Origin of the sequence: Devosia ginsengisoli (assembly GCF_024707105.1) — a bacterium.
GTDB lineage: Bacteria > Pseudomonadota > Alphaproteobacteria > Rhizobiales > Devosiaceae > Devosia > Devosia ginsengisoli_A.
In genome coordinates this window covers 226,393-338,653 of sequence record NZ_JANQAJ010000005.1, presented here as the reverse complement: position 1 = coordinate 338,653, position 112,261 = coordinate 226,393, and the positions used below count along the sequence as shown (strand labels likewise).

General features: G+C 63.4%; 114 protein-coding genes, 1 other RNA gene and 2 pseudogenes (2 of these 117 running past the window's edge). 46 read left to right on the top strand and 71 right to left on the bottom strand.

All coding sequences use genetic code 11. From position 1 onward, the window contains the following. The 4 genes from NVV79_RS03115 to NVV79_RS03100 form a co-directional block, all read left to right on the top strand. Positions 1-273, top strand: partial view of a carbohydrate ABC transporter permease gene (locus tag NVV79_RS03115; protein WP_303986145.1) — the 3' end only. The gene continues 639 nt to the left of window position 1, outside the view; only the last 273 of its 912 coding nucleotides appear in the window; its start codon lies beyond the left edge, outside the window; it ends in the stop codon at positions 271-273. Further along, positions 270-1,097: a carbohydrate ABC transporter permease gene (locus NVV79_RS03110; protein WP_303986143.1), complete on the top strand. Its 828-nt coding sequence runs from the start codon at positions 270-272 to the stop codon at positions 1,095-1,097. Before NVV79_RS03115 ends, NVV79_RS03110 begins: the two co-directional genes overlap by 4 nt. Before the next feature lie 4 nt (positions 1,098-1,101). Next, positions 1,102-2,181 carry an ABC transporter ATP-binding protein gene (locus NVV79_RS03105; protein WP_303986141.1) on the top strand — a complete coding sequence of 360 codons (1,080 nt, stop codon included), beginning with the start codon at positions 1,102-1,104 and terminating at the stop codon, positions 2,179-2,181. A 102-nt stretch (positions 2,182-2,283) separates the two neighbouring features. After that, positions 2,284-3,906, top strand: coding sequence for an ABC-F family ATP-binding cassette domain-containing protein (locus tag NVV79_RS03100; protein ID WP_303986139.1), 1,623 nt, complete (start codon positions 2,284-2,286; stop codon positions 3,904-3,906). On the opposite strand, the gene NVV79_RS03095 is transcribed toward NVV79_RS03100, so the two are convergent. The 6 genes from NVV79_RS03095 to NVV79_RS03070 form a co-directional block, all read right to left on the bottom strand. Beyond that, on the bottom strand, positions 3,903-4,721 hold the full coding sequence (locus tag NVV79_RS03095) for an ABC transporter ATP-binding protein (protein ID WP_303986137.1): 819 nt from the start codon (positions 4,719-4,721) through the stop codon (positions 3,903-3,905). The genes NVV79_RS03100 and NVV79_RS03095 overlap by 4 nt on opposite strands. Positions 4,722-4,732: 11 nt before the next feature. Continuing rightward, positions 4,733-5,803 (bottom strand): iron chelate uptake ABC transporter family permease subunit, encoded by a 1,071-nt coding sequence (locus tag NVV79_RS03090; RefSeq protein ID WP_303986133.1) that lies wholly within the window; start codon positions 5,801-5,803, stop codon positions 4,733-4,735. Next, on the bottom strand, positions 5,800-6,861 hold the full coding sequence (locus NVV79_RS03085; protein ID WP_303986127.1) for an iron chelate uptake ABC transporter family permease subunit: 1,062 nt from the start codon (positions 6,859-6,861) through the stop codon (positions 5,800-5,802). Before NVV79_RS03085 ends, NVV79_RS03090 begins: the two co-directional genes overlap by 4 nt. Positions 6,862-6,939: 78 nt before the next feature. After that, positions 6,940-7,827, bottom strand: a complete 888-nt coding sequence (locus NVV79_RS03080) for a siderophore-interacting protein (protein WP_303986126.1) — start codon at positions 7,825-7,827, stop codon at positions 6,940-6,942. A gap of 109 nt (positions 7,828-7,936) precedes the next feature. Further along, complete coding sequence (locus tag NVV79_RS03075; protein ID WP_303986404.1) at positions 7,937-8,986, bottom strand: glycosyltransferase family 2 protein; 1,050 nt, start codon at positions 8,984-8,986, stop codon at positions 7,937-7,939. Positions 8,987-9,186: 200 nt separating this feature from the next. Further along, entirely contained in the window at positions 9,187-9,501 is a 315-nt protein-coding gene (locus tag NVV79_RS03070; RefSeq protein ID WP_303986125.1) for a hypothetical protein, read from the bottom strand. Positions 9,502-9,527: 26 nt separating this feature from the next. On the opposite strand from NVV79_RS03070, the gene NVV79_RS03065 reads away from it, so the two are divergent. Continuing rightward, positions 9,528-9,953, top strand: a complete 426-nt coding sequence (locus NVV79_RS03065; RefSeq protein ID WP_303986122.1) for a hypothetical protein — start codon at positions 9,528-9,530, stop codon at positions 9,951-9,953. Here NVV79_RS03065 and NVV79_RS03060 read toward each other — a convergent pair. The 3 genes from NVV79_RS03060 to NVV79_RS03050 all read right to left on the bottom strand — a co-directional run bounded on the left by NVV79_RS03060 (position 9,950) and on the right by NVV79_RS03050 (position 11,894). Continuing rightward, a complete protein-coding gene (locus NVV79_RS03060; RefSeq protein WP_303986121.1) occupies positions 9,950-10,330 on the bottom strand; it encodes a hypothetical protein in 381 nt (126 codons plus the stop codon). The genes NVV79_RS03065 and NVV79_RS03060 overlap by 4 nt on opposite strands. Positions 10,331-10,338: 8 nt before the next feature. Then, on the bottom strand, positions 10,339-10,848 hold the full coding sequence (locus NVV79_RS03055; protein WP_303986120.1) for a Panacea domain-containing protein: 510 nt from the start codon (positions 10,846-10,848) through the stop codon (positions 10,339-10,341). A gap of 86 nt (positions 10,849-10,934) precedes the next feature. After that, positions 10,935-11,894, bottom strand: coding sequence for an IS1595 family transposase (locus NVV79_RS03050; RefSeq protein WP_303986119.1), 960 nt, complete (start codon positions 11,892-11,894; stop codon positions 10,935-10,937). Between the two features lie 105 nt (positions 11,895-11,999). Here NVV79_RS03050 and NVV79_RS03045 point away from each other — a divergent pair, with 105 nt between their 5' ends. Together NVV79_RS03045 and NVV79_RS03040 are read left to right on the top strand one after the other, a co-directional pair. Then, positions 12,000-12,221: a DUF6471 domain-containing protein gene (locus NVV79_RS03045; protein WP_303986118.1), complete on the top strand. Its 222-nt coding sequence runs from the start codon at positions 12,000-12,002 to the stop codon at positions 12,219-12,221. Continuing rightward, entirely contained in the window at positions 12,182-12,991 is an 810-nt protein-coding gene (locus NVV79_RS03040; protein ID WP_303986117.1) for a hypothetical protein, read from the top strand. Before NVV79_RS03045 ends, NVV79_RS03040 begins: the two co-directional genes overlap by 40 nt. Here NVV79_RS03040 and NVV79_RS03035 read toward each other — a convergent pair. The 6 genes from NVV79_RS03035 to NVV79_RS03010 all read right to left on the bottom strand — a co-directional run bounded on the left by NVV79_RS03035 (position 12,954) and on the right by NVV79_RS03010 (position 18,883). Then, complete coding sequence (locus NVV79_RS03035; protein ID WP_303986115.1) at positions 12,954-13,835, bottom strand: hypothetical protein; 882 nt, start codon at positions 13,833-13,835, stop codon at positions 12,954-12,956. The two genes, NVV79_RS03040 and NVV79_RS03035, sit on opposite strands and share 38 nt — an antisense overlap. A 2-nt stretch (positions 13,836-13,837) precedes the next feature. Continuing rightward, entirely contained in the window at positions 13,838-14,491 is a 654-nt protein-coding gene (locus tag NVV79_RS03030) for an acyl-homoserine-lactone synthase (RefSeq protein WP_303986113.1), read from the bottom strand. Positions 14,492-14,624: 133 nt separating this feature from the next. After that, on the bottom strand, positions 14,625-15,344 hold the full coding sequence (locus NVV79_RS03025) for a LuxR family transcriptional regulator (RefSeq protein WP_303986112.1): 720 nt from the start codon (positions 15,342-15,344) through the stop codon (positions 14,625-14,627). Positions 15,345-15,448: 104 nt separating this feature from the next. Next, entirely contained in the window at positions 15,449-16,471 is a 1,023-nt protein-coding gene (locus tag NVV79_RS03020; RefSeq protein WP_246132942.1) for an Hsp33 family molecular chaperone, read from the bottom strand. A 162-nt stretch (positions 16,472-16,633) separates the two neighbouring features. Beyond that, positions 16,634-17,566, bottom strand: a complete 933-nt coding sequence (argF, locus tag NVV79_RS03015) for an ornithine carbamoyltransferase (protein ID WP_303986111.1) — start codon at positions 17,564-17,566, stop codon at positions 16,634-16,636. Positions 17,567-17,683: 117 nt separating this feature from the next. Beyond that, the gene (locus NVV79_RS03010) at positions 17,684-18,883 is read right to left on the bottom strand and encodes an aspartate aminotransferase family protein (RefSeq protein ID WP_303986109.1); all 1,200 of its coding nucleotides are present in this window, start codon (positions 18,881-18,883) and stop codon (positions 17,684-17,686) included. Between the two features lie 368 nt (positions 18,884-19,251). On the opposite strand from NVV79_RS03010, the gene NVV79_RS03005 reads away from it, so the two are divergent. Beyond that, positions 19,252-19,815, top strand: coding sequence for a GcrA family cell cycle regulator (locus NVV79_RS03005; protein WP_303986400.1), 564 nt, complete (start codon positions 19,252-19,254; stop codon positions 19,813-19,815). 326 nt (positions 19,816-20,141) lie between these two features. Here the strand turns inward: NVV79_RS03005 and NVV79_RS03000 are convergent, their stop codons facing one another. After that, complete coding sequence (locus tag NVV79_RS03000; protein WP_303986107.1) at positions 20,142-21,425, bottom strand: cell wall metabolism sensor histidine kinase WalK; 1,284 nt, start codon at positions 21,423-21,425, stop codon at positions 20,142-20,144. Positions 21,426-21,514: 89 nt separating this feature from the next. Here NVV79_RS03000 and ppk2 point away from each other — a divergent pair, with 89 nt between their 5' ends. Further along, positions 21,515-22,372, top strand: a complete 858-nt coding sequence (gene ppk2, locus NVV79_RS02995) for a polyphosphate kinase 2 (protein ID WP_303986106.1) — start codon at positions 21,515-21,517, stop codon at positions 22,370-22,372. A gap of 181 nt (positions 22,373-22,553) precedes the next feature. Here ppk2 and NVV79_RS02990 read toward each other — a convergent pair whose 3' ends face one another. Then, entirely contained in the window at positions 22,554-23,387 is an 834-nt protein-coding gene (locus NVV79_RS02990) for a MurR/RpiR family transcriptional regulator (protein ID WP_303986104.1), read from the bottom strand. 94 nt (positions 23,388-23,481) lie between these two features. Between NVV79_RS02990 and NVV79_RS02985 the strand changes: the two genes are divergently transcribed. From NVV79_RS02985 to NVV79_RS02955, 7 genes and pseudogenes are all read left to right on the top strand, one after another. Further along, complete coding sequence (locus NVV79_RS02985) at positions 23,482-24,252, top strand: N-formylglutamate amidohydrolase (protein WP_303986103.1); 771 nt, start codon at positions 23,482-23,484, stop codon at positions 24,250-24,252. 38 nt (positions 24,253-24,290) lie between these two features. Then, positions 24,291-24,803: a TRAP transporter small permease subunit gene (locus NVV79_RS02980; protein WP_303986101.1), complete on the top strand. Its 513-nt coding sequence runs from the start codon at positions 24,291-24,293 to the stop codon at positions 24,801-24,803. Continuing rightward, entirely contained in the window at positions 24,800-26,125 is a 1,326-nt protein-coding gene (locus NVV79_RS02975) for a TRAP transporter large permease subunit (protein WP_303986099.1), read from the top strand. Before NVV79_RS02980 ends, NVV79_RS02975 begins: the two co-directional genes overlap by 4 nt. Positions 26,126-26,251: 126 nt before the next feature. Next, on the top strand, positions 26,252-27,310 hold the full coding sequence (locus NVV79_RS02970) for a TRAP transporter substrate-binding protein (protein WP_303986097.1): 1,059 nt from the start codon (positions 26,252-26,254) through the stop codon (positions 27,308-27,310). Positions 27,311-27,362: 52 nt separating this feature from the next. After that, positions 27,363-28,727 (top strand): glutamine synthetase family protein, encoded by a 1,365-nt coding sequence (locus NVV79_RS02965; RefSeq protein WP_303986095.1) that lies wholly within the window; start codon positions 27,363-27,365, stop codon positions 28,725-28,727. A gap of 134 nt (positions 28,728-28,861) precedes the next feature. Beyond that, a complete protein-coding gene (locus tag NVV79_RS02960) occupies positions 28,862-30,241 on the top strand; it encodes an aldehyde dehydrogenase family protein (protein ID WP_303986094.1) in 1,380 nt (459 codons plus the stop codon). A 141-nt stretch (positions 30,242-30,382) separates the two neighbouring features. Further along, positions 30,383-31,538 (top strand): annotated as a pseudogene (locus tag NVV79_RS02955) (iron-containing alcohol dehydrogenase). A 104-nt stretch (positions 31,539-31,642) separates the two neighbouring features. Here the strand turns inward: NVV79_RS02955 and NVV79_RS02950 are convergent. After that, positions 31,643-33,124, bottom strand: coding sequence for a mannitol dehydrogenase family protein (locus NVV79_RS02950; RefSeq protein WP_303986091.1), 1,482 nt, complete (start codon positions 33,122-33,124; stop codon positions 31,643-31,645). Between the two features lie 201 nt (positions 33,125-33,325). On the opposite strand from NVV79_RS02950, the gene NVV79_RS02945 reads away from it, so the two are divergent. Next, a complete protein-coding gene (locus NVV79_RS02945; protein ID WP_303986089.1) occupies positions 33,326-34,237 on the top strand; it encodes a sugar kinase in 912 nt (303 codons plus the stop codon). A 194-nt stretch (positions 34,238-34,431) separates the two neighbouring features. Here the strand turns inward: NVV79_RS02945 and NVV79_RS02940 are convergent, their stop codons facing one another. After that, entirely contained in the window at positions 34,432-34,974 is a 543-nt protein-coding gene (locus NVV79_RS02940; protein ID WP_303986087.1) for a DUF924 family protein, read from the bottom strand. A 141-nt stretch (positions 34,975-35,115) separates the two neighbouring features. After that, entirely contained in the window at positions 35,116-36,036 is a 921-nt protein-coding gene (locus NVV79_RS02935) for a VOC family protein (RefSeq protein ID WP_303986086.1), read from the bottom strand. A gap of 166 nt (positions 36,037-36,202) precedes the next feature. On the opposite strand from NVV79_RS02935, the gene NVV79_RS02930 reads away from it, so the two are divergent. After that, positions 36,203-36,628, top strand: coding sequence for an organic hydroperoxide resistance protein (locus tag NVV79_RS02930; RefSeq protein WP_303986084.1), 426 nt, complete (start codon positions 36,203-36,205; stop codon positions 36,626-36,628). A 166-nt stretch (positions 36,629-36,794) separates the two neighbouring features. Here the strand turns inward: NVV79_RS02930 and NVV79_RS02925 are convergent, their stop codons facing one another. Next, positions 36,795-38,591 carry an ABC transporter ATP-binding protein gene (locus NVV79_RS02925; protein WP_303986083.1) on the bottom strand — a complete coding sequence of 599 codons (1,797 nt, stop codon included), beginning with the start codon at positions 38,589-38,591 and terminating at the stop codon, positions 36,795-36,797. 506 nt (positions 38,592-39,097) lie between these two features. Here NVV79_RS02925 and NVV79_RS02920 point away from each other — a divergent pair. Beyond that, the gene (locus tag NVV79_RS02920; protein ID WP_303986081.1) at positions 39,098-40,330 is read left to right on the top strand and encodes an aminopeptidase; all 1,233 of its coding nucleotides are present in this window, start codon (positions 39,098-39,100) and stop codon (positions 40,328-40,330) included. Between the two features lie 77 nt (positions 40,331-40,407). Next, a complete protein-coding gene (locus NVV79_RS02915; RefSeq protein WP_303986079.1) occupies positions 40,408-40,848 on the top strand; it encodes a hypothetical protein in 441 nt (146 codons plus the stop codon). Between the two features lie 194 nt (positions 40,849-41,042). Here NVV79_RS02915 and NVV79_RS02910 read toward each other — a convergent pair whose 3' ends face one another. From NVV79_RS02910 to NVV79_RS02890, 5 genes are all read right to left on the bottom strand, one after another. Then, positions 41,043-42,317 (bottom strand): L-fuconate dehydratase, encoded by a 1,275-nt coding sequence (locus NVV79_RS02910; protein ID WP_303986077.1) that lies wholly within the window; start codon positions 42,315-42,317, stop codon positions 41,043-41,045. Positions 42,318-42,328: 11 nt separating this feature from the next. Beyond that, a complete protein-coding gene (locus tag NVV79_RS02905; protein WP_303986076.1) occupies positions 42,329-43,060 on the bottom strand; it encodes an SDR family oxidoreductase in 732 nt (243 codons plus the stop codon). Positions 43,061-43,235: 175 nt separating this feature from the next. After that, complete coding sequence (locus NVV79_RS02900; protein WP_303986074.1) at positions 43,236-44,177, bottom strand: ABC transporter substrate-binding protein; 942 nt, start codon at positions 44,175-44,177, stop codon at positions 43,236-43,238. A 116-nt stretch (positions 44,178-44,293) separates the two neighbouring features. Next, complete coding sequence (locus tag NVV79_RS02895) at positions 44,294-45,289, bottom strand: ABC transporter permease (RefSeq protein ID WP_303986072.1); 996 nt, start codon at positions 45,287-45,289, stop codon at positions 44,294-44,296. A 171-nt stretch (positions 45,290-45,460) separates the two neighbouring features. Continuing rightward, positions 45,461-47,023 (bottom strand): sugar ABC transporter ATP-binding protein, encoded by a 1,563-nt coding sequence (locus NVV79_RS02890; protein ID WP_303986070.1) that lies wholly within the window; start codon positions 47,021-47,023, stop codon positions 45,461-45,463. Positions 47,024-47,190: 167 nt separating this feature from the next. On the opposite strand from NVV79_RS02890, the gene NVV79_RS02885 reads away from it, so the two are divergent. The 4 genes from NVV79_RS02885 to NVV79_RS02870 all read left to right on the top strand — a co-directional run bounded on the left by NVV79_RS02885 (position 47,191) and on the right by NVV79_RS02870 (position 51,750). Next, a complete protein-coding gene (locus NVV79_RS02885; protein ID WP_303986067.1) occupies positions 47,191-47,955 on the top strand; it encodes an IclR family transcriptional regulator in 765 nt (254 codons plus the stop codon). Between the two features lie 147 nt (positions 47,956-48,102). After that, positions 48,103-48,927, top strand: a complete 825-nt coding sequence (locus NVV79_RS02880) for an amidohydrolase (protein ID WP_303986065.1) — start codon at positions 48,103-48,105, stop codon at positions 48,925-48,927. 219 nt (positions 48,928-49,146) lie between these two features. Further along, positions 49,147-49,980, top strand: coding sequence for a sugar phosphate isomerase/epimerase (locus tag NVV79_RS02875; RefSeq protein ID WP_303986064.1), 834 nt, complete (start codon positions 49,147-49,149; stop codon positions 49,978-49,980). Positions 49,981-50,025: 45 nt separating this feature from the next. Then, positions 50,026-51,750 (top strand): PAS domain S-box protein, encoded by a 1,725-nt coding sequence (locus NVV79_RS02870; RefSeq protein ID WP_303986062.1) that lies wholly within the window; start codon positions 50,026-50,028, stop codon positions 51,748-51,750. Between the two features lie 136 nt (positions 51,751-51,886). On the opposite strand, the gene NVV79_RS02865 is transcribed toward NVV79_RS02870, so the two are convergent. After that, on the bottom strand, positions 51,887-53,266 hold the full coding sequence (locus tag NVV79_RS02865) for an FAD-containing oxidoreductase (protein ID WP_303986061.1): 1,380 nt from the start codon (positions 53,264-53,266) through the stop codon (positions 51,887-51,889). Positions 53,267-53,944: 678 nt separating this feature from the next. Between NVV79_RS02865 and dapD the strand changes: the two genes are divergently transcribed. From dapD to NVV79_RS02840, 5 genes are all read left to right on the top strand, one after another. Then, entirely contained in the window at positions 53,945-54,787 is an 843-nt protein-coding gene (gene dapD, locus NVV79_RS02860; RefSeq protein ID WP_146292590.1) for a 2,3,4,5-tetrahydropyridine-2,6-dicarboxylate N-succinyltransferase, read from the top strand. Between the two features lie 85 nt (positions 54,788-54,872). Further along, complete coding sequence (locus tag NVV79_RS02855; RefSeq protein WP_303986058.1) at positions 54,873-55,343, top strand: DUF805 domain-containing protein; 471 nt, start codon at positions 54,873-54,875, stop codon at positions 55,341-55,343. A 20-nt stretch (positions 55,344-55,363) separates the two neighbouring features. Next, complete coding sequence (gene dapE, locus NVV79_RS02850) at positions 55,364-56,524, top strand: succinyl-diaminopimelate desuccinylase (RefSeq protein ID WP_303986056.1); 1,161 nt, start codon at positions 55,364-55,366, stop codon at positions 56,522-56,524. Continuing rightward, on the top strand, positions 56,521-57,066 hold the full coding sequence (locus NVV79_RS02845) for a hypothetical protein (RefSeq protein ID WP_303986054.1): 546 nt from the start codon (positions 56,521-56,523) through the stop codon (positions 57,064-57,066). The genes dapE and NVV79_RS02845 overlap by 4 nt, the downstream gene beginning before the upstream one ends. Before the next feature lie 16 nt (positions 57,067-57,082). Continuing rightward, complete coding sequence (locus tag NVV79_RS02840) at positions 57,083-57,649, top strand: hypothetical protein (RefSeq protein ID WP_303986052.1); 567 nt, start codon at positions 57,083-57,085, stop codon at positions 57,647-57,649. Here the strand turns inward: NVV79_RS02840 and truA are convergent. From truA to def, 3 genes are all read right to left on the bottom strand, one after another. Beyond that, positions 57,646-58,383 carry a tRNA pseudouridine(38-40) synthase TruA gene (gene truA, locus NVV79_RS02835; RefSeq protein ID WP_303986050.1) on the bottom strand — a complete coding sequence of 246 codons (738 nt, stop codon included), beginning with the start codon at positions 58,381-58,383 and terminating at the stop codon, positions 57,646-57,648. The genes NVV79_RS02840 and truA overlap by 4 nt on opposite strands. Next, positions 58,384-59,304: a methionyl-tRNA formyltransferase gene (gene fmt, locus NVV79_RS02830; RefSeq protein WP_303986048.1), complete on the bottom strand. Its 921-nt coding sequence runs from the start codon at positions 59,302-59,304 to the stop codon at positions 58,384-58,386. Positions 59,305-59,421: 117 nt separating this feature from the next. Further along, on the bottom strand, positions 59,422-59,937 hold the full coding sequence (gene def / locus NVV79_RS02825) for a peptide deformylase (RefSeq protein ID WP_303986046.1): 516 nt from the start codon (positions 59,935-59,937) through the stop codon (positions 59,422-59,424). Positions 59,938-60,060: 123 nt separating this feature from the next. On the opposite strand from def, the gene NVV79_RS02820 reads away from it, so the two are divergent. Then, positions 60,061-61,476: a DNA recombination protein RmuC gene (locus tag NVV79_RS02820; protein ID WP_303986044.1), complete on the top strand. Its 1,416-nt coding sequence runs from the start codon at positions 60,061-60,063 to the stop codon at positions 61,474-61,476. 68 nt (positions 61,477-61,544) lie between these two features. Further along, on the top strand, positions 61,545-62,042 hold the full coding sequence (locus tag NVV79_RS02815; protein WP_303986042.1) for a hypothetical protein: 498 nt from the start codon (positions 61,545-61,547) through the stop codon (positions 62,040-62,042). 56 nt (positions 62,043-62,098) lie between these two features. On the opposite strand, the gene recR is transcribed toward NVV79_RS02815, so the two are convergent. The 6 genes from recR to NVV79_RS02785 all read right to left on the bottom strand — a co-directional run bounded on the left by recR (position 62,099) and on the right by NVV79_RS02785 (position 65,679). After that, positions 62,099-62,695 (bottom strand): recombination mediator RecR, encoded by a 597-nt coding sequence (recR, locus tag NVV79_RS02810; protein WP_303986040.1) that lies wholly within the window; start codon positions 62,693-62,695, stop codon positions 62,099-62,101. 68 nt (positions 62,696-62,763) lie between these two features. Next, positions 62,764-63,087, bottom strand: a complete 324-nt coding sequence (locus NVV79_RS02805) for a YbaB/EbfC family nucleoid-associated protein (RefSeq protein ID WP_303986038.1) — start codon at positions 63,085-63,087, stop codon at positions 62,764-62,766. Then, a complete protein-coding gene (locus NVV79_RS02800; RefSeq protein ID WP_303986037.1) occupies positions 63,084-64,850 on the bottom strand; it encodes a DNA polymerase III subunit gamma/tau in 1,767 nt (588 codons plus the stop codon). Before NVV79_RS02800 ends, NVV79_RS02805 begins: the two co-directional genes overlap by 4 nt. Before the next feature lie 117 nt (positions 64,851-64,967). Then, an RNA gene (gene ffs / locus NVV79_RS02795) (signal recognition particle sRNA small type) lies at positions 64,968-65,063 on the bottom strand. Between the two features lie 44 nt (positions 65,064-65,107). Next, the gene (locus tag NVV79_RS02790; protein ID WP_303986036.1) at positions 65,108-65,428 is read right to left on the bottom strand and encodes a type II toxin-antitoxin system PemK/MazF family toxin; all 321 of its coding nucleotides are present in this window, start codon (positions 65,426-65,428) and stop codon (positions 65,108-65,110) included. Next, a complete protein-coding gene (locus NVV79_RS02785) occupies positions 65,422-65,679 on the bottom strand; it encodes an AbrB/MazE/SpoVT family DNA-binding domain-containing protein (protein WP_303986034.1) in 258 nt (85 codons plus the stop codon). Before NVV79_RS02785 ends, NVV79_RS02790 begins: the two co-directional genes overlap by 7 nt. A gap of 275 nt (positions 65,680-65,954) precedes the next feature. On the opposite strand from NVV79_RS02785, the gene NVV79_RS02780 reads away from it, so the two are divergent. Both NVV79_RS02780 and NVV79_RS02775 read left to right on the top strand, forming a co-directional pair. Continuing rightward, complete coding sequence (locus NVV79_RS02780; RefSeq protein WP_303986032.1) at positions 65,955-66,611, top strand: glutathione S-transferase family protein; 657 nt, start codon at positions 65,955-65,957, stop codon at positions 66,609-66,611. A gap of 76 nt (positions 66,612-66,687) precedes the next feature. Next, positions 66,688-66,855, top strand: a complete 168-nt coding sequence (locus NVV79_RS02775; RefSeq protein WP_303986031.1) for a hypothetical protein — start codon at positions 66,688-66,690, stop codon at positions 66,853-66,855. A 196-nt stretch (positions 66,856-67,051) separates the two neighbouring features. On the opposite strand, the gene NVV79_RS02770 is transcribed toward NVV79_RS02775, so the two are convergent. Then, the gene (locus NVV79_RS02770) at positions 67,052-67,909 is read right to left on the bottom strand and encodes a DUF817 domain-containing protein (protein ID WP_303986029.1); all 858 of its coding nucleotides are present in this window, start codon (positions 67,907-67,909) and stop codon (positions 67,052-67,054) included. Positions 67,910-67,969: 60 nt separating this feature from the next. Between NVV79_RS02770 and NVV79_RS02765 the strand changes: the two genes are divergently transcribed. Then, positions 67,970-68,845, top strand: a complete 876-nt coding sequence (locus NVV79_RS02765) for an LOG family protein (protein WP_303986027.1) — start codon at positions 67,970-67,972, stop codon at positions 68,843-68,845. A 43-nt stretch (positions 68,846-68,888) separates the two neighbouring features. Here NVV79_RS02765 and NVV79_RS02760 read toward each other — a convergent pair whose 3' ends face one another. The 3 genes from NVV79_RS02760 to NVV79_RS02750 form a co-directional block, all read right to left on the bottom strand. Beyond that, complete coding sequence (locus tag NVV79_RS02760; RefSeq protein WP_303986025.1) at positions 68,889-69,230, bottom strand: type II toxin-antitoxin system RelE/ParE family toxin; 342 nt, start codon at positions 69,228-69,230, stop codon at positions 68,889-68,891. After that, positions 69,230-69,490 carry a CopG family ribbon-helix-helix protein gene (locus NVV79_RS02755; RefSeq protein ID WP_303986023.1) on the bottom strand — a complete coding sequence of 87 codons (261 nt, stop codon included), beginning with the start codon at positions 69,488-69,490 and terminating at the stop codon, positions 69,230-69,232. Before NVV79_RS02755 ends, NVV79_RS02760 begins: the two co-directional genes overlap by 1 nt. Before the next feature lie 80 nt (positions 69,491-69,570). Then, positions 69,571-70,401, bottom strand: coding sequence for a prephenate dehydratase (locus NVV79_RS02750; protein WP_303986021.1), 831 nt, complete (start codon positions 70,399-70,401; stop codon positions 69,571-69,573). 340 nt (positions 70,402-70,741) lie between these two features. Here NVV79_RS02750 and NVV79_RS02745 point away from each other — a divergent pair, with 340 nt between their 5' ends. The 3 genes from NVV79_RS02745 (at position 70,742) to NVV79_RS02735 (ending at position 73,480) form a co-directional block, all read left to right on the top strand. Next, on the top strand, positions 70,742-71,566 hold the full coding sequence (locus NVV79_RS02745) for a cytochrome c family protein (RefSeq protein WP_303986019.1): 825 nt from the start codon (positions 70,742-70,744) through the stop codon (positions 71,564-71,566). A 174-nt stretch (positions 71,567-71,740) separates the two neighbouring features. Beyond that, positions 71,741-72,679 carry a glyoxylate/hydroxypyruvate reductase A gene (locus tag NVV79_RS02740; protein WP_303986017.1) on the top strand — a complete coding sequence of 313 codons (939 nt, stop codon included), beginning with the start codon at positions 71,741-71,743 and terminating at the stop codon, positions 72,677-72,679. Between the two features lie 90 nt (positions 72,680-72,769). Further along, on the top strand, positions 72,770-73,480 hold the full coding sequence (locus NVV79_RS02735; RefSeq protein ID WP_303986015.1) for a YqaA family protein: 711 nt from the start codon (positions 72,770-72,772) through the stop codon (positions 73,478-73,480). Between the two features lie 321 nt (positions 73,481-73,801). Here the strand turns inward: NVV79_RS02735 and NVV79_RS02730 are convergent, their stop codons facing one another. Both NVV79_RS02730 and NVV79_RS02725 read right to left on the bottom strand, forming a co-directional pair. Then, complete coding sequence (locus NVV79_RS02730) at positions 73,802-74,725, bottom strand: helix-turn-helix domain-containing GNAT family N-acetyltransferase (protein WP_303986013.1); 924 nt, start codon at positions 74,723-74,725, stop codon at positions 73,802-73,804. Positions 74,726-74,776: 51 nt separating this feature from the next. Next, the gene (locus tag NVV79_RS02725) at positions 74,777-76,114 is read right to left on the bottom strand and encodes a M17 family metallopeptidase (RefSeq protein ID WP_303986011.1); all 1,338 of its coding nucleotides are present in this window, start codon (positions 76,112-76,114) and stop codon (positions 74,777-74,779) included. Between the two features lie 268 nt (positions 76,115-76,382). On the opposite strand from NVV79_RS02725, the gene NVV79_RS02720 reads away from it, so the two are divergent. Both NVV79_RS02720 and NVV79_RS02715 read left to right on the top strand, forming a co-directional pair. After that, positions 76,383-77,153 carry a tetratricopeptide repeat protein gene (locus NVV79_RS02720; protein WP_303986009.1) on the top strand — a complete coding sequence of 257 codons (771 nt, stop codon included), beginning with the start codon at positions 76,383-76,385 and terminating at the stop codon, positions 77,151-77,153. 9 nt (positions 77,154-77,162) lie between these two features. After that, positions 77,163-77,390 (top strand): hypothetical protein, encoded by a 228-nt coding sequence (locus NVV79_RS02715; protein ID WP_303986008.1) that lies wholly within the window; start codon positions 77,163-77,165, stop codon positions 77,388-77,390. A gap of 14 nt (positions 77,391-77,404) precedes the next feature. On the opposite strand, the gene NVV79_RS02710 is transcribed toward NVV79_RS02715, so the two are convergent. From NVV79_RS02710 to NVV79_RS02675, 8 genes are all read right to left on the bottom strand, one after another. Further along, complete coding sequence (locus tag NVV79_RS02710; protein ID WP_303986006.1) at positions 77,405-78,418, bottom strand: type II secretion system F family protein; 1,014 nt, start codon at positions 78,416-78,418, stop codon at positions 77,405-77,407. A 16-nt stretch (positions 78,419-78,434) separates the two neighbouring features. Further along, positions 78,435-79,409: a type II secretion system F family protein gene (locus tag NVV79_RS02705; RefSeq protein ID WP_303986004.1), complete on the bottom strand. Its 975-nt coding sequence runs from the start codon at positions 79,407-79,409 to the stop codon at positions 78,435-78,437. Next, positions 79,409-80,761 (bottom strand): CpaF family protein, encoded by a 1,353-nt coding sequence (locus NVV79_RS02700; protein ID WP_303986398.1) that lies wholly within the window; start codon positions 80,759-80,761, stop codon positions 79,409-79,411. The genes NVV79_RS02705 and NVV79_RS02700 overlap by 1 nt, the downstream gene beginning before the upstream one ends. Positions 80,762-80,943: 182 nt before the next feature. Next, the gene (locus NVV79_RS02695; RefSeq protein WP_303986002.1) at positions 80,944-82,212 is read right to left on the bottom strand and encodes an AAA family ATPase; all 1,269 of its coding nucleotides are present in this window, start codon (positions 82,210-82,212) and stop codon (positions 80,944-80,946) included. Between the two features lie 27 nt (positions 82,213-82,239). Continuing rightward, positions 82,240-83,658: a type II and III secretion system protein family protein gene (locus NVV79_RS02690; protein ID WP_303986000.1), complete on the bottom strand. Its 1,419-nt coding sequence runs from the start codon at positions 83,656-83,658 to the stop codon at positions 82,240-82,242. 13 nt (positions 83,659-83,671) lie between these two features. Beyond that, on the bottom strand, positions 83,672-84,601 hold the full coding sequence (gene cpaB / locus NVV79_RS02685; protein ID WP_303985998.1) for a Flp pilus assembly protein CpaB: 930 nt from the start codon (positions 84,599-84,601) through the stop codon (positions 83,672-83,674). A gap of 226 nt (positions 84,602-84,827) precedes the next feature. Then, the gene (locus tag NVV79_RS02680) at positions 84,828-85,328 is read right to left on the bottom strand and encodes a prepilin peptidase (RefSeq protein WP_303985996.1); all 501 of its coding nucleotides are present in this window, start codon (positions 85,326-85,328) and stop codon (positions 84,828-84,830) included. Positions 85,329-85,452: 124 nt separating this feature from the next. Next, positions 85,453-85,629, bottom strand: coding sequence for a Flp family type IVb pilin (locus NVV79_RS02675; protein ID WP_303985994.1), 177 nt, complete (start codon positions 85,627-85,629; stop codon positions 85,453-85,455). Positions 85,630-86,021: 392 nt separating this feature from the next. On the opposite strand from NVV79_RS02675, the gene NVV79_RS02670 reads away from it, so the two are divergent. The 4 genes from NVV79_RS02670 (at position 86,022) to NVV79_RS02655 (ending at position 88,477) form a co-directional block, all read left to right on the top strand. After that, positions 86,022-86,477 carry a pilus assembly protein N-terminal domain-containing protein gene (locus NVV79_RS02670; RefSeq protein ID WP_303985993.1) on the top strand — a complete coding sequence of 152 codons (456 nt, stop codon included), beginning with the start codon at positions 86,022-86,024 and terminating at the stop codon, positions 86,475-86,477. Between the two features lie 146 nt (positions 86,478-86,623). Next, positions 86,624-87,205, top strand: coding sequence for a TadE/TadG family type IV pilus assembly protein (locus tag NVV79_RS02665; protein WP_303985991.1), 582 nt, complete (start codon positions 86,624-86,626; stop codon positions 87,203-87,205). Positions 87,206-87,225: 20 nt separating this feature from the next. After that, entirely contained in the window at positions 87,226-87,786 is a 561-nt protein-coding gene (locus NVV79_RS02660) for a TadE/TadG family type IV pilus assembly protein (RefSeq protein WP_303985990.1), read from the top strand. A 70-nt stretch (positions 87,787-87,856) separates the two neighbouring features. Continuing rightward, positions 87,857-88,477 (top strand): HAD family phosphatase, encoded by a 621-nt coding sequence (locus tag NVV79_RS02655; protein ID WP_303985988.1) that lies wholly within the window; start codon positions 87,857-87,859, stop codon positions 88,475-88,477. A gap of 139 nt (positions 88,478-88,616) precedes the next feature. Here NVV79_RS02655 and upp read toward each other — a convergent pair whose 3' ends face one another. The 13 genes from upp to NVV79_RS02590 all read right to left on the bottom strand — a co-directional run bounded on the left by upp (position 88,617) and on the right by NVV79_RS02590 (position 102,488). After that, positions 88,617-89,258: a uracil phosphoribosyltransferase gene (gene upp / locus NVV79_RS02650; RefSeq protein WP_303985986.1), complete on the bottom strand. Its 642-nt coding sequence runs from the start codon at positions 89,256-89,258 to the stop codon at positions 88,617-88,619. A 20-nt stretch (positions 89,259-89,278) separates the two neighbouring features. Further along, positions 89,279-90,496, bottom strand: coding sequence for a phosphopentomutase (locus NVV79_RS02645; protein ID WP_303985983.1), 1,218 nt, complete (start codon positions 90,494-90,496; stop codon positions 89,279-89,281). A gap of 5 nt (positions 90,497-90,501) precedes the next feature. After that, positions 90,502-91,824 (bottom strand): thymidine phosphorylase, encoded by a 1,323-nt coding sequence (gene deoA, locus NVV79_RS02640; protein ID WP_303985981.1) that lies wholly within the window; start codon positions 91,822-91,824, stop codon positions 90,502-90,504. Between the two features lie 145 nt (positions 91,825-91,969). Then, complete coding sequence (locus NVV79_RS02635; RefSeq protein ID WP_303985979.1) at positions 91,970-94,360, bottom strand: aldehyde dehydrogenase family protein; 2,391 nt, start codon at positions 94,358-94,360, stop codon at positions 91,970-91,972. 172 nt (positions 94,361-94,532) lie between these two features. After that, positions 94,533-95,522, bottom strand: coding sequence for a deoxyribose-phosphate aldolase (gene deoC / locus NVV79_RS02630; RefSeq protein ID WP_303985977.1), 990 nt, complete (start codon positions 95,520-95,522; stop codon positions 94,533-94,535). After that, a complete protein-coding gene (locus NVV79_RS02625) occupies positions 95,519-96,313 on the bottom strand; it encodes a purine-nucleoside phosphorylase (protein WP_303985976.1) in 795 nt (264 codons plus the stop codon). The genes deoC and NVV79_RS02625 overlap by 4 nt, the downstream gene beginning before the upstream one ends. Next, positions 96,310-96,720, bottom strand: a complete 411-nt coding sequence (locus tag NVV79_RS02620; protein ID WP_303985975.1) for a cytidine deaminase — start codon at positions 96,718-96,720, stop codon at positions 96,310-96,312. The genes NVV79_RS02625 and NVV79_RS02620 overlap by 4 nt, the downstream gene beginning before the upstream one ends. Positions 96,721-96,853: 133 nt before the next feature. Then, a complete protein-coding gene (locus NVV79_RS02615) occupies positions 96,854-97,819 on the bottom strand; it encodes an ABC transporter permease (RefSeq protein ID WP_303985973.1) in 966 nt (321 codons plus the stop codon). Between the two features lies 1 nt (position 97,820). Beyond that, positions 97,821-98,951, bottom strand: a complete 1,131-nt coding sequence (locus NVV79_RS02610) for an ABC transporter permease (RefSeq protein WP_303985971.1) — start codon at positions 98,949-98,951, stop codon at positions 97,821-97,823. Then, complete coding sequence (locus NVV79_RS02605; protein WP_303986396.1) at positions 98,948-100,501, bottom strand: ABC transporter ATP-binding protein; 1,554 nt, start codon at positions 100,499-100,501, stop codon at positions 98,948-98,950. Before NVV79_RS02605 ends, NVV79_RS02610 begins: the two co-directional genes overlap by 4 nt. Before the next feature lie 84 nt (positions 100,502-100,585). Next, on the bottom strand, positions 100,586-101,575 hold the full coding sequence (locus NVV79_RS02600) for a BMP family protein (protein WP_303986394.1): 990 nt from the start codon (positions 101,573-101,575) through the stop codon (positions 100,586-100,588). A 210-nt stretch (positions 101,576-101,785) separates the two neighbouring features. After that, entirely contained in the window at positions 101,786-101,908 is a 123-nt protein-coding gene (locus tag NVV79_RS02595; protein WP_303985969.1) for a hypothetical protein, read from the bottom strand. A gap of 115 nt (positions 101,909-102,023) precedes the next feature. Further along, positions 102,024-102,488 carry a CoxG family protein gene (locus NVV79_RS02590; protein WP_303985968.1) on the bottom strand — a complete coding sequence of 155 codons (465 nt, stop codon included), beginning with the start codon at positions 102,486-102,488 and terminating at the stop codon, positions 102,024-102,026. 292 nt (positions 102,489-102,780) lie between these two features. Here NVV79_RS02590 and NVV79_RS02585 point away from each other — a divergent pair, with 292 nt between their 5' ends. From NVV79_RS02585 to NVV79_RS02575, 3 genes are read left to right on the top strand one after another with little or no spacing between them, the layout of a single operon-like run. Continuing rightward, positions 102,781-103,953 (top strand): cell surface protein, encoded by a 1,173-nt coding sequence (locus tag NVV79_RS02585; RefSeq protein WP_303986392.1) that lies wholly within the window; start codon positions 102,781-102,783, stop codon positions 103,951-103,953. A gap of 31 nt (positions 103,954-103,984) precedes the next feature. Then, positions 103,985-104,923, top strand: a complete 939-nt coding sequence (locus NVV79_RS02580; protein ID WP_303985965.1) for a DUF6384 family protein — start codon at positions 103,985-103,987, stop codon at positions 104,921-104,923. Between the two features lie 4 nt (positions 104,924-104,927). After that, positions 104,928-106,487: a hypothetical protein gene (locus NVV79_RS02575; protein WP_303985963.1), complete on the top strand. Its 1,560-nt coding sequence runs from the start codon at positions 104,928-104,930 to the stop codon at positions 106,485-106,487. Between the two features lie 72 nt (positions 106,488-106,559). On the opposite strand, the gene NVV79_RS02570 is transcribed toward NVV79_RS02575, so the two are convergent. The 8 genes and pseudogenes from NVV79_RS02570 to NVV79_RS02535 form a co-directional block, all read right to left on the bottom strand. Further along, positions 106,560-106,958: a VOC family protein gene (locus tag NVV79_RS02570; RefSeq protein ID WP_146292495.1), complete on the bottom strand. Its 399-nt coding sequence runs from the start codon at positions 106,956-106,958 to the stop codon at positions 106,560-106,562. A 170-nt stretch (positions 106,959-107,128) separates the two neighbouring features. Then, positions 107,129-107,887, bottom strand: coding sequence for an ABC transporter ATP-binding protein (locus NVV79_RS02565; RefSeq protein WP_303985960.1), 759 nt, complete (start codon positions 107,885-107,887; stop codon positions 107,129-107,131). After that, a pseudogene (locus NVV79_RS02560) lies at positions 107,884-108,841 on the bottom strand (iron chelate uptake ABC transporter family permease subunit). The gene NVV79_RS02565 and the pseudogene NVV79_RS02560 overlap by 4 nt, the downstream one beginning before the upstream one ends. Positions 108,842-108,887: 46 nt before the next feature. Continuing rightward, on the bottom strand, positions 108,888-109,850 hold the full coding sequence (locus NVV79_RS02555; RefSeq protein WP_303985958.1) for an ABC transporter permease: 963 nt from the start codon (positions 109,848-109,850) through the stop codon (positions 108,888-108,890). 192 nt (positions 109,851-110,042) lie between these two features. Further along, complete coding sequence (locus NVV79_RS02550) at positions 110,043-110,963, bottom strand: siderophore ABC transporter substrate-binding protein (protein ID WP_303985956.1); 921 nt, start codon at positions 110,961-110,963, stop codon at positions 110,043-110,045. A gap of 163 nt (positions 110,964-111,126) precedes the next feature. Next, a complete protein-coding gene (locus tag NVV79_RS02545) occupies positions 111,127-111,747 on the bottom strand; it encodes an SCO family protein (RefSeq protein WP_303985954.1) in 621 nt (206 codons plus the stop codon). Continuing rightward, the gene (locus NVV79_RS02540; RefSeq protein WP_303985952.1) at positions 111,716-112,201 is read right to left on the bottom strand and encodes a copper chaperone PCu(A)C; all 486 of its coding nucleotides are present in this window, start codon (positions 112,199-112,201) and stop codon (positions 111,716-111,718) included. Before NVV79_RS02540 ends, NVV79_RS02545 begins: the two co-directional genes overlap by 32 nt. A 49-nt stretch (positions 112,202-112,250) precedes the next feature. After that, positions 112,251-112,261: the 3' portion of a hypothetical protein gene (locus NVV79_RS02535; RefSeq protein ID WP_303985950.1), read on the bottom strand. 370 nt of this gene lie beyond the right edge of the window; only the last 11 of its 381 coding nucleotides appear in the window; the start codon falls outside the window, past its right edge; its stop codon occupies positions 112,251-112,253.

Here is a 112,261-nt window from a genome sequence, read left to right as displayed (position 1 = left end):
CTCTACATCACCCTGCCCCTGTGCCGGCCGGCGACGGTCACCGTCATCATCCTCAGCTTTATCGGCGGGCTGCGCACCTTCGATCTCATCTGGGCCATGACGCGTGGCGGGCCGGGCTTTGCCTCCGACACCGTCGCCTCGGTGATCTACAAGCAATACCAGGCCGGCTTCTATGGCCTCTCCACCGCCGGCAATGTGGTGCTGTTCATTCTCATCGCCGTGCTGGTGGTGCCGCTGACCATGCTGCTCAACCGCCGGGAGGGGCACGAATGAGTTTCGTTCGCCGCTACTGGCTGGGTGCCGTCGCCATTCTCGCTTCGGGCGTGGTGTTTCTCGTGCCCTTCGCCTTCATCATCCTCACCACGTTCAAGGATCAGAAGCAGTCTGCCCTGCGCGACTTCTCCTGGCCGGACGGCAATCATCTGTGGAGCAACATCCTCGAGGTGGTCACCACCCGCAACTGGATGCTGCTCACCGCCTTCATCAATTCGACCATCCTGACGGTCGCCAGCGTCACTCTGCTGGTCATTTTCGCCGCCATGGTCGGCTTCGTGCTGCAGCGCCGCAAGACGCGCTTCAACGGGCTTATCGAATTCCTGATCCTGGCCGGATTGATGATCCCGCCGGCCGTGGTCCCCACCATCTGGCTGCTGCAGGGCATCGGCCTCTTCGGCAAGCTGCATGGCATGATCCTGATCGAGGTGGCCTATGGCCTGCCCTTCTCCATCATCCTCTACCGCGCCTTCATCGCCACCATTCCGCGCGAGCTGGACGAGGCGGCGATCATCGATGGCGCCCGGCCGTTCGACGTGTTCTTCCGGGTCATCCTGCCACTGCTCTGGCCGGTGACGGTCACCAATATCGTGGTGCAGTCGGTGGCCGTCTTCAACGACTTCACCAATCCGCTCTACTATCTGCCGGGCAATGCCAATGCGACGGTGCAGCTGACGCTCTACAATTTCCAGAGCCAGTTCCAGACGTCCTACAACCTGCTCTTCACCAATATCGCCCTCATCACCATCCCGCCCCTGCTGGTCTTCCTGTTCTTCAACCGGCAGATCGTGGCGGGGATGACCGCTGGCGCCGTCAAAGGATAGACCCATGGCTGGCCTCGAACTGAAAGCGCTCCACAAGAGCTATGGCGAAGTCGAAGTCATCAAGGGCGTCGATCTCAGCGTCACCCATGGCGAATTCGTCGTCTTTGTCGGCCCATCGGGCTGCGGCAAGTCCACCCTGCTGCGCATGATCGCGGGGCTGGAAGATATAACCGGGGGCGAACTCTGGATCGCCGACAAGCTGTGCAACGCCGTCGAGCCGCGCGACCGCGGCATCGCCATGGTGTTCCAGAATTATGCGCTCTACCCGCATATGACGGTCTACGACAATGTCGGTTTCGGGCTGAAACTGGCGAAGACGCCCAGGGATGTGCGCGACCAGAAAATTCGCGAAGCCGCGAAAATCCTGCAGATGGAACATCTGCTCGAACGCAAGCCGAGCCAGCTTTCCGGCGGCCAGCGCCAGCGCGTCGCCATCGGTCGCGCCATCGTGCGCCAGCCGGAAGTGTTCCTGTTCGACGAACCCCTGTCCAACCTCGACGCCGCCCTGCGCGTCGACATGCGCATGGAACTGGCCAAACTCCATCAGGATCTCGGCGCCACCATGGTCTATGTGACGCATGACCAGGTCGAGGCCATGACGCTGGCGGACAAGATCGTGGTGCTTAATGGCGGGGTGGTGCAGCAGGTGGGCGCACCCATCGAGCTCTACCAGCGCCCAGCCAATCTCTTCGTTGCCGGCTTCATCGGCTCGCCCAAGATGAACTTCATCGGCGTGACGGTGGAATCGGTTGTCGCCGACACGATCACCGTAGCGGGCAAGGACCTTGCCACCATGGCCATCCCGGCCGATGGCACGGGCATCAAGCCGGGCGACACGGTCACGCTCGGCATCCGCCCGCATGACCTGCTCAACCGGGCCGGCACCATCGTCGGGGAAGTGATGCTGGTCGAGCGTTTGGGCAACGAAACCAATATCAGCCTCAAGCTGCCCTCGGGAACATCATGGCTGGTGGTGCTCGACGGCGACCACGATCTCAAGCCCGGCGGGAGTGTCGACCTGACCTTCGACCCCGCCCGCGCCATCATCTTCGGATCGGACGGCGTGGCGCGGCATCCGCGCTAGCATACCCCCTGTGACACAGGCGGCCTTGCGCCTGCGCGCCGGCAATGCTTTACGGGCGCTTTCGCTGCGCCCCTCGGTGCGGCACGCAGGAATCCCCACCGCATGATACGTCTCGAAAGCATCGGCAAGCAGAACGGCAAGCAGATCGTCTTCATCGAGGCGTCGGCCACGTTGCAGAAGGGCGAGAAGATCGGCCTGGTCGGTCCCAATGGCGCCGGCAAGACCACCCTGTTCCGCATGATTACCGGCGAGGAGCAGCCCGACGAAGGCCAGGTCTCCATCGATCGCGGCACCACGATCGGTTATTTCAGCCAGGATGTGGGCGAGATGGCTGGCCGCAGCGTCGTGGCCGAAGTCATGGACGGCGCCGGCCCGGTCAGCGCCCTCATTACCGAGATGCGCGCGCTCGAAGCCGATATGGGCGACCCCGACAAATCAGACGAGATGGACGCCATCATCGAGCGCTATGGCGAGGTGCAGCATCAGTTCGAGGAGCTGGACGGCTATTCGCTCGACGGCCGCGCCCGCGAAGTGCTCGACGGCCTCGGCTTTTCCCAGGAAATGATGGACGGCGATGTCGGCGCGCTCAGTGGCGGCTGGAAGATGCGCGTGGCGCTCGCCCGCATCCTGCTCATGCGCCCCGATGCTTTGCTGCTGGACGAGCCGAGCAACCACCTCGATATCGAAAGCCTGATCTGGCTCGAAGATTTCCTGCAGAACTATTCCGGCGCCCTGTTCATGACCAGCCATGACCGCGAATTCATGAACCGCATCTGCACCAAGATCGTCGAGATCGATGCCGGCTCGCTCACCACCTATTCGGGCAATTACGAATTCTACCAGCAGCAGCGTGCCATTGCCGAGAAGAACCAGCAGGCGCAGTTCGAGCGGCAGCAGGCCATGCTGGCCAAGGAGCTCGACTTCATCGCCCGCTTCAAGGCCCGCGCCAGCCATGCCGCCCAGGTGCAGAGCCGGGTGAAAAAGCTCGACAAGATCGACCGCGTCGAGCCACCCAAGCGCCGGCAGACCGTCAATTTCGAATTCCGCCCTGCCCCGCGCTCGGGCGAGGACGTCGCTTTGCTCAAGGGCGTCGGCAAGAGCTATGGCAGCCGCACCATCTATGACGGGCTCGATTTCCATGTCCGCCGCAGGGAGCGCTGGTGCATCATGGGCGTCAACGGTGCCGGCAAGTCCACCCTGCTCAAGCTGGTCACCGGCACCGCCGATCCGGACAGCGGCACCGTCTCGCGCGGTCCCAGCGTCAAGATGGGCTACTTTGCCCAGCACGCCATGGATGTGCTCGACGGCGACCGCACCGTGTTCGAGCAGTTACAGGACAGTTTCCCGCAGGCCGGACAGGCACCTTTGCGGGCGCTGGCGGGATGCTTCGGCTTTTCCGGCGACGAGATCGACAAGAAATGCCGCGTCCTGTCAGGTGGCGAAAAGGCGCGGCTGGTCATGGCCATCATGCTGTTCGATCCGCCGAATTTCCTCGTGCTGGACGAGCCGACCAACCATCTCGACATCGCCACCAAGGAAATGTTGATATCAGCGCTCAGCCAGTATGAGGGCACGATGCTGTTCGTCAGCCACGACCGCCATTTCCTCGCTGCGCTCTCCAATCGCGTGCTGGAACTGACGCCCGAAGGCGTCCGCACCTATGGCGGCGGCTATACCGAATATGTGCAGAGCACCGGCCAGGAAGCCCCCGGCCTCAGGAGCTAAAGCGCCGCGCCGCGCGGAATGACCAGCGGCGTATGCGCGATCGGGTCGTCGATGATGATGCAGGGCAGGCCGAATACGGCCTCGACCATTTCGGCGGTGACGATCTCGCGCGGCGGGCCTTCGGCAATCACCGCGCCGTCGCGCATGGCGATGATGTGGGTCGCGTAGCGGCAGGCGTGGTTGAGATCATGCAGCACGGCGACGATGGTCTGCCCGTTGCGCCGGTTGAGCCCGCCCAGCAGGTCGAGCAGTTCGATCTGGTGGGTGATATCGAGGAATGTGGTCGGCTCGTCCAGCAGCAGCAGCGGAGTTTCCTGCGCCAGGACCATGGCGACCCAGACGCGCTGGCGCTGGCCACCCGAAAGTTCATCGACCAGCCGATGGCTGAGTTCGGTGACCTTGGTGGCCTCCATGGCAGCGACCACCGCCGCCTCGTCCTCGCGCGACCATTGCCGCAGCAGCTTCTGGTGCGGATAGCGGCCACGCGCGATGAGGTCGGCCACCGAAATACCCTCGGGCGCAATGGAGGTCTGGGGCAAGAGGCCCAGCCGCCGCGCCACTTCCTTGGCGGGGAAGCTCGATATCGATTGCCCGTCCAGCACTACGCTGCCCGTCGACGGCTTGATCAGCCGCGACAGTGCCCGCAGCAGCGTGGACTTGCCGCAAGCATTGGCGCCGACGATGACCGTAAAGGAGCGGTCGGGAATGGCCACCGACAGGTCCTTTGAAATGACCCGGCTGTCATAGCCGATGGTGACGCCTTCGGCATAAAGGCGCGGCGTGTCGCTGCTGAGGGCTGGATCGTGTCGGTTCATGTTCTTGTCCCTCATTGCCGTCGCGCTTCGCGCAGCAGCAGCCAGACGAAATAGACCCCGCCCAGACTGACCGTGACGATGCCAACAGGAATCTGCGTCGGTGCGAAAGCGCGCTGCGCCAGATAATCGGCCGCTGCCAGCAGCAGTGCGCCCATGGCGGCCGCAGGCAACATGGAAACGCCGGCCGACCCGGTCAGCCGCCGCGCCAGTTGCGGCGCCGCCAGGGCGACGAAGCCAATGGGGCCGGCCGTGGCGGTCACGGTCGCGGTCAGTGCCACGCCCAGCACCAGCAAAGCCAATCGGGTACGCTCGGCATTGACACCGAGCGCCCGCGCCGCGTCATCACCCAGTTCGAGCTGCGCCATGGGCCGGCTCATCAACAGCGCCAGCGGGATCAGTACGGCCAGGATCAGCGCCGCCGGCCCCAGCCGGTCGAGCCCCAGCCCGTTCAGCGTGCCCGCGCCCCAGATGGCGGCCGCCATGGCCACTTCCAGCTTGGCGCGCAGCAGCATCCAGGTATTGAGCGAGGTCAGCATGGCCGAGACACCAATGCCGACGATGATCAGCCGAAACCCCTGCACGCCCCGGCTATAGGCCAGCACATAGACCAGCAGGGCCGTGCAGAGCCCGCCGGCCAGCGCGCCGCCGGCAATGGCATAATAGCCGCCCTGCAGCAGAATGATCACGACCAGTGCGCCGGTATAGGCGCCGGCATCGAAGCCGATAATATCCGGGCTGCCCAGCGGATTGCGGGTCAGCGACTGGAAGATCGCCCCGCCCATGCCCAGAGCCGCCCCCAGGATCAGCGCCAGCGCGGTCCGCGGCAGGCGCCACTCCACCACCACCATGTGGATGCGGCCTTCGGCCTGCCCCAGCAAAGCCTTGACCACATCGGGCAGTGGCACCTGATATTCCCCGCTGGCCAGCGTTACCAGCGCCACGGCCAGCGCAATGGCCAGCAGCACCAGGCAGACGCTGATAGTCCGGACATCAAGCCGATGCGACACGGCATCGCCGAACCAGCGCACGGCCCGCATCGGCCGGCCGAAGTCGATGCCCTTTGGCTGCTCGATCACGCTCATAGCCCGCTCACCCTGCGTCGCCGGGCCAGCGCGATCAGCACCGGCGCGCCGACAAAGGCGGTGACGATGCCCACCTGCAATTCGCCGGGCCGCATTACCACCCGGCCGACAATATCGGCCGTCAGCAGCAGAATGGGCGCCAGCACCACGGTGAAAAGGAAAATCCAGCGCTGGTCGGGTCCGACGATCCAGCGTGCCACATGCGGCACCATCAGCCCGACAAAGCCGATGGGACCGGCCGCTGCCGTCGCCGCCCCGGCCAGCAGGGTCGTCGCGACCACCACCAGCGCGCGGGTGCGCGCCATGTTGGCACCCAAAGCCGCCGCCAGGTCATCGCCCAGGGCGACGGCATTGAGCGGCCGCGCCACCAGCATTGATATGACCAGCCCGATGGCGATGAAGGGCAATACGGCCCACAGCGTTTCATAGCCCGGCGCCACCAGCGAGCCGGCACCCCATTGGCGCATGCGGTCGAATGTCGTGGGGTTGAGCAGGGTAATGCCCGAGGAAATACCACCCAGCACCGCGCCGATGGCCACGCCCGCCAGCGTCAGCCGCACCGGCGTCGCCCCGCCGCGCCCGGCCGAGCCGACGGCATAGACCAGCACCGTGGTCACGATGGCGCCGAGAAAGGCGAACCAGATATAACCCTGGATGGAGGTGAGACCGAACAGGCCCACCGCCAGCACCACGAAGAAGGCCGCCCCCGCATTGACGCCGAGAATGCCCGGATCGGCCAGTGGATTGCGCGTCAGTGCCTGGATCAGCGCCCCGGCCATGCCGAGCGCAGCGCCCACAGCCAGGCCCATCATCGTACGCGGCACGCGCAAGGCCTGGATGATGGCGTGGTCGTCGCTGTCGTCATAGGCAAAGAGCGCGTCGAACACGGTCGACACCGGAATATCCTTGGAGCCGACGGCTATGCTGGCCACCAGCACCGCGGCCAGCACCGCAATAGCCAGCAGCAGCCAGCCCAGCCGCAGGGCATTGGTCTGAGCGACGCCGGGGCGCCGTGCATCCTGGCGTGCCAGATCCTGGCTGGTGGCGGTGAGGCTCATCTCGGCTGGCCCGCCGCGCGAAATCGTCCGATCATGTCCGTGCTCCGCTGCCTCAGGGCATCAGTCGTCAAATTACGGTCAGAGGCCGAACTTCTCCAGCACTGCCTCATATTCGTCGCGCACTTCCTCGCGGTCGCGTCCCGAATCCCAGGCAGCGTCGATCTTCGCCTTGATGGCCGGATCGAGCGCGTCCCACTTGGCGTCCCATTCCTCGCCCTGGGCGGTCCAGTAACCGACCAGTTCGTAGCGCTCGGCGGGGAGTTTGAGCTCCTGGCGCACATATTTACGGATGGCGCGCACCACTTTCTGCTCGCCCGCCACCCAGACATAGCCCGGCGTCGCCGGCATCGGCACGGCGCGCACCACTTCGCCCATGCGGCTGGGCGCCACGCCATTGCCGCTCTTGTGCAGCCAGGTCACGGTGGCGCCGGGATGGGCCGGCAATTTCTGTTCGTCCTCGGCTTGCGCCACCTCGACGAAGACACGCGACTGCACATGCCGCGGGGTCTGCTCCAGCAGCCGCGACAGGGCCGGCAGGCCGGTGGCATCGGCCACCAGCAATTGCCAGGCGATATCGGATGGCGGCGCATAAAGCCCGCGCGGATTGTTGATGGTCACCCGATCGCCCGGATTGGCCTGCTGCGCCCATTCGCTGGCCAGGCCGCCCTCATGCACCACGAAGTCGATATCGACCTCGCCCGCATCGGCGCGGAAACGGCGCACCGTATAGGTCGAGCAGCGAATGGCATCCTGCCCGTCCGGATAGGTCCAGCGGCCATCCTCGGTGATGTGGGGCAGATGCAGCTTGCCGGTTTTTTCGTTGGGAAAGAACAGCCGCAGATATTCGTCGCCAATGCCGGTCGTCCGGAATGCGGTGAGTCCAGGCCCACCGAAAGTCAACCGGATCATGCCCGGCGTCAAAATCTGGCGGGCCAGCACCGTCGCTTCGTGGAACATCTGCCTCATGGCCGGCCCAGGGGCAGAGGGGCGTGCAGTTCCGGCATGGCGATCATCCTGTCTGGCTGATTTCGATCCCGGCCGGTGCTACATATTATGATACTTCTAGTCAAGTTACTTAAGTGGGAACGCGACGCCCCGCGGGTTGCGCCGGCTCACCGCGCCGGGGTTTGACGCTCGCTTCCGGGCGATGGGGTGATTTGAACCAGTAGAAGGGCCGCACCATCAGGTCGTGGGCGGCGCGCATGCTGGCAAAGCCGATCAACAGCCAGTAGAGCGGCAGCAGCAGCTGGGCCGGCAACAGCCCGGTCCGCTTCAGGCGCATCAGTCCGAGTGTCGTCATGGCCAGGGCGCTGCCATAGCCCAGGGCCAGCACGGCCAGGTAGAACAGGGTCCAGGCAGCGCCGTCGACGCCTCCGGCCCCGGTGATCCAGACCAGCAACAGCACCAGGGCGAAGCCGCAATGCAGGATCGGCGTGATGATCATGCCGAGCACCAGGGCCTCGAAGGCCAGCATGGCGGGCAGGCCCATTTCCGCCAGCAGCTTTCCGGGGTCGCGATTGTGAACGATGAAGGTCTGCATCCAGCCTTTCATCCAGCGTGTGCGCTGCCCGATCCAGGGCAGCAGGTGCACCGGCGCCGCTTCGCTGGTCACCGAATCCAGCACTTCGACGCGCAGCCGCAGCCGGGCCAACCGCATGCCCAGATCGGCATCTTCGGTGACGTTATAGGCGTCCCAGCCGCCCAGTTCGCGCAGCGCCTTGAGCCGGAAATGGTTGGAGGTGCCACCCAGCGGCATGGGCAGCCGCCAGCGGGCCAATGCCGGCAGCAGCACGGTAAAGAGGCCGGCATATTCCCCCGCGAACAGGGCCGTCAGCCAGTTCCGCTGGCCATTGTCGATCACCAGTTTCGCTTGCAGGCACACAATGTCCGGGGCGTCGCGAAACCGCAAAGCGGCCTTCCATAACTGGTCCGTGTCCGGCACGTCCTCGGCATCGTAGACGACCACATATTCGCCCCGACACAATGGCAGGGCGAAATCGAGCGCCTTGGGCTTGGTGCGCGGCAGCGCATCAGGCACCGAAACCAGGGAAAAGCGCGGATCGCCAAGCCGGGCACGGACGGCCGCGATCGTCGTGGTCGATTTCGCCTCGACCACGAATTTGATGTCGAGTCGTTCGGGCGGATAGTCCCGGCCTTATGTATCAAACGCACCAACAAACGTATCGCATAACGCGACGTAAATCACCATACTTCGGGAGTAAACCAATGGACGTTGAGAAAGTCCGCTTCATGGCGGAACAGGCGCTAGGAGTATTTGAGACGCTGGACAGAGACGACGCGACCTACCACGCCATGCTTGGCCTATCAGACATTCTGCTTTACGTGGCAGACGACCCGGTTGCCGTAAACCTTGTCAGCCGGATTGAAGCTCTGATTGACCGTGAATGTGGTCGTGCCGGGGCGGACGCTAGTGAGCTTGGCAATAGTGAGCATGCGCCACTTATCGCGCTCTAGAGGGTCGGCTGGGTTGCTGACTTGGTATCCGGCAACGGTCTCGTTGTCCTTGCTGGACGTATAGACGATGTAGGGTGAAAAGGTTCGCTCAACGATATCGTCGTCGTACTTGATCAGAACGTTCTTCCGCTCACGTATCGCCGCGCAAAGCGTCTGCTGGTTCATTGCCGCCCCTCCAATGGACTCAGACCATGACCGACACACCACAGGTTATCAACACACTCCGAACCAAGGCCAGCCAGCTAGAGGCATTCATTGCCAAGGCTGAGCGAGACATTGACCGCGCCCGCAAAGACCTGGCCCATGTTCACGCGACTATGACGCTGTTTGAAGCGCCGCGCGAAAACGGCCAGCCGTCCTATATGAACGTCAATGCGCTGTTCCGGCGCCGGGAACTGGCCAGCCTTTGCAAGCAGGCGCTGGCCAACGGCCCGATGAATACGCGGGAGCTGGCGTTGTGGGTGATCCAGCACAAGGGTCTGGACGGTGACGACCGCTACTTGCGGACGGCTGTGGCGTTGCGGGTTGTTCAGGCGCTCACCATGCAGGCCAAGCGCGGCGCGGGGATAGAGAGGGCGGGCAAGGTGAGCAATGTGGTGGTGTGGCAGGTCGTCTAGTCATCCTTGCCGTTGCTGCCCTTGCCGAACATGTACCCCATGGCGGTTCCAAGTAGCCCAATAAGAGGTGTCACCATACCGCTCAGCGGGTATTCACCTCTAGCCGGGTCGTAGGTTATCCAGCCAACCATTACGACTAGAAGCAGAATGGCAGCCACAAATACCACCATAAACGCTATGTTTCCGGCCTTCTCAGTGCGACCGCCGATGAACTTGCCGACCCATCCCAACTCATCCCTGAAGGTCTGACGTCCGGTAAGTGGATCTACCCCTTTAGGGGCCGGTTCATCGGGAATCTCACGTAAAGGAGCGGTCCCGATTTTATCAATCGGGACCGTTTTTTCATTGTCTGTTCTACCAGGAGGCTGGTCCCGCATATTGTTCCTTACGCGGGAGCTGCGTCTCTAGACGCTATTTCAACGAAATGGTCGCGTATCCAGGCGTCTGGAATATATTCAAGCTGAGCAGATCGAGCCCTAGTCCACGGTGTGCCGTCCGCATGCGTCAGGGCCGAAAGCTGGGTGCCGTTCAATCCCTTATAGCGGTTCCACACTAGGTCAAAAATGCGCTGAAACTGCTCATCGGACGCAGGCACTGTCACTGCCTCAAATTGCCCAGTGGTCGGATTGATGTCCGCCGCAAGGCGAGCAATTGGGTCCCAGCGATACTGCTTGAAGCGATGGTACAACGACGACAAGACTGGGCCTTTTGGCCAAGCTTCAAAACGCTCGCCAACTGCGGGCATACCTGTAGTGGCTAGGTGCCAACCGTGAAGATTGTACACAAGCTTCTGTATTTTCAGTGGGTCGATATAGTCATTCTCATCCTTGGCGCGGACGAGGAAAGAGTTTGCGACCCACGCTGGCTTATAAAGATAAGTAGGCGTGTCGGTCATTGGGATGCACCCTCTGTTGAATGTGGAAGATAATGGATTCTTCCTTGAGATTCAAGGGGTTATTAATGTTCAATTAGTTCAACGGCTTACTGCGCCCGCTGCCAATACCCCGCCCAATTGCGGCTCACCGGGTGCGCCATGGCGTTCGCCAGTGCAGCGTTGGCATTGTCGCCATTCGAGCGGCGGCGGTGATCTTCCAGCCAAGCAGCATGGGCGCTGTACTGGTGCAGGTACTTGGGCGAAACGCCGTGGTGCTGGCCAGTGACCATGCGGCGCAGGCGGCTAAAGAAGCTCTCAACCTGATTGGTGTTCGCGCCGTCCTGTGAGTAAGCCTCACTGTGATTGATGCGGCCAGTGGTCCAGCCTTCGTGAAGGTTGTCCCAATGGCCTGCCTCGTCAGCGAAGATCACCGACTTGCGCGACACGACCTGCATTGCGATTTCGACGCCATGGGCTTCGGTCGGACGAACGAACGTCAGGGTGCGGCCCTGACGCTGGCGCAGGGCCACCACGACACGGCGGGCGCCGGTCTGGTGCTGGGCAAGGCGGCGGTCGATCCGGTCGTCCTTGAGGTTCGCCGGGCGGATATAGCCACCGAAGTAAGCGCCGTCGATTTCAACTTCACCGTCCAGAGTGTGGCCAGCCACTTCGGCGGCAAGCGCCTCGCGCAGCTTGTGCGACAGGACGAAGGCGGTCTTGTACTGGACGTCCAGATCGCGGCTGAGCTGCAAGGCGCTGAGGCCCTTCACAGCGTTGACGAAAATGCAGATCGCGGCCAGCAGATCGACAAACGCCATCTTGCGGCTGGCGAAGATCGTGCCACTGGTGACGCTGAACTGGTGCCCGCAACCGGCGCACTTGAACTTGCGGCGGGTGGTGATTTCGTAGCTCTCAACAGAGCCGCAACGCGGGCAAACGGCATGACCTTCGTTCGCAGCCCAGCGAATGGACTTGAACGTCTCGTAGGCGGCTTCTTCGCCACCCTTGTAGATTTCCTTGAGGGACAGGGTGCGGGCCTGTGCGCTGAGCAGGAAATGTACGGCCATTTGTCATCGTCTCCGATACCTATGTATCGGATATAGTACGTTGACGTACTGGGCGCAAGGGCCTATGTCATCATTTACGATACATTTTGCATCGCAGGTGATTACATGGTCGAAAAAACCGACTTCGAAATGAAGGCGGCCAACCTTCTCAAAGCTGAATTGAAGCGCAAAGGCGTGACCTATGCGGGCCTGGTGGACAAGCTTGCGGCGATAGGCGTTGACGAGAAAGAGGCCAACGTGCGCAATAAGCTCTCTAGGGGCAAATTCACGGCGGCGTTTCTACTGCAATGTTTAGCGGCGATAGAAACGACCGACCTGCGCTTGTAGTTCTAGCGCTTCTTATCGCCTCGATCGTCCTTGTCTCGTTTATGGGGCTCTACGCCCGTCACGAGGCTAATTATCAAGTAGGCTGCTACGCTCCCACCGAAGTAAATGAAAGCGGCCAGCAGCAATACGAACCCGTCTGCCCGGAAGATCACCTGATCTTTGGTGACGGGGCAGCGCAATGGGTCATGGCAATCTTCGCTCTCGTCGCCACTGGCGTTAGTTGGCGCGCGTTGGTGCTGATCCGTCGCACTTTCATTGAGACCGAGCGGACCGCCGAGGCTGCTGTTGAGGCGAACAAAATCGCCCGCGAAACCACCACCCGCCAGTTGAGGGCCTATGTCGGCGTCCGGAGAGTTGACGTCGTCACTTTTGGGATAGGGCAGAACACGAGAATCGAGGCCGTGTTCGTCAATGCCGGGCAGACACCTGCTAAGCGCGTAAAGCTGTCCTTCCTGACGATTGGGGTGAGAAGCCTCGCGGGAGCAAAGTTCCCCATCGGCAAATTCAGAAGTGAGGATTGGCGAGTAGGGTATATTGAGATCGGGCCCGGCGAGACATATACCGCCGCCTGTACAGGGGCCATCCCTCTGGATGAAGAAGCCAAATGGATGTTCACCAATAAGAAGTATTTCATCATCGTCGGTGCGCTGCTGAGATATGAGGATGTTTTCGGCAAGAGGCACCGCCTCATAATGCGCGGCAATCTGTCGTTCTTCCCTGACGGGAGGCCCTTCATTGACGCCAGCGCCATGAACAACCGAAGCGACTAAGACGAGTGCCGCCGCAATCATGACGGCCCACCGGCTTGGTGCGTTTGATACATAAGGCCGGATAGTCCAATGCTGCCATGGCGGCGAAAAGCTGAGGCACCATATCGGCCTCGCTGCGCAGCGGGATCAGCACCGAATAATCGGGCAGTTCCTCATCCGGCGGGCGATGCGGCGGCGGGCAGGGCGGGACGGGATTGAACAGTGCGGCAAGCCGGATTGCGGCCGGCGCCAGCAATGTCGCGCAGGCCAGCGGCAGCAGCCAGAGCTGGGCGAAGTAGGGCGCCAGCAACAGCAGGCCAACGAGCAGCGCCAGGGCGCCGACAAAGCCGGCACGCGCCGGCCGGGTGAGTTCGAGATGAGCGGAAGCATAGGGCCAGCGTCGCGCCAGGGTCTGGCGGGCCGCGTCGATCAGTGCCGGCGCCGCCGCCTCGGCAAGGTAATCGCGCAAAGCCGGCTCGGGCACGAGGCAGAGCAGATTGCTCAGGCGCGGCGTGGTGGCCAGCCGGTGCTTGAGGCGGATGATGCCGAAAAAGTCCGGGGAAGCGACGGCGATTTCCCGGTCCAGCAATTGCACCCGGAACATGCGGACATCGGCCAGTGCCTCCAGCCGCGTCGGTTCGGTCCGCCCTTTCAGCCCGCGCGGCACGCGGTCGAAACAGGCATAGCCGGCCCAGGCGGCGGCGCGCTGCATCACCAGGGTCGCGCCCAGGCCGAGCGTGGCGGCGCAATAGCGCAGCACATCGACCTCGCGCCCCAGCGCGGCCTCCAGCACCTCCAGGGCGGCAGCTTCCTCCAGGCCATCCACGGCGAGGATGGCCCTGATCAATTCCAGCGCGTCCGACATGGTCAGTGGCGCGCGGCGGCCGGTGCCGGCAGGGTGTCATGGCTCATGCCGCGCTCGACCAGCATGGGCGCGGTCTGTCCTGTGACGCGGCGGACATTGGCCAGCGCCTCTTCGCTCACCTCGATCCACGCGGCCAAGGTGGGCTTGCCGTCGATCAGTGCCGGTGCGCCCAGCGGCGTGATGCGCCAGCCCATGCTCACGCCATGCTCGAGCATGTAGATGGTCGAGACGAAAGTGATGAAGCAATAGCCCTCCAGCAGGGCATATTCCATCATCGCGCAGAAAAGGGCTGCAGACTCCGGCGCGCGCCGCCGGCCCTCGCGTCGATCGGGTCGCACGTAAAAGCGCGTCCAATCGGCCCCATGCGAGGGCGGAGCGGGGAATGTTCCTTGCACAAGTCCGGGAAAGACAGTCTGCAGCAAGTTCGGTTTGTCGAGCGGGGTGAAGCGGGAACCACCCACCAGCTCCTCGCCATCGAGCAGCAGGAGGTGGGTCGCGTCACCAGTGTCGAAGGCATCGATATCGCGCCGGTCGGGGCGACGGATCGCCTCCCAACCCTGCATATCGACGAAAATCGTGTGTCTCAGTCGGTAATTGCGTTCCAGCAGGTCAATAGAATAGCGGTCCGCAGGCGCGCGGATCGAATATACCCTCATCGCTTCTGCCCCCCACAGCACAAGATGACGCGCCAGTTAGGCACGTCCCTCAAGGCGAGCGATATTGGTATAAATCACAATGACAGCAGAAAACTGCTGGCCACACCCGCATCATTACAGCAGGCAGGCTCGGTCAGAGTGTAATGAGCTTGTGCCGGATCGCCTCGACTACGGTATGCACCCTGTTATTGGTACCCAGCCGCTGCTGTGCATTCTCGCAATGCTGGTTCACCGTGCGGGTGGAAAGCCCGGTAATGTCGGCAATCTCTCCGGCCGTCTTGCCGGCCGCCACCCATTTGAGCACTTCGCTCTCGCGACCGGTAATGGCGCGGCGCGGCGCCAGGTCGGGGCGACTGCTGCTGAGAAAGCGCAACTGGCCATGGGCGTAGAGCGCCAGCATGTGCAGTTCCAGCCGCCTCTTGTCGTCGAGCTCCTGCGTCCCGCCCACCAGCGATACCGCACCCTGCATGCCGCCTTCCATGTGGATAGGCACGCAAAAGCCCTCATCCATGCCGAAATCGCGCGCTTCCTCCATCACCCTTCGGGCCGGCAGGTCGGCCTCGCGGTCATAGGGCGCGTCGGACCAGTCGAAGGGCTTGGTGGTGGAAAAGCAGTTCCGCGCCACCGGGTCGAGATGCACATAGCCCAGATCCGCATAGCGCTCGTACCATTCCTCGTTCCAGCCCGAGAGCAGCACGAAGGGCCGCACGTCCTGCCCGCGATCCGGCAGGCCGGAAATAATGAAACTCCTGAAGCCGTAATTCTCGATGGCACCATACATGATTTCGCGGATGCCAGCACTATCGGTCTGCTGCTGGATTGCCTCGATAATCGACATGAAATCGGCGTTCACCGGTTACCCCTACACCCGGATACTTATGTTCGAATACTGATCATATTCGAGAGTCTTGGCAAGCCGATCGGAAACGGTCGCCGGAGCGGCCGTTTTTCTCTGTGTCAGTGCTTGGTGTCGAAATGATGCGGATTGAAGTGATAGGCGGTCGAGCAGAATTCGCAGACCACTTCGATCTCGCCATTCACGGCCATTTCCTCGCGATCCTCGGCGGTGAAGCTGGTGGCCAGCATGTCCTCGATGCGATCGGCCGAGCAGGTGCAGCGCTCCACCATGGGGAGCGGGGTGAACACCCGCACGCCCGTTTCGTGGTAGAGCCGGAACAGCAGCCGTTCCGAACTCAGATCAGGGTCGGCCAGCTCCAGGTCATCGACCGTTGCCAGCATCACCCGCGCCTCGGTCCAGCCATCGGCCTCCTCGAAGTCGGGGTCGGCCGTTTCCGGATTGTCGAAATTGCCGTCACCCGGCAGATCGGCCATTTGCGACATGCCATGCTCGGGCAGATGCTGGATCAGCACCCCGCCGGCACGCCAATGCGGCCGGTGATCGCCTTTTCTGGTGAACTCGGCCACCGCGAGGCGGACCTGGGTCGGGATCTGTTCGGACTGCATGAAATAGGTATGCGCCACTTCCTCGAGCGAATTGCCTTCCAGGGCGACGATGCCCTGGTAGCGCTCGGTATTGGGGCCCTGGTCGATGGTCATGGCCAGGTGGCCCTTGCCCAGCAGTTCGCCAGGCTGAATGCGCCCCTCTTCGGCGGCCTTGAGCACCGCGTCATGGTCGAAGCGCGCATAGCCGCGCAGCCCGTCCGGCGCGTCGAAATCGACCACCAGCAGGTTCACCGGCCCATCGGTCTGGGTCTGCATGATGAACTTGCCCTCGAATTTGAGCGACGAGCCGATCAGGGCGGCCAGCAGCACCGCCTCGCCAAGCAGGCGGGCGACCGGGGCGGGATAGTTGTGGCGGCTGAGGATGGTGTCCAGCGCCTCGCCCAGCCGCACGCTGCGGCCGCGCGTATCGAGCTGGTCGAGGGTGAACGGCACGACGGTGTCGTCGCCGCTTTCCGGCCGGTCGAGCCCGAGGGCACTCATCAGGTTCTCGCTCATGGCAGTCGTATCCGTGGTCATCGTGGTCACGTGGCTTTCAGGTCGGCTCGGCCCGGCCGGAAATACCAGTAGACCTCATCCTGAGCTTGTCGAAGGACGAGGGCGTGGCACCATGGCGGCACAACCTCGTGGTTCGACAGGCTCACCATGAGGTCTACTCATGAATCCGGTCAATATCAGGGTTTAGTTGACGTCGACCCCGAAGGCCCAGCACAGGATGGCTTTCTGCGCGTGGAGGCGGTTTTCGGCCTCGTCGAACACCACCGATTGGGGACCGTCGATAACCTCGTCGGTCACCTCATCGCCGCGATGGGCGGGCAGGCAGTGCATGAAGAGGGCGTCCTTGGCCGCCAAGCCCATCAAATTGGTATTGACCTGGTAGGGTTTCAAGACCCGCCGGCGCTCGGCGGCGTCCACGTCGCCCATCGATACCCAGGTGTCGGTGATGACGAGATCGGCGCCCTCGACCGCCTCGCGCGGGTCCTCGATCAACCGGACGCGGTCGCCGGCCCGGCGGATGTCGTCCATCAGGTCCTTTTCGGGGCTGTATTCTTCCGGCGTGGCGATGGTCAGGTCGCATTCGAACAGTTCGGCGGCATTCACCCAGGAATGCAGCACATTGTTGCTGTCGCCGACCCAGGCCACCTTGGCACCCCGGATATTGCCGCGATATTCCTCGAAAGTCTGCAGGTCCGCCATGATCTGGCAGGGATGGGCGCGGCGCGTCAGCCCGTTGATGACGGGCACGGTGGCGCCTTCGGCCAGTTCGAGCAGGTCGGCATGGCTGAGGATGCGGATCATGATGGCATCGACATAGCGGCTCATCACTTTGGCCGTGTCTTCCAGAGTCTCCTCGCGGCTGAGCTGCATTTCCTGGCCTGATAGCATGATGGTCTCGCCGCCAAGCTGGCGCATGCCGACATCGAAGCTGACACGGGTGCGGGTGGATTGCCGCTCGAAGATCATCGCCAGGACCTTGTCCTTGAGCGGTTGCGGGCGGTCACCTTCCTTGAGGCGCGCCTTGAGCGATGCGGCGGTGTCGAGCATGCCGCGCAGTTCGGGATAGGTGAAATCGTCGATCGATAGAAAATGCCTTGGGGTGCCGGTCGAGGTCATGGGCCGGGTTCCTTTATGACGCTATGGGTTCGGTGCATACGCAAGTCTTCGCTCCCCTCAGGGAGGAGGAAACAGGCCGCGTCGTCGCCGACCGTAATAGCGCACGCTCAGATCCATCTATCCCACCGCCGGAACCGAAGCCGTCTCCGCCTCGATCGCATCGAAAGCGGCGGCGAGCTTGCCCATGGCTTCCTCGATATCGGCCTCGGTGACGATCAGCGGCGGGATCAGCCGCAGCACATTGTCCCCGGCGCCGATGGCCAGCAGGCGGTGATCGTCGCGCAACCGCGCCACGAAGTCCCGCACGGGCGGGGTGATCTTGATGCCGGCCAGCAGGCCCTTGCCACGCAATTCCAGCACATAATCAGGATATTTCTGCGCCAGTTGCTGCAGGTGCCAGGCCAGCTTCTGGCCCATCTGGTTGACATGGTCGAGGAAGCCCGGCGCGAGAATGCGGTCGAGCACGGCATTGCCCACCGTCGTGGCCAGCGGATTGCCGCCATAGGTCGAGCCATGCGTGCCCGGCACCATGGAGGCCGCGACATCGCCCCTGGCGAGGCACGCGCCGAGCGGGAAGCCACCGCCAATGGCCTTGGCCACCGCCACGATATCGGGGGTGATGCCGGCCCATTCGAAGGCGAAGAACCGCCCCGTCCTTCCATAGCCGCACTGCACTTCATCGAGCACCAACAGCATGCCGTGCTCGTCGCACAGCGCGCGCAGGCCCTGCATGAATTCGGGGGTCATGGCGGTTACCCCGCCCTCGCCCTGCACCGTTTCGATCAGGATGGCGCAGGTCTGCGGCGTGATCAGCGCCTTGACCGCGTCGAGGTCACCCGGCTTGGTATGCTTGAAGCCGCCCATCGGCGGGCCGAAGCCTTCGAGATAGCTCGGATTGCCGCCAGCCGCGATCGTGCCCATGGTCCGGCCATGGAAGGAGCCGGTAAAGGCGATGATCTCGTAGCGGTCGGTCTCGCCCTTGGCCCAGAAATAGTGCCGCGCCGTCTTGATGGCGCATTCCAGCGCCTCGGCGCCCGAATTGGTGAAGAATACCGAATCCGCGAAAGTGGCATCGACCAGCCGCTGGCCGAGCTTTTCCTGCTCGGGAATGGTGAAGACATTGGAGGTGTGCCACACCTTGTCGGCCGCCGTTTTCAGCGCTGACACGATATGCGGGTCGCCATGGCCCAGCGCGTTGACCGCGATGCCGGAATGGAAATCGAGATAGTCTCGGCCATGCTGGTCGTACAGGCGCATACCCTCGCCCCGCTCGAAAGCGAGATCGGACCGGGCATAGGTGCCGTAGAGCGCAGACATGGTTATTTCCTTCTGTGGCGGGTTGAAAGCAGGTTAGCGGCGCAGCGTGACAATAGCGCCACAAAAACCAAAAACGCGCTCGTTGCGCAGCGCGTTTCGGCGTCAGAGTTAGGCCAATTTTGCCAGATAAGTCAATGATTATGCCCCAAGTGCCTGATTTGACTCGGGAGTTTGTTAGGACAATTTTAACCAGTGAATTTACGGGGAAAGTCGAGCCCGACTCTTGATCCCGATTCCGCCGATGTCGTAAACTCCATGGCATTGGGAACACGATATCTCGTGTGGCGGACCCACCTGACATACGACGCCTAGCGTTTGATGGCTGCCATTTATCATTTGGCGGCGCAATGAAGGATTCTGTTTTGACGATGGTTTCAGGAGCACAACCGGCGGGCTGGACTGACGAGCGCGTCGAGACTTTGAAAAAGCTCTGGATGGAAGGTCTCTCGGCCAGCCAGATTGCAGGCGAACTCGGCGAAGGGGTTACCCGCAATGCCGTGATCGGCAAGGTGCATCGCCTCAAGCTCTCGGCGCGTGCCAAGCCGACCAATTCGACCCCGCGCGCCCGTCCGGCCTCGCGCCCGGCGCCGCGCCGCGTTGCCAGCCCCTCTTCCGGTCTTTCCGGCATGGGTGGCGCCGGCAAGGTACGGTCGTCCATGTCGCGCCCGCAATCGGTGGGTGCCACGGCCCTGGCGCATGATCCGCAGCTGGAAGCTGACCTCTATGTTGCGCCGGCCGTGGCCGAGCTGTTCATCCCCGAGGACAAGCGCCTCAACCTGCTGCAACTCAACGAGCATACCTGCAAGTGGCCGATCGGCGATCCGCTGACCAAGGACTTCTATTTCTGCGGCCAGCATAGCCTGGAAACCGGCCCCTATTGCGAATTCCACTCGCGCCGGGCCTACCACCAGGTCGACAAGAAGCGGCGCTAGTCGCGGAATGCAGGATAAAGAAGGGCGCCCGCAAGGCGCCCTTTTCGTTTGGGTGCGCGGCACCATGCGCGCGCCAAGAGTGGAGTTCCCCCTCGCCCCTTGTGGGAGAGGGATAGAAAATCTGCGTTCAGCAGATTTGCGAGGGTGAGGGGTTCTGCGCCATCCCATGCTTCAAAGCTAGCGGAGAACACTCCAAGCCCCCTCATCCGCCCTTCGGGCACCTTCTCCCACGAGGGGAGAAGGGGATCGCGGCTACGGCACAATATCGCCCACCCACCAGCACGGCTTCTCCCCCTGACAGGGGGAGGCTGGGAGCGGGTTATCCCCTACGGCAAAAACACATCCACCCGCATGCCCTCGCCCGGCTTGCTCCTGATGGTCATCTGCCCGCGATGGCGGTTGACGATGTGCTTGACGATGGCCAGCCCCAGGCCCGTGCCCTTCTTCTTGCGGCTGGCATCGGCATCGATGCGGTAGAACCGTTCGGTCAGGCGCGGCACATGTTCGGGCTCCACACCCGGCCCATGGTCGATGACCGTCACCTGGTGCTGGAAGCCGGCGCGTTCGGCCGGCGCCAGGCTCACCTCGACGAACTTGCCGCCGGCGCCATATTTGATGGCATTGTCGAGCAGGTTCTCGAACACTTCATAGAGCTGGCTGCGATCGCCGGTCGTGTTGCTCGGCCCCTCGAACAGCGTCAGGCGGATTTCCACATCGGCCGTCTTGGCCTGCGTCATCAGCCCCTCGCGCACTTCGCGCAGCAGTCCCGCCAGGTCGATGCTGCCGGTGGGCCGCACATGCTGGTGCATTTCGATGCGCGACAGGCTGAGGAGATCGTCGATCAGCTTGCTCATGCGCTCGGCCTGGCCGCGCATGATGCCGAGGAATTTTTCGCGCGCTGCCGCATCCTTGGCCGCCGGGCCGAGCAGCGTATCGATGAAGCCCAGCAGCGACGCCAGGGGCGTGCGCAATTCGTGGCTGGCATTGGCGATGAAATCGCTGCGCAGCGCCTCGACGCGCTTGAGTTCGGTCAGGCTCTGGACCGTGACTACCAGTTGCCGGTCTTCGTCGGTCAGCCAGTCCCGGCCCGGCTGGCGCAGGGGTGACACCACCACCTTATCCCAGGTTTCCGACGGCACGGTTTCATGCAGTTCGATACTGCGCACCGTGCCATTGCGCATGACCGTGTCGATGGCCTGCACCAGTTCGGGGTTACGCAGGGAAAAAGTGATGGGGTTGCCATTGCTCACGGCGGGAAACTGCCGGTGCGCCGCGGCATTGGCGTGAACCACAACGCTGCGCCGGTCGAGCACCAGGCAGGGATCGGCCAGCGCGTCGGCAAAAGCGAAGACCGCGTCGTCATCATCATCAAGAACAGGCCGCGGCAGGTCCGCCGTCCGCGTCACGGTGATCGTGTTGCCCGGCAGGATGGCGACGCCGGCCATGATGACGAGAAAACCGACCAGCGCCGCGACCGGCGCCAGCTCGCCGAACAGCACCAGCGCGGCGAATACGCCGAATATACCGGCCAGCAGGCCGGCCTGCGCAGTGATACGCGCCAAGGCTATCGCCAGGCGGGATGCGGGCAGGCTGTCTTGCGGCTCGTCCATATTTTGTTTCCGGGAATCAACCAGTTGCGACGCCCCTTGCGCGCGCGGGCGTTCTCATAGCACGGTGGATATGACAGCGGAGAGACAGCATGACCGATCCCTTTACCGGCTTCGACCTTGAAAATCCCGACCTGCCCAAAGCCATCAAGAAACACGCCATGGCCTCGGGCAACTACCCATACGAAGATAAGCTCGATAGCGACAGCTATGAAGAGCAGATGTACGAATTACAGAAGCAGTTGGTATCGTTGCAGGCCCATCTCGCCGAGAGCGGCGAGCGCGTGATGATCGTCTTCGAGGGCCGCGATGCCGCCGGCAAGGGCGGCACGATCAAGCGCTACCTCGAAAATCTCAATCCCCGCTACAATATCATCGCCGCCCTGCCCAAGCCCAACAACCGGGAAAGCACACAGTGGTATTTCCAGCGCTATGTCGACTGGTTCCCGGCGGCGGGCGAAACCGTGCTGTTCGACCGCTCCTGGTATAACCGGGCCGGCGTCGAGCCGGTCATGGGTTTCTGCACGCCCGAACAGACCGAGCATTTCCTCGAGGAAGCGCCCGAATTCGAGAAGCGCATCACCAGGGACGGCATCCACCTCTTCAAGTTCTGGCTCTCCATAGGCCGAGAAATGCAGCTCAAGCGGTTCCATGACCGGCGGCACGATCCGCTCAAGGTCTGGAAGCTCTCGCCGGTGGATCTGGAAGCGCTGGGCAAGTGGGATGCCTATTCCGATGCCGCCGATACCATGCTGACCCGGACCGACAGCAAGCATGCGCCCTGGACGGTGATCCGCGCCAACGACAAGCGCCGCAGCCGCCTCAATGTCATCCGCACGGTGCTCGACAGGCTGAACTACAAGGGCAAGGACGGCAAGGCCATTGGCGAAGTCGACGGCAAGATCGTGCTGAGCGCGAAGGACTTTTTGCACAAAGACGGGGAAGAATAGGGCCTCCTGACCTCCCGTTGCTGGGAGGGCCCGTCACCCCACCCTCAATCCCTCCCCATCAAGGGGAGGGAGGCGCATGACCAACGTCAGTGGTCCAATATTGCATCGCCCACCGGACAGGCTTCCCCCCTTGTGGGGAGGGAATGAGGGTGGGGGTAAGCCACACCCAGTAAGGTAGGCGCTACGCCTCGATACTCCCTATGCGCTTGCTGGCGGTGGGCCAGCTCAGTTCCGTGGTCCGGGCGATCACCGCTTCGGCCAGCGTGAACAGCGATCCATTGGCGTCCCAGGTCCGGCCCATTTCCGTCCGGCAGGGCAATACCAGCTTGGCGAAGCGGCTGACCGGGCTCATCCACTCGTCGGTGATGAGCACGATCTGCGCCCGCCGCGCCGCCAGTTCGGTGGCCACGTCGATCAGGCTCGGATCGTAGCGCCGCACGTCGAAGATGATCGCCAGGTCTCCGGGCTTCACGTCGATCATCTGGTCGGCCCGCGTCGCCGGCCGGCCGTCGAGCCGCCGCACGCCCGGCCGGATCACCCGCAGATGGGCTTCCATATAACCGGCCAGGAAATCGGTGAAGCGTCCGCCGGCGAGGTAGCAGGCGCCCCGGTTCTCGGCGAGCCGGGCGCAGACTGCCTCGAATTCGGAAGCCGGGATCAGCGCCGCCGAGCCGCGCAGATTGTCCACCGCCTGGGCCACGAAGCGATCGAGGAACTGCGCATCGGCATCCGCCCTGACATCGCTGGTCGAACTGCGCTGTAGCGGCGACTTGGAGCGCTCCTCCAGTTCCTCGCGCAAAGCGCGCTGGAAATCGGGATAGGATTTGTAGCCCAGCGCCGACACGAAGCGCAGCACCGTGGCCGAACTGGCCCCCGCCTGCTGTGCGAATTCGGCGACCGGGGCCAGGCCCAGGGTCGGATACGACCCGAGCAGGCCGCGCGCGGCGCGTTTTTCGGCCGCTGTCAGCCGGTGGATCGCATCGTGAATACGTCCGGCAACCGATTTTCCTTCCATGCGGCCCTCTGAATTTATGATTTCAGCATTGACAGTTTTGACCAGTGTGGAACTACTGATACAGAAGTTAACCGATGCTGCGTAGGGGGGTGCAGTGGACGTCAGCGGTGAAAAAGCGGTGTTGGTCACCAATGCGCGCGGGGCGTCGCCCTTCGTCATCGTCTGCGATCATGCCAGCAACCGCATTCCCACCCGCTATGGCGATCTGGGCCTCACTCCCACCGAGCGGCTGAGCCACATCGCCTGGGACCCTGGCGCATTGGCCGTCAGCCAGCGCCTGGCCGATCGGCTCGATGCGCCGCTGGTGCAGTCCACCGTTTCGCGCATCGTCATCGACTGCAATCGCGAACTCGACGCGCCCGACCTGATCTGGACACTCTCCGAAAGCACCCGCATTGCCGCCAACGAGCATCTCGACGCGGCCGAGCGGCAATATCGGATCGACCATTTCCACCGGCCCTATCATGCCGCCATCGAGACGCTGCTCGAGGCGCGCCGCCATGCCGGGCAGGAGACGATCCTGGTCTGCATGCATTCCTTCACCCCCGTCTATCTCGGCATTGCCCGCCCCTGGCCCATCGGGCTGATCCATGGCGTGGATACCGGCTTCACCCGGGCGCTGTTCGACGCGCTCAAGGACGAAGCTCCCGATCTCAACCTGGGCTGGAACGAGCCCTATGCGGCCCTCAACGGGGTGACGCTGACGCTGGAAAAGCATGGCGATGGACGGGGCCTTCCCGCCACGATGATCGAAATCCGCAATGACGAAATTCTCGACCCCACCGGGGTGACCCTGTGGGCCGACCGGCTCGGGCGGTGTCTGGAGACCGCGCGGCAGGCTTTGCGGCCGGCCAAACACGGATAGGCAGAGGAAGCCATGACCAAGAGACAGGAAGCAGCACAGTGCCACAGCCGATAGTCTTCTTCGTTACATGGGTCGATCGCATCAACCGCCTGGCCGGGCGGTTTGCGATGGCGATCTTTTTTGTCATGGCCGCCATCATGCTCTGGTCTACCGTGTCGCGCGCCGTATTCGGCGCCCCGGTCAACTGGGCGCTGGAAATGACCCAGTTCCTGCTCTCGGCCTATTACCTGCTGGGCGGCGCCTATGCCTTCCAGCACGGCTCGCATGTCCGCATGGACCTGTTCTACAGCCGGTTTTCCCGGCGCGGACAGTCGGTTCTGGATGCGATCACCCTGCTGGCCGTCATCTTCTTCCTGGTGGTGCTGCTCTGGGGCGGCATTTCGAGCACGCAATATGCCATCCAGTATGGCCAGAAGAACTACACCGCCTGGTCGCCCATGCTCTGGCCCGTCAAGGTCGCCATGAGTCTTGGGATTTTCCTCATGCTCCTTCAGGTCATCGCGCAATTGTTCCGGGACATTGCCCAGGCCATGGGTAGGCCCATTTCATGACACCTGAACTCATCACCCTCTTCATGTTCGCCACCATGATGGTGCTGCTCTTCACCGGGCAGCGCGTCTTCGGCGTCATCGGCTTTGTCGGTTCGGCCGCCGCCCTCTGGCTCTGGGGCAATGGCGCGGTCGAAATGCCGTTCAACCAGGCCTTCCAGGTACTCAACTGGTACCCGCTGATCACCGTGCCCTTCTTCGTGTTCATGGGCTACATGATGAGCGAGAGCGGCATCGCCTCCAACCTCTATCGCATGTTCCATGTCTGGTTCGGCCCGGTGCGCGGCGGGCTGGCGCTGGGCACGATGGGGCTGATGGTGCTGATTTCCTGCATCAACGGCCTCAGCGTCGCCGGCATGGCCATCGGCGCCACCATCGCCCTGCCCGAACTGCTCAAGCGCGGCTATGACAAGATCATGGTCACCGGGGTCATCCAGGGCGGTTCCACCCTGGGCATCCTGATCCCGCCCAGCGTGGTGCTGGTGCTGTTCGCCATGATCGCGCGGGCGCCGATCACCGAACTCTGGCTGGCCGGCATCATGCCCGGCCTGATGATGGCCACCATTTTCGGCGTCTATGTCTATATCCGCTGCCGCATCCAGCCCGAGCTGGGGCCGCCCATCTCGCCCGAGGAACTGGCGGAAATCACCCTGCGCGAGAAACTCGTGCTGCTGCGCGAGGGCATCATGCCGGTGGCGGTATTCGCCATCATGATGACGCTGTTCCTCACCGGCATTACCAGCCTCACCGAAAGCTCGGCCGTGGGCGCGTTGCTCGCCACCGTCGCGGCGGCGCTGTCGGGCAAGCTCAACTGGCAGGTGCTGGAATCCACCACGCGCAACACGCTGCTGATCAGTTGCATGTTCCTCTGGATCATCCTTGGCGCGCTGTGTTTCTCGTCCGTCTATGACGGGCTGGGCGCCGTGCGGGCCATCGAGAACCTGCTGCTCAACACCTTTGGACTCGACCCCTGGGGCATCCTGATCCTGATGCTGCTCAGCTTCATCGTCATGGGCATGTTCCTCGACGACACGGCCATGCTGGTCATCGTCGCGCCGCTCTATATTCCGCTGGTGCGCCTGCTCGGCTTCGATCTGATCTGGTTCGGCATTCTCTACACGATCACCTGCCAGATCGCCTACATAACCCCGCCCTTCGGCTACAATCTCTTCCTCATGCGCGCCATGGCGCCGCCCGAGATCACCCTGGCCGACATCTATCGCTCCATCCTGCCCTTCGTGCTGCTCATGGTCCTCAGCGTGATCCTGCTGATGATCTTCCCGCAGATCGCGCTGTGGCTGCCCGGCCTTTATGCCGGACGATGAGGAGAACTTTTGTGAGAGGGAAACCAACACAGAAAAGGGGGCGCTGGCCGAGCTAGTCCGACGTCGAGTTCAACCAGGCGTTCCGGCAGACTGCGCGGGGCGTCACATCACAGGGGATAAGCAGACATGACTGATCTTCTCAACAAGCGTAGCTTTCTGAAGCGGGCAGGCCTCGCCACCGCCGGCGCCGTGGGCGCCACGGCCCTGGCAACGCCCTATGTCAGGGCACAGACACCGATCCGCTGGCGCCTGCAGACCTATGCCGGTCCGGCACTGGCCGAACATGTGGTCAAGAACGCCATCGACTGGTTCAACACCGCCGCCAATGGCGAAATGGTCATCGAACTCTACACCGCCGACCAGTTGGTGCCGCATGGCGAGCTGTTCCGTGCCGTCCAGACCGGCACAATCGACGCCGCCCAGAGCGACGACGACTCCGCCGCCGCGCCTGTCGACGTCAAGGTGTTCGGTGCCTATTTCCCGCTGGCCTCGCGCTATTCGCTCGACGTGCCGGCCCTGTGGCACTGGCGGGGCCTCAAGGAAATCTGGGAAGAGGCCTATGCCGAAATCCCCGATGTGACCTGGCTTTCCACCGGCGCCTGGGATCCGTGCAATTTCGGCACCACCAAGCCGATCAATTCGCTGGCCGACCTCAACGGGCTGCGGGTCTATACCTTCCCCACGGCCGGGCAGTTCCTCTCCAAATACGGCGTCGTTCCGGTCTCACTGCCCTATGAAGACGTCGAGCCGGCCCTGCAGACCGGCGAGCTCGACGGCATCTGCTGGTGCGGCACCACCGAGCTGCATACGGTGGGCTGGGCCAATGCGCTCAAATACTACCTGACCAACCCGCTGTCGGGCGCCTGGGCGGGTTCCTATTTCGTCAACACCGCCAAGTGGAACGAAGTGCCGCCGCATCTGCAGCAGCTCTACCGCATGATGATCGACACCTCGCACTACTACCGCCAGCACTGGTACTGGGCCGGCGAGGCCAATTACCGCATCAATGGCAATCTCGAACTGACCACCATTCCCGCCGCCGAATGGGCGCAGGTGGAAACCGATGCCGTCGCCTTCTGGGACGAGATCGCCAAGCAGTCCGACCGGAGCGCCCGCGTGGTCGAGATCATCAAGAAGTATAATGCCGACATGCAACTGGCCGGCGCACCCTATCGCTACAGTTGAAATGCTTTGCCGGTCGCGTTCGCGCGGCCGGCACAACCGCCCGGAGACTTGAATGGCCGCCTATACCCTGGACGCCCTGCGCAAGGATGTCGCCGCCGGCAGCATGGATACGGTGCTCGTCGCCTTCCCCGACATGCAGGGGCGGATGATCGGCAAGCGTTTCCAGGCCGAATATTTCCTCGAAACGGCCAATGACGAGACGCATGGCTGCGACTATCTGCTGGCCGACGATATCGACATGGAGCCGGTGCCCGGCTACGCGGCCGCCAACTGGGGCAAGGGCTATGGCGATTTCGTCATGAAGCCCGATCTCACCACGCTGATGAAGGCGAGCTGGCTCGAGGGCACGGCCATTGTGCTCTGCGACCTCGCCGATCATCATCACCATGAGCCGATCCCGCACAGCCCGCGCGCCATCCTCAAGGGCCAGATCGAGCGCCTCGCCGCCATGGGCTATACCGCCAATGCGGCCACGGAACTGGAATTCTACCTCTTCGACGAGGATTACCGCACGATCAGCCAGAAGGGCCATGCCAAGGCCCAGACGGCCGGCGACTACATCCAGGATTACCACATCTTCCAGACCACCAAGGAAGAGGGCGTGATGCGCGCCCTGCGCAAGCATCTGCAGGCCTCGGGCATTCCCGTCGAATCCTCCAAGGGCGAATGGGGTCCGGGCCAGGAAGAGATCAATGTCAAATATGCCGACGCCCTCACCATGGCCGACCGCCATGTGGTGCTGAAGAACGCCACCAAGGAGATCGCCTGGGCCGCGGGCAAGGCGGTAACCTTCATGGCCAAGTGGGATTATGCCCTCGCAGGCTCCTCGAGCCACATCCACATGTCGCTGGCCGACAAGGCGGGCAAACCCCTATTCGTCGATGCCAAGGACGAGCGCGGCATGAGCTCGCTGATGAAACAGTTCATGGCCGGCCAGCTCGCCTATGCCCGCGACATCACCTGGTTCCTCGCGCCCTATATCAACAGCTACAAGCGCTTCCAGGCCGGTACATTCGCGCCGACCAAGGCGATCTGGTCGCCCGACAACCGTACCGCCGGCTTCCGCCTCTGCGGAGAAGGCAGCAAATCCATCCGTGTCGAATGCCGCATTGGCGGCGCCGACCTCAATCCCTATCTGGCCATAGCGGCCCTGCTCGCCGCCGGCATCAAGGGCATCGAGGACAGGCTGGATCTCGAACCCGCCTTTGTCGGCGACGCCTATACGACCAAGAAACTCCGCGAAATCCCCAAGACCCTGCGCGAAGCCACCGACACGATGCGCAAGTCCAAAATGCTGAAAGCAGCCTTCGGCGAACAGGTCATCGATCACTATGTCCACACGGCGGAATGGGAGCAGGCGGAATATGACAGGCGGGTCACGGACTGGGAATTGAAGCGGGGGTTCGAGCGGAGCTGAGTCTCCTTACTGCCACAGAACGCATCACATACTCGGTGTCACCCCGGCCTTGAGCCGGGGCCCATCCCGAGATCTCAGGATGGATCCTCGCTTTCGCGGGGATGACATTGCGGAAGATACAAGAGGCCCGAAAAATGACCGACACGGTCAAGATCATCTCCCCTATCGACGGCAGCATCTATGCCGAGCGGCCGCTGGCGAGCACCGCCGAGATCGAGGGCGCCGTCATCCGCGCCAAATCCGCCCGCCATGCCTGGGGCGAGACCACCATTGCCGAGCGGCAGAAGATCCTCAGCCACTTCGTCGATGCCCTGCTGCTTGCCAATGACGACATCGTGCCAGAACTCGCCTGGCAGATGGGCCGGCCGGTTCGCTTTGGCGGCGAGAAACGCGGCGTCGAGGAGCGCAGCCGCTACATGATCGAACTGGCCGCCGAAGCGCTGGCGCCCTCCATGCGGCCCGAGAAGGACGGCTTCACCCGCTATATAACCCGCGAGGCCCTGGGCACGGTCATGGTCATTGCGCCGTGGAACTACCCGTTCCTGACAGCGGTCAATTCCATTGTGCCGGGCCTGATGGCCGGCAATGCCATCATCCTCAAGCATGCCAGCCAGACGCTGCTGGCCGGCGAGCGCTTCGCCGCCGCCGCCGAAAGCGCCGGCCTCCCCGCCGGCCTGTTCCAGAATCTGGTTCTCGGCCACGCCGATACCGAAAAGCTCATCGCCTCGGGCGCCATCGATCACATCAACTTCACCGGCTCGGTGGAAGGCGGCCGCCGCATCGAGAAGGCCGCCGCCGGCACTTTCGCCACGCTCGGCCTCGAGCTGGGCGGCAAGGACCCCGCCTATGTCCGGGCGGATGCCGACCTCGACAATGCCGTCGAAAACCTGGTCGATGGTAGCTTCTTCAATTCCGGCCAGTCCTGCTGCGGCGTCGAGCGCATCTATGTGCATGAAGCCGTCTATGGTAGCTTCGTCGAGCGCTTCATCGACAATGCCAGGGGCTGGACTTTGGGCAATCCCCTCGATGCCGACACCATCGTCGGCCCCATGGCGCGCGGCAGCTTCGCTGATCATGTCCGCCAGCAGACCGACGAAGCCATTCGCGGCGGCGCTACCCGCCATCTCAATGTCAGGCACGACCTCGACAAGCCCGGTTCGCCCTATCTGGTGCCCGAAGTGCTGACCAATGTGAACCATCAGATGTCCGTCATGCGCGAGGAGAGCTTCGGCCCCGTGGTCGGCATCATGAAGGTGGCTGACGATGCCGAGGCCGTCACCCTGATGAATGACAGCCCCTATGGCCTCACCGCCTCGATCTGGACCCAGGACCTCGACGCCGCCGCCAGGCTGGGTGCCCAGGTCGAGACCGGCACGGTCTTCGCCAACAGGTGCGACTATCTCGATCCGGCCCTGGTCTGGACCGGGGTCAAGGATACCGGCAAGGGTGGGGCGCTGAGCGAGATCGGCTATGCGAACCTGACCCAGCCGAAGAGCTATCATTTGAAGGCATAGTGCCACGCCCTCGTGGTTCAAGGCGGAAGAAGCGCACCTCACCATGAGGGCTGTTTTGAATTCAGCGCCCCCAGTAGCCCTCATGGTAGGGCGGGAGCGCAGCGACCCTCGAACCACGAGGGCGTGGCAAGGAGCATCGACATGACCAAAGCCAACTGGAACTACCCCACATCAGTCAAATTCGGCCCCGGCCGCATCGCCGAACTGCCCGAAGCCCTCAAATCTTCAGGCATAACCAGGCCTCTGCTCGTTACCGATGCCGGGCTGGTCAACCTCCCGGTCACGCAAAAGACGGTGCAGCTTCTGAAAGATGCCGGCATCCCGGTTGGCGTCTTCGCCGATGTGAAGCCGAACCCCATCTCGGCCAATGTCGAAGCCGGCATCAAGGTGCTGCGCGAAGGCGGCCATGACGGCGTCATCGCCTTCGGCGGCGGTTCCGGGCTCGATGTCGGCAAGGTCATCGCCTTCATGGCCGGCCAGACCCGCCCGATGTGGGATTTCGAGGATATCGGCGATTGGTGGACCCGCGCCGATCCCAAGGGCATTTTCCCCATCGTCGCCGTGCCCACCACGGCCGGCACCGGTTCGGAAGTCGGCCGCGCCGGCGTCATCACCGACGAGACGACCCATACCAAGAGGGTCATCTTCCATCCCCTGATGATGCCCAAGGTCGTCATCGCGGATCCCGAACTCACCGTCGGCATGCCCAAATTCATCACCGTCGGCACCGGCATGGATGCGCTGGCCCATTGCCTCGAAGCCTATTGCGCCCCCGGCTATCACCCGCTGGCCGACGGCATTGCCGTGGAAGGCATTCGCCTCGTCTTCGAGAACCTGCCCAAGGTCTATGCCGACCCCAATGACGTCGAGGCCCGCGGCCACATGATGAGCGCCGCCGCCATGGGCGCCACCGCCTTCCAGAAGGGGCTCGGCGCCATCCATGCGCTCAGCCACCCGGTCGGCGCGCTCTACGACACCCATCACGGCATGACCAATGCGGTGTTCATGCCCTATGTGCTGGCGGTCAATAAATCGGCCATCGAGGCCCGCATCGCCCGGCTCGCGGCCTATCTCGGCCTCGCCCCCCAGCTTCGAGGCCTTCCAGCACGCCGTCATCGGGTTGCGCATGCGCCTCGACGTGCCGCATACGCTGGCCGACTTCAAGGTGGATGCCAGCCAGCGCGATCTGATCGGCGACATGGCCATCGTCGATCCCACGGCGGGCGGCAATTCTATCGAACTAACCAAGGCCCGCGCGCTGGAGATTTTCGACCGGGCCATGGAGGGGCGGGTTTAAGGGTACCCCTCCCCAACCTCCCCCTAAAAGGGGGAGGAGTCGCCAGTGTGCGTGGCAGGATAGTGCCTTCGAGTGGAGAGGTTCCTCCCCCTATCAGGGGGAGGTTAGGAGGGGGTATCCCCTTCCACCAAGTCCCGCACCGTCTCCTTCACCCCATCCTCGAACAGCGCATCCAGCGCCGTCGCCACCGTCTCGCCAAACGCCTGGTTGTCGGCCAGGTCCGTGCCGAACACTTCCACCAGTCCGGCCAGCCCCTCATACAGCGCTTCGGCGTCATCCCCCGCATCGGCGGCAATCGCCATCATCCGCATGGAAAGCGGGTCGCGCACGTCGATATTCTCGCCCTTCTCGTCGATGCCGGTGACATAGCGCATCCATGCCGCTACCCCGAGCCCCAGCCGCTCGAAGCCCTGCCCGGCCTTGAGCCGTTCGCGGATGGTCCCCAGCAACCGCTGCGGCAGCTTCTGGCTCCCATCCATGGCGATCTGCCAGGTGCGGTGCTTCAATGCCGGGTTGCGGAAGCGGTCGAGCAACTGGTCGCGATAGGCGCCCAGGTCCACCCCCGGCATATCCAGCGTCGGCATGGCCTCCTCGGTCATCAGTCCATGGATCAGCCTGACGAAATCCGCGTCGCCCATGACGTCCGAAATATACTCATAGCCCGCCAGGTAGCCCAGATAGGCCATGGTGGAGTGGCTGCCATTGAGCATCCTGAGCTTCATGCGCTCGAAGGGTTCCACGTCCTTGACCAGTTGCGCCCCGGCCTTCTCGAAAGGCGGACGGCCCTGCGGGAAATGATCCTCGATCACCCATTGGGTGAAGGGCTCGGTCATGATCGGCCAGGCATCCTCCGCCCCGATCAGCCCGGCCACCGTCTCGCGGTCGGCATCGGTGGTGGATGGCACGATGCGGTCCACCATCGTGCCGGGGAAAGCCACGCTGGCCACGAATTCGCCCAGAGCCGCATCCCGCAGGCTGGCGAATTTGGTGACGATCCGCTGCACTGTTTCGCCATTGCTCGGCAGGTTGTCGCAGCTCATCACCGCGAAGGGCGCGATGCCCGCCACCTGCCGCCGCGCCAGCGCCTCGACCAGCATGCCCGGCGCCGATTTCGGCGTCGTGGGATTGGCAAGATCGTGGACGATATCGGGGTGGCGCTGGTCCAGTTCGCCCGTTGCCGGATCGTGGCAATAGCCCTTTTCCGTCACCGTCAGCGAGACGATGCGGATGGCCGGGCTCGCCATCAGCGCCAGCAATTCCTCGCGCTCTGTATTGGCGTCGAGCACTCTAAGGATCGAGCCGATCACCCGCGGATGGGTGCCCTCGGCATCGCGGATGGCCACGGTATAGAGCCCGTCCTGGGGCTCCAGCGCTTCCTTGGTGTCGGGGCGGCGCAGGCTAGCGCCGACAATGGCCCAGTCCGGATTATCCCGCAGCAGGTCATCGACATAGACAGCCATATGCGCGCGATGAAACGCCCCAATACCCAGATGCACGATGCCTGCCGTGATCCGGCTGCGGTCGTAATCGGGCATGCGAACCCCGGCTGGGGCATTGGCAAGGATGCTGGCGCTGAGGCGCGTCATGGACGTCTCCGGGATGAAATCGCGCGCACCATAGTCAGATTTCATCTTGTATGGAAGAGCGCTGCTATGTCATTCACCCGTCTCTACGTCATTCTCGCGAAGGCGGGAATCTACTCTTTGGCGGGACAGTGGAAGAATGGATTCCCGCTTGCGCAGGAACGACGCTGTGACTATGCGAATAGCCGATCGGGAGGATGCCCAGTGACAAATCGTTTCGTCAGCATCGGTGAATGCATGGTCGAGATGAGTGGCGGCGAGGATCGTCAATACCGTCTCGGCTATGCCGGCGATACGCTCAATACCGCCTGGTATATGCGCGCCTTGCTCGGCAAGGATTGGGATGTGGATTACTTCACCGCTCTCGGCGAAGACCGCTATTCCGGCGATATCCGCGCCTTCCTCGATGCTAACAATATCGGCACCAGCCACATAAGCACCGTGCCTGGCCGCCGTCCCGGCCTCTACCTGATCCACCAGGAGAAGGGCGACCGTCACTTCACCTATTGGCGCGACACCTCCGCCGCCAAGCTGCTGGCCGATGACAAGGATGCGCTCGCTGCGGCCGTCAAGGGCGCCAGCATGGTCTATTTCTCGGGCATTACCCTGGCCATCCTCGCCCCGCGCGCGAGAGGCCGGCTACTCGGTGCCATCGTCCGGGCGCGCGATGCCGGCGCGAAGGTCGTGTTCGATACCAATATCCGCCCTGCCCTCTGGACCAGCCCGCGCGTCATGACCGCCGTGCTGACCGCCGCCGCCACCATGTGCGACATCGTCCTGCCCACCCATGGGGACGAAGCGCCGCTCTTCGGCGACAAGTCGGTCGACGACACGGCCGACCGTTATCTCGAACTCGGCGTCGAGGAAGTCGTGGTCAAGGATGGTGCGGGCGAAGCGCTGATCGCCACCGCTACCGAGCGCGCCAAGGTCGCGCCGCAGCCGGGTGCCAAGGTGGTCGACGCCACCGGGGCCGGCGACAGTTTCAATGGGGCGTATCTGAGCGCGCGGCTGGCCGGCAAGTCACTGCGCGAAGCGGCCGAGGCGGCGCACCGCGTGGCCGGCGTGGTCATCGGGCAGAAGGGCGCCCTGGTCGATCCGAAGCTACTGGGGGAATAGGCGCTTCAACGAGCGCTACCACACACTCGATGTCATTCCGGCCTTGAGCCGGGATCCATCCTGAAATGTATGTCCCGCCGCGAGGTGCCTGTTCGGACCACCTTGCGGCCGTGGCTCAATCTCAGGATGGGCCCCGGCTCAAGGCCGGGGTGACACCATGGTTGGGGCAACAGCAGCGGGAATCCGGGGGTCGATCAAAACACCCGGTCCCCCTGCTCTTCCATATAGGCCACTTCCTCCGGCGTACTCACCCGCCCCAGCGCCTTGTTCCTGAACGGAAACCGGCCGAATTGCGCGATGCAGTCGCGGTGCCCGGTCATGAATTTCATCAATTCCTCGCCGAACTGGGCGAAATGCCGGCAGCCCTCCTCCTGGATCACCAGAGATTCGGCATGCATGAACGGCATGAACAGGAACATGCGCCGCTCCATCGGAATGGCCAGGTCGGCCCCGGCGGCAATAGCCTCCTGCGTCAGCGCCACGGCCATCTTGTCCTGCGCGAAAGCCTCGGGCGAACCGCGATGCAATTGCCGCGAAAACTGATCCAGCACGATGATCTCGGCCAGCCGCCCCTGGGGCGTCCGGCGCCATTCCCACGCCTCGCCCAGCGCCACATGCGGATGCGTTTCGGCAAATTGCTCCGCCAGCGCGGCATCGAATTCCGCCTTGCCGCCAAACCAGTCGTCCTGGCCATGTTCGACGAACCAGAAGCGAAGAACATCCTCGGCTGTGCGCATATTGCCTCCAAACGCAGAACGGACTTCCCTCCCCCTTGTGGGGAGGGATTGAGGGTGGGGGTGAATCACAAACACCGCGCTCGCGGCCCCACCCCACCCTAGCCCTCCCCATCAAGGGGAGGGAACCGCCTTGGGGCTAAACTACCCCACCAGCACCCGGATCCGGTTGCCGAACGGGTCCTGCGTCTCGATGCCCCCTTGGACCGGCGATACCGGCGCCCCTGCCCCGGCCAGCCGTGCCTTCACCCCCTCCAGCGTCGCCGCATCCGGCACGACAATAGTGAACCAGCGCAGCCCGGCCGCGCCCGCCGGCGGCAAGGCAGCGTTGGGGCCTGACCAGATATTGAACGCGATCGTATGCGGCATGTAGTCGAGCCCCACATCGCCCATGCCGAACGAGCTGATCAGCAGGAATCCGGCAAAGCCGATCGTGTCGCGATAAAAATTCATCGCCTGCTGCAGGTCGCCGACATGCACATGCACATGGCCGATCCGCGTGCCATCGGCCATACGTGCCGTCAGCACCGGCTCGGGTCCCAGCTCGGCCAGCAATCCGTCCATGTCGATGGGGTCGCGGCCCGAATGGGGCTTGCCTTCCGAGGTCACCGCATAGGTTTCGCCCTTGTCGGGATCGCCCAGCGTGCCGCGCCACGGCGTCTCGAAGGTGATTTCGATGCCGTTTCCGTCGAAGTCCCACAGATAGATCGCTTCGCTCACCAGGTGGTCGGTCGGCGAAATCCGCACATTGCGCTGCAAGGCCCGCACTGCCATCTGCGCCAGTTCGGCCCGCGTGGGGACGTGGATGGCGACGTGATAAAGCCCGATGGTGCGCTGCACGGAGGGCCGCGTCGCCCCGGTTTCCAGCACGATCAGCGGCTTGCCGCCGGCACCCAGCACCAGCTCGTTGCCGGTTTCCGAAATGAGGTCCAGCCCCACCACGTCCTGCCAGATGGCCAGCGCCTTGCTGCGGTCGGTCACAGCGATATGCACCGCGCCCAGCGTCGTGGTCAGCGGCAGGATCGGCTTGGATTTCACGTTAATCTGTACGGATGTGTCGATCATGGCGACCTCCTGAATTGTCCTGCAAATCATATAGGCCCCACCATTGGTCGCGCCAGCGCCGCTGTACCGAAGGCATTGTTCGCCAAAGTACGGGCAATCGGCGCGCCTTCCACTCACCATGGTTTCATGCTGGAGTGCGGTCTCACTCGTTTTCAGGAGACCTTCCATGCCCAAGATCATGTATACCGCGCGTGCCACATCCACCGGCGGCCGTTCCGGCCATGGCGCCACCGATGACGGCGTGCTGGACGTCACCCTGACCACGCCCAAGGAAATCGGCGGCGACGGCGCCCGCGGCACCAATCCCGAACAGTTGTTCGCCGTCGGCTATTCGGCCTGCTTCCTCGGCGCCATGAAGGCGGCCGCCCGCAAGAGCGGCGACAAGATTCTCGAAGACGCCACCGTCACCGCCGAAGTCAGCTTCAAGGACCGCGAAGACGGCGAAGGCTTCTGGATCGAAGCCGCCCTCAAGGCCCATATCCCCGGTATGGACAAGGCCAAGGCCGAGGACATCATCCAGCGTGCCCATGTGATCTGCCCCTATAGCGAAGTGAGCCGCAAGGGGTTCGACGTGACGCTGGACGTGATCTAGGCGGGATACCCCACCTAACCTCCCCTGATAGGGGGAGGAACAGATCAGCGATTTGGCGCGATGTCGCCCCTCCCACCAGCCGGATTCCTCCCCCTATCAGGGGGAGGCTAGGAGGGGGTATCCACCAACAAAAAAGCGCCGGGGCTCACACCCCGGCGCTTCCGTTTTACGCCACCAGTCCCTTGGTCAGCTCCAGCGCCTGCCGTTCGAACAGCCGGCGATAGATGCCGCCATTGAGGCGGATGAGCTGGTCGTGGTCGCCCTCCTCGACAATCTTGCCCTTGTCGAAGACCAGCAGCCGGTCCAGCGCCCGCACGGTGGACAGCCGGTGCGCGATCACCAGCGTGGTGCGCCCCACCATCAGCCGTTCCATGGCCTGCTGAATCTGCACCTCGCTCTCGCTGTCGAGGCTCGATGTCGCCTCGTCCAGGATCAGCACCGGTGCATCGGCCAGGAAAGCCCTGGCGATGGCGACACGCTGTCGCTCGCCACCCGACAGCTTCACGCCCCGCTCGCCCACCATGGTTTCATAACCCTTGGGCAGGTCGAGGATGAAGTCATGCGCATTGGCCTGCTTGGCCGCCAGCTCGATCTCGGCGCGCGTGGCGTCGGGGCGGGCATAGGCGATGTTCTCGGCCAGGGTCCGGTGGAACAGGATGGGCTCCTGTTGCACGATGGCGATCTGGCCGCGCAGGCTCGATTGCTTCACCTGGGCGATATCCTGCCCGTCGATGCGGATCGCGCCCGACTTCACGTCGTAAAGCCGCTGGATCAGCTTGACGAAGGTCGTCTTGCCTGAGCCCGAATGGCCCACCAGCCCCACCCGTTCGCCCGGCGCAATCCGCACCGAGAAATCGCGGTAGAGCGGCGTCGGATGGGCGCCATACTGGAAGGTCACATGGTCGAAGGCGATCTCGCCCTTGCCGATGGCAATCGCCCCGGCACCGGCCTTGTCATCGATGCCCAGCGGCGTCCTCTCGAGCGCCACCAGTTCTTCCATGTCGTTCACGGCGCGCTGCAGGTTGCGGATATGCTGGCCCACATCCCGCAGGTAGCCCTGCAGCACGAAGAACATGGCGAGCACGAAGGTGATGTCGCCCGGGCTGGCCAGCCCGCGCTGCCACATCAGCAGCCCCGTGCCGAGAATGCCCGCCTGCATCGTCACCATCATGAAGCCCTGGATGGTGCCGCTCAGCGTGCCGCGCTTCCAGGTGCGGCGCGTGCGGGTATCCCACTTGCCCAGCACATGGCGCAGGCGGCCCTCTTCGCGCTCCTCAGCGCCAAAGGCCTTGACCACCGAATTGCAGCTCACCGCGTCGGCCAGCGCGCCGCCAAGCCTGGTATCCCAGGCATTGGCCAGGCTCGCTGCCGGCGACACATAGCCCATGGAAAGGGCCACCGTGGCGCCGATATAGACCACCGAGCCCAGTGCCACGACCAGGCCCATGACCGGCCAGTACGACCCCAGGATCACCGATGCGCCCACCAGCATGACCACCGACGGCAACAAGGCCACCAGCAGCACGTCATTGAGCGAATCCAGCGCCCACATGCCACGGGTGATCTTGCGCACCGTCGAGCCGGCAAAGCTGTTGGCATGCCAGTCAGTCGAGAAGCGCTGCACGCGGTGGAAGCCGTTATTGACGATATCGGCCATCATGCGGATCGTCAGCCGGATGACACCCTGGAAGATGAACCAGCGCAGGATCACGCTGGTCAGCCCCAGGCCGACCACGATGGCGAAGGCGCGCAAAGCCTCCTCGGCGCCCGCATTGGCCCCGCCGGCAATGGCATCGACGATCTGGCCGGAAAATACCGGCACCATGACTTCGGCCAGCGTCGAGGCGATGACCAGCGCACAGATGGTACCGACCAGCGCCAGCCGGCCCGACCAGTGACGGAAGGTGAAGCCGAGCACGTTGCGATAGGCATCGGCACGGAAATCGAGTTTCTTGCGACTCATATTGGCAGCCCGGTCCCGTTTTCCGGCGACCGGCCCTCAAAGACAGAGAATGAAAGGCACAGCCGGAACGGAGGACGAAATGATCCCCGTCAGATCAAGTGGGCTGTGATGAAGAGAAGAACCGCGGGCGGCTGGCCTGTTCGGCGGGCCGCGGATGGGGGCAACCTAACGCCGGTTGTCGCCCATGGGGAGGATATTGAATGTGCCTGCCATACAACGCCTCCCTTGTTCGAGATCTGAAGCGGTGGACGTTTTGTAACGAAACCGTTCGGACTTGCCAACCGGGTATTTTGCAACGTCGCAACAGGTGATGCAGGAAAGACACACCAGCAGTAGCCCTCATGGTGAGCCCGTCGAACCACGAGGGCGTAGCACGATGTCTCCACTCGCCCGACCTCGTGGTTCGACAAGCTCACCATGAGGTCTCAATTTGCCGGGTGGCGCCCCGCCCCCTTCCGGGATTACCCTCCGGCCAACCGATTCAAAACCAAGAGGCCTACGCCCAAATGACCATCGATCCCGTCAAGCTCGACAAGCTCGCCCAGGTTGCCATCAAGGTCGGCCTGCAACTGGCCGAGGGCCAGGACCTGATCATGACCGCGCCGATGAGTGCCGCGCCACTGGTCCGCCGCATCACCGAGCACGCCTACAAGGCCGGAGCCGGCGTCGTCACCACCATCTATTCCGACGAGGAAGCCACCCTCGCCCGCTACAGGCACGCCAACAGCGCCAGCTTCGACAAGGCGGCCGGCTGGCTCTATTCGGGCATGGCCGAGGCCTTCAAGAACAATGCCGCGCGGCTGGCCATTGCCGGCGATAATCCGATGATGCTGGCCGGGCAGGACCCGGACAAGGTGACCCGCGCCATGCGCGCCAATTCGACGGCCTACAAGCCGGCGCTCCAGCTCATCACCGGCTTCGACATCAACTGGAACATCGTTTCCTATCCCAGCGCCGCCTGGGCCAAGCTGGTCTTCCCCAATGACAGCGAAGAAAACGCGGTCTCCAAGCTGGCCGACACCATCTTCAAGGCCTCCCGCGTCGATCAGGACGACCCCATCGCCGCCTGGAAAGACCACAATGCCAATCTCAAGGCACGCTGGACCTGGCTCAACGGCAAGAGCTTTTCGGCGCTCAAATATACCGGCCCCGGCACCGACCTTACCGTGGGCCTGGCCGATGGCCACCGCTGGAAGGGCGGCGCGTCCGAGGCCAAGAACGGCATTATCTGCAACCCCAACATTCCCACCGAGGAAGTGTTCACCACCCCACACAAGCTGCGCGTGGAGGGCCATGTCTCGGGCACCAAGCCGCTCAGCCACAATGGCGCGCTGATCGAGGACATGCAGGCCCGCTTCGAGGGCGGCAAGCTGGTCGAGTTCAAGGCGAGCAAGAATGGCGACCTGTTCAACAAGGTGCTCGACACCGACGAAGGCGGCCGCCGGCTCGGCGAAGTGGCGCTGGTGCCGCACTCCTCGCCGATTTCGGCCTCGGGCATCCTGTTCTTCAACACGCTCTACGACGAAAACGCCTCCTGCCACATCGCGCAGGGCCAGTGCTATTCGGATTGTTTCGTCGGCGGCAAGGACCTGACCCAGGAGCAGATTTCGGCGCAAGGCGGCAACACGTCCAACATCCACATCGACTGGATGATCGGCTCCGACAAGATCGATATCGACGGCGTTCACGCCGATGGCAGCACCGAGCCGGTGATGCGCGGCGGCGAGTGGGCCAACTAGGGAACGCTACGCAACAGCCTCATGGTGAGCCTGTCGAACCATGAGGGCGTGGCACAATGGGTAAGAGGAGAACACGCATGCGCCTGCTGCTGACCCTGAGCCTTCTCGCCCTGGCGCAACCCGCTTTGGCCCAGACGGTGCTGGAAACGGACTTCACCATTTCCGTGCCCACCACGCCGGGCCAGCCCGATGTCGTCGAAAGCACCACGCTGGTCCCACTGCTGGCAGACACCTGCTACAATTGGCACCTGCGGCTGGGCAAGGTGAAGGGTGCGGTGGAGATTGTGGAAATCCTCACCCTGCCCATCGCCGCGGACGACTGGGGCACGAGCGACAATACCGTTATCTCCGACGACCAGCGCACCGCCACCAGCACGATGAGCCTGACACCGGACGATGGCTGGATCGGCCACGGCTGGTGTGTCGTCGAAGGCGATCCAGCCGGCGACTATGTCATCGAGGTCAAGTCAGGTGACGAGGTGCTGCACCGGTTCGATTTCGAATTGCAGGAGATGTAGGGGGTACGGCACACCCTCACCCACCCACAATCCCCCTCTCCCCTTGTGGGAGAGGGATAGGAAATCTGCGTTCAGCAGATTTTCGAGGGTGAGGGGTGCTGCGTTCGCCCATGCTTGGAAGCAATGGAATGGCTCGGTGCCCCCTCATCCGCCCTTCGGGCACCTTCTCCCACGAGGGGAGAAGGGAAGAAGCGCTACCCCCGAAACTCATTTTCCCGAATGCTCTCCGCCTTCATCTCGATCGAAAACCCCGGCAGTTTCGGCGGCATATAGGCCGCATTCCTGATCTCGCACGGCTCGACGAAATGCTCGTGCAGGTGATCGACATATTCGATCACCCTGCCCTCCTTCGTCCCCGACACGACCAGATAGTCGATCATGCTCAGATGCTGCACATATTCGCACAGCCCCACTCCGCCGGCATGCGGCCATACCGGCAAGCCGTATTTCGCCGCCATCACCAGCACGCTCAACACCTCGTTCAGCCCGCCGATCCGGCAGGCATCGATCTGCACGATGTCGACCGCGCCATCCTTGATGAACTGCTTGAACAGGATGCGGTTCTGGCACATCTCGCCGGTCGCCACCTTGATCGGGGCAATCGCCTCACGGATCGCCCTGTGCCCTGAAACATCGTCCGGGCTGGTCGGCTCCTCGATGAAGTAGGGATTGAACTTCGCCAGCGCCTTGACCCAGTCGATAGCCTGCCCGACTTCCCAAACCTGGTTGGCGTCGATCATCAACAGCCGGTCCGGCCCCATGATCCCGCGCACGATTTCGAGCCGGCGGATATCGTCGTCGAGGTCGCGTCCGACCTTCATCTTGATGTGCTGGAAGCCCTCTTCCACTGCCTCCTTGGCCAGCCGCGTCAGCTTTTCGTTGGAATAGCCCAGCCACCCCGCCGAGGTGGTGTAGCACTGGTAGCCCTCTGCCTTGAGCGTCTTGACCCGCTCGGCCTTGCCCGCCTCGGCCTCGCGGAAAATCGCCAGCGCCTCCTCCGGCGTGATGGCGTCGGTGAGATAGCGGAAGTCGATGATATCGACGAGCTGTTCCGGCGTCATATCCGCCACCAATTGCCAGACTGGCTTGCCCGCTTCCTTGCCCAGCAGGTCCCACACGGCATTGACCACCGCGCCCGTGGCGAGATGCATGGCGCCCTTGTCCGGCCCGATCCAGCGGAGCTGGCTGTCGCCCGTCACATGCCGCCAGAAGCGGCCGGGATTCTCGGCGATCCAGTCCAGTTCCAGCCCGACCACCCGGCTTTCGAGCGCCCTGATGGCCGCCACGACCACCTCGTTGCCGCGCCCGATGGTGAAGGTCAGGCCATGTCCCGCATGCGCTCCGTCGGTGCCCAGGATCACATAGGCGGCCGAATAATCGGGATCGGGATTCATCGCGTCGGACCCGTCCAGCGAAGCCGAGGTGGGGAAGCGGAGATCGTGGGTGGCGAGGGAGGAGATTTTGGTCATTGGTCCGAAACTCAGGCGGTCCAGCCGCCGTCGATGATATGCACCTGCCCGGTCGTATAGGTCGCGCCGGCCAGGTAGACGGCCAGGTCCGCCACTTCCTCCGGCCGGGCGATGCGCCCGATGGGCTGGCGGGCGATGAAGGCCTTGCGCGCCGCCTCGAAGTCACCCGTCGCATGCCAGCGCTCATGCAGGCTCGGCGAATCCACCGTGCCCGGCGCAATGGCGTTCACCCGGATACCCTGGGTCGTGTAATCGGCCGCGATGGACTTGGTCAGCCCGATCACCGCCGCCTTGGAAATCGTATAGGCTGCCCGGTTGGGCACGCCCTTCACCGAAGAGGCCACCGTCGCCATGTTGATGATGCAGCCCTCCCGGCGCTCGAGCATCTGCGGCAGCACGGCCTTGATGGTGCGGATCTGCGCCCGCACATTGAGGTCGAGCGCGAAGTCCATGTCCGTGTCGCTCATCTCGAGCACCGTGCCGGAATGGACCACCCCGGCGCAGTTGAACAGCACGTCGATATGGCCGATCTCGGCCACCGCCCGGTTCACCGCCTCTGCCGACAGCACATCGAGAATGCGCGTCGTGACGCCTGCCATGCCCTCGAGCTCGGCCAGCTTGGCCGCATTGATGTCGGTGGCGATCACCTTCGCCCCGGCCCGGACAAAGGCTTCCACCGAAGCCCGCCCGATGCCCTGTGCGGCGGCGGTGATGAGGACGATTTTACCTGACAGCTCGGCCATAAAATATTCCTGGAGGTTTGGGCCGGGCGTATTCGCCCGGCCTACGTTGCGAGGGTGCCCAAGTAGACCTCATCCTGGGCCTGTCGAAGGACGAGGTCGTGGCACCGCCTGTGGTACGCCCTCATGGTTCTACAAGCTCACCATGAGGGCTATTGACGGTTCGGCGTCAGCCGGATCAGTCGTACAGAACGGCCGCGATTTCCGGGTCGTTCATGTTGTTGGCGTCGTAATAGTAGAAGCCGGTATCGATCACCGGAGGCAGGGTTTCGCCCTTGAGCGCGCTCACGGCGGCCTGCACGGTCTGGTAGCCGATGCCGACCGGGTTCTGGGTGATGGCGCCGGCCATCAGCCCGCTTTCGACCATGCCCTTCTGCGCCGCGCCCGAGTCGAAGCCGATGACCACGACATCGCTGCCCAGTTCCTGCTTGCCATTGGCAACGCCGATGGCCGAGCCTTCATTGGCGCCGAAAATGCCCTTGAGGTCCGGATTGGCCAGCAGGATCGACTTGGTGATTTCAGTCGACTGCAACTGGTCGCCGCCGCCATACTGCACGGTCACCACTTCGACATTGGGATAGGCTTCCTTGATGCGGTTGACGAAGCCGTCGACGCGATCGATGCCGGTGCGGCTGGTCTGGTCATGGGCCACCACGGCCACCTTGCCCTCGCCGCCGATCAGTTCGGCCATCACATCGGCCGCCAATGCGGCAGCCGCCACGTTGTCGGTGGTTGCGGTGGTCAGCGGAATGTCGCTGTCCACGCCCGAGTCGAAGGCGATGACCGGGATATTAGCATCCTTGGCCTGCTGCAGCAGCGGGGTCGCAGCCTGGCTGTCCAGCGCGGCGAAGCCGATGGCATCCGGTCCGCGCGACAGGGCGGCGGCCAGCATGTCCATCTGGCGGTCGACCTGGGTTTCGCTTTCCGGACCTTCGAAGGTCACATGGACGCCCAGATCGGCGGCGGCCTGGTCGGCACCGGCCTTCACGGCCTGCCAGAACTGGTGCTGGAAGCCCTTGGAGATCAGGGCGATGTCATAGTCTTCCTGGGCCGAGGCAGCGCCGCCGGCGGAGAGAAGGGCAAGCGCACTGATGGCGCCAAGCAGGGTACGTCTAAGCATTATAGTCCTCCCATGGAGTTGAAAACTCGTCTGTTGCGAGGCGTTGCCGCCCTCTTGTTGGTGCCCGCAGCGATGATCCTTTCCCGATCATCCCAGGGGCACGGCGAAACCGGCGCCTATAATGTGCGGCGCCGCAGGATATCGGCATAGACGGCCAGGATGATGATCGAGCCGGTCACGACCGTCTGCCATTCCTGGGCCACCGAAAGGATGCGCAGGCCATTGGCCAGCACGGAGATGATGAGCGCGCCGATCAGCGTGCCGAGCACGGTGCCGCGTCCGCCCGAAAGCGAGGTGCCGCCGATGACAACCGCGGCAATGGCGTCGAGTTCATAGCCCTGCCCCAAAGCCGGCTGCGCCGAATTGAGGCGGCTGGCGATCAGCAGGCCCGCGACGCCGCAGATGGAACCGGCCAGCGCATAGACCGCGATCTTCCAGCGATCGACATTGACGCCCGACAGGCGCACCGCCTCTTCATTGCTGCCCAGCGCGAAGGTGTAGCGGCCGAGCGCCGTCTTGCTCAGCACGAAGGCGGCGAAGATGGCGACGGCAAACAGGATCAGCACGCCATTGGGCAGCGGCACGGCAGGCAGAACCGCCTCCACCAGCGAGCCGCGGGCAATCTGGTCGAAGCCGGGCGTGTCGTTGAAATAGATCGGCCGCGTGCCCGATATCACCAGCGACAGCCCTTTGAGGATCAGCATCATGCCCAAAGTGGCGATGAAGGGCGGCACTTTGAGCTTGGCAATGACCACGCCCGAAACCAGCCCGCATCCCATGCCGGCCAGGATGGAGGCGAGCACGCCCAGCGGCAGCGGCAGGCCGAGATAGGTCAGCACCACGCCTGTTATGACCGCGCAGAAGGTCATCAGCGTACCCACGCTGAGGTCGATGCCGCCGGTAATGATGACCAGCGTCGCGGCAATGGCCAGCACGCCATTGACCGAGGTGGCCTGCAGGATGGCCAGCACATTCTGCGTCTGCATGAAATTGGGCGAGGCGAGACTGAACACCACGACCAGCGCGATGAGGCCCGAAAAGGCGAGCAGCCGATGGAACGCGCCGGAAATGCGAATGCCGGATTTGGCTGGGGTTGCTGCGGTATCGGTCATGAATTGTCTCCGGCTCCAGCGTTGGTGAGAGCGCAGCACCCCCACCCTTGATCCCTCCCCACAAGGGGGAGGGAGACGATGAACACAAGCGCCTCAGCCAGCGCCTCCCTCCCCATCATGGGGAGGGATTGAGGGTGGGGTGGAGTCGCATACGCCGTGCTTCGGATCACATCACCCCGCATGTCGCACCTCCATCGCCGCCTCGCGCTGCGTGGCCAGGCGCATGATCTCTTCCTGGCTCGAGCCGCCCGGGAGCGTGCCGGTCAGCCGTCCCTCGCACATGACGGCGATGCGATGGCTCAGCCGCAGGATTTCCGGCAGCTCGGACGAAATCACGATGATTGCCCGGCCCTGCTCGGCCAGCGCATTGAGCAGCTTGTAGATTTCCGCCTTGGCGCCGACATCGATGCCGCGGGTTGGCTCGTCGAAGATCAGGATATCGCAGTCGCGTAGCAGCCATTTGGCGATGACCACTTTCTGCTGGTTGCCGCCGGAGAGAAGCCGGGCTTCCTGCGTGTCGCTGGGCGTCTTGATGGTGAGCTGACGGATATATTTCTCCGCCACTTCATGCATCGCCCGGTCGTCGAGCACGCCGCCCGGCCCGGTAAAGCGCTTGAGGCTCGCCAGCGCGATATTGTTGCGCACGTCGAGCCCCGTCGCGAGGCCGAAATGCTTGCGGTCTTCGCTGAGATAGCCAATGCCTGAGCGTACCGCGTCCTTCGGCGAGGAAATGCCGACGCGCTTGCCATTGACCCAGATTTCGCCGCTGTCGCGCGGATCGGCGCCGAAAATGGCGCGAGCCACTTCCGTCCGTCCGGCGCCCATCAGCCCGGCCAGGCCGAGGATTTCGCCCTTGCGCACCATGAGGCTCACATCCCTGATATCGCGCCCGCGATTGAGGTTGCGCACTTCAAGCGCCACCGGATTGGCGGCGGTGTTGGGTATATCCAGGACTTCATTGGTCAGCGTGCGCCCCACCATCATTGAGATGATGGTTTCGATCGGCGTATCGGCAGCCGGCACGGTGCCGACATATTCGCCGTCGCGCATGACCGTCACCCGGTCCGAGATGCGTTTGATCTCGTCCATCTTGTGGGAAATATAGACAATGCCGACGCCCTCGGCCTTGAGCCGGTTGATGATGGTGAACAGCTCGGCGATCTCGGCATCGTTCAGTGCCGCCGTCGGTTCGTCCATGATCAGCACGCGGCTGCGATAGCTCAGCGCCTTGGCGATCTCGACCATCTGCTGCTTGGCGATGGTCAGGCTCTCGACCAGCACCGTGGGGCTCAGCCGCAGGTTCATCGAGTCGAAGATAGCCTGGGCCGCGCGGTTGAGCGCGCCTTCGTCGAGCAGGCCGAAGCGACGCGGCTCGCGGCCGATGAAGATGTTCTGTGCCGCCGTCAGGTCGCGCATCAGCGCCAGTTCCTGATGGATGATGCCGATGCCCATATCCTGCGCCTGGCGCGGCGAGGTGATTTCCACCGGCTGGCCGTTGAGGCGCACTTCGCCGGCATCGCGGGAATAGACGCCGGACAGGATCTTCATCAGCGTCGACTTGCCGGCGCCATTCTCGCCCATCAGGGCATGGACTTCACCGGCCTTGAGTTCGAACCGGGCCTGCGACAGCGCGCGGACGCCGGGAAAGGACTTGTCGATGCCCACCATGTCGACGAGCGGAATCGAGGCCATATCGGCGCTCGACGACACTGCTGTCGGGGCTGGGGTCGGCATGCTGGATTTGTCCTCCCGCGCATTCTTGCGATGCGCCTGCAAACAATCTATTCATAAATGAAGCACGCTTGCAAGAGCTAACATGTCAGTTGCCGTGCAACGCAAAGTCACGCTTGGTGATGCTCAATGCTAACAGTCCGTTAGCATTAGGGACTGAGGGGAGACCCATGGCAGACGACGCCAATGACCGCTATCGCGCCCCGGCGCTGGACAAGGGGCTCGACATTATCGAGCTCCTGGCCCGCACCGCCGACGGGTTGAGCCAGGCCGAAATCGCCAAGGCTCTCGAGCGTTCTCCCAACGAAATCTACCGCATGCTCGACCGGCTGGTGCGCCGCGACTATGTCCGCCGCACGCCGGAAGATCGCTACGAGATCACCCTCAAGCTGTTCGAACTGGGCCATGCGCGGCCGCCCTTGCACCGCATGGTCAGCCAGGCCATGCCGGTGTTGCGCCACTTCGCGCTCCGCGCCGAACAGGCCGTGCATATGGTGGTGCAGGATCGCAATATCCTGGTCGTCATCGCCCAGGTCGACGGGCCGGGCTACTGGAATGTCTCGATCCGCGTCGGCAGCCGCCTAGGCCTGGTCAATACCGGCTCGGGCCATGTCTTCCTCGCCTTCGCCACAGCGGAGGAGCGGATGCTGATGCTTGAAGAGCAGGATATGGGCAGCCCCGAAAAGATGCCCAAGGGCCTGGAAGCCCGGCTCGAAACCGTGCGTGAACAGGGCTATGAAATGATGGCGAGCGCCCAGGTTTCCGGCGTTTCCAACCTCACCGTGCCGATCTTCGGCCCGCTCGGCACGGTCATCGCCGTCCTCACCTGCCCCTATACCCAGCGCCTCGACAAGCTCGACGCACCTAATATGCCGACCGTGCTGAAACTGCTGCAACAGGCCGGCAAAGAGGTTACACAGCGTTCGACAGACTAGGTGCCACGCGTCAGTGGTTCTGATGTCGCTACGCTCCCGCCTCACCATGAGGGCTACTGAAGGAATTGAGTTTACAGTAGCCCTCATGGTGAGGTGCGAGTTCTTCACGAGCCTCGAACCACGAGGGCGACGGAGCCCAGAGAACCCATGCGCATCCTCGATACTCATCTGCACCTGATCTACCCCGATCGCTTCAGCTATCCGTGGCTGGGCAATACCCCCAAAATCAACAAACCCTGGAGCCAGGAAGCCTATTTCGCCGAGGCCGCGCCGCTGGGCATCGAGTCCGCCCTCCATATGGAGGTCGATGTCGCCGAAGCCGACATGCTGGCCGAGACCGAATTCGTGCTTGGCCTGCCGCGCATTGCCGGCGCCATAGCCGCCTGCCGGCCCGAGCACATGAATTTCGTCGACCAGATCGAGCAGCTATCGGAGCATCCGCACGTCAAGGGCGTGCGCCGCATCCTGCATGAAGTGCCCGACGAGCTCAGCCAGTCGGACCTCTTCATCGAAAATATCCGCCACCTGCCCGACTATGACCTGAGCTTCGATCTCTGCCTGCGCGCCGGCCAGCTCCATCTCGGCGGCGACCTGGCGCAGAAGGCGCCCGACGTGACCTTCATCCTCGACCATTGCGGCAACCCCGACATCAACGGCCTCGGCCTCGATCCCTGGCGCGCCTCGATCACCGAAATCGCCCGCAATCCCAATGTCGTCGGCAAGGTCTCGGGCCTGGTCAACCACTGCGACCCCGGCTGGAGCGCCGCGACGCTCCGCCCCTATGTCGAACACATGATCGAGAGTTTCGGCTGGGATCGCGTCGTCTGGGGCAGCGACCACCCCGTCGCCACCACCACCGGCGGCACCCTCACCGACTGGGTCGCCGCGACCCGCGAGATCATCGGCGGCGCCAGCCAGGACGAACAATCCGCCCTGCTCCACCGCAATGCCGAGCGGATCTACAAGGTCTGACTTATCCCCGTGATGAACGCTGCAGCTACCATATGGCCATATAGCCCGGTGTCATTCCCGCGAAGGCGGGAATGACACCGGGGATAACAGGGACAAGCCGAACAAGCGGGACAAATCCCTCATCCCACCAGCGATCACATCACTCACATATGAATGAAAGCACGACTTGAATCCGGTGCCATTGCGTGGAAGGCTCGCCCCAAACAGGAGAGCCCGAGCATGGCCAGCATCAGCCCCGACCGCATTGCCGTTTCCACCTGGTCGCTGCACCGCCTGCTCGGCGCCACCTACCCGCACGATCTCACCACCACCGAGATCGGGCCGGAGCAACAGACCTATGGCGAGGGCGAGGAATCGCTGCTCGGCCTGCCCTCGGTACTGGCCAATCACGGCTATCATCGTCTGGAAATCGTCTCCTTCCACCTGCGCAGCCGCGACAAGGTCTATCTCGGCGAGCTGCGCGACCAGCTCAAGCGCGCCAATGTCCGGCTGCAGACGCTGCTGATCGATGCCGGCGATATCAGCCATCCCGAGCACGGCGCGCGCGACCAGAAATGGATCGCCGGCTGGATCGAGATCGCCAATGAACTGGGCGCCGAACATGCGCGCATCATCGCCGGCAAGCAGAAGCCGACCCGCGATGCGCTCGACCGCTCGGTCAAGGCCCTCAATTCACTGGCCGATGGCAATGCCGGCTCCCCGGTCCGGCTGGTCACCGAGAACTGGTTCGACCTCTTGGCTGAGCCAGCCCAGGTGCATTACCTGCTCGACAAGCTCGATGGCCGCATCGGCCTGCTCGGCGATTTCGGCAATTGGGGCGGGGCCAGCAAATATGCCGACCTCAAGTCGATCTTCGGCCGGGCCGAGCTGTGCCACGCCAAGGCCAGCTTCATCGATGGCGATCTCGACGAAGCCGATTACGGCGCCTGCGTCACCCTGGCCGAGGAAGCCGGCTACAAAGGCCCCTATACGTTGATCTTCGACAGCGAAATCCCAGGCGAATGGCATGGCCTGGCCACCGAGCGCGACTTCATCACATCGCGCGACATCTAGCCTCTCTAAGCCAGTTATTAAGGGAGTTTCGCGCAGAGTGGGCCCATGTCCGCCCGCCCGTCGAACACCGCTGCGCCGACCATTCTCCGCTTCGAGCGGATCGGCTCTATGCTGGCCCGGATCGTCGACAATGCCGCGGTCGGCATGGTCGTGTCCGAGATGGACGGCCGCATGGTCTATGCCAACAGGGCCTTTGTCGAATTGCTGGGTCATCGCATCGACGAGGACGCCAGCGACAACATTCTCGACCTGATCCACGACGATGACAGCGCCGCCGCGCGGCAGCGCCTGAGCCTGCTGATGCGCGGCGAGGCCGGCGAATATCGCGGCGAACACCGCTTCCGCCATGCCGATGGGGGCCCGCTCTGGGTCATGGTCGCCGCCTCGGTGCTGCGCTCGGATGCCACCGGCCAGCCGCTCTACCTCATCACCCAATTGACCAGCATCGAATTGCAGAAGCGGGCCGAAGAGGCCCTGGCCCATTCGGAGAGCCGCTGGAATTTCGCGCTGGAAAGCGCCCGCCAGGGCGTGTGGGACCACGATATCCGCACCGACACCATGTTCTATTCGCGCATGTGGCGCGTCATGCGCGGCATTCCGCCCGACGAGGACGTGGATGGCGATCAGGCCAAGTGGCTGGAACGCATCCACCCCGACGACCTCCAGCATGTGCTCGACAATGTCGACCGGCAGGACCAGGGCGATGCCAGTTTCGACGCGCTGGAATATCGCGAGCGTACCCGCGACGGCAGCTATGTCTGGATCCTCAGTCGCGGCAAGCCGGTGGAATGGGACGAGAACGGCAAGGCCGTGCGCACGCTTGGCACCGATACCGACATCACCCGCCTCAAGACCATCGAGCTGGAGCTGGCGGCCGAAAAGGAGCGCCTGCGCGTTACCCTCGACTCCATCGCCGACGGCATGATCTCGACCGACGAGAGCGGCCATGTGGTCTTCATGAATCCAGCGGCCGAACAACTGACCGGCTATGCCTCGGCCGATGCCGTGGGAAGGGAAGTCCGCGCCATCTTCCGGCTGCGCGATGGGGTGACCGGCGAAGTGCAGGACTGCCCCGTCGCCATATGCCTCGCCACCGACAAAACCGCGCATCTGGATGATGACATGATCCTGGTCGGCAAAACCGGCAGCGAGCGCGACATCCGCTGCACTGCCGCCCCGGTGCGCATGCCATCGGGCAAGCTGACCGGTGCCGTGCTGGTGTTCCAGGACGTGACGCAGAGCCGCGCCATGCAGCGGGAACTGGCCCATTCGGCCACCCATGACGACCTGACCGGTCTGCCCAACCGTGCCGCTTTCGAACGCGCGCTCAACGGCGCCATCGCCTCGGCCCAGGACGGCAACCGGCGCCATTGCCTGCTCTATATCGATCTCGACCGCTTCAAGCCGGTCAACGACAATGCCGGCCATGCCGCCGGCGACGCCCTGCTCAAGCAGGTGGCCCAGACTATCAGAGGCTCCTGCCGCAGCCATGATGTGGCCGCCCGTATCGGCGGCGACGAATTCGCCGTGCTGCTGCATGATTGCCCGGCCGAGGTGGGCCAGCGCATCGCCGAAAAAGTGGTGCGCGCCATTGCCGCCCTCGCCTTTGGCTGGGCCGGCCGCAGCTATCACATCGGCGCCAGTGTAGGCCTGACCATGGTCACGTCAGAGCCCGCGACATCGCTGGGCTTCATGGGCGAAGCGGACGCGGCCTGCTATGCCGCCAAGGCGCGCGGGCGCGGAGTCGCCGTGGCGTTCGGGGATTTGTGAGTGATACCCCCTCCCAACCTCCCCCCGATAGGGGGCGGAGCCGCGCTGTGGTCGCGGCACTATAGCGCCCATCCCCGATCTGTTCCTCCCATGTCAGGGGAGGTTAGGAAGGGGTACCCTCTTTCAAGCGAACGCCTCACCCCAAAGGCTTCAAATCCGCCAGCAGCGTCGGGATCAGTTCGGTCACCGTCGGGTGGATATGCACCGTGTGCATCATGGTTGTATAGGGCGTACCAGCCGCCATCAGTTGCAGCAGCGAATGGACGATCTCGTCGCCGCCAATACCCAGTATCGCGGCGCCCAGCACCCGCTTGCTCTCGGCATCGACCAGCACCTTTATCAGCCCCTGCGTCTCTCCCCGCTCCCTGGCCCTGGCGACCCGCGCCATCGGCATCACGCCCATCAGCGCCTTGCGGCCTGACTTGCGAACCTCGGCTTCACTCATGCCGGCGCGGCCCAAGGGCGGATCGATGAACAGGCCATAGACCGGAATGCGCCCGGCAATCGAACGCTTGCCCCCATCGATCACATTGTCGGCGACGATCTCGAAGTCATTGTAGGACGTATGGGTAAAGGCGCCGCGCCCGTTGACGTCGCCCATGGCCCAGATGCCCTTGACCTTGGTGCGCAGGTGGTCGTCCACCGGGATATAGCCGCGCGTGTCGGTTTCTATGCCGGCCGCACCCAGGTTGAGGTCGGCCGTATTGGGGGTGCGGCCCAGGGCCACCAGCAGGTGCGAACCTTCGATCGAGGCCAGCCGATCACCGCTTTTGAGCGACAGCAGCACGCCATGCCCGGCCTTGGCCACCGCCTCCACCGTAGTGCCGAACATGAAGGTCACGCCTTCGGCCTCGAGGATGCTCCGGATGGCGGCCGAGACATCAGGGTCTTCCCGGCTGGCGGCGCGCGCGCCACGCTCGATCACCGTGACCTTGGAGCCGAAGCGCGCATACATTTGGGCGAATTCAAGCCCGATATAGCTGGCGCCGATAATGATCAGATGCCCCGGCAGGGTATCGACATTCATCATCGAGGTATTGGTGAGATAGGGCACGCTCCTGATGCCCGGCCAGTCCGGCACGCTGGCACTGGCTCCGGTATTGATGAAGATCTGCGGCGCGGTCAGTACCCGCTTGCCGACCTTGACCTCGGTGGCGGAAACGAAGCTGCCTTCGCCCTTGATATAGTCGAGTGTCTTCAGGCTCCCCAGCCAGTCGGTAAGGCTCTTGACCGAGGCCCCGACCACCTTGTCCTTGCGTGCCTTGACTGCCGCCATGTCGACCGTGACCGGCCCCTTGACCATGACGCCGAACTGGGCGGCGTGGCGGGCGGCCCAGGCCGCGCGGGCGCTGGCCACCAGCGTCTTGGTGGGGGTGCAGCCATCATTGACGCAGGTCCCACCCAGATGTTCGCGCTCGATCAGCGCCACCTTGCGTCCGGCCCCTGCCAGCCGCGCGGCCAGGAAGGGGCCGGACTGGCCTGCGCCGATAACAATGGCATCGAATTGTTCCGACATGCTCGCCCCTCCAGATCCGGGGCAAGTCTATGACTATGCAAGGCAATATGCCAGCGGGACATGCGCGTCACTGCGGAATTGGCACCATCCCGCCCTCGATGTCATCCCGGCCTTGAGCCGGGACCCATCCCGAGATCGAGCCACAGCCGCAAGGTGGAACGTGCCCAAACACCCCCACCCTCATTCCCTCCCCACAAGGGGGAGGGAGGCGCATGACCGCATTCAGGGTTTCGCACGATAGGTCCGTAGCCACCGGCCAGGCTTCCCTCCCCCTTGTGGGGAGGGAGTGAGGGTGGGGGGTACTAACAAGCACGATCTATCCATCTTATCCCCTCCCCCAAAACCTGATGCATACTCCTACCCATCCCCCCGCATGGGCGGCCTGCAGGCGAACAGTGGCGGTGGGGGCCGGGCGTGGCTCGCCGCCGCGCAGGTCCGAGTCCGGGCGGAAGCGTGTGCGCGACCCCCCGTACTGTTCCAAAAACCGGCACTCCGAGACGGCGAGCGTCTCACTCTTAAATTACTCAGGGGCGTCAGCCGTCTCGGGGTCCGCTCGCTGCCATCTTTGGCATGCGATCACCAAGACAACCGCGATGCAGGCGGCGCTTCCGTATGTCCGATTGACACCGTCTCCCTCCCGGCTATGGTCCGCTCCGCATCCCAGCCAGGAATTTTCTCATGTCCCATACCGACCTCGCCAAGACCATCGATGACGCCTTCGAGGCGCGCGCCGAGATCAATTTCCACACTCAGGGTGCGGTGCGCGAAGCGGTCGGCGAGGCGCTGCGCCTCTTGGACAAGGGCGAATTGCGCGTGGCCGAGAAGGTCGACGGCACCTGGCAGGTCAACCAGTGGCTCAAGAAGGCCGTGCTGCTGAGCTTCCGCCTCAACGACAACAAACTGGTCGAGGGCGCGCCGGGTGGGTCGCATTACTGGGACAAGGTGCCGACCAAGTTCGAGGGCTGGAGCGAGAATACCTTCCGCGAGGCCGGCTTCCGCGCCGTGCCGGGTGCGGTGGTGCGCAGCCCGGCCTTTATCGGCCGCAACGTCGTGCTGATGCCCAGCTTCGTCAATATCGGCGCCTATGTCGATGAGGGCACCATGGTGGACACCTGGGTTACCGTCGGTTCCTGCGCGCAGATCGGCAAGAATGTGCATATTTCGGGCGGCGTCGGCATTGGCGGCGTGCTCGAGCCGCTGCAGGCCGGGCCCGTCATCATCGAGGACAATTGCTTCATCGGTGCGCGCTCGGAGGTGGTCGAAGGCGTGGTGGTGGGCGAAGGCTCGGTCATCTCCATGGGCGTCTTCATCGGCGCCTCGACCAAGATCGTCGACCGCAATACCGGGGAAATCCATATCGGCAAGGTGCCGCCCTATTCGGTCGTGGTCTCGGGCTCGCTGCCCGGCAAGCCGCTGCCCAATGGCAATCCGGGGCCGAACCTCTACTGCGCCGTCATCGTCAAGACGGTGGACGCGCAGACCCGCAGCAAGACCGGCATCAACGACCTGCTGCGCGATTAGCAGGGACTCTGGCGGGGCAAGTGCGATTCACCTAGGATGATTGCGCCGGATGGGTCCCGGCGTATCCATTTCCGAGGGGGAACTCATGGATAATCTCGTTGCACTCTATACCACCACGGCTGGGCGCATTTCGCGCAAGAACTGGTGGATCGGCGTTGTCGGCATCATCGTGGCGAGCATCGTGCTCTCCATCATCCTGTCGCTGGTGGGTCTGAACGCGGCCTGGGCACAGCTGATCGTCTATGTGCTGCTGTTCTATCCAAACTGGTGCATCGGCCTCAAGCGCCGGCAGGATCGCGACAATAATGGCATGGACTTCAAGATCCTGATGGGCCTTTCGGGCCTGCTGGCGCTGGTGCAGGCCTTGGGCATCGGCGTCACCATGACCGACATGGGCAATGGCGTCGTCGTGCCGGCCCCGGATGGGTGGCTGATGGTCCTGTTTGGGCTGATGGGCATATTCGGCATCTACATGTTGGTGCAGCTCGGCTTCCTCAAGGGCACGCCAGGCCCCAATACCTATGGCGCCGACCCGCTCGGCTTCGCCACGGCCTGAACCAGAGGACGGGACATCTCGTGACGTCGACTATCGCGGACGATCCCGTCCAATTGCTCAAGCAACTTATCGCCTGCCCCTCGGTCACACCAGAGACGGCAGGCGTTCTCGATGTGCTCGATGGCGCGCTCAGCGCCATCGGCTTCACCGTTCATCGCCTGCGCTTCGAGGGCGACGGCTCCTACCCCGTCGACAATCTCTTCGCCGTCAGGGGCAAGAGCGGGCGACGGCTGCTGTTTGCCGGCCATACCGACGTGGTGCCGCCAGGCGATCTCGCCAACTGGACCAGCGATCCCTTCACGCCGCGCGAAGCCAACGGCAAGCTCTATGGCCGGGGCGCCGCCGACATGAAGTCGGGCATTGCTGCCTTCGTCGCCGCTGCCGCTGCCATTCCTGATGATGCCGGCACGATCATGCTCGCCATCACCAATGACGAGGAAGCCGACGCCATCAACGGCACCGACAAGCTGATGGTCTGGGCCGAAGAGCGGCAGCTTCATTTCGACTTCGCCATTGTCGGCGAACCCAGCTCCGCTGCCCTGCTGGGCGACAGCATCAAGATCGGCCGCCGCGGCTCGCTTTCGGGCGTGATCACCGTCGCGGGCACGCAGGGCCATGTCGCCTATCCTGACAGGGCCAACAATCCGCTGCCCACGCTGGCGCGGATCGTGACCGCGCTGGATACGAAGATCGATGGCGGCAGCGAGCATTTCCCCGCGACCAATCTGGAAGTCACCTCGATCGATGTCGGCAATGCGGTGTCCAATGTCATCCCCGCTTCCGGCACCCTCCGCTTCAACATCCGCTACAACGACCTGTGGACAGCAGAAACGCTGGTCGACTGGGTGCGCGGGCGCCTTGCCAGCGTCGATGCTGCCGGCGCGACGGTAAGTTTCGCGCTTGCCGGCGCCCCTTCACGGTCGTTCCTCTCGCCGCTGAGCGAGGATGTCGATCTGCTTTCTGCCGCCATTGCCGGTATTACCGGGCGCCAGCCTGACTTCTCCACCGGCGGCGGCACGTCGGATGCCCGCTTCATCGCGCAATATGGCCCGGTGGTGGAATGTGGCCTCGTCGGCCCCTCCATGCACAAGGCCGACGAGCATATCGCCCTCGCCGACCTCGCCGGGTTGACCGATATCTATCGCACCTTCATGGTCCGCTTCTTTGGAGTGACGGCATGAAAATCTGGGCTGCGCTAAGCAATGCCGCCAAGGGCTGGGTACTGCTGCTGCGCGGCGATGCCGGCTGGCGTGGGCAGTTCACGCGTTCGGCGGCAGGCCTGGCGACAGCGCTGGCCATCTTCGTCTTCATCGTTTTCCTCGTCGTCATCGTCGTAGCCATCGGCTCCGACATACCCGGCCTGTTCGCCATCCTGGCGGGCATGTTCGCCCTGTCCCTGCCGCTGGTTTCCATGGCACTGGTGCTCGCCGGCACGCGCACAGCCCTCGGTGTCGCCGGGCCGACCTATGACGTGCTGGTGCCCGGCACCTATCTGCTCATGGGTTTCATCATCGTCGAAGGCCTGCTGGCCAGCCTGATCGGCGGGCCGATAGTAATGGTGAGTTGGCTGGCGCTGGGCTATTTGCTCTACCGGCTGGCGCGGGCCGCAACCGATTGGCATACCGGCATTTCCGCCGGTTTTGCAGTTTTGACCGTGCTGCTGCTTGTCGCCATGCGACAGGCGCTCTACATGCTGAGCAGCATTGCCGGTTCTCCCACCTGATCATCGAGACAAGCCCTTGGCCCAGCCGACCACGACCTTCCTCGATGAATTGATGTCCGCCGCGCGTGGCTGCTTGGCTTTGCTGGTGGGCAGCCGGCAGGCGCCATCCTATTTCGATTTCAGCCAGCGCGGGCTGGTCGGCAGCCTCATCGCCACAGTGATCGGCATCGGGCTGGCCGGCTTCGGGCCGCTGCTGACGGGCATCGACCTGCCGGCGGGCGCGGCCACGCAATCGGTCGTCATCAATGGCGTGCTATTCGTCGCCCAGGCGGTCACCGCCTTTGTCGCCCTGCGGCAGATGGGGCGGCAGGATGGCTTCATCCCCTATCTCGTCGCCTCCAACTGGGTGACGCTGGCCTCGGCGGTGCTGCTGCTGATCTCGACCATGCTCGGCCCGCTGGGCTTCGTCGTACTGGTGCTGGTGGTCATCCTGGCGCTGGCGAGCTTCATCAATATCGGCCGCTTCATCGTCACGCTGACGGCGCTGCAGATCGGCATCCTGTTCATTTCACAGGCCGTGGGCGTGTTCCTGGCGCTGGCTGTCGTGGCCGTGATCATCGGCCCGGCCCCACCGCCGGTCTAGTAATCGACCCTGGTCAGATAGAGCCCCGCAGATGGCGCCATGGCGCCGCAGCGCCGGCGGTCCCTGGCATCGAGCGCGGCGCGGAAATCTGATGGCGACCACTTGCCCTCCCCCACCAGCTTGAGCGACCCCACCATGGAGCGCACCTGGTGATGCAGGAAGCTGCGGGCGCTGGCTGATATCACGATATGATCCAGCTCTCTGCGTACGGAAAACTTATCCAAGGTCCGCAAAGGCGAGTTAGCCTGACACTCCGATGAGCGGAAGGTGGTAAAGTCGTGAGTACCCAGGATCAGGCTGGCCGCATGATCCATGGTATCGGCATCGAGTTCCATGGGTACATGCCAGACATGATCGCGCTCGATCACCGCGGGCGCGCGGCGGTTGAGAATACGATATTCGTAATGCCGCGCCGTGGCCGAGAACCTTGCCTCGAAATCATCGCCCACCGCCTCTGCCGCAATGATCGCCACCGGGTCGGGCCGCAGGTGATAATTCAGCGCCTCGCGGATACGGAACGGGTCCCATTCCTTGCTCAGGTCGAAATGGGCCACCTGTCCCAGCGCATGCACGCCAGCATCGGTGCGGCCCGCCGCCTGGGTAGTCACCGCCTCGCCCGACATGGCGTGAATGGCCTCTTCCAGCGCCTGCTGCACGCTGGGCCGGTCGGCCTGGCGCTGCCAGCCCGAAAACGGGGTCCCGTCATATTCCATGGTGAGCTTGTAGCGTGGCATCTAGCTGACGGTCGGCGGCAAGGTTCCCGCCCCGCGCAGGAAAGTGGCAGCGTCCATGGCGCCCTTGCCTTCGCGCTGTACCTGGGTCAAGCGCACGGCGCCAGTGCCGCAGGCAATGGTCAGGTTGTCGAGCAGCGTACCGGGCGCTCCGGCGCCCTGCCCCAGTGTCGAACGCAAAGCCTTGATGCGCGTGGGCTTGCCGCCCAGTTCCAGCTCGAACCAGGCGCCCGGGAACGGCGACAGGCCGCGGATGTGGTTATGCACCTCATCCGCCGGGCGCGACCAGTCGATGCGGGCCTCGGCCTTTTCGATCTTCTTCGCGTAGATGGCGCCATCTTCGCGCTGCGACTTGAAATCGAGGCTGCCACGTTCCAGCGCAGCCAGCGCTCGCCCTATCAGGTCGGCGCCGACGCGCATCATCTGGTCATGCAATTCGCCAGCCGTCATGTCGGGACCGATGGGGATCATGTCGATCAACGCGACCGGGCCGGTATCGAGTCCCTCCTCCATCTGCATCACCATGACGCCGGTTTCCCGGTCGCCAGCCATCACGGCGCGCTGGATCGGCGCGGCGCCGCGCCAGCGCGGCAGCAGCGAACCGTGCAGGTTCAGGCAACCATATTCGGGCGCATCGAGAATGGGTTTTGGCAGCAACAGGCCATAGGCAACGACCACGCCCACCTCGGCGCCGTGGCTGGCAAAGATGATCTGTTCGGCCTCGCCCTTGAGCGATTTCGGCGTATAGACCGGAATACCAAAAGCCTCGGCCGCCAGATGCACCGGGGACTTGCGCTCTTCCTGGCCTCGGCCCGCCGGCTTGGGCGCGCGCGTATAGACGGCGACGACATCATGGCCAGCAGAGACGATTTCGGTGAGGGTGGGAACGGAAAAATCCGGCGTGCCCATGAAGACGACGCGCATTGGCAAACTCCTAGGCACGACCTCACCCTTCGACAGGCTCAGGATGAGGTCTACTGGAAACTCGGCGACCTAGCAGTAGCCCTCATGGTGAGCTTGTCGAACCATGAGAGCGTGGCACTACCCCGCTGCCCGCTTGGCGGCCTTGTCGAATTTCTTGATGACGCGGTCGCGCTTCAGCCGACTCAGATAGTCGATATAGAGCACACCATCGAGGTGATCGAGTTCGTGCTGGATACAGACGGCCAGCTTGCCCTCGGCCTCACGCACCACTTCCTTGCCATCGAGATCGGTATATTTCACCGTGACCTCGTTGGGGCGCTCGACCTCGTAATAGAGTTCGGGGATGGACAGGCACCCTTCCTCGGTCACCTGCATCTGTTCGCCGAAATGGGTGATCTCGGGATTGATCAGCACCATGGGATCGGGCTCTTCGCCTTCCGGCGCCAGGTCCATCACGACGATGCGCTTCATCACGCCGAGCTGGGTCGCGGCCAGGCCGATGCCGGGGGCATCGTACATGGTGTCGAGCATGTCCTTGGCCAGCGTCTTGATCTCGTCATCGACCTCGATGATCGGGTCGGCAACGGCGCGCAGGCGCGCATCGGGAATGACGAGAATGGGGCGAACAGCCATGTCGAAAGGTCCGGCAGAAAAGGATTTGCCTCTCGATATGGTATTTGCCGCGCCGCGGTCAACTCTTGTGGTCGGCGCAGAGAGAACATTATGCGAACACGCGAATCGCGCTAACATGCGCCGATGGATAATATGCTCTTCGTGCTTGGCGATTTTCCCGTGACGCAGCAAGCTGCCATTCTTGGCGGCGCCGCGCTGGCGGCCCTGCTCGTTGCCGGACTGCTGATCGCATCCATACGCGCCAGCGGTCGACGGGCCGAGATCGCGGCACAGCAGGCATCGGAAGACTTGCGCGCGAATTTCCAGACGCAGATCGCCGAGCGGGACAGCCGCATCCGCGAACTGGAGCAGCAGGGGCAGCGCGAGCGCGAGCGGACCGGCGACCTGATCGATGCCGAACGCGCCAAAAGCGCCGACCTTTATGCGGAACTGTCAGCATTGCGGGCGCGCATGATGGAACAGACCAAGCAGTCGGAGGCCAATCTGGCGCGGTTCTTCGAGGCCCGCCAGCAGATGACCGATGAGTTCAAGGCCATTGCCGGTGATGTGCTCAAGAACCAGAGCGAGACCTTCACGAAGCAGAATCGCGAACAGGTCGATACCCTGCTCAAGCCGCTCAACGAGAAGATCGGGGAGTTCCACCGGGGCCTGATCGAAGATCGATCGGCGATGAAGGAGCGCATTCAGGCGCTGGTCGAAAGCAATTTGCAGATCACCACGGAGGCGCAGAACCTCACCCGCGCCCTCAAGGGCAATTCGCAGACTCAGGGCGCCTGGGGTGAGATGATCCTCTCCACCATCCTCGAACAGTCGGGGCTGCGTGAGGGCGAGCAGTTCTTCACCCAGACGAACCATACCGGCGAGGACGGGCATCGCGTCCGCACCGATGTCGAGATCAGAATGCCCAATGGCGACGTGCTGGTGATCGATTCCAAGGTCTCGCTGACCGCCTTCGAAGCCTTCGTCAACAGCGAGGACGATCTGCGCGAGCAGCATTTGCGTGCCCATATCACTTCGGTGCGGACGCATATCGCCACGCTGGGCGACAAGAGCTATCACCGCGCCGCCGGCTCAAAACTCGATTACGTGATGATGTTCGTGCCTATCGAGTCCGCTCTTGCCACGGCCATCCAGAACGATGCCAAGCTGGTCGAATTCGGCATGAGCAAGGGCGTAATGCTGACCACGCCCACGACACTCATGACCGTTCTGCGCACGGTGCGCAATTTCTGGGACATCGAAAAGCGCCACCAGAACGCCGAGGAAATCGCCGAACGTGCCGGGGCGCTATATGAAAAGGTCGCCGGGTTCCTGGCCACCATGGATCAGGTCGGCGACGCCATCGACAAGTCTCAGCGGGCATATGCCAAAGCCAAGGATCAGTTGAGCTCCGGACGCGGCAATGTGGTGCGACAGGTAGAGATGCTGCGCGAACTGGGGGCCAAGTCGAACAAGCAGCTTCCGGCCGGCTGGGAGAATGGCGATGACGACATGCCCAAGCTGCGATTGGTGAACGAGGACCCCGGCGATCTTTCCTGATCACGAGTGTCGAACCGGTTGGGTTCCCGCGCGTTCTGCCTTGGTCAATCGAGCCAAGGGAGACTGATATGGCGCAGCATCACGACCATCACGGCACCATGGTGCCGCAGGACACGAATTTCGATAATGCCGACCAGCCGGGCATTGCCCAGCCCTTTACGCAGAGCGAGGTGGAAGACCTGCTCTATGGCGAAGACCGTTCGGCCAGCGAAAGATTGGCGCGTCTCAAGGAGTTGCGCGACGAGGCAGCAATCCGCGAAAGCGGCGACTGGGGCGGCCAGGACCCGGCCGCCATGCTCGACGAGCTGGACCGGGCGATCGATGAATTGAGCGCCACCATCGCCAATGGCGACGACGGGGAAACCTATGCCGGGCTCGCCACCAATTTCGACAATGATCCGGCCGACCGGCTCGATGCGCTGTCACCTGATGACGAGGACGCCCGGCATGCCATCGAGAGCGATGAGGACGAGGCCTTCTTCGATGACGAGGACGAAGACGAAAGTCTTGAGGAAGAAGCCTGGGACGGTGGCGACGAGTTCAGGACTGATCCCGACCTGCACTAGCTTCGTTTGTCGCGTTTCCGAACCGCAAAACCGGACCCACTTTTGCTGGAAACGCTCTAGATTTCGGTGCGGGCCTTGAGGGCCTGGCTGAGGGTGCCTTCGTCGAGATAGTCGAGCTCGCCGCCGACGGGGACGCCGTGGGCGAGGCGGGTGACCCTGGTGCCCGAGCCGGCAAGGCGGTCGGTGATGTAATGGGCGGTGGTCTGGCCCTCGACGGTGGCGTTGACGGCCAGGACTATCTCCTTGAAATCGACGGCTCTTTTCAAGAGGTCATCGATGGAAATGTCGTCGGGGCCGACGCCGTCGAGGGGCGAGAGGACGCCGCCCAGGACGTGGTAGCGGACGGCGCCGACGCCGGCGCGTTCCAAGGCCCAGAGGTCGGCGACATCTTCGACCACGATCAGCATGCCGCTTTCAGCGCGGCGGGAGTCGGCACAGATGGTGCAGGGGCTGACCGTATCGACATTGCCGCAAATTTCGCAGGTACGGACGGCACTTACGGCGCGGTCGAGGGCGGCCGAAAGCGGGATCATGAGCTGATCCTTCTTCTTGATCAGTTGGAGAACGGCACGGCGGGCCGAGCGCGGGCCGAGGCCCGGCAGGCGGGCCAGGAGCTGGATGAGCTGTTCGATTTCGGGGCCACCGGACGCCATTTTCGTGTTCGCACCTGGACCGAATTGGTTAGCAGACTGTTAGCATCGACGCGCCGGACGCGTGAAAATCAGAACGGGAATTTCATGCCCGGCGGGATGGGCAGGCCAGCGGTGACCTCGGCCATCTTGCGCTGCATTTCGGCTTCCGATTTCGCCTTGGCATCGGCATGGGCGGCGATGATCAGATCCTCGAGCACTTCGACATCGTCTTCCTTGAACAGGGACGGATCGATCCTGACGCCCTTGAGGTCGCCCTTGCCCGAAAGCGAGACCACGACCATGCCGCCGCCGGAGCGGCCTTCTACCACGAGATCGGCAAGCTCGGCCTGCATGGCCTCCATCTTGCCCTTCATCTCACTGGCGGCTTTCATCATACCCATGATGTCTTTCATTCGTCGTCCTCTTCGGGTGGGGGCGGAGGCAGGTCGGGCTCAATAGCGGTCGCGTCATCGCGTACCGTCACATTGACCAGCTTGGCTCCGGGAAATGTATCGAGAATAGCCTTGACCAACGGATCGTCATGCGCGGCGGCCTGGGCCGCCTGCTGGCGCTGCACGGCCTCCTGCCGGATGGTCAGGCCCTCGGGCGGCTTGCTCGAGACATTGACCAGCCAGCGCTGACCGGTCCAGAGCTGGAGACGGGCGGACAGCGTGGCGATCATGCCCGGATCGGCACCATCGGCCAAAGCAACTTCGATGCGGCCCTGCTCGAAGGAGATGGGGCGCATCTGGCTTTCGAGGGCGAGCTTGACCAGCACGTCGCGCTTGGCGCCGGCCAGGGCGATCAGTTCCTTATAGCTGGCGACGGTCGCCAGCGCAGCCTGAGCCTGCGGCTGGGATGCCGAAGGCTGAGCGGCCACCGCTTCGGTCGCAACCGGGCGCGGGGCTTCGACGCGCAGGGCCGATGTGCCACCGCCACCACCGCCGGAGGGGCCGCGATTGATCGGGGCGCTGGGCGGCGGCAGGCTCGGCGCGGGCGCCGGCTGGTTGGCCAGCCGGGCGATGAGATCGTCGGGGCTGGGCAGGTCGGCGGCATAGGCGAGGCGGATCAGCGCCATTTCGGCCGCCTGCAGGCCATTGCTGGCGCGAGCGACCTCGTCATAGCCCTTGAACAGTATCTGCCAGGCGCGGGTCAGCGCGCGCATGGGCAACTTGCCGGCCAGCTCAGCGCCGCGCTGGCGCTCATCGGGAGTGAGCGAAACATCGTCGGCCGCCGCTGGCACGACCTTGATGCGGGTCACCAGATGGGTGAAGTCGGCGAGGTCGGCGACCAGGGTCTGCGGATCGGCGCCCATGTCGTAGAGAGCGCGCATGGTCTCGATGGCCTCGCCGATGCGGCCGCCCATCAATTGCTCGAAGAGGTCGATGATGCGGGCGCGGTCGCCGAGACCGAGCATGGCCTTGACCGTCGCCGCTGACACCGTGCCATTGCCGTGGGAAATAGCCTGATCGAGCAGGGAAAGATTATCGCGGGCCGAGCCTTCGCCGGCGCGGACGATCATGGCCAGGGCCTCGGGCTCGAAGGATATGCCCTCCTGACCCAGGATGGATTCGAGATAGGCCGTCATGATCTCGGGCGTGATGCGGCGCAGATCGAACCGCATGCAGCGCGAGAGAATGGTCACCGGCACCTTGCGGATTTCGGTGGTAGCGAAGATGAACTTCACATAGGGGGGCGGCTCTTCGAGGGTCTTGAGCAGGCCGTTGAAGGCCGCGGTCGAGAGCATGTGGACTTCGTCGATGACGTAGACCTTGTAGGGCGCCGAGGACGGCGCGTATTTCACCGAGTCGATGATCTCCCGGATGTCGTTGATGCCGGTATTGGAGGCGGCGTCCATTTCGATGACGTCGACATGGCGGCCTTCGATGATGGCGCGGCAGTGCTGCCCCTCGACCGCCAGATCGAGCGTGGGATGGGGGCCGGATGCATCTTCGTAGTTGAAGGCGCGGGCCAGGATGCGGGCCGTGGTGGTCTTGCCCACGCCGCGCACGCCGGTGAGGATGAAGGCATGGTGGATGCGGTTCTGTGCGAAGGCATTGCCCAGCGTCTGCACCATGGCATCCTGGCCGACAAGCGTGGTGAAATCGCGCGGCCGGTATTTGCGGGCGAGGACGAGATAGGGCGAGGTCGGTGCATCAGCCATCGAGCCCTCCATTGCCTCGTATTGCCGGGAATCTGCCTTGGGTCATGCTGCGACCATAGGGCAATGCCATAGGTTCCGCAAAAGGCCAGAGGCCGTTCCGCGCCGTCAAATGCCAAGTTTGAACAGTTGAGTAGGAGGCTGGCAACGACCCGTGAAGGTCTCGTTGGGGCTGCTTCCTTCCGGACCTGACCCGGTTGGCGAGGAACACGTCCGCGCCAACCTCCCGGAGCGGTATATGAGGGGAAAAAGGGGCGGATGCAAGACCTAGTCTAGTCAGCGTAGTAGGTCCGCAGCGCTGCAAGCGCCTGCCTCAACGTGGATTGCTCTGCCTGCCCTAGCAACTTGATGAGGCGCCTCTTGTCCACCGATCTAACCTGTTCCAGCAGCAGAAGTCCGTCCCTGCCCGCAAACTGCAGCGGAATGCGAAACGGCGCCGGATGGCTTCCCGAGGTCAAAGGTATGATGGTCACGAGGCGCAGATAGGCATTCAAGTCGTCGGGTGAAACGACCAGAACAGGCCGGGTCTTTTGAATCTCCGTTCCAACGGTCGGGTCCAGCGCCGCGAGCCAAATCTCACCGCGCGTTACCACACCCACTCCGTTTCATCGTCGTCGTTGGGAAAATCGCCCAGGACAAGCTCATCGTCGCCAGCAGCGGCAATGGCCGCGGCGGCCTCTGCCCAGCCCGCGCGTGGATGCTCATTGATCAGTTTGATGACGATCTGGCCGTCCGTGAAGGCGATATCGATCTTGTCCCCCGCCTCGGCTCCCATTTCCGAAAGCATAGGCTTAGGGATGATCGCGCCGGTCGAATTGCCAAACTTCTTGAAAGCGCTTTGCATGCTGCAAGCCATAGCATAGCGCGTACATTGTTACAACAATGTTATTACAAACTGCATCTGCCGATGAGCAGCAAGAGACTTAAAGCTGTATGAGTCCCGACGACGCTTAGCGCCAATGGATGACCCTGCCCCCTCATCCGCCCTTCGGGCACCTTCTCCCACGAAGGGAGAAGGGAACTCCGTGGTTGCCGGAACGAAAAATCTCCCGTGGCGTGTCGAATGAATATGCCGGCATTCGTCGTATAGGCATGGAACGCTAATCCCGGAGAACTGCCATGACGCCGACAATTACTGCCTTCGCCACATCGCCCGATCGTGGCGCTGGACTGTCGCGGGACATGCGCGTGCGTTGGGCATTCGAGGAAGTGGGCCAGAACTACGATGTGCGGCTCGTATCGTTCAAGCAGATGAAGGAGCCTTCGCATCTGGCACTGCAGCCCTTCGGGCAGATTCCGACCTATGAGGACGGCGACCTGGTGCTGTTCGAGACCGGATCGATCATCCTGCATATCGCGGAGAAACACCCGGGCCTGTTGCCCGACGATGCCAATGCCAGAGCGCGGGCGATAAGCTGGATGTTCGCAGCCATCGGTACGGTGGAGCCGCCCATTCTGGAGCTCCAGACCGCCCGGTTCGCCGAGGGCCAGGAGAGCTGGACCGAACAGCGCATGCCTCTGGTCAAGGACCGCATTCGGGTGCGACTGGGCGAGCTTGCCCGGCGGCTCGGCGACAGCGAATGGCTGGATGGGGCGTTCAGCGCGGCCGATATCATGATGGTGCATGTGTTGCTGCGGGTAAAGCCGTCGGGCCTGCTGGATGAATTTGCCAACATTTCCGCCTACACGGCCCGCGCACAGGCACGACCAGCCTATCAGCGCGCCTTTGATGCGCAGCTGGCGGTGGCCAATGCGGCGGGCCAGCAAGCCGGGTAAACCATAGTTCCATATACTGGCGGACTCCGCTCACCCTGCCGCGTTAAGGTTTCATCAACCATAAGCGGAGGCTGGCATGCGCGTTCCATCGGTGGGCCTCAGTCGTGACGAGCGCCATATCGTGGCGGAAGGCTATCGGCTGGCCGAGTATATGCTGCGCAATTATGAGGACAGGCCGAGCGTGGGCGCCACGATCAGGCGGTGGCTGGAGCGGTTGCGCGTGATGGTGCTAGCGCGGGACTGATTGGTTTATTCACAGTTCAGGGTTTGCCCCTCTCCCCTTGTGGGAGAGGTGGAAATCCGCGTTCAGCGGATTTCCGGGTGAGGGGTCTGCGCACTCCCATACTTCAATGCCAATGGATAGTTCGGGGCCCCCTCATCCGCCCTTCGGGCACCTTCTCCCACGAGGGGAGAAGGGAGGAGGCCAATGCCTTTGCAGGTCAATCGACTACGGGTTCATACGCCTTGGGCGGGTGGACCAGCGTTACCAGAACCACCGAAATCAGCATCAGCAGATACCAGGAGCCCAGCTTGCTCCAGCTCACCAGCGTCCAGCCATCGGCCTGATCGGGATAGATCCAGGCGCGGGACCAGGTGCCGATATTCTCGGCGATCCAGATGAATAGGGCGACCAGCAGGAAGGCCAGCAGCACGGGCATGCGGTGGCGAAAGCGGAAGACGCGGTAATGCATGGTGCTGGGAAAATAGAGGATGGCCAGGACGGCGAAGAGCAGCCAGCGGAAATCGAAGATGAAATGGTGGCTGAAGAAGTTTACGTAGATGGCCAAAGCCAGCAGCACCGTGGCCCAGACCGGCGGGTAACGGGTGAAGGTGATATCGAAAATGCGCTGGATGCGGGCCATGTAGGAGCCGACGCAGGCATACATGAAGCCGGAAAAGAGTGGCACGCCGCTGAGGCGGAAGATGGCATCCTCGGGATAGATCCAAGAGCCGGCTGATGTCTTGAACAGTTCCATGCCGGTGCCGACGAGGTGGAAGATGAGGATGACCTTGGCTTCGCTCAATGTTTCGAGGCGAAGGGCCAGCATGGCGCCCTGGATGAGCAGGGCAGCGAGGAACCAGGCGTCGTAGCGGGCCAGACCGATATCGGGCCACCAGAGGCGGGTGACGAGGATCATGCCCAGCATCAGCCCGCCGAACAGGCAGGCCCAGGCCTGCTTGAGGCCGAAGACCACGAATTCGACGAGGCCATCGGCCAGCCTGCCGCGCGGCAGGCGCGCGAGGACGGCATGGGCCGCCGCATCGATCCGCGCTTCCAAAGTCGTGAACTGGTTCAAGGCGGGTGCCCTTGCTCACATCGTCGGGGCTGGATATGCCCTGTCGAAGATTTCGGAATTATGGCGGTGCTTCGCATGACCAGACGTCGTCCCACTTCGTTGCGCACTTCGGTCGAAGACGTCGCCGCCTCCAAGCGTGCGCCGCAGACGCCGCAGACGCAATCGGCCGCGTTCCGGCTGGCCTTTGCCGACGACGAATTCATGACCTCGGAAGATACGCGTGGGGTGCGCTTCCAGCTCGAATATCTCAAACCCGAATTCTGCCTGCGCGAGCGGGGCATCAATTCGACCGTGGTGCTGTTCGGCGGGGCGCGCATTCCGGCACCGGGCAAACCGGCCTGGGCAGCCAAGAACGAGATGCAGAAGAAGAATCTCGAAGCCGCGTCGCGCTACTATGACGAAGCGCGACGGTTTGCACAGCTGGCCTCGTTCACCTCCAAGGCCATGGGCTTTTCGGACTATGTGGTGGTGACGGGCGGGGGCCCGGGCGTGATGGAAGCAGGCAATCGGGGCGCGGCCGATGTGGGGGCGCCGTCGATCGGGCTCAATATCGTGCTGCCGCATGAGCAGGCGCCGAACCTTTATGTGACGCCGGAGCTGAGCTTCAACTTCCACTATTTCGCCACGCGCAAGATCCATTTCCTGATGCGGGCCAAGGCGGTGGCGGTGTTTCCCGGCGGGTTCGGCACGCTGGACGAATTCTTCGAGACGCTGACGCTGATCCAGACCGGGCGCATGGACCGGGTGCCGCTGCTGCTGTTCGGCGCGGAATTCTGGAGCAAGGTCATCAATTTCGAGGCGCTGGCGGAAGCCGGCACGATCGCGCCTGACGATCCGAAGCTGTTCAATATCGTCGATACGGCCGAGGAAGGCTGGGACATTGTGCGGCAGTTTTATAATCTGCCCGAGATCGATGAGGTGTTGCGGGGGGACTGAGGGAGCGCGCAAACGCGAGCATTTGCGGACTATTATCGCCAAGCTATGGATCGGGATCGCTGCTCAGCGGTGCCTCGTAGTCGAAATCATCGTCATCGGACGGGGTCAACAACGGCCGGTTCACCGAGCTTGAAATCGCTGCGATCTCAATCAGGTCCTTCCCAGCGCGATAATCATAGAAATAGCCGTCGCGGACAAACCTGCGCATTCCGGGAACCGGAAGAGCTTCGTCAAAGAATCCGGCTTCGGCAAAGCTGGCGAGGTCGCGTCTTACGGACTTCACTCTTTCCAGGAAGCGCTCCGCCGCCAATCGATTGTGCTGTCGAAGATATGCAGCTTCCTGCCGCACGTAGTCCGCGGCGTTTCTGGAAAGCCGGACTTTCATCAAGCGGCATTTCCGCGGACGATCTGTTCCACCTGCGCGATGACATCATCCATGTCTTCGGACTCGCCGTTACCGAGCTGCCTGAGGCCGTCTGCGACGCTCAGAATCTCGGCGCCCTCCCCCGCCAGGTAAAGACGCAGAGCGCGCACCATAACCCAGCTTCGGGTGCGATCCGAGGTTTCCGCGATCCGTTCAATTGCCGCCAGAACGTCACGCGGAAGCCGGAGTGTGATCGGATCGGAAAGGTCTTGGCCAGCCATGAAGATGCTCCAAACAATGAGCATACAGTGTATTACAAAAACGCAAAGTGGCAAGCAATTTCAGCTATTCGCTACCCGCCCTACTTGCTTTCCGCCGCCGGATAGACGCCCAGGACGCGGAAGTGGTCGGTGAAGAAGCCGAGTTCCTCGAAGGCGAACTGGACGGCCGGATCGGCGGGGTGGCCTTCGATATCGGCGTAGAACTGGGTGGCGGTGAAGGCGCCGCCGACCATGTAGCTTTCCAGCTTGGTCATGTTGACGCCGTTGGTGGCGAAGCCGCCCATGGCCTTGTAGAGCGCGGCGGGCACGTTGCGGACGCGGAAGACGAAGGTGGTCTTGACCTTGCCATTGCCGGCCGGCGCTTCCTGCTTGTCACGGGACAGGACGAGGAAGCGCGTGGTGTTGTGGTCCGCATCCTCGATATTGGAGGCGAGCACGGTGAGGCCATAGATATCGGCGGCGAAGCGCGAGGCGATGGCGGCAACGGACTTGTCGGCCTTGTCAGCCACTTCACGGGCCGAGCCGGCGGTATCGACGGCATTGATGGTACGGAAACCGTGTTCGATGATGAACTTGCGGCACTGGCCGAGGGCGACCGAGAGCGACTGCACGGCCTTGATATCGGCCATCGTGGCGCCAGGCACGCCGAGCAGGTTCATCTCGACGCGCAGGAAGGTCTCGCCGATGATGTTGAGACCGCTTTCGGGCAGCAGGTGATGGATATCGGTGATGCGACCATAGAGCGAATTTTCCACCGGGACCACGGCATAGTCGGCGCGGCCGGACTGCACGGCATTGATGGTTTCCTCGAAGGTGACGCAGCCGATCGCTTCTTCGCCGGGGAAAACATTGGAGGCGGCGGCATGGCTGAAAGCGCCGGGCTCGCCCTGAAAAGCGATCTTCTTGGTCATCGAAAGGTCCATACGTGGTAGGCGAAAGGCTTTTGAACCCAGGGGGTGACGGAGTCAATTGAGGCAGATGGAGGTGGCTCCACTCAGGGGGAAGCATTCCTGCCATTCGAGCATAGCTCTCATGGCCTTCTCACCTAAAATCGCTCCACTGGAGCGATTTTGCCGGCGGGACGGTTCGAAGTGTCGCAGCAGGCCTTTGGATGGTTGCGCCCGCTTCGCCTAGCGACTATCTTCCGCCCGCGTCGGGCCGCTCCGTTGAGGCGATTTTCCCCTGGGACTATCGAAAGTCGAGCCGGGTTCGACTACAAGTCCACAGGGGATGGACCGGCAGAGAGACCAAATGGATTCGTTCGAGCTTAACAAGATCATGGGCGCCGTGCTCGGCACGCTATTGTTCGTCATGGGTGCCGGCTTCGTCGCTGACGCCATCTACCATCCCATCGAGGGGCGCGGGCCGGGCTATGCCCTGCCGGAGCCGGAAGTCGCCGATCACGGCGCCGCGGTGGCGGAAGCCGAGCCGGAAGTGCCGCTGGGCCTGCTGCTGGCGAGTGCCGACCCGGCCAAGGGCGCCAATGCCGTCAAGAAGTGTCAGTCATGCCACAATTTCGGCGAGGGCGAGCCCAACAAGCAGGGTCCGCATCTCTATGACGTGGTGGGCCGCCCCGAGGGTGCCGTGCCGGACTTCTCGTATTCCGACGGCATGAAGGCACATAACGCCGCCGGCGACACCTGGACCTACGAGAATCTCAACCACTTCCTGACCAAGCCGGCCGACTATGTGCCCGGCACCAAGATGAATTTCGCCGGTATCCGCACCGCCGAGGAACGCGCCGACATCCTGGCCTACCTGCAGACGCTGTCGGCCAACCCCGTGCCGTTCCCGGCCGCCGAAGAAGCCGCGCCAGCCGAGGGCGAGGGTGACGCGGCTGCCCCGGCAGAGGAAGCGGCTCCCGCTGCCGATGCGGAGGCTGCTCCGGCCGCCGACGCAGAAGCTGCACCCGCAGTTGACGCCGAGGCTGCCGCACCGGCGGAAGCCGGGGCCGAGGCCCCTGCCGCCGCGCCGGCCGATGCCCCCGCGACAGAGCCGGCCGCCGTGACGGACACGCCGGAAACCACATCGACGGAAACCCCGGTGGAAGGCACCCCGACCACCACCGCGCAGTAATCGCGCCAGAGCATTTCACCGTTTCGTTGAAACGGCGAAATCGCTCTGGTTCTTCGTTTGTCGCGTTTCCGAACCGCAAAACCGTTTGCTACTTTTGCTGGAAACGCTCCAGACCGGATTTGAACAGGAGCTGCGCCCGCAAGGCGCAGCTCTTTGCTTGAGGAGGATATCATCATGCTGCTGCTGCACCTGTCCGATGTCGACGAGGCGAGCTGGGCCGAAAAGCTGAAGGCGGCGCTGGCCCCCTACCCCGTGGTGCAGAGGGGCGACGATTTCGACCCGGCAGCAGTGCGCTATATCTTCGTGTGGAAGCCCAGGCCCGAGGCGTTCGACGGGCTTGATGGTCTCAAGGCCATCCTGTCGCTGGGGGCGGGCGTGGATGCGCTGCTGAAGCATCCGCGACTGCCGGATGCGCCCATCGTGCGGTTTGTCGATGCGGATCTGAGCCAGCGCATGAGCGACTATGTGGTGGCGCATGTGACCATGCATCACCGGCTCTATACGCGGTTCCGCGCCGACCAGAAGGCCAGGCGCTGGAGCCAGCTCTACCCGCCGGCGGCATCGGAAACGACGGTCGGCATCATGGGCATGGGCGTGCTGGGGCAGGATGCAGCTGAGCGACTCAAGCCGCTGGGCTTTACACTGCGGAGCTGGAGCCGGACGGCCAAGGACATTGCAGGCGTTGAGGGCTTTGCCGGGATGGAGACGTTCGACGCCTTCCTTGGAGGCACCGACATTCTGGTGAACCTGTTGCCGCTGACGCCGGAAACCACCGGCATTCTCAACTACGAGACCTTCAGCAAGCTGCGGCGCGGCAAGCTGGATGGCGGCCCTGTCATCATCAATGCGGCGCGCGGCGGGCATCAGCGGGAGGCCGATATCGTCAGGGCGCTTGGCGATGGCACGCTGGGGGCGGCGAGCCTCGATGTGTTCGAGACCGAGCCGCTGCCGGCGACGAGCCCGCTGTGGGAGATCGAGAATTGCTATGTGACGCCGCATATCGCGGCGATCAGCAATGAGGCGACCGGGGTGGCGTATTTTTCCCGGATCATTCGCGAACACGAGGCGGGTGGGGCGCTGGTGAATGTGGTGGATCGTGGACGGGGATACTGACGCGATCGTTATTCCGGCAAGCGCACGGAGCATGCAATGTGTGGCAGGCGGCGCGGTAGCCGCGTCACAAATGTTCAGTAACAGGGCCGAATGACCGACAATCCTGCGCAGGCCAAACCCCTCAAATTCTACGACCGTCTCAAGCTGGCGACCCAGCATCGGTTGGCAGAGCCCATATTGGCGCTGTTGTGCTTTCTCGAAGCGATGATCCTGCCGATCTTCCCGGAGATCATGCTGGCGCCGATGATCGTGGCCGACCGGCGGCGCGCCTGGCGGCTGGCGGCGATCTGCACGGCTTCCTCGGTGATCGGGGGGCTGGCCGGCTATGCCATCGGCTATTACCTGTTCGATACGGTGGGTCGGGCGATCATCGATTTCTACGGCGCCGGAGACGGCTTTGCCTCGCTGACGCAGAGCTTCAACGACAATGGGCCGCTGATGATCATCATCGGCGCGATTTCGCCCATTCCCTACAAGGTCATCACCATTACCAGCGGGGTGGCCGGGCTCGACCTGTGGACCTTCATCATCTATGGGCTGATCGGACGCGGCGCGCGCTATTTCGTGCCCTGCGGTCTGTTCTATTTCTTCGGCCCTGCCGCCAACCGCTTCATCGAGAAGCACAAGGCGGTGGCGGGCTGGGGCATGCTGGTGCTGGTCATCGTGGGCTTTGCCATGGCGCCGCTGCTGTTTCCTAAAGCCGGCACTGAACAGGTGCAGGAGGCCGTTGAGGTCATCGACCAGGCGACGCCCGATGAGTTCAACCTGCCCACGCTGCAGCCGGACCTGTCGCTGGACTAGGGACTTCAGAAAGCCCCCAGCTCTGCTCAAAGGGGAGTGTTTACTTCCAGCGCTTGGGCGCTTTGCCTTCTTCCCTTGTGGAAGAAGGTGCCCCTCCGGGTCGCGTAGCGCCCGAAGTCAGGCTCCGGGCGGATGAGGGGGCGTCGAGTTAGCCACTGGCACTAAAGCATGGGATAGCGCAGCCCCCTCACCCGGAAATCCGCTGGACGCGGATTTCCACCCTCTCCCACAAGGGGAGAGGGGTAGCCAGCCTCATGCGCTCAAGGCCAACCCTCCCCCCGGGGAGTGGGCACAAGCCCATGCCCTCTGCTGTCCTTACCCCTACAGCTCCAGGGCCCAGTATTGCCCGTTGAGGTCCACGCCGAAGGAGTGGTGCTTTTCTTCGCGGATCAGTTGGAAGCCGGCGGCCTGGTAAATGCGGCGGGCGGAGACCAGGCAGTCCTGGGTCCAGAGGATGACGCGGCGGTAGCCCGAGGCACGGGAGAAGCGGACAGCTTCATCGACCAGACGCTTGCCGATGCCGTGGCCGCGGAAGGCGGGCTCGGTATAGAGCATGCGGAGCTGGGCGGTGCCGGCTTCTTCGGCGGGGATGATGAAGACCGAACCGGCGATCTCGCCATCCTGCTCGGCGACCCAGAGGGATTTGGGTGGGGTGGCGGGGGCGGCTTCGTATTCGGCATAGATGCGGGTGATGAGCGTCTCGAACTCGCCATTCCAGCCCTGTTCGAGATGGTAGAGCAGGCCCTGGCGATGGATGAGCCAGCCGATATCGCCGACGCGATGGGGGCGCAGGACGAGCGGGGTATCGCCCGGCTCACCCAGCAGAGCCTCGATGCGGCGCATGGCGCCGACGAGGTCACGGCGGCCGAACTCGTCCAGCGGTTCGAGCAGGCCAGTGGCGGCGGCAGCGTCGCTCATTTCGTTGAAGCGGCGGAAGAGCGCGTCGCCTTCGGGGGTCAGAGCCAACGGGACCATGCGCTTGTCGCTGGTGCGTGGGAGCGAAGCGACAATCCCCTGATCCATCAGGCGCCAGACCAGCCGGCTCATCTGACCGCGATCCATCTGCAGCGTATGGGCGATGATGGCCGAGGTGGAGCTGCCATGCTTTCCCAATTCATAGATCACCCGCGCCTCGGCCAGGCTATAGGCACTCTTGTGCATGCCCTCTTCGAGCAGGCCGATGACCCTGGTGTAGAAGCGGTTGAAGGCGCGGACCTGCGCAATATCGGCGGGATTGACGGACATGGTCCGACTCCTGATTGACTGTTGACATAGTCAATCAACTCGTTGTCATAGTCAACTATATCGCTGTTTCAGCACGCCATAGACGGCGCGGATGCCTTGGTCGGTGCCGCCCTGGCTGCGGCCGGGGCGGGCTTCGGGGGCCCAGCCATAGATATCGAGATGGACCCAGGCGCCGGCATTGCCGACGAAGCGGCGCAGGAACAATGCGGCGGTGACCGAGCCGGCAAAGCCGCCGGTCGCCGCATTGTTCACATCGGCGATTTTCGAACTCATCATGGAATCGTAGGGTGACCAGAGGGGCATGTGCCACAGGGGATCGTCGCTCAGGGCGCCTGACGCCATGAGGGCACGGGCGAGGCTGTCGTCGGTGCTGTAAAGGGGCGGCAGATCGGGGCCGAGGGCGACGCGGGCGGCGCCTGTCAGCGTTGCCATGTCGAGCAGCAGGTCGGGCTTTTCCTCATCGGCGAGGGCCAGCGCATCGGCCAGGATGAGGCGGCCTTCGGCATCGGTATTGCCGATTTCGACGGTGAGGCCCTTGCGGGATTTGAGCACGTCGCCGGGGCGGAAAGCGGCGCCGGCAATGGCATTTTCGACGATGGGGATCAAGACGCGCAGGCGGACGCGCAGCTTGGCCGAGACGATGGCATGGGCGAGGCCGAGCACGTTGGCGGCGCCACCCATATCCTTCTTCATGATCAGCATGCCGGAGGCGGACTTGATATCGAGGCCGCCGGTATCGAAGGTGACGCCCTTGCCAACGAGCGTCACCTTGGGATCGCCGGCCTTGCCCCAGGTGAGATCGACCAGGCGCGGCGCCTCGGGGCTGGCGCGGCCGACGGCATGGATCATGGGGAAGTTGGCCTTGAGCAGGGCATCGCCCGATGTGACCTTGATGTCCATCTTGCGGGCCTTGGCGAAGGCACGGATTTCGGCCTCGAAGGCGTCGGGGCCCAGATCGTTGGCCGGGGTGTTGATGAGGTCGCGCGCCAAGGTCGCGGCTTCAACCAGGCGGGTGACTTCGGCGGGGCCGGGATCAGCCAGGGTAGGCGCGGGCTTGCCCTGGCGATAGCGATCGAAACGATAGGCGCCGAGGCGGAAGCCGAGGGCGGCGAGATCGGGATCGGCCAGGGCGCCTTCGAGGCGATAGGCGCCGGGAGCCAGGGCGGCACCGGCAAGGCCGGTGACCAGAGCCGGACGGGTGTCGGCTTCGCCCGTACCGAAGAGAAAGGCATCGAGTGCCCCGCCCTGCCCCGGCAGCGCCAGCAGGCGCCCGCGCTGGCCGGAAAAGCCGTTGGCTTGAGCCCAGGCCGCATGGGTCGCGGACAGATTGGCGGCGGCGAGCCCACCCTCTTCGACACAGATGAGGGGCAGGACGGGGGCTTTGGGCATGGTGGACTCCGGGGTGTTGCTGCTGTTGTAGCGGGGCGGGAGAGTCGCGGCAACGCGGGGGGTGATTGCGCGCGCTGTGCGCGTGGCCCCACCCCACCCTCGATCCCCTCCCCATCCAGGGGAGGGAGGCGCCAGATCGGATGCCAGTGCTCATTGTCTCCCTCCCCCCTGTGGGGAGAGATAAAGGGTGGGGGTGGTTTGGCTCCGATGTCGGCGAACAGCAGCCTGCTTTAACCGCCCGTTAGGGTTAATGATTTATTGCAGGGATATGTCACCGCTGAACCGCTTTTCGAAACCCCTGCGCGTGCTGCTGCTGGCCGGCGTGGCGGCGGTGGCGATCAGCGCTTGCGCGTCGAACCGGACCAGCATGCCCTCGCCGGATTATTCCGGCATGGCGGCGGGCCAGAGCCAGCAAAGCCTGGCCGAGTTGACGGCGCGCTACAAATCCAACCCCAAGGACAAGGGCATTGCCATCCACTATGCGGCGGCATTGCGCGCGGTGGGGCAGAGCCAGCAGGCCGTATCGGTGCTGGAAATCAGCATGGCCTATTACCCCGGCGACGTCGATGTCGCGGTGGCCTATGCCAAGGCGTTGACGGCAGATGGGCGGTTCGACCAATCGCTGCAGGTGCTGGACAATGTGATCCGTCCCGAAGCACCGGACTGGAATGCGCTGCTGGTCAAGGGCGCGACGCTCGACCAGGTCGGCCGCAACCAGGAAGCGCGGGCGCTTTATGCGCAGGCGCTGGTATTCGCGCCGGGCGAGGCCTCGATCGAGGCCAATATGGGCCTTTCCTATGCCATGACCAAGGAACTGCCGGCCGCCGAGCAGCATTTGCGCCGGGCGGTGCAGATGCGCGGGGCGACCAGCCAGATCCGCCAGAACCTGGCGCTGATCGTGGGCCTGCAGGGGCGGTTCGAGGAATGCCGGGCGCTCTATGCGACCGAATTGCCACCAGCGCAGGTGGAGAGTAATATGGCCTATGTGCGGGCGTTGCTGACGCAGCAGAACCGCTGGGACCTGATCGAACAGGGCTGACACGGCGCCATGGCGACAGAAAAAATTTCCCGCTGGAATATGCACAAATTCCCCATCGCCAGCCAGATGGAATATCGCAAGGCACGCCGGGCCGAGGCGCAGTCGATCATCGACAAGAATGCCCAGCTCGCCAACAGCTTCGCCGCGATCAGCAAGAACCGGGTCGCCGAAGAGGGGAACCTGTTCTCGCGCATCGCCATGGAGCGGATGGGCCAGAAAGTCTCCAAGCGCGCCTGAATCCGGCCGAGCGTTCAGCCGCCGCCCATCGCGCTGGAGACCGGGCTGCCGAAGACCTTGATCATGGCCGGGGCCATGATGACGATGAACAGCACCGGCAGGAAGAACAGGATCAGCGGCACGGTGAGCTTGGGCGGCAGGGAGGCGGCTTTCTTCTCGGCCTCCATCATGCGCTGCTCGCGGCCTTCCTCGGCCATGACGCGCAGGGCCTGGCCGACCGAAGTACCGTAGCGATCGGCCTGGATCAGCGCGGTCATCACCGACTTAACGCCATCCAGGCCCGTGCGGCGGCCCAGATTGTCATAGGCGCGGCCGCGGTCTTCGAGGAAGGACAATTCGGCCGTGGTGAGGGTCAGTTCCTCGGCCAGCTCGACGCTCTGGGCGCCGATTTCCTTGGCGACGCGCTTGAACGCGTGTTCCATCGACATGCCGGCCTCGACGCAGAGCAGCATCAGATCGAGACAATCGGGCCAGGCTTTCTTGATGGAGGCCTGGCGCTTGGTGGTGGTGTTCTTGAGCAGCAGATTGGGCAGGTAGGCGCCGAGCAGGGCAGCACCGACGGCGTAGGTGACATTGAGGTAGAGCGGCCGGCCGCCCGGGGCCAGCACCAGCAGATATAGCGCGGCCAGCGCAAACACGACCAGGGGCGTCACGAAGCGCATGAAGAGGAAGGTGGTCAGGTGCCCCTGCCCGCGGAAACCGGCCATGGCGAGCTTGTCGACGGTGGCATCGTCCTGGAACGCCTTCTTGAGATCGAAGCGCTCCACGACATTCTTCATATAGGTCTTGGTTTCGGCGTTGCGCCGGATGCCGCGACTATCGGCAGCAGCGATGCCACCGCCGCGCAGGCGGGCCATTTCCTCGGCGCGCATCTTCTCGCGCTCCAAAGCTACCCGCTTGATGCGGCTGCGCATCTCGGACTTGACGATGAAGCTGGAGCCGAAGGTGAAGACCACCGCCGCGGCCGATACGGCGGCGAGCACGGAGATGAGGAATTCCCGCTGGGTCAGAAGCTCGACGAAATTCATGGCGGCGCGCTCCCGGTCAGTAGTCGAACTGAATCATGCGGTTCATGATGAAAATGCCCAAAGCCAGCATGACCGCGCCCACGCCCAGCCAGATATGGCCCAGCGACGTGGTGAAGAGCGGCACCAGATAGGTGGGGGAAACCACGCTCACCAGCGTGCCGACGACGAAGGGCAGCGAGCCGATAATGCCGGCGGAGGCCTTGGCCTCGGACGACATGGCCTTGATCTTCATCTTCATCTTCTTGCGATTGCGCAGCACCTTGGCCAGGTTGCCCAGCGCTTCGCTGAGATTGCCGCCGGCCTGCTGCTGCACGGTGATGACGACGACGAAGAAATTGACCTCGGGCAAAGGCACGCGATCGAGCAGCACGGTGACCGCCTCGGTCATGGACAGGCCGAAGGCCTGCTGGTCGAGCACGCGGCCGAATTCGGATTTTACCGGCTCCTTGGCATCCTTGGCGACGACGCGGATGGAGTCGTTGAGCGGCAGGCCGGTCTTGACGCCGCGCACGACGGCTTCGACGGCGTTGGGCAATTCGTCGAGGAAGCGGTCCTGATATTTCTTGCGCTTCTGGCCGACATAGATGCGCGGCAGCAGATAGGCGGCAGCCACGGCGAAGACCGGAGCCAGGTAGATCGGCACCTGGACGACAATGAGGATGACCAGCACGGCCACGCCGAAGATGATGCTGTTGCGGATGAAGGCCGCCGGCTTGATGGTCATGCCGGCCTGGAACAGCAGTTGCGGCAGGGTCACGCGCTTCCGGGCATTGAGCGCATTGGTCTGCGACTTGAGGGCCTGCTGCACGCTCTTGCGCCGGTCGTCGCGGCTGCGGGCGGCATTGGCTTCGAGGCGGTTGACGCGCAGATCGCCCTGCAGCGCCTTGCGACGCTTGTCGGCCCGGCTGCCGCCCAGCGCCGACGGCACGAGCGCAAAGCCCGCCGCACCGACGGTGATCATGGCCAAAACGACGAGCAGGATAGTGGTCATCACGAATCCAGCAACTGACGCTGTTCGGTATTGGACTTTTCGAGCGCTTCGACGAGGTTGGCTTCCTCGTTGAAGTAGCGGGCGCGCTCGGCGAATTGCGGCTTGGTGATGCCGGTGGAGCGATGCTTGCCGAGCAGCATGCCATTCCCGTCCTCGCCCAGGATGTCGTAGAGGAAGATATCCTGGGTCACGATCACGTCGCCTTCCATGCCGAGGATCTCGGTGATGTGGGTGATGCGGCGGGAACCATCGCGCAGGCGGGCGGCCTGCACCACGACATCGATGGACGAGGTGATCATCTCGCGGATGGTGCGGCTGGGCAGGCTGTAGCCGCCCATGGTGATCATGGATTCGAGGCGGGAAAGGGCTTCGCGCGGGCTGTTGGCGTGCAGCGTGCCCATGGAGCCATCGTGACCGGTATTCATGGCCTGGAGCAGGTCGAAGCTCTCGGGGCCACGGACTTCGCCGACGATGATGCGTTCGGGCCGCATGCGCAGGCAGTTCTTGATGAGATCGCGCATGGTGATCTCGCCTTCGCCCTCGAGATTGGGCGGGCGGGTTTCGAGGCGCACCACATGGGGCTGCTGGAGCTGGAGTTCGGCAGAGTCCTCGCAGGTGATGACGCGCTCATCCTTTTCGATGAAGGCGGTCATGCAATTGAGCAAGGTGGTCTTGCCCGAGCCGGTACCGCCCGAAATCAGCACATTGGCGCGGACGCGGCCAAGGATGCGCAGCACTTCGGCGCCTTCGGGCGAGATGGAATTGTATTTGACGAGCTGCTGGAGGGTCAGCTTGTCCTTCTTGAACTTGCGGATGGTGAGCGCGGCGCCATCGATGGCCAGGGGCGGCGCGATGACGTTGACGCGGGAACCATCGGGCAGGCGCGCGTCGCAGATAGGCGAGCTTTCATCGACGCGGCGGCCGACCTGGCTGACGATGCGTTGGCAGACATTCATCAGATGGGCATCGTCGCGGAAGCGCACATTGGTGAGCTTCACCTTGCCGGCGACTTCGATGTAGCATTTCTGGGACCCATTCACCATGATATCGGCGATATCGTCGCGGGCCAGCAGCGGCTCGAGCGGGCCATAACCCAGCACATCGTTGCAGATATCCTCGAGCAGGTCTTCCTGCTCGGAAATGGACATGATGATGGATTTGAGCGCGATGATCTCGGCGACGATGTCGCGAATTTCCTCACGCGCCGCATCCTGGTCCATGGTGGCGAGCTGGCTGAGATCGATGGAATCGATCAGCGCGCTGAAGATGGCCGACTTGGTGTGGAAATATTCCTTGTCGCGCGCGGCATCGGCCGGGGCGCGGACATCGACCACTTCGTCGCCGCCGCGCATGCGGGCGGCCATGGCATCAGTATCAGCGGACCGGCGCGCGGGCGCAGACTGGGCTTCGGCTTGCGGCGCGGCACTCGGAACCGGACGCTGGACTTCGCCGACGCCCGGAGTATTGCCACCAAAAGATGTGCGCTTGCCAAACATGGTCGTCCTACCGTTCTAGAGGGCTACAAAGACCGCCCTCAGGCCCGCTTCTTCAGGAAAGAGGGCAGTTTCATCAGGTTCGATGACCGGCCCCCGGCATGTGTCGCCTGCCGCCCCGTCACATGCAGGCTGACGGCGCGGTAGACATCGTTGATCTTGTTGTTGGCGGCCACCTCGGCAATCATCTGCCCATTGTTGGCGGCGGTGCCGAACAGGGCCGCGTCGAACGGAATCTGGCCGATAAGCTGGCATTCCACCGAGGAGGCGAATTCGGCCGGATTGATTTCGGGCCGGCGCGGCATGCCCACCTTGTTGAGCACCAGGCAGGGCGCATTTTCGGTGGGGCGCAGGGCACGGACGGTGTCGGCAATATTCTTGGCATTGCGCAGGTTGGCGAGGTCCGGCTCGGCCACGATCACCACTTCGTCGATGGTGGCGAGCGTCTGGCGGACCCAGGCGTTCCAGGCATGGGGAATATCGAGCACCACCATGGGCATGGTGTTCTGGCAGAGTTCGAGGATCTGCTCGAATTCGCGCTCCTCGAAATCGAAGGTGCGATCCAGCGTGACCGGCGCGGTCAGCAGGTTGATGTGACTGGCCGCCTTGCTCATCAGGCGATCCAGCATGGTCTGGTCGACCTTCTGGTTGGCCGAGAGCGCATCGGCGAGACCATGCGGCGGGTCCTGATTGAAATTGAGGCCGGCCGTGCCGAAGGCCAGGTCCATATCGAGGATCAAACTATCCTGCCGGAGTGCCGTGGCGATGGCCCAGGCGACGTTATGCGCGACGGTGGAGCCACCGGCGCCGCCCTTGGCCGAGACAAAGCCCACGGTGCGCCCGATGGGGGCGGCATTTTCGGAGGCGAAGAGATCGGTGATGGCGCTGACGATCTGCTGGGCGGTGGCCGGCAGCACGATATATTCCGAAATCCCCGAGCGGATCAGCTCGCGATAGAGCAGCACATCGTTGACATGGCCCAGCACCACGACGCGGGTCGAGGCGTCGCAGACTTCGGCAAGGCGCTCGAGCGCGCCAGGGATTTCGTCGGGGCTGAGATTGGTCTCGACGATGATCAGATTGGGCGTGGGGTTGGACTTGTAGGTCTCGACCGCGCCGTCGATGCCGCCATTGTGGGTGGTGAGGGCCACCTTGGACATGCGCCGGTCATGGATGGCGCTTTCGACCAGTTGGGCCGTCTGGGAATGTTCGCAGAAGGCCTGGATGGTGATGCGCGGAATGAGGCGCGCGCCCGAGGCAATATCGGCTGCCGGCTCTTCTACCTTGGGCTCTGAACTGAGAAAACTCATGAAACCATTACTCCTTGACGCCTGGTCTCAATCGAGAACGAAGCCGACCGAACCGCTGAAACCACCGCGCATCTCACCGCTATTGCCGACCCCGTACATGGTCTCCAGCTTGCCAAGGAAAATGGCCTCGGCGTCGCTGGCGACCGCCGTGCGATCGGTCGGGAGGGGGATGGAATTGGCGGGGCTGGGCCCGACCAGATAGGGGGTGACGAGAATGACCAGTTCGGTCTGCTCGGTGCGGAAATCGCGCGAGCGGAACAGGGCACCCAGGATCGGGATGTCGCCCAGCCAGGGGAACTGCTCGATCTGCTGGGTGGACTTCTCCTCCAGCAAGCCGCCGATGGCCAGGGTCATGCCGCTGGGCAGTTCCACCGAGGTATTGGCCTCTCGCTTGGTGATCGAGAAGTCCGCCTGGGGCTCGGAAACCGAGGTTTCGACCTTGAGCGCGATGGAGCCATTCGACTTGACCACCGGAGTAAAGCTCAACTGAACGCCATAAGGCTTGAACAGAACGGTGCGTGTGCGGTTGCCGTTGTCGTCGTCCTCATAGGTATAGTAGGGCATTTCGCCACCGGCCAGGAACTTGGCGGGCTCGCCGGAAATGGCGGTGAGCGTCGGCTGGGCCAGGACGCGCAGCGCGCCACGCCCCTCAAGAGCCCGAATGGCCGCGCTAACGGTATTGCCATTGCCGCTGAAGCTCGCATCGATGCCGGTAAGCGGGAAGGCATCGGTCAGCAGGCCATTGGCGAATTGCAGCAGGTTGGTGGTGCCGACATTGAACACGGCACCCAGATTGATACCGAGCTGCTTAGCCACATCGCGCTTCACCTCGGACACCGTGACCTGCAGCATGACCTGCTGGGCGCCAGCGACATCGAGAATATTGGCGACATTTTCCGGGCCGCCGGCGAATTGGGTGGCAACGGCGGTGGCGCGATCGCGATCTTCACCGGACAGCACGTTGCCGGTCAGCACGATGCGGTTGACGTCGCCGCCCAAAGTCACCGATTCCACGCGAATGTTGGAGCCGGGAATGACGCGGGCCAGCGCTATCTGCAGGGCGTTGCCGACCTGGGAGGGTTCTTCGATCACCTTCACGTCGAGCACGGCGATGGTGCGGCCCTGATCGTCAAGGAAGAAGATATTGGTGTCGCCGCCGGTAATGCCCTGGATGAGGGCGCGGGTGCGGGTGCGCATGATGGCGGCGGCCACGCCAGGCTGGGAGACGATCACTTCGGCCGCACCGGCCGGCAGATCGACCAGGGCGGTCTTGTTGATCTCGACCTCGAACTTGCGGGTGGCGCCATAGGCGGCCGCGGAGATGGTGACGTGGGTTTCCTCAGCCGCAGCGGCGGGTATGGCCGGCAGAGCCAGGCCGAGAGCCAGCGCCGACAGGGCGATAAAACCGGCAGTGCGGCGACGAAGCGTGGTGAACTGGTTGATCATGATCATCTCCGCCCTATTCGGACACCACCTCGGGTTCGATGGACACATAGGGCTGGGCCGCATCGTCGGACGTTTGGGGATAGAGGTCGGGCGACATTTCGACCGTCTGCTGGCCGACCAGAGTGGGATTGGCACCCGCCAGGATCGACTGTTCCTTGCCGAAGCGGATGAGGCGCACGGTCTGGTTGGAATTGGGCGTTTCAGCCACCGTGGTCTTGTTGAAATCGACAACCGAACGCAGGGTCAGCGTCAGTTGGCCCCGTGTGGAGGCGTTGATCAGCGTCTCGGCCTGGGCCGGATCGAGCTCAAGCGTGGCAATGGTGGAATTGGCGAAGGTGACGGGCGTGGGAGCCGGCGCGTTGGGATCTTCCTGGCCGCCGCTGGTGCCCATTTCGCCCAGGCGAGTGCCGATGGCCAGCACGCGCACATTGGAGAGGATGACTTCGGACTGCTGGCCGGCCGCGGTCTGGCGCGTCAGCACCACGTCGACGTGGTCGTTGGGCACGACGAAGCCGCCGGCGCTGGACGCGGCCGAGACACCGACCGATACGCCACGCATGCCTTCGGAGAGGACGGCCGAGAGATAGCCCTGATCGGCCCGAACCAGCTTGGCTTCGCGGATCGGCTCGCCGGGGAAGAATTCGAAGCGCGCCACGGCATCCTTGAGATCGACCGGGGCATTGGGCATGGCCGAGATGGTCACATATTCGGAACGAACGGCGCCTTCGGGCCAGTCCTGCCATTCCAGGGTCGCCGGACCCAGACGTTCGCCGACGCCGATGGGCGCCTTGGCGACGAGGATCTGCGTCCTGGCCTCCTGGACGAGTTCGGTCTGCACGACCTGCTGGGGCGCGGGAGCACCACCGCCGCGGGTGACGAGGAATGCGGCCAGGCCGCCAGCGACAAGCGCCACAACCAACAAGATGATACGCGCCGGCTTCATGACCCACTCCGGTTGTACGCGGGCGCAATCGGCCCAGTTCCACCGGCGGAACTTTGAACGCAAAGGGTCAAAGTTTGGTTAACCGGAGCTTTTCGAGTGCGGTTAACAATATGTAAATTTTGACGTTTTGCAGAAATAGCTCACGCAAACAGCAAAGGCGGCGCCGTTACTGGTGCAGGACAAGCATATTACTTGGTGCTTAGAAGCCCACCCCCAAGGCCATTGCCTAGGTGGCGAGACGCTCGAAGATGGCCGAATTGGTGTAGGTGAGCATGCCGGCCAGGGCCAGGGCGATGCCATAGGGAACGCCGGACTTGTTGTCATGCAGGCGTTCGAGCCAATGGTAGCGGGCCAGAAGCGGGCTCAGCGGCAGGCGGCGCAGAGCCAGGATCAGCAGGGTCAGCACGCCGCCGAGCAGGCCGGCATAGATCAGGTATGGCAGGGTCAGCCCGAAGCCGAGCCACAGAGTGGTGGCGGCCGCCAGCTTGGCATCGCCGCCGCCGATCCAGCGCAGGGCAAAGAGCGTGAAGCCGACGGCGAGGACAGCGAGCGCGCAGACGACATGCATGGCGAATTGCTGCAAGGGCAAATTGATGGCGAGGGCCAGCACGCAGAAGCTGGCGACCAGAAACAGCACCAGCTTGTTGGAAATGCGCATGGTCAGCAGGTCGGACGAAGCCGCGAACGCCATGGCGGCGGGAAACAGCAGCATCGCAACGATATTCATGGTTCTATTTCCTTCACCGGCGCGAGACCTGCACCGCCAGAGTGCCAACCTGCCGTTAAGAAAGCCCAAATGAAAAGGGAGGAGCGCAAGCGCTCCTCCCCCTGATCTGGAAGATCAGTCGGTCTTAAGGCGTGGTGTCAACTTCCAGCGCGTTACCGACGGTCGTAAACACGTCCCTCAGATTGTTACCGAGGGTGGTGACGGCAAGAATAATGCCGACAGAAATCAGGGCGGCGATGAGGCCGTATTCAATTGCGGTCGCGCCGGACTCGTCCTTGGCGAAACGTGCGAAGATGTTCATTCCCAGGCTCCATTTTTCTACGTCATCTAGAGACGTCATCGTTCGACACGTCACACATCGAACAGGGACGGACGCTAGGCCGGAGTCCTTGAAATTGCGTTAATCGACGTATGCATCCTTCTGTCATTCGGCCTTGGATTTCTCATATTAATCAGAGTGTTAACGTAATCTGTCGCATTTTACGGAAGGCGTTTACGGCCACGTATATTACGCAAATACCCCCAGGTATTATGGCCATTGGCACGAAATCCGCATTGTTGCGGCTTTTACTGAAGAGCGGGGCAAACCAACTTATATCGACTGTCACGGGCACTGTTGAACCGCGTTTGCCAAAAATAAACCATTGGCGCCGAAAATGCTGACATCGAGTACCTGTATGCCGGAACCGCACCATGCGCCCCATGTTCGCCGCCGCCTTCGCACTCAGCCTGTCGCTTGCAGCAAGCCTGGCCCCGGCACCGGCCATGGCAACCGACGGGGCGCCGATCAACGTCAATGTCAACATGGCGCGCATCCTGCGCATCAATGCCGCGGCCGCCACGGTCATTATCGGCAATCCTGGCATAGCCGACGTGACCATCCAGGACCCGCAGACGCTGATCCTGACCGGCAAGAGTTTTGGCCAGACCAACCTGATCGTGCTCGACAATGCCGGCAACCCTATCGCCGACACGCTGATCGAGGTGGTGCAGATGCAGGCGGGCGTGGTGACGGTCTATCAGGGGCAGGCGCGCACGAGTCTTGCCTGTGCACCAGTCTGCCAGTCGGTGGTGATGATGGGCGACGACACGAGCTTTTCCTCGCAGGCCATCGCCTCGTCGCAACTGGTCCAGCAGCTCGCCAACTGAGTTTGCGAACCACAAAACCGTAACCAATTCTGCCGGAAACGCTCTGTTAACCGTGACCAGAGTTACGGACCGGCTACGGGCTCCTCCTAACCTTCGGTTATCCATGCAGAGCTAGGTTTGCCACATTGCGCAACCGGGCTCGGAACATGACGGGACGCCTTGCATCGCGGATTGGAAGGCGCCTGCTGCCACGGCGACAGCGCGACTTCATGCGCGACGAGAACGGCGTGACGGTCGTGGAGTTCGGGCTGCTCGCCGTACCTTTCTTTTCGATCCTGGGGGCGATCATCGAGACATCCATGGTGTTCCTGTCGGGACAGATTCTCGACAGCGCCGTGCAGGATGTCAGCCGGATGATCCGTACCGGCCAGACGCAGCAGGCCGGCCTTACGCCGGAGCAGTTCAAGCAGAGCGTTTGCGATCGGCTCTATGGCCTGTTCAAGGATTGTTCGGGCCTGCATGTCGAAGTGCAGGTGATCGACAGCTTCAACGCGGCGACCATCAGTCCACCGGTCAACATGGCATGCGACACCGGCGCGGCAAGCTGCAACGACTGGACACGCCCGGAAGTCTATGCGCCCGGCAGCGGGTCCAGCATCGTGGCGGTGCAGGTCTATTACCAATGGCCGCTGATCCTGGCGATCGACGGGCTGGGCCTGACCAATCTGAGCGGCGGCAAGCACCTGATGGGCTCTGCCTCCGTGTTTCGCAACGAGCCGTTCACATGAGGGCGGCGTGGCAAAGGCTGTTGGCCCATCTGCGGCGGCTGGCGGTGGTCGAGGAGGCCACGGCGGCGGTCGAGTTCGCGCTGATCCTGCCGATCATGCTGCTGGTCTATGTCGGCTCGGTGGAGGCCAGCATCGCCATCACCACGGACCGGAAGGTGCAATCGGTCGCGGGCGCGTTGGGCGACCTGGTCGCTCGTTCCGACACCACGATCCCCATGGCAACGCTGCTGGACTATTTCCAGGCGGCGGAGGGGATCATGACCCCCTACCCCACCAGCGAATTGCTGCAGACAGTTACCCAGGTGCGGGTTCTCAGCGATGGCACGGCCAGCGTCGTCTGGTCCTGGCAATATGAGCATGGCAACATGGGGCCGGGCGCACATGAGGCCGGCTCCGCCTTTTCACTGCCGGGTCCCATGACAACCATCGCCCGCGACGATTCCAAGCCCACCTACGTGATCGTATCCGAAGGCAGCTATTCGCATACGCCGCTGTTCGGTTTCATCTTCAACCAGCCGATCAACCTCTATCGCGAAAACTTCCTCATGCCGCGCTTCGGCGGCAATATCACGGTGAACTAGCCGCCGCTTGCGCCGCCTGCGGGTGCGTGCCACAAGCCGGGCATCCTCTCTCCTGTCCGGCGGTATATTCATGAGTGATACGCTTGTTCCCGTGTTCGACCTTGGCGGCGTGTTCGTCGACTGGAACCCGATGTACCTGTTCCGCAAACTCTTCGAGAGCGAAGAGGACGCGCTGTGGTTCCACCAGAACATCTGCACCGGTGACTGGAATCTCGAATTCGATGCCGGCGAAATCTATGCCGAGGGCGTGGCCAAGCTGATCACGCGCTTCCCCAAATACTGGCGGGAAATCCAGGCCTTCGACCTGCGCTGGAAGGAAACGCTGGGCGACTTCATCCAGGGCACGATCGACATCCACGAGGAGCTGATCGAGCAGGACATTCCCACTTTCGCCATCACCAATTTCTCCTGGGAGAAGTGGGTGAGCTGCCTGGGCGAATGGCCGTTCCTGGAAAAGTTCGACGGGGTGATCGTGTCGGGACTCGAAGGGCTGGTTAAGCCCGATCCCCGGCTCTATCGCGTGTTCTGCGAGCGCTACAGCCTGGCGCCGGACAATTGCGTGTTCATCGACGACAGCGAGTCCAATATCGTGGCAGCGCGGAAATACGGCATGCATGGAATCCACTTCAAGGACCCGGTGATGCTGCGGAAAGAGCTGATTGCGCTGGGGCTGCCGCTGAAGGGGAAGTGAGGGTGGCACGCCCTCGTGGTTCGAGGCGCTGAAGAAGCGCACCTCACCATGAGGGCTACTCTTGGCTCGGTGTACCAGTAGCCCTCATGGTGAGGCGGGAGCGCAGCGACAACAGAACCACGAGGACGTGGCGAAGGGTTTACTTGGTCCCGTACATCCTGTCGCCGGCATCGCCCAGACCCGGGACGATATAGCCCTTCTCGTTGAGATGGCTGTCGATAGCGGCGGTGTAGACCGGGACGTCGGGCTGGCTTTCGGTGAAGTTCCTGATGCCTTCGGGGGCGGCGAGCAGGCAGAGGAAGCGGATATTGTTGGCGCCGCGCTCCTTGAGCTTTTCAATGGCGGCAGTGGCCGAATTGCCGGTGGCCAGCATCGGATCGACCACGATGATCAGCCGGTTTTCCAGATCGGCGGGCGCCTTGAAATAGTATTCGACCGGCTCCAGCGTTTCGTGGTCGCGATAGAGGCCGATATGGGCGACGCGGGCGGCGGGCACCAGATCGAGCATGCCATCGAGCAGGCCATTGCCGGCGCGCAGGATGGAGGCGAAGACCAGCTTCTTACCCTTGATGGCGGGGGAATCCATGGCCGCCATGGGCGTGTCGATGGGGATCATCTCCAGTTCGAGATCGCGCGTCACTTCGTAGCACATGAGATGGGCGATTTCGCGCAGCAGGCGCCGGAAGCCGGCAATGGAGGTTTCCTTGTTCCGCATGATGGTCAGCTTGTGCTGGATCAGGGGATGATCGAGGACCGTCACATGGCCCGTGCTTTTGCTCATTGGATCACCTCAACCATCGCCTAAAGGAAGGATTTGCCGTGACGGCCAGGCGCGAGGCCGAGCCAGTGGGCAATGCTTTCGCCAATATCGGCGAAGGTGGGGCGAATGCCAATCTCGCCTTGCGACAGGCTTGGGGAAAAGACCAGGATCGGCACCTGTTCGCGGGTGTGGTCGGTGCCCTGCCAGGTCGGATCGTTGCCATGGTCGGCGGTAAGGACCAGAAGGTCGTCGTGGCGCAGCTTGCTGATGAGTTCGGGCAGGCGGGAATCGAAATATTCGAGCGCAGCGGCATAGCCGGGCACATCGCGGCGATGGCCATATTCGCTGTCGAAATCGACGAAATTGGTCATGATGAAGGCGTTGTCATCGGCCATTTCCATGGCGTCGAGCGTCTTGTCGAAGAGCTGGGCCAGGCCGGTGCCCTTCATCTTGTGGGTCACACCATGGCCGGCATAGATGTCGGAAATCTTGCCGATGGCATAGACCTGATTTCCGGCCTGCTGATTGCGATCGAGCAAGGTCGGCTCCGGCGGGGCAATGGCGAAGTCGCGGCGATTGCCGGTGCGCTTGAAGCTGGTGGCATCCTCACCGACGAAAGGCCGGGCGATGACGCGGCCGATCATCAGCGGGGCGGTGAGTTCGAAAGCGATCTGGCAGATTTCGTAAAGGCGATCGAGGCCGAAATGGGTCTCGTGGGCGGCGATCTGGAACACGCTGTCGATCGAGGTGTAGCAAATGGGCTTGCCTGACCGGATGCTCTCTTCGCCCAGTTCGGCGATGATGGTCGTGCCGGAGGCGTGCTTGTCGCCGAGAATACCGGGGAGCCTGGCGCGGGCGATGAATTCGGCGATCAGCTCGGGCGGGAAAGTGGGTTCGGTCTGCGGGAAATAGCCCCAATCGAAGGGCACGGGGACGCCGGCGATTTCCCAATGGCCTGATGGCGTGTCCTTGCCGTTGCTGACTTCGCGGCCGACGCCGAAACGGCCGCCCCTGGCACTGGCGGAGAGGCCGGGGGGCAGCTTGCCGGTGGAGAGGCGGATGGCGGCGCCGATGCCCAGCGCGTCCATATTGGGCACCTTGAGAGGGCCATCGCGCAGGCCTTCGCGGTTGGCATCACCGGCGGCAGCCCATTCGGCGATGTGGCCGAAGGTGTTGGAGCCGATATCGCCATATTTGCTGGCGTCTGGCGCGCCGCCAATGCCGACGCTGTCGAGAATGCAGAGAATGGCACGAGGCATGGGCATTACTCCGTTGGCGGGATAGAAGCGGCGATCAGTGGATGGCGCGGCGGGGTGTCGCCGAGGCGATAGGCGGATTTGAGGCGGGCTTCGGCATCGGCGGCAGAGGCTTCGTCGGCCGCGTGGATGCGGGCGATGGGCGTGTTGTCATCCGCGGCAGCGCCGAGGCCGGCGAGACGGTCGAAGCCGACGCGGTGGTCGATACTGTCTGATGGCATGGTGCGGCCGCCGCCCAAGGCGACAACGGCCATGCCGACGCCGCGCGTGTCGATATCGACAATGGTGCCCTGCCCTTCGGCGAAGACGTCGCGAATGATCGGCGCCGGGGCGAGGTGGCGATCCATATTGGCGATGAAATCGGCAGGGCCGCCAAGGGCGGTCACCATGCGGGCGAAATGCTCGGCGGCGCGACCACTATCGAGGGCCTGGGTGACTAGGGCGAGCGCCACATCTGATGTGGCGGCCTTGCCAGCCATGCGCGCGGCTTCGGCGCAGAGCGCGAGCGTGACGTCGCGCAGGCGGGCATCCTGATGGGCGCCGGTGAGGAAATCGACGGCGTTGCGGACTTCGAGCCCATTGCCGGCGGCTGATGCCAGCGGCTCGTTCATGTCGGTGATGAGAGCGCTGGTCTTGAGGCCGGCGCCATTGGCGACAGCAACCAGGCTCTGCGCAAGAGCGCGGGACTTTTCCAGCGTGGGCATGAAGGCGCCGGAGCCGGTCTTGACGTCGAGCACCAGCGCGCCGAGTCCGGCGGCGAGTTTTTTCGACAGGATCGAGGCGGTGATGAGGGCGATGGACTCGACCGTGCCGGTGACGTCGCGGATGGCGTAGAGGGTCTTGTCGGCGGGGGCGAGATCGGCGGTTTGGCCGATGATGGCGCAGCCGGCTTCCTTCACCACCTTGCGGAACAGGGTGTTGTCGGGGCTGGTGGTGTAGCCGGGGATGGAGTCGAACTTGTCGAGCGTGCCGCCGGTATGGCCGAGGCCGCGGCCTGATATCATCGGCACATAGATGCCAATGGCGGCCAGGATCGGCGCGAGCATGAGGGAGACATTGTCGCCCACGCCGCCGGTGGAATGCTTGTCGGCCACGGGGCCATCGAGGTCGGACCAGTCGAGCACGGTGCCGCTGTCACGCATGGCCAGGGTGAGCGCCACGCGCTCGGGCATGGTCATGTCCTGGAAATAGACCGCCATGGCGAAGGCGGCGGCCTGGGCGTGGGAAACCGTGCCGGTGGTGAAGCCATGGATGAACTGGGCGATATCATCGGGCGCGAGGGCGTCGCCATTGCGCTTTTTGAGGATGACTTCTTGGGGGAGGAAGACCATGGGTGGCTTTTCTTTCTTGGGGATACCCCCTCCTAGCCTCCCCCTGTCAGGGGGAGGAACAGATCGAATCCGTGGCGCGATCCTGCCCAACCACCGGCCGGATTCCTCCCCCTTTTCAGGGGGAGGTTAGGTGGGGGTATTCTTGTTACGCCCCGTAGGGAATCCAGACGTTCTTGACCTGGGTGGCCTTGGCCAGGAAGTAATCGCCTTCGAAGCGGCGGTCGGCCAGGTCGTAGGTAAGGCCTCTGGTGGTCCAGGTCTGTTTGACGTTCCCGGCCGACGCCTTCTCGACCATGGCCGAGGCTTCGGCGGAGCCGGCGAACCAGATGGCGTCGACGCCGTCATGCTCGGCGAGGGTCCTGGCCAGGGTCACGCTGTCGCCGGTGACGATGTTGACGACGCCGGAGGGGACGTCGGAGGTTTCGAGGACCTGGTAGAGGTCGGTGACGCTGAGCGGCGAGGTGGCCGAGGGGACCAGAACGACCGTATTGCCCATGGCGAGGGCCGGGGCCAGCAGAGCGATGGCGCCGAGCAGCGGGCGGCTGGCCGGGGCGACGATGCCCATGACGCCTATTGGTTCGACCATGGCGGCGGCCACAGCGCGCAAGGGCGGATTGTGGACGGCGCCATCATATTTGTCGGCCCAGCCGGCGAAGGCGAAGAGGCGTTCGACGGACAGGGCGACTTCCTCGGCGCCATCCTGGCCGGTCTGGGCCTTGAGGCGGGCGGCGAATTCGTCGCGGCGATAGTCGAGGTTTTCGGCGAGAAAATAGAGGATTTGTGCGCGGGTATGGGCCGCCGTGGTCGACCAGCCTGACGCAGCGCGGGCGGCTTCGACGGCGTTGCGGATATCCTTGCGGTTGCCGTCGCCGACTTCGCCGATCAGCTTGCCCGACGGGTCGAGCACGGGGCGAGAATAGCCGCTATCGGGGCGGGCCTGCTTGCCGCCGATATACATCTTGGCGGTCTGGTCGAGATGGGTGGTGTCGAGGGGGTTCGTGCCACGCCCTCGTGGTTCGACAGGCTCACCATGAGGGCTACTCTTGGCTGCCGGAGCTGCCTTGAGCGCCTTTTCCCAGCTTGGTTTGAGATAGGCTCTCATGCCTTCGCGGCCGCCTTCGCGGCCGAAGCCGGATTCCTTGTAGCCGCCGAAGCCGACGGCGGCGTCGAAATTGTTGGTGCCGTTGATCCAGACCACACCGGCCTTGATCTTCGGGGCGATGTCGAGGGCGAGATTGATGTTCTCGCTCCAGATGGTGGCGGCGAGGCCGTATTTGGTGTTGTTGGCCAGGGCCACCGCTTCCTCGGGGGTACGGAAGCTCATGGCGACCAGCACCGGCCCGAAGATTTCTTCGGCCACTAGTGTGTTAGCGGGCGAGACATTGGTGACGAGGACGGGCTTGAGGAAGCAGGTGCCGCCGGGCAGTTCGCCATCGGGTTCGTAGATGACAGCGCCTTCCTTGGTGCCGCGCTGCATCAGGTCCTTGATGCGCTCGACCTGGACCGGGGCGACGAGGGCGCCGATATCGACGGACTTGTCGAGCGGATCGCCGACGCGGAGGGTGGACATGCGCTTCTTGAGCTTGGTGATGAAGCGCTCCTCGATGCTTTCCTGCACCAGGAGGCGCGAACCGGCGCAGCAGACCTGGCCCTGATTGAACCAGATGGCATCGACCAGGCCTTCGATGGCGCTGTCGATATCGGCATCCTCGAAGACGATATAGGGGCTCTTGCCGCCCAGCTCGAGGCTGAGACCCTTGCCGGAGCCTGATGTGGCCTGGCGGATGATCTTGCCGACCTCGGTGGAGCCGGTGAAGGCGATCTTGTCGATATCGGGGTGGTTGACGATGGCGGCTCCGGTATCGCCCTCGCCGGTGACGATATTGACCACGCCCCTGGGCAGACCAGCGCGCTCGCAGATCTCGGCGAAAAGCAGGGCGGTGAGCGAGGTGAATTCGGCGGGTTTGAGCACGACCGTGTTGCCGGCGGCGAGGGCCGGGGCGATCTTCCAGGCCAGCATCAGCAGCGGGAAATTCCACGGGATGATCTGGCCGCAGACGCCATAGGGCACATGGTCGGGGAATTCACGGCTCAGGTGCTGGGCCCAGCCGGCATGGTGGTAGAAATGGCGGGCGACCAGCGGGATATCGACGTCACGGCTTTCGCGGATCGGCTTGCCATTATCCATGGTTTCGAGCACGGCGAAGAGACGGGCATGCTTCTGGATGGCGCGGGCGATGGCGTAGAGATATTTGCCGCGCTCATAGCCGGACAGGGCCGACCAGGTCTTGAAGGCAGAGCGGGCGGCCTTGACGGCCTTGTCGACATCCTCGGCCGTGCCGTCGGTGATGTCGGCCAATTTCTGGCTGGTGGCGGGATTGTCCGACGCGAAGGTCTTGCCGGGCTTGGTCCATTTGCCGTCGATGAAATGGCCGAACTTGCGGCCATGGCTGTCGAGCCAGGCATTGGCCTGATCGGGGCCTTCGGGGGCCGGGCCGTAATCGAGCGACTGGAAGATTTGCGCGATCTTGTTCATTTCAATCTCCTCGGCGCTGTTCCAAGCGCCCCCTCATCCGCCCTTCGGGCACCTTCTCCCACGGGGGGAGAAGGGGACGGAGCCGAGAGTCTTCAGTTCGTTTCCCTTCTCCCCTTGTGGGAGAAGGTGGCGCGTAGCGCCGGATGAGGGGGCTCGGAGCCCGCCTCGAAACTCAAACCATCGGCTGGCGGTAATCTGCCGCGTAGTGGCCGGTGAGGCCGTGTTCCAGTTGGCGTTCGATGTCGGTCAGCAAGGAGCTGGCGCCGAAGCGGAAGAGGTGGGGTTGCAGCCAGTTTGTGCCCAATTCTTCCTTCATCAACGCCATGTATTTGAGCGCGTCGCCGGCCGTGGCGATGCCGCCGGCGGGCTTGTAGCCGATCTCGATACCGGTTTCCTCGGCGAACCAGCGGATCATGCGGATCATGGTCAGCGACGTCACGAGATTGGCATTGACCTTTTCCTTGCCGGTCGAGGTCTTGATGAAATCGGCCCCGGCCAGCATGCAGACCAGGCTTGCCTTGGCGATATTGGTCTGAGTGGCGAGTTCGCCCGTGCCCAGGATGGTCTTGATATGGGCGTCGCCGCAGGCCTTGCGGAAAGCCTTGACCTGATCGTAGAGCGCCTGCCAGTCGCCGCGCAGGACCATGCCACGCTCGATGACGATGTCGATTTCTCTGGCGCCATCGGCCACCGACAGCTCGATTTCGCGCAGCTTGGTTTCGACCGGGGCCAGGCCATGGGGGAAGGCGGTGGAGACGGCGGCGACGGGAATGCCGGTGCCTTCCAGCGCATTGACCGCGGTCTTGACGAAGTTGTGGTAGACGCAGACGGCGCCGGGCAGGATGCGCAGGCCGCCGACATCGAGCTTGTCGAGAATATCCTGCCGCAATGGATGGCGGGCCTTGGCGCAGAGGCGTTCCACGCGGCCATCGGTATCGTCGGAATTGAGCGTGGTGAGGTCGATCATGGTGATCGCCTTGAGCAGCCAGGCAAGCTGATAGTCCTTCTTCACCGTGCGGCGGGCGCCGATGGTGCCGGCACGGCGCTCCAGCGCCGAACGGTTCATGCGGATGCGCTCGACCCAGTCGAGATCGAGCGGGAAACCGGGATTGCGCTTGTGGGTCGCCTCGGACGGGCTGTTGTCTACGACACGCAGGCTCATAGTTCCTCCACCAGCGCGGGAATGAGCTTTTTCAGCTTGTCCGCGCCTTGCACTGCCATGGTCTTGGTATGCTCATGGCTGATGTTTTCGGCCGAAAGTCCGGCGCCCATATTGGTGATGGACGAGCAGGCCCAGACCTTCATCCCAAGGAAACGCCCGAGGATGACTTCTGGTGCCGTGGACATGCCGACGGCATTGGCGCCCAGGCGAATGGCCATCTGGATTTCGGCGACGGTTTCGAAGCTGGGGCCGGAATACCAGAGATAAACCCCCTCCCCGAGCCGGATATCCAGACGCTCGGCAAGGCCCTGCGCCTTGGCGCGCAGGTCCGGGGCATAGCAATCGACCATGTTCACAAAGCGGCGGTCGGTCGGCTCACCGATCAGCGGATTCATGCCGGCATAGTTGATGTGATCGGAGATCAGCATCAGGTCGCCGGGGTGGAAGCGTTCATCGACCGAGCCGGCCGAATTGGTCAGCAGCAGGGTTTCGGCGCCGAGCGCGGCCATGGCATCGAGCGCCGGGCGCATGGCGGCGGCATTGCCGTGTTCGTAATAATGTTCGCGGCCGGTGAGGACGGCGACGCGTTTGCCGCCGAGCGTGCCGATCAGCAGGTTGCGGCCGTGGCCCGAGACGCCACCGCCGGGAAAGCCCTTGAGCTCGGAATAGGGGATCGTCACCTTTTCGGCGAGCAGGTCGCCAATGGCCGATAGGCCCGAGCCGAGCACGATGGCGGCCGATATGGGCTCCTTGCCCGCAATCTTCTGGATGGTCTTGGCGGCCTTGCTCATTTCGGCAGGTACTCCGGGCCGAAGCTGTGCGGCAGCAATTGTTCGAGGGTGGCGACCAGCGGCTCGCCATCGACGCCGTGGGAGATCACCTGCACCGAAAGGTCGGCGAATTCGCGGATGCGCTGGCGGCAGGCGCCGCAGGGGGTGACGGGCGCCTTGCCGGGACCGGTGACATAGATACGGGTGATGCGCTTGCCACCGCCCGCGATCATGGCTGCGATGGCGGAGGCCTCGGCACAATTGCCCACAGGATAGGCGGCATTTTCGATATTGCAGCCGGCGTAAATCTTGCCGTCATCGGCCAGGATCGCCGCGCCCACGGAAAAGCGGGAATAGGGCGCATAGGCCTTGGCGCGAATAGCTTCGGCGGCCTCGAACAAGGCCTGGTCGGTCGGAGTCCTCGACATAAGAGTCCTATCAGTAGACCTCATCCTGATGGTTCGACAGGCTCACCATGTCGAGGACGAGGTCGTGGCCAGAATGGTGTACCCGACCTCATGGTTCGACAAGCTCACCATGAGGTCTCGGGGGGTCTGCGCGCTAGCGCTCCTTGGTATAGGGTATGCCACCGGCCTTGGGGCCGACGGCCTTGCCGATGAAGCCGGCCAGCAGCACCACGGTCAGCACATAGGGCAGCGCCTGGATGGCCTGGACCGGCACTTCGACGCCGAACAGTTGGGCGCTTTGCAGGCGTATCTGCAGCGCATCGAGGAAGCCGAACAGCAGGCAGGTGAACATGGCCGGGACGGGCTTCCACTTGGCGAAGATCAGCGCAGCGAGCGCGATATAGCCCTTGCCGGCCGTCATGTTGTTGCCGAAGCCGGAGCCCTGGGCGATGGAGAAATAGGCGCCGGCCAGCCCGCAGAGCAGGCCGGTGATGATGATCGCCTGATAGCGGAGCTTGTTCACGGAAATGCCGGCGGTATCCACCGCCTTGGGATTTTCGCCCACGGCGCGCAGGCGCAGGCCGAAGCGGGTGCGGAACAGCACATAGGCGGTAACCGCCACCATGATGAAGGCGATATAGACCAGCACATAGTGACCCGAAATCAGGTCGGCATAGATGGGCCCGAGAATAGGCACGCCCGCCAATTCATTGGCGAAAGGCAGGGTGATTGGCTCGAAGCGGCCACCCGCGCCCAGAGCGGGGGTACGGCCGCCCTGGTGGAACCAGGTCTGGCCGAGGAAGGTGGTCATGCCGGCGGCGAGCATGTTGATGGCGACGCCGGCAATGAGTTGGTTGCCCTTGAGCGAAATGGCGGCGACGCCCTGCAGCAGGGTGGTGCCGAGCGAGACGATCATGCCGGCGAGCAGGCCCAGCCAGGCCGAGCCCGTGATAGCGGCGACGGCGCCGGCAGCGAAGGCCGCCGCCAGCATCTTGCCTTCAAGGCCGATATCGAAGACGCCAGCGCGTTCGGAATACATGCCGGCCAGACAGGCCAGCAGGAGCGGCGTCGAGAGGCGGATGGTGGCGTCGAGAACGGAGAGGATGATGGCGAAATCCATGTCAGCTCTCCGACCCGGTGGTGGAGACCGCGATGGCTTCGGCCTTCTGCTCAGGGGTAAACAGCATGAAAGCCCGTTCGAGCGAGGGGCGGAACAGGCCTTCCATGGCGCCGGTGAAGAGGATGACGAGGGCCTGGATGACCACGATCATTTCGCGGGTAATGCCCGGAATGACGAATTGCAGCTCCTGCCCGCCCTGGTAGAGTGCGCCGAACAGCAACGCGGCCAGCGCGATGCCGATGGGGTGATTGCGGCCCATCAGCGCCACGGCGATACCGACAAAGCCGGCACCGGCGACATAATCGAGCACCAGGCGGTTCTGCACACCCATGACTTCGTTGATCGCCACCATGCCGGCCAGCGCGCCAGATATGGTCATGGTGATCATGATCATCTTGCTGTTGGAAATGCCGGCGTAGCGCGAGGCGGTGGGATTGGCCCCGAGCACGCGCATCGCATAGCCGAACTTGGTGTGCCAGACGAGGATATAGACCCCGATCAGCGCCAGGATGGCGATGACGATGGAGAGGTTCACCGGCGAATAGCCGAAGAAGGAAATGAACTGGCGCAGTTGCGGCACGCGGCCGGCCACGGCGATGGTCGCGGATTCAGGGGCCATGGTCGTGGCGGGTTTGAGTACGCGATTGACCATATAGACCATCAGTGCCGCGGCGATGAAGTTGAACATGATGGTGGTGATGACGACATGGCTGCCGCGCTTGGCCTGCAGCCAGCCGGGTATGAAGCCCCACAATCCGCCCACGGCGGCGGCGGCAATCACCGCGGCCGGCATGGCGAGGAGCCAGTGGGTCTGGTCCAGCGCCAGCGCCACGACGATGGCGCCGAGGCCGGCGACATAGGCCTGGCCATCACCACCGATATTGAACAGGCCCGCATGCGCCGCCACCGCGACGGCAAGGCCGGTGAAGACGAAATTGGTGGCGTAGTAGAGCGTGTAGCCGAAGCCATCGCCATAGCCGAAGGCGCCATAGATGATGACCTGGATGGCGTGGAGCGGATTTTCACCGACCAGCAGCACGACCATGCCCGAAACGAGGAAAGCCAGCAGCAGGTTGAGCGCGGGCAGCAGGGCGACATCGGCCCAGCGCGGAAGGGGGCGACGGGCGCTCATGGCAGGGGTCCCTGTTCGGCAATGCCGAGGCCGCGTGGCGCGGTCTTGTTGTTGATGCCGGCCATCATCAGGCCGAGTTCGCCTTCGGTGGCGGTGGCCGGATCGGCCTCGCCGACAATGACGCCATCGAACATGACAAGGATACGGTCGGCGAGGGAGCGGATTTCATCCAGTTCCACCGAGACGAGCAGGATGGCCTTGCCCTCGTCCCGCATCTTGATGATTTCCTTGTGGATGAACTCGATGGCGCCAATATCGACGCCGCGCGTCGGCTGGCCGATGACCAGCACGTCGGGGTCGCGCTCCATCTCGCGGGCCAGCACGATCTTCTGCTGATTGCCGCCGGAAAAGAGCGAGGTCTTGAGATTGATATTGGCGGGGCGGACGTCGAAGAGCTCGATATGATGGGTCGCGGCCTGCTTGGCGGCAGCAATGTCGAGCAGCGCGCCAGCGCCGTATTCGGGGCTGTCCTGATAGCCCAGGATGGCGTTTTCCCATTCGGCGAAGGTGGTGACCAGCCCCATGCGCTGGCGGTCTTCGGGCACATGGGCCAGGCCGGCGGCACGGGCACGGGCGGCGCCGTCATCGCCTTCGAGCGACAGCGGCTGACCGTTGAGGATGACCACACCCGCCTTCTGGTCGCGCATACCGGAGATGGATTCGAGCAATTCGGACTGGCCGTTGCCGGAGACCCCGGCAATGCCGATGATTTCGCCTGATCGAACGGAAAAGCTCACGCCCTTGACGCGAGCAACGCCCATATCGTCGGTCACGACGAGGTCCTGCACTTCCAGCAGGGTCTTGCCGGGATTGGCCGGGCCTTTTTCCACGCGCAGCAGCACGCGGCGACCGACCATCAGCTCGGCGATTTCCTCGGGATTGGTCTTGGCGGTTTCGAGCGTGGCCACCATCTCGCCCTGGCGCATGACCGAGACGCTGTCGGTGATGGCCATGATCTCGCGCAGCTTGTGGGTGATGAGGATCACCGTCTTGCCCTGTTCGCGCAGGGTGCGCAGGACGCGGAACAGGTCGTCGGCCTCCTTGGGCGTCAGCACGCCGGTGGGCTCGTCGAGAATGAGGGTTTCGGCGCCGCGATAGAGGGCCTTGAGGATTTCCACGCGCTGCTGCTGGCCGACCGAGATATCCTCGATGGTGGCATCGGGATCGACTTCGAGGTCGTATTCATGCTCCAGTCGGTCGAGCTCCTGGCGGGCGCGGTCGAGGCTGGGCTTGAGCAGGCCGCTATCCTCGGCGCCGAGCACGACGTTTTCAAGGACGGTGAAATTGTCGACCAGCATGAAATGCTGGTGCACCATGCCGATGCCGAGCGCCAAGGCATGGCGACTGTCGGTGATGGCATGCTGCGTGCCGTTAACGCGGATCGTGCCGCTATCGGCGGTGTAGAAGCCATAGAGGATCGACATCAGCGTGGATTTGCCCGCGCCGTTCTCCCCCACGATGCCGTGGATGGTGCCGCGGGCAACCTTGAGGTCGATATCCTTGTTGGCGTGAACCGCGCCAAACCGCTTGTTGATCTTTTCAAGCTCGATCGCCCAGCCGGAGGCCGGGGCAGAGCAGCGGCCGTTTCCGGCCGCTGCGGGTTCATGGTGTCGTTACCGGCCATCAAATGCTGCTTAGAGCGGGCAAGCGTTGTCGGTATAGTAGTCGTGGACCTCGACGGAGCCAGCGATGATGCCGGCCTTGAGTTCCTCGACCTTGGCCTTCATGTCGTCGGTGATCAGGGCCGCATTGTTGTCGTCAACGGCATAGTCAACGCCACCATCGGCCAGGCCCAGGTCGATACGACCGGGCTGGAAGGTCGCGTCATCGCCAGCTTCGTTGAACGCCTTGTGCACGGCGGTATCGACGCGCTTGAGCATCGAGGTCAGGACCGAACCGGGCTGGAGGTGGTTCTGGTTGCTGTCGACGCCGATCGAGAACTTGCCGGCATCGGCAGCGGCCTGCAGCACGCCGAGACCCGAACCGCCGGCGGCAGCGAAGATCACGTCGACGCCGCTGTCGATCTGGGCCTTGGCCAGCTCGCCCGCGGTGACCGGATCATTCCAGGCAGCCGGGGTGGTGCCGGTGTAGTTTTCGGTCAGACCGACATCGGGGTTCACGGCGCGGGCGCCATAGGCATAGCCGCAATAGAAGCGGTGGATCAGCGGAACGTCCATGCCGCCGACAAAGCCGACCTTGCCGGTTTCGGACTTCATGGCCGCCAGAGCGCCGACCAGGAAGGAACCGGTATGCTCGTCGAACATGATCGACTGCACGTTGGGCTGATCGACAACGGTGTCGATGACGACGAAATTGGTGTCGGGGAATTCAGTGGCCACAGCCTCGAGAGCCGCAGTCCAGGAGAAACCGGCCATCACGATCGGATTGGCACCCTGACCGGCAAAGCGGCGCAGGGCCTGTTCGCGCTGGGCGTCGTTCTGCAGTTCGAGATCGAGATAATTGCCGCCGGTCTCTGCCTTCCAGGCCTCGGCGCCGTTGTAAGCCGCTTCGTTGAACGACTTGTCGAACTTGCCGCCCAGATCGTAGATCACGGCCGGGTCGGCAAGGGCAGCACCGGTAAGGATCGCACTCAGCGCGACGCCGCCGGCAATGGCCTTGGTGATAGTGGAAAGTTTCATTGAGTTCGTCTCCCTGTCTCGCACATGAGCGTCGGCATGAGGCTCCGACGGACAATCTCCGTGCGCTAACAGCGGATACAATCGTGCAAACGTGACGCCTGCAAGAGGGAATCGCGGATATTTTTCCGATTGGTCAAAATTTTGCCGCCTTGCTCAAAGGACCGGCAGCGCATTGCCCATATCCCGCGCAGGGGCCTACCAGCGCGCCAGGATAGCCAGGAACAGCTGCCCGGGATCGGTATCGGCATAAAGCACCGTCAGGATGGCCAGCGAGGCGATGGCGAAGAGAGCGAGCGTATCGCGGGTGCGGCCGGTCATGACAATTTGCTTCAAAGTTGAGGGATGACCGGCAATGCTTACCCCATCAGGCGCGCGCCGATTGTGATGCTTTGGTGGCGGAAGCGGGCGTGGTTAAGGAAAGGTATAGGAGCGCCTATTCCACCGGCAGGGCAGTGACCTGGGCGCCCATGACCTCGCCGAACCGTTCGAAAAAGCCGTCGATCACCTTCTGAGCGGAATTGCCGATAATGGCCTTGCCCAGCCGCATGATCTGGCCGGAGGCGCCGCCTTTGGCGGCAAAGACCAACAGGGTCGCTTCGCCATCATCGGCCAGCACGATATCGGCCGAGCCCTCGGCCAGCCCGAGCAGGCCGCCCTTGCCGCGGCCCGCCAGGGTATAGCGCTTGGCGGGTATGATATCGGAGAGTTCGAGTTCGCCCTTGAACACCGGATGGGCGACGCCGAGATTGACCTTGATCTCGAGATCAAGCCGGGTTTCGCCCGCCCATTCGATGCGGTGGCAGCCCGGAATGGTGGCCTTGAGCACGGCGGTATCGTTGAGCGCAGCCCAGACGGCGGCGCGCGGCGCGGCGATATGATAGCGGCCACCGAAATCCATTAGCGGCCACCCGGCCGAAGCATTGCCACAATTGCCGCAATACCGCCTTGATGCCCCGTGAAACAGGTATCGGCCATGGTGTGTCACCCCCGCTCTTTACGTGCGGCTTTTTCGCACCAATATGGTCTAAATAGTTGCCACGGCGCCGCCTTGCAATTGTCAGGGGGTGGGTAGCGGCGATCTATAAGTGCAAACCGCGCACTCAGCCGGTTGGGCGTCAGAATACGGGGAGCGAAGAATGGCCGAGGAAGTGACCACTGCAACCGAGACCCAGGCATCGCCTGTTGCCGCGATGGCAGAAAAGCCGCTGCAGTATCTGGACAAGGCGGTCAACGCCATCCGCGACCTGGGCGTGTGGCCCGAGCAGCAGGGCGAGCAGCCCATCACCGGCCTGTTGAGCCAGATCACCGAACTCGACGAAACCCGCGTGGTCCTGATCGGCCGGACGCTGAGCCAGGCCAGCGCCTTCAACGAAGTGGTACGCGAGCAGATCGCCGCCATGAAGATCGGCGAGCGCTACGAGGAAATCACCAAGGGCTTCGATTCGATCCGCGACGATGCCAAGGGCATGGTCGACCAACTGGCCGACAACAAGCTCGACCTGCTGGAGCGCGCCTCCAATGTGTGGATGAAGGTAAGCCGGGGCGATATCGCCACCCGCTTCAACAAGATCCGCGACACCTACCTGGCGGTCACCCGCGACACCAAGGACCAGATCGACCGCGAGCACACCATTCTCGAGGCCTATCGCGACTTCCGGGGCGCGCTGAAGCAGGCCGAGGTGATGGCGCTCGAAGTGCTGGAAACCGCCGAAAAGCGGCTGGGGGAGAAAAAGGGCATTCTCGAAACCGCTTCGGCCGCTGTCTCCGGCTATGCCGGCACGGTGCCGGCCGACCGGGCGCGCCTCGAAATGGATCGCGACGAGAAGCTGCGCGAGATGCAGAACGAGGAAGCCCGCTACCAGATCGCCAAGGACCTGTCGGACAATCTGACCATTTCCTACAATACGTCGGAAGTGGTGATGGCGCGGCTGATGCAGACAACCAATGCCAAGGAGCGGGTCTACCAGCAGTCGATCAGCTTCTTCTCGACCAACGAGACGGTGCTGACGGCGCTTTCGGCCTCGTTCACCGGCATGTTCGGCCTGCATGAATCGACCGAGACGCTCAACGCCATGAAGGAGGGGATGAGCAAGAGCCTCGAGACCCTCAGCGAAATCGGCGACAAGGTGACCGAAGAAGCCGTCAGGGCCGGCTATGGCCCCACGGTGCGCGCCGATGCGGTCAAGAAGCTGGTGGATTCGGTGGTCAACTTCCAGGAGAAGAGCCGCACCATCATCAACGAGATGCGCGTGGCCTCGACCAAGAATTCGGCGGAAATCCGCGATGCGGTGGAAGACGGCAAGCGCCGGCTGGCCGCGCTGGCAGCGGACGGCAACGCGCTGCTGCTCGAAACCAGGAAGTGAGAGGCAATCGGACCAAGGGTGAACGCCAACTATGAGTGACGTGACAGCGAAACCCGCTGCGCCCCTGGATGAAGTCATGCTGGCGATGGACGTGGTCGACACGCTCCGTCACCGGCAGGATTTGGCCGTGCGAGAGCTCGGCACCGATGCCAAGGAAAAGCAGCTTATCGACAAGCTGCGCGACATCTATCACCAGCAGGGTATCGAAGTGCCCGACCACATCCTCAAGGAGGGTGTGGCGGCGCTGCAGGAAAGCCGCTTCGTCTACGACCCGCCGCCGCCCAGCTTCGGCACGAGCCTGGCGCGGCTCTATGTGAGCCGCAAGAAGTGGGGCAAGCCGGTGGTCGCGGCGCTGGCCGTGCTGCTGGTGCTGGGCGTGGGCTATTTCGGGGTGTGGCAGCCCTATCAGAATGGCGTGGCCGAGGCGGCGCGGATCGAACTGGCCGAGGGCATTCCGGCGCAGTTGGACGGGCTCTACCAGACCATTTTCGAGGAAACCAAGGTGCAGCAGGCAGTGCTCGACGCCGAGGCCCTGCGCACGCGCGGCAAGACCTATGCCGCCGAGGGCAATCGCGAAGCGGCCGAGGCGGCGCTGACGGACCTGACGGCTCTTCGCGACCAGTTGCGGCAGGACTATACGCTGCGGGTGGTCAACCGCTCCGGGGTGCAATCGGGCTTCTGGACCATACCGGACGTCAATACCGACGCCACCAACTACTATATCGTGGTGGAGGCGCTGAACGATGACGGCCAGGTGCAGAGCCTGCCCATCCTCAACGAGGAGAATGGGGAAACCGAAGTGGTGGACCTGTGGGGCCTGCGCGTGCCCGAGCGCGTCTATGAGGCCGTGGCGGCGGACAAGCAGGATGACGGGATCATCCAGCTCAACCAGGTCGGCCGCAAGAGCTTCGGCTTCCTCGACGTCGAATACAATCTGCCGGTTCTCGGCGGCGCAGTGACACGGTGGTAGGGCAATGAGCATCCGTGGACCCGAAGCGCTGGCGAGCCTCGACGAGGCGATGCGCGACATCAGGCGCGAAGAAGAGGAAATCACCCGGCGGCTGTCGCGTTCGGCGGAAAAGCTGGGCAAGATTCGCGAGAACGAGGCCGAACTGTTCCGGCAATTGGCGCAATTGCGGCTCGACCCGGCCGTGCAGGGGGAACTCGACGGCACCATTTCGGCGGCCGAGAGCAAGGCGCGCGACATGCTCAAGGCCCACGCCAAGGACCTGAGCAAGGCGGAAAAGGACGTTGCCGGAATCGACGCGGCGCTGGCCAAGCTGACCGCGGACCGGGCCGAAACGCTGAAGGCGTTCGAGGGGCATCAGGCCGAGCTGAAGGCGCTGGCGGCGCGGCTCGGCGACAGCATCGCCAAGGACCCCGAATTTGCTGCCAAGCGCAGCCGGGCGACCGAACTGGCCGACGTCGCCGCGCAATCGATGCGCAAGACCGAGCAGGCCGAGACCGACCGCGACGAGAAGGGCAAGCCCTATCGCGACGATCCGCTGTTCATCTATCTGTGGGAAGCCGGCTATGGCACGGCCAGCTATCGCGCCAACAATCTCATCCGCTATTTCGACAGCCTGGTGGCCAATCTGGTCGGGTTCCAGAAGGCGCGGCCGAACTTTGCCATGCTGAACGAAATTCCGCTGCGGCTGCGCGAGCATGCCGAGCGGCAGATCGAGAATGCTAAGGCGGCCGAGGCGGAGGTCGATGCGCTGGAAATGGCTGCGATCGACAATGCCGGCGGCAAGCCGATCCGCGAGGCCATGGAAGCGAGCCAGCAGAAGATCGATGCGCTCGACGCCGAAATCGTCGCAGCCGAGGATCGGCGTGACGAAACGGCCAAGACGCTCGGCGTGCTGTCGCAGGGCGGCAATCCCGCCCTCGAGGGCGCATTGAACGAGTTGGCGACGGCGCTGGGGCGCGAGGATATCCAGACGCTGTTGGCCGAGGCCCGCCGCACCCGCACCGGGCAGGACGACACGATCGTGGCCCAGATCGACGATGCCCGCGCCCGCGCCCGCGAAGAACAGGGAGAAACCCGCGAGCAGAACGAGCGCCTCAAGACCCTGGCGGCGCGGCGGCGGGAGCTGGAAGACATCCAGTGGGAATTCAAGAAGCAGCGGTTCGACGATCCGCGCTCGACCTTCCGCGACGAGAAGCTGGTCGGGGACGTGCTCAACGAGTTCCTGCGCGGCGGCATTACGGCCGCGTCCTATTGGGACCAGTGGCGGCGCAGCCAGAACTGGAGCGCCGGCACGACTGACTGGGGCGGCGGCGTGGGCCTGCCCAATAACGGCCGGCAGCGCAGCAATTCGCCCTGGCCCGAAGCCGGCGGCAGCACGTTCAACTGGCCCGATTCCAGCTTTGGCGGGGGCGGTGGCAGCAGCAAATCTCGCAGCAAGAGCAAGGGCGGCTTCGGTGGTGGCTGGAGCGGTGGTTCAAGTGGTGGGGGCGGATTTTCGCGTCCACGCACCGGCTCGGTGGGCACACGCAAGCATTCGGGCTTCAAGACGGGCGGCGGGTTCTAGGGAATTGTGCCACCGTAGATCGTCACCCTCGGGCTTGACCCGAGGGCTGGTGGGGTGGGCTGCTCAATGCCCTCAATTGGCCGGCGGCTGGGCCATCAGTTCCCACACATTGCCTTCGCTGTCCTCGAAATAGGCGGAATAGCCCCATTCGGACTGGGTGGCTTCGGTGACGATGGCGCCGCCGGCCACGAGAACCCTGCGCAGGATGTCATCGACTTCGGCGGGGCTGGCGGCCTGGTGGCTGAGCACGAAGCCGGGCGTGCCTGATATTGCAACATCCTTGCCAGCGGTCTGAGCGATCTGCTCGCGCGGGAAGAGCACGAAGGAGAAGTCGTTGGGGAAGAAGAAGGCCACATGGTCCTCCCCTGCCCCGATCTGTTCGTCGGCAATATCGAACAGGGCGCGATAGAAGGCGAAGGCCCGCTCCAGGTCATCGACACCGATGGTGATGATGGAAATCGACGGCTTCATGGGCGGCTCCTGATTTGTGCCACCCAGTCTACCGGCGATGCTTTTTTGGGGATACCCCCTCCCAGCCTCCCCCTGATAGGGGGAGGAACAGATCGGGGATTTGGCACTATGTTGCCTAACCCGCCGCGCAACTCCTCCCCTATCAGGGGGAGGTTGGCAGGGGGTATTCGCTATTCGTAATAGACCGAAATCCGCTGGCCGCCGATTTCGTGGACCTTGATCTCCATGTCGTAGATTTCGGACAGCACGGCGGGGTTTATCATGTGCTCGGCCGGGCCCTGATTGACGACCTTGCCGTGTTTCATGGCCACGATGTAGTCGGAATACCAGGAGGCGAAATTGATGTCGTGCAGGACCAGGACCACGGTCTTGCCCAGCTCGTTGGCCGCCTTGCGCAGCAGCTTCATCATGCCCATGGCATGTTTCATGTCGAGATTGTTGAGCGGCTCGTCGAGCAGCACGTAGTCGGTATTCTGGCAGAGGACCATGGCGACGAAGGCGCGCTGGCGCTGGCCGCCTGACAGTTCGTCGAGGAAGCGATCGGTCAATTCGGTCAGGTTGAGATAGAGGATGGCCTCATCGATATGGCGCTTGTCGTCCACGGTGAGGCGGCCCTTGGTATAGGGATAGCGACCGAAGCTCACGAGGTCGCGCACGGTGAGGCGCGCGGTCATGTGGTTTTCCTGGCGCAGGATGGAGAGGCGCCGCGCCAGCACATCGCTGGGCGTGCTGGTGACGTCGAGCCCATCCACGGTGACGGTACCCTTGTCCATGGCCATGAGGCGGCTGACCATGGAGAGAAGTGTCGATTTGCCGGCGCCATTGGGGCCGATGATGGAGGTGATGCCGCCTGAGGGCAGCGTGAGGCTGACGCCATCGACAACCGCAGTCGCGCCGTAGGATTTGGTGACCTGTGATGTGACGATCATCGGGCAGCTCTCCGCAGGACGAGGGCGATGAAGACGATGCCGCCCAGAAATTCGATGATGATGGACAGGGCCGTGTCGAACTCGAAGACGCGTTCGAGCAGGGTCTGCCCGCCCACGAGGCAGACCACGGCCAGCAGGACGGCGGCCGGCAGGACGTAGTGATGACGGCTGTTGCCGATCAGGGAATGGGCAAGCGTCGCCACCAGCAGCCCGAAGAAGGTGATGGGGCCGACCAGGGCGGTCGAGACGGCGACCAGGATCGACACCAGGATCAGGATGATGACGACGGTGCGCTTGTAGTTGACGCCCAGGTTGATGGCATGGGCGCGGCCGAGCGAGAGCACGTCGAAACTGTGCAGCATGCGCAGGGCCAATATCGTCACGAGGCCGACAATGATGGCCGAGATGAGCAGCAGGGTGGGATCGGTGGTGGCGAAGCTGGCGAAGAAGGTGTCCTGCAGCACATTGAAGGCGCCCGGATCGAGCATGCGCTGCATGAACTGGCTGAGGCTGCGGAACAGGATGCCGAAGACGATGCCGACCAGAACCAGGAGGTGGAGGCTCCGCTCCTCGCCGAGGAACAGCCAGCGGAACAGCAGGCCGGAAAAGGCCACCATGACCAGCACTTCGAGGCCGAACTGCATCTGTGAATCGATTGATGTCAGCGCGCCCACGCCGAGGAAGAAGACGACGCCGGTCTTGATCAGCACATAGAGCGCGTCGAAGCCCATGATCGAGGGGGGTGAGAATGCGGTTGTTGGTGACCGTCTGGAACAGGACGGTGGAAACGGCCACCGCATAGGCCACCAGCAAGAGCGAAGCGAGCTTCTTGCCCCGGAAGGAGAGGACGAAGCCCCAGTTGCCCTTGGCGCCCAGCGTCATGAAGCAGGCGATGGAAACCAGCGCCAGCAGGCTCAGGATGATGAGGACGAAAGCGGGGCGCGAGAGCCGCATGGCCCGGGCGCCACGACCACGTGGTTCGACAAGCTCGCGTGCCGGTTCATGCAGCATGGCGGCGCGTCCGGAGCAGGAGGAACAAGAAGATCATGCTGCCGAGAACGCCGACGACGACGCTGATCGGGATTTCGTAGGGATAGCGGACGATGCGCCCGACGATATCGCAGGCCAGCACAAAGCCGGCGCCACCCAAAGCCACCCATGGCACGGTGCGCCGCATGTTGTCGCCGACCATCAGGCTGACGAGGTTGGGCACGATGAGGCCGAGAAAGGGGATGGAGCCGACCGAGACCAGCACGACGGCGCTGACCAGCGAGACGATGACCAAGCCCAGCACCATGACGCGCTGGTAATTGAGGCCCAGATTGGTGGTGAAATCCTTGCCCATGCCGGCCACGGTGAAGCGGTCGGCAGCGATATAGGCCAGGGCGCAGCAGGCCAGCCCGATCCAGAGCAGCTCGTAGCGGCCGCGCAGGATGCCGGAGAAATCGCCCATGCTCCAGGCGAGCAGTGAGGCCATGAGGCCATAGCGATAGGCGATGAAGGCGGTGACCGCGCCGATGATGCCGCCCAGCATGATGCCGATCAGCGGCACCAGCAGCACATCGCGCAGGGGCACGGCGCGCAGGATGCGCAGGAACAAGGCCGTGCCGCCCAGGGCGAAGAGCGCCGAAACCAGCATCTTGCCCATGAGCGGCCAGCCGGGGGCCAGGAGGGTTATGACGAGAAAACCGAGGCTGGCGGATTCGGTGGTGCCCGCGGTAGAAGGCTCGACGAAGCGATTGCGCACCACCATCTGCATCACCAGCCCGGCAATGGCCATGGAGGCGCCGGAGAGGATGATGGCGAGGGTGCGCGGGATGCGGCTGATCAGCAGCACCTGCATGGGGCGATCTTCGGGGCTGGAGGACAGCAGCGCGCCCAGCGACACGTCGCTGACGCCGACGAAGAGGCTGATGATGGCCAGAACGATGGTCACCACAATGGCAAGGCCGAGCCAGCGCATGCTTTGCATTCCTAGGAGTTTGGCATGTGTGACTCACCCCCACCCTCGGTCCCTCCCCACAAGGGGGAGGGAGGCGACTGCGCCGCCTCCCGTGGCACAATTAATATCCTTGCGCCGAACGAACTTCCCTCCCCTTGATGGGAGGGATCGAGGGTGGGGTGGGGCCACATACGCCGACGCGGCAGTGACGACTTAGCCGTTGAGACCGGCGAGGACCTGGTCGAGCAGCAGCATCACGCCCTGGTAGCCATGCATGGTGATGTAGGCGGCCTGGGGGTCGAGATAGACGATGTGGCCTTGCTGGGCGGCAGTGGTCTGGTTGAACAGCTCGTTGTCGAGCAGGGCAGCAGCGGCGCCGGTGTTTTCGCCGGTGCCGGCATCGCGGTCGACGACGAAGACCCAGTCGGGATTCACTTCGAGCAGGAATTCGAACGACACGGCGTCGCCGCCATGGTCGCCATCCTTCACATCGGCGAGGGCCGAGGCGATACCGACTTCGTTATAGACCCAGGAGACGCGTGAATCGGGGCCATAAACGCCCAGATTGCCGGCATTGGTCACCAGAACCAGGGCGTCGCCCTTGCCGGCAGCCGCAGCCTTGACCTCATCGACCTTGGCATCGAGCGCAGCGTTGAGTTCAACGGCCTTGTCCTGCAGGTCGAAGACTTCGCCGAGCTTGGCGATGTTGGCCTTGACGCCTTCGATGATGGCGCCGTTGTTGACGCTCAGATCGATGGTGGGGACGAGGTCCTTGGAGGTCTCGTAGGCCGAGGCCGAGCGGGCGGCGACGAAATAGACATCGGCTTCGGCAGCGGCAATGCCTTCAAAATCGGGCTCGAACAGCGAGCCGATCTGGATGGCGTCGGCGGGGACGGCATCACCGAGATAGCTCGGGCCATTGGAGGACGGGACGCCGGCAACGGCCACGCCGAGGGCGTTGAGATTGTCGAAGGCGGCCCAATCCTGCACCAGCACCTTGGCGGGAACGCCGGAAATGGTGGTTTCGCCCTGCGGGTGGGTGATGACCTTGTCCTGCGCGACGGCAGTCATGGCCGTGAAAGACAGGGCGCCGGCAACGAGCGCGGCGAGAATGGCGGGAGAGCGGTTGAGCATCTGATTCTTCCAATCGGGTGCAGTGAACGGGGCGCGCAAACAAACATGATCGCGTCTGTCCGGTTTCGTAGCCACACCGATTGGCAGAGTCAAAAGATAATATGACGCAGTCGGTCATCTTTAAAATTGCCCGACCCGAACTTAATCGGGTCGGGCATGTGTATCAGGACTTGGCGAGCAGGTTGCGCAGCTTGCCGAGCGCCGTCGCCATGTCCTCACGATAGGCGATGGTGCCCTGGAACTGGCCCCTGGCATCGAGCAGGAAGACCGAGGCCGTGTGGTCCATGGTGTAATCGCCGCCTTCCAGCGGCACCTTTTCGTGGAACACGCCCCAGGCATCGGCCAGGCGATCGATCTGGTCGGGAGCGCCGGTAATGCCGGTGATGCGGTCGCTGACCCAGCTCACATAATCGCCCAGCACTGCGGGCGTATCGCGTTCGGGATCGATGCTGACGAACCAGGCGCGGAGATCGGCGCCCTCATCGCCCAGGGCGTCGAACCAGGCGCTCATCTCGGCCATGGTGGTGGGGCAGACTTCGGGGCAATGGGTGAATCCGAAGAACAAGGCCGAGGGGTGGCCGACAAACACGGTCTCGTCGACCGGGTTGCCGTTCTGGTCGACGAGGTCGAACTCGGCGACGCCGAAGCCGCTGGCGGGCGGCGACTGGCGCAGCAGGAAGGCGGCGATGCCCCCGTCAGCGCCAGCGCGATCACCGCCACCCAGAGCCAGGTACGGATGGTGCGCAGAGCCATCAGTGTGCGTGCTCCATGGCGGTCGGCGCATCGGCAGCGGCACCCTCGACCGGCAGCAGGATTTCGACCGAGCCGGCCTTTTCGAAGGTCAGGGTGACGGCAACGGTTTCGCCTTCGACCAAGGTCTGCTTGAGGCCCATGAACATGATGTGGAAGCCACCGGGGGCGAGGACCACGGTTTCGCCGGCGGGGATTTCGAGACCGTCGGCGAGGGGGCGCATCTTCATGACGTCGCCCTGCATGGCCATTTCATGAATCTGGGTTTCGCCAGCGATGTCTGATGTGACCGAGATCAGGCGGTCGGGTTCGGTGCCGGCATTTTCGATGGTGAGGAAGCCGCCGGCCACGGGCGCATTGGGCAAGGTGGCGCGGGTAAAGGGCAGCGAGATGTTGATATCGCCGAGATGGGTGACGCCGTTATGGGCGAAAGCGGGGGTGGCGACGAGGATGGCGGCCGCCAGGGCAGCGCGAAGCAGTTTGATCATGATGATGTTCCGGTGATTGAGTGATCTGGACGGCCGCAAGGCCGGTGGTTCAGACCGAAA

Coding starts and splice junctions, on each gene's coding strand:
- NVV79_RS02565 (WP_303985960.1), bottom strand. CDS start 107,887: ATGATCGTCACATCACAGGTCACCAAATCCTACGGCGCGACTGCGGTT.
- recR (WP_303986040.1), bottom strand. CDS start 62,695: ATGGCGTCCGGTGGCCCCGAAATCGAACAGCTCATCCAGCTCCTGGCC.
- deoC (WP_303985977.1), bottom strand. CDS start 95,522: ATGAGCCTGCGTGTCGTAGACAACAGCCCGTCCGAGGCGACCCACAAG.
- NVV79_RS02950 (WP_303986091.1), bottom strand. CDS start 33,124: ATGACGCGCCTCAGCGCCAGCATCCTTGCCAATGCCCCAGCCGGGGTT.
- NVV79_RS03060 (WP_303986121.1), bottom strand. CDS start 10,330: ATGCGGGACCAGCCTCCTGGTAGAACAGACAATGAAAAAACGGTCCCG.
- NVV79_RS02865 (WP_303986061.1), bottom strand. CDS start 53,266: ATGTCGGAACAATTCGATGCCATTGTTATCGGCGCAGGCCAGTCCGGC.
- NVV79_RS03030 (WP_303986113.1), bottom strand. CDS start 14,491: ATGAGGGTATATTCGATCCGCGCGCCTGCGGACCGCTATTCTATTGAC.
- NVV79_RS02785 (WP_303986034.1), bottom strand. CDS start 65,679: ATGCAAAGCGCTTTCAAGAAGTTTGGCAATTCGACCGGCGCGATCATC.
- NVV79_RS02940 (WP_303986087.1), bottom strand. CDS start 34,974: ATGCGCACAGCCGAGGATGTTCTTCGCTTCTGGTTCGTCGAACATGGC.
- NVV79_RS03105 (WP_303986141.1), top strand. CDS start 1,102: ATGGCTGGCCTCGAACTGAAAGCGCTCCACAAGAGCTATGGCGAAGTC.
- NVV79_RS02965 (WP_303986095.1), top strand. CDS start 27,363: ATGGCCGCCTATACCCTGGACGCCCTGCGCAAGGATGTCGCCGCCGGC.
- upp (WP_303985986.1), bottom strand. CDS start 89,258: ATGAGCAAAAGCACGGGCCATGTGACGGTCCTCGATCATCCCCTGATC.
- NVV79_RS02845 (WP_303986054.1), top strand. CDS start 56,521: ATGAAAATCTGGGCTGCGCTAAGCAATGCCGCCAAGGGCTGGGTACTG.
- deoA (WP_303985981.1), bottom strand. CDS start 91,824: ATGGTCTTCCTCCCCCAAGAAGTCATCCTCAAAAAGCGCAATGGCGAC.
- NVV79_RS02615 (WP_303985973.1), bottom strand. CDS start 97,819: ATGGATTTCGCCATCATCCTCTCCGTTCTCGACGCCACCATCCGCCTC.
- NVV79_RS02610 (WP_303985971.1), bottom strand. CDS start 98,951: ATGAGCGCCCGTCGCCCCCTTCCGCGCTGGGCCGATGTCGCCCTGCTG.
- NVV79_RS02760 (WP_303986025.1), bottom strand. CDS start 69,230: ATGAAAGTCCGGCTTTCCAGAAACGCCGCGGACTACGTGCGGCAGGAA.
- NVV79_RS03000 (WP_303986107.1), bottom strand. CDS start 21,425: ATGGACGAGCCGCAAGACAGCCTGCCCGCATCCCGCCTGGCGATAGCC.
- NVV79_RS02755 (WP_303986023.1), bottom strand. CDS start 69,490: ATGGCTGGCCAAGACCTTTCCGATCCGATCACACTCCGGCTTCCGCGT.
- NVV79_RS02555 (WP_303985958.1), bottom strand. CDS start 109,850: ATGCGCTGGCTCGGCCTTGCCATTGTGGTGACCATCGTTCTGGCCATC.
- NVV79_RS02780 (WP_303986032.1), top strand. CDS start 65,955: ATGACGCCGACAATTACTGCCTTCGCCACATCGCCCGATCGTGGCGCT.
- NVV79_RS02655 (WP_303985988.1), top strand. CDS start 87,857: ATGAGTGATACGCTTGTTCCCGTGTTCGACCTTGGCGGCGTGTTCGTC.
- NVV79_RS02815 (WP_303986042.1), top strand. CDS start 61,545: ATGGCGCAGCATCACGACCATCACGGCACCATGGTGCCGCAGGACACG.
- NVV79_RS02585 (WP_303986392.1), top strand. CDS start 102,781: ATGGCAGAAAAGCCGCTGCAGTATCTGGACAAGGCGGTCAACGCCATC.
- NVV79_RS02590 (WP_303985968.1), bottom strand. CDS start 102,488: ATGGATTTCGGTGGCCGCTATCATATCGCCGCGCCGCGCGCCGCCGTC.
- NVV79_RS02750 (WP_303986021.1), bottom strand. CDS start 70,401: ATGACCAAGAAGATCGCTTTTCAGGGCGAGCCCGGCGCTTTCAGCCAT.
- NVV79_RS03020 (WP_246132942.1), bottom strand. CDS start 16,471: ATGACCACGGATACGACTGCCATGAGCGAGAACCTGATGAGTGCCCTC.
- NVV79_RS03085 (WP_303986127.1), bottom strand. CDS start 6,861: ATGAGCCTCACCGCCACCAGCCAGGATCTGGCACGCCAGGATGCACGG.
- NVV79_RS03045 (WP_303986118.1), top strand. CDS start 12,000: ATGGTCGAAAAAACCGACTTCGAAATGAAGGCGGCCAACCTTCTCAAA.
- NVV79_RS02715 (WP_303986008.1), top strand. CDS start 77,163: ATGGCGACAGAAAAAATTTCCCGCTGGAATATGCACAAATTCCCCATC.
- NVV79_RS02725 (WP_303986011.1), bottom strand. CDS start 76,114: ATGCCCAAAGCCCCCGTCCTGCCCCTCATCTGTGTCGAAGAGGGTGGG.
- NVV79_RS02690 (WP_303986000.1), bottom strand. CDS start 83,658: ATGATCAACCAGTTCACCACGCTTCGTCGCCGCACTGCCGGTTTTATC.
- cpaB (WP_303985998.1), bottom strand. CDS start 84,601: ATGAAGCCGGCGCGTATCATCTTGTTGGTTGTGGCGCTTGTCGCTGGC.
- NVV79_RS02695 (WP_303986002.1), bottom strand. CDS start 82,212: ATGAGTTTTCTCAGTTCAGAGCCCAAGGTAGAAGAGCCGGCAGCCGAT.
- NVV79_RS02645 (WP_303985983.1), bottom strand. CDS start 90,496: ATGCCTCGTGCCATTCTCTGCATTCTCGACAGCGTCGGCATTGGCGGC.
- NVV79_RS03080 (WP_303986126.1), bottom strand. CDS start 7,827: ATGAGGCAGATGTTCCACGAAGCGACGGTGCTGGCCCGCCAGATTTTG.
- NVV79_RS02735 (WP_303986015.1), top strand. CDS start 72,770: ATGACCGACAATCCTGCGCAGGCCAAACCCCTCAAATTCTACGACCGT.
- NVV79_RS02910 (WP_303986077.1), bottom strand. CDS start 42,317: ATGACCAAAATCTCCTCCCTCGCCACCCACGATCTCCGCTTCCCCACC.
- NVV79_RS02545 (WP_303985954.1), bottom strand. CDS start 111,747: ATGCGCCGACCGCCATGGAGCACGCACACTGATGGCTCTGCGCACCAT.
- NVV79_RS02925 (WP_303986083.1), bottom strand. CDS start 38,591: ATGAGTCGCAAGAAACTCGATTTCCGTGCCGATGCCTATCGCAACGTG.
- NVV79_RS02905 (WP_303986076.1), bottom strand. CDS start 43,060: ATGGCCGAGCTGTCAGGTAAAATCGTCCTCATCACCGCCGCCGCACAG.
- NVV79_RS02625 (WP_303985976.1), bottom strand. CDS start 96,313: ATGAGCAAGGCCGCCAAGACCATCCAGAAGATTGCGGGCAAGGAGCCC.
- NVV79_RS02875 (WP_303986064.1), top strand. CDS start 49,147: ATGGCCAGCATCAGCCCCGACCGCATTGCCGTTTCCACCTGGTCGCTG.
- NVV79_RS02880 (WP_303986065.1), top strand. CDS start 48,103: ATGCGCATCCTCGATACTCATCTGCACCTGATCTACCCCGATCGCTTC.
- NVV79_RS02920 (WP_303986081.1), top strand. CDS start 39,098: ATGACCATCGATCCCGTCAAGCTCGACAAGCTCGCCCAGGTTGCCATC.
- NVV79_RS02930 (WP_303986084.1), top strand. CDS start 36,203: ATGCCCAAGATCATGTATACCGCGCGTGCCACATCCACCGGCGGCCGT.
- NVV79_RS02720 (WP_303986009.1), top strand. CDS start 76,383: ATGTCACCGCTGAACCGCTTTTCGAAACCCCTGCGCGTGCTGCTGCTG.
- def (WP_303986046.1), bottom strand. CDS start 59,937: ATGGCTGTTCGCCCCATTCTCGTCATTCCCGATGCGCGCCTGCGCGCC.
- NVV79_RS03005 (WP_303986400.1), top strand. CDS start 19,252: ATGGTTTCAGGAGCACAACCGGCGGGCTGGACTGACGAGCGCGTCGAG.
- NVV79_RS02550 (WP_303985956.1), bottom strand. CDS start 110,963: ATGCTCAACCGCTCTCCCGCCATTCTCGCCGCGCTCGTTGCCGGCGCC.
- NVV79_RS02635 (WP_303985979.1), bottom strand. CDS start 94,360: ATGAACAAGATCGCGCAAATCTTCCAGTCGCTCGATTACGGCCCGGCC.
- NVV79_RS02935 (WP_303986086.1), bottom strand. CDS start 36,036: ATGATCGACACATCCGTACAGATTAACGTGAAATCCAAGCCGATCCTG.
- NVV79_RS02580 (WP_303985965.1), top strand. CDS start 103,985: ATGAGTGACGTGACAGCGAAACCCGCTGCGCCCCTGGATGAAGTCATG.
- NVV79_RS03090 (WP_303986133.1), bottom strand. CDS start 5,803: ATGAGCGTGATCGAGCAGCCAAAGGGCATCGACTTCGGCCGGCCGATG.
- NVV79_RS02540 (WP_303985952.1), bottom strand. CDS start 112,201: ATGATCAAACTGCTTCGCGCTGCCCTGGCGGCCGCCATCCTCGTCGCC.
- NVV79_RS02595 (WP_303985969.1), bottom strand. CDS start 101,908: ATGACCGGCCGCACCCGCGATACGCTCGCTCTCTTCGCCATCGCCTCG.
- NVV79_RS02960 (WP_303986094.1), top strand. CDS start 28,862: ATGACCGACACGGTCAAGATCATCTCCCCTATCGACGGCAGCATCTAT.
- dapD (WP_146292590.1), top strand. CDS start 53,945: ATGTCCCATACCGACCTCGCCAAGACCATCGATGACGCCTTCGAGGCG.
- NVV79_RS03100 (WP_303986139.1), top strand. CDS start 2,284: ATGATACGTCTCGAAAGCATCGGCAAGCAGAACGGCAAGCAGATCGTC.
- NVV79_RS02730 (WP_303986013.1), bottom strand. CDS start 74,725: ATGTCCGTCAATCCCGCCGATATTGCGCAGGTCCGCGCCTTCAACCGC.
- NVV79_RS02665 (WP_303985991.1), top strand. CDS start 86,624: ATGACGGGACGCCTTGCATCGCGGATTGGAAGGCGCCTGCTGCCACGG.
- NVV79_RS03055 (WP_303986120.1), bottom strand. CDS start 10,848: ATGACCGACACGCCTACTTATCTTTATAAGCCAGCGTGGGTCGCAAAC.
- NVV79_RS02675 (WP_303985994.1), bottom strand. CDS start 85,629: ATGAACATCTTCGCACGTTTCGCCAAGGACGAGTCCGGCGCGACCGCA.
- NVV79_RS03065 (WP_303986122.1), top strand. CDS start 9,528: ATGACCGACACACCACAGGTTATCAACACACTCCGAACCAAGGCCAGC.
- NVV79_RS02745 (WP_303986019.1), top strand. CDS start 70,742: ATGGATTCGTTCGAGCTTAACAAGATCATGGGCGCCGTGCTCGGCACG.
- NVV79_RS02620 (WP_303985975.1), bottom strand. CDS start 96,720: ATGTCGAGGACTCCGACCGACCAGGCCTTGTTCGAGGCCGCCGAAGCT.
- NVV79_RS02885 (WP_303986067.1), top strand. CDS start 47,191: ATGGCAGACGACGCCAATGACCGCTATCGCGCCCCGGCGCTGGACAAG.
- NVV79_RS02820 (WP_303986044.1), top strand. CDS start 60,061: ATGGATAATATGCTCTTCGTGCTTGGCGATTTTCCCGTGACGCAGCAA.
- truA (WP_303986050.1), bottom strand. CDS start 58,383: ATGCCACGCTACAAGCTCACCATGGAATATGACGGGACCCCGTTTTCG.
- NVV79_RS03050 (WP_303986119.1), bottom strand. CDS start 11,894: ATGGCCGTACATTTCCTGCTCAGCGCACAGGCCCGCACCCTGTCCCTC.
- NVV79_RS02915 (WP_303986079.1), top strand. CDS start 40,408: ATGCGCCTGCTGCTGACCCTGAGCCTTCTCGCCCTGGCGCAACCCGCT.
- NVV79_RS02975 (WP_303986099.1), top strand. CDS start 24,800: ATGACACCTGAACTCATCACCCTCTTCATGTTCGCCACCATGATGGTG.
- NVV79_RS03110 (WP_303986143.1), top strand. CDS start 270: ATGAGTTTCGTTCGCCGCTACTGGCTGGGTGCCGTCGCCATTCTCGCT.
- NVV79_RS02740 (WP_303986017.1), top strand. CDS start 71,741: ATGCTGCTGCTGCACCTGTCCGATGTCGACGAGGCGAGCTGGGCCGAA.
- NVV79_RS02705 (WP_303986004.1), bottom strand. CDS start 79,409: ATGACCACTATCCTGCTCGTCGTTTTGGCCATGATCACCGTCGGTGCG.
- NVV79_RS02680 (WP_303985996.1), bottom strand. CDS start 85,328: ATGAATATCGTTGCGATGCTGCTGTTTCCCGCCGCCATGGCGTTCGCG.
- NVV79_RS02855 (WP_303986058.1), top strand. CDS start 54,873: ATGGATAATCTCGTTGCACTCTATACCACCACGGCTGGGCGCATTTCG.
- NVV79_RS02890 (WP_303986070.1), bottom strand. CDS start 47,023: ATGCCGACCCCAGCCCCGACAGCAGTGTCGTCGAGCGCCGATATGGCC.
- NVV79_RS03035 (WP_303986115.1), bottom strand. CDS start 13,835: ATGTCGGACGCGCTGGAATTGATCAGGGCCATCCTCGCCGTGGATGGC.
- NVV79_RS02990 (WP_303986104.1), bottom strand. CDS start 23,387: ATGGAAGGAAAATCGGTTGCCGGACGTATTCACGATGCGATCCACCGG.
- NVV79_RS02710 (WP_303986006.1), bottom strand. CDS start 78,418: ATGAATTTCGTCGAGCTTCTGACCCAGCGGGAATTCCTCATCTCCGTG.
- argF (WP_303986111.1), bottom strand. CDS start 17,566: ATGACCTCGACCGGCACCCCAAGGCATTTTCTATCGATCGACGATTTC.
- NVV79_RS02700 (WP_303986398.1), bottom strand. CDS start 80,761: ATGCGCGGCGGCGACGAAGTGGTCGATGTCCGCGCCCCGGCCGATGCC.
- NVV79_RS02805 (WP_303986038.1), bottom strand. CDS start 63,087: ATGAAAGACATCATGGGTATGATGAAAGCCGCCAGTGAGATGAAGGGC.
- NVV79_RS02895 (WP_303986072.1), bottom strand. CDS start 45,289: ATGACCGATACCGCAGCAACCCCAGCCAAATCCGGCATTCGCATTTCC.
- NVV79_RS02775 (WP_303986031.1), top strand. CDS start 66,688: ATGCGCGTTCCATCGGTGGGCCTCAGTCGTGACGAGCGCCATATCGTG.
- ppk2 (WP_303986106.1), top strand. CDS start 21,515: ATGACCGATCCCTTTACCGGCTTCGACCTTGAAAATCCCGACCTGCCC.
- NVV79_RS02800 (WP_303986037.1), bottom strand. CDS start 64,850: ATGGAGGGCTCGATGGCTGATGCACCGACCTCGCCCTATCTCGTCCTC.
- NVV79_RS02900 (WP_303986074.1), bottom strand. CDS start 44,177: ATGCTTAGACGTACCCTGCTTGGCGCCATCAGTGCGCTTGCCCTTCTC.
- NVV79_RS03070 (WP_303986125.1), bottom strand. CDS start 9,501: ATGAACCAGCAGACGCTTTGCGCGGCGATACGTGAGCGGAAGAACGTT.
- fmt (WP_303986048.1), bottom strand. CDS start 59,304: ATGCGCGTCGTCTTCATGGGCACGCCGGATTTTTCCGTTCCCACCCTC.
- NVV79_RS02575 (WP_303985963.1), top strand. CDS start 104,928: ATGAGCATCCGTGGACCCGAAGCGCTGGCGAGCCTCGACGAGGCGATG.
- NVV79_RS03040 (WP_303986117.1), top strand. CDS start 12,182: ATGTTTAGCGGCGATAGAAACGACCGACCTGCGCTTGTAGTTCTAGCG.
- NVV79_RS03010 (WP_303986109.1), bottom strand. CDS start 18,883: ATGTCTGCGCTCTACGGCACCTATGCCCGGTCCGATCTCGCTTTCGAG.
- NVV79_RS02765 (WP_303986027.1), top strand. CDS start 67,970: ATGGCGGTGCTTCGCATGACCAGACGTCGTCCCACTTCGTTGCGCACT.
- NVV79_RS02570 (WP_146292495.1), bottom strand. CDS start 106,958: ATGAAGCCGTCGATTTCCATCATCACCATCGGTGTCGATGACCTGGAG.
- NVV79_RS02970 (WP_303986097.1), top strand. CDS start 26,252: ATGACTGATCTTCTCAACAAGCGTAGCTTTCTGAAGCGGGCAGGCCTC.
- NVV79_RS02870 (WP_303986062.1), top strand. CDS start 50,026: ATGTCCGCCCGCCCGTCGAACACCGCTGCGCCGACCATTCTCCGCTTC.
- NVV79_RS03095 (WP_303986137.1), bottom strand. CDS start 4,721: ATGAACCGACACGATCCAGCCCTCAGCAGCGACACGCCGCGCCTTTAT.
- NVV79_RS02670 (WP_303985993.1), top strand. CDS start 86,022: ATGCGCCCCATGTTCGCCGCCGCCTTCGCACTCAGCCTGTCGCTTGCA.